Annotated in this window: 96 protein-coding genes and 1 tRNA gene (1 of these 97 cut by a window edge); 60 read left to right on the forward strand and 37 right to left on the reverse strand. The window is 45.3% G+C overall.

From position 1 onward, the window contains the following. Positions 1–1,226, forward strand: the 3' portion of a protein-coding gene (locus J7623_RS07825; RefSeq protein WP_291919250.1) for a DUF6531 domain-containing protein. 3,004 nt of this gene lie to the left of the window's left edge; the window shows 1,226 of its 4,230 coding nt (coding positions 3,005–4,230); its start codon lies beyond the left edge, outside the window; it ends in the stop codon at positions 1,224–1,226. A gap of 7 nt (positions 1,227–1,233) precedes the next feature. Beyond that, a complete protein-coding gene (locus J7623_RS07830) occupies positions 1,234–1,779 on the forward strand; it encodes a hypothetical protein (RefSeq protein WP_291919252.1) in 546 nt (181 codons plus the stop codon). A 93-nt stretch (positions 1,780–1,872) separates the two neighbouring features. On the opposite strand, the gene J7623_RS07835 is transcribed toward J7623_RS07830, so the two are convergent. Continuing rightward, positions 1,873–2,568 (reverse strand): type 1 glutamine amidotransferase domain-containing protein, encoded by a 696-nt coding sequence (locus J7623_RS07835; protein WP_291919253.1) that lies wholly within the window; start codon positions 2,566–2,568, stop codon positions 1,873–1,875. A gap of 147 nt (positions 2,569–2,715) precedes the next feature. Between J7623_RS07835 and J7623_RS07840 the strand changes: the two genes are divergently transcribed. Next, on the forward strand, positions 2,716–3,114 hold the full coding sequence (locus J7623_RS07840; RefSeq protein WP_291919255.1) for a deaminase: 399 nt from the start codon (positions 2,716–2,718) through the stop codon (positions 3,112–3,114). A gap of 61 nt (positions 3,115–3,175) precedes the next feature. On the opposite strand, the gene J7623_RS07845 is transcribed toward J7623_RS07840, so the two are convergent. Together J7623_RS07845 and J7623_RS07850 are read right to left on the reverse strand one after the other, a co-directional pair. Continuing rightward, positions 3,176–5,647, reverse strand: a complete 2,472-nt coding sequence (locus tag J7623_RS07845) for a hypothetical protein (RefSeq protein ID WP_291919257.1) — start codon at positions 5,645–5,647, stop codon at positions 3,176–3,178. Between the two features lie 91 nt (positions 5,648–5,738). Further along, a complete protein-coding gene (locus J7623_RS07850; RefSeq protein WP_291919259.1) occupies positions 5,739–7,538 on the reverse strand; it encodes an erythromycin esterase family protein in 1,800 nt (599 codons plus the stop codon). Positions 7,539–7,616: 78 nt separating this feature from the next. On the opposite strand from J7623_RS07850, the gene J7623_RS07855 reads away from it, so the two are divergent. Further along, positions 7,617–8,042 carry a hypothetical protein gene (locus tag J7623_RS07855; protein WP_291919261.1) on the forward strand — a complete coding sequence of 142 codons (426 nt, stop codon included), beginning with the start codon at positions 7,617–7,619 and terminating at the stop codon, positions 8,040–8,042. Between the two features lie 26 nt (positions 8,043–8,068). Next, positions 8,069–8,467, forward strand: coding sequence for a GNAT family N-acetyltransferase (locus J7623_RS07860; RefSeq protein WP_291919263.1), 399 nt, complete (start codon positions 8,069–8,071; stop codon positions 8,465–8,467). 75 nt (positions 8,468–8,542) lie between these two features. Here J7623_RS07860 and bglX read toward each other — a convergent pair whose 3' ends face one another. From bglX to J7623_RS07880, 4 genes are all read right to left on the reverse strand, one after another. Continuing rightward, positions 8,543–10,828 (reverse strand): beta-glucosidase BglX, encoded by a 2,286-nt coding sequence (bglX, locus tag J7623_RS07865; RefSeq protein WP_291919264.1) that lies wholly within the window; start codon positions 10,826–10,828, stop codon positions 8,543–8,545. A 14-nt stretch (positions 10,829–10,842) separates the two neighbouring features. Next, a complete protein-coding gene (locus tag J7623_RS07870) occupies positions 10,843–12,288 on the reverse strand; it encodes an endonuclease/exonuclease/phosphatase family protein (protein ID WP_291919265.1) in 1,446 nt (481 codons plus the stop codon). 79 nt (positions 12,289–12,367) lie between these two features. Further along, the gene (locus J7623_RS07875; RefSeq protein WP_291919266.1) at positions 12,368–13,441 is read right to left on the reverse strand and encodes a FecR domain-containing protein; all 1,074 of its coding nucleotides are present in this window, start codon (positions 13,439–13,441) and stop codon (positions 12,368–12,370) included. Between the two features lie 83 nt (positions 13,442–13,524). Continuing rightward, positions 13,525–14,067, reverse strand: coding sequence for a sigma-70 family RNA polymerase sigma factor (locus J7623_RS07880; protein WP_291919267.1), 543 nt, complete (start codon positions 14,065–14,067; stop codon positions 13,525–13,527). A gap of 339 nt (positions 14,068–14,406) precedes the next feature. On the opposite strand from J7623_RS07880, the gene J7623_RS07885 reads away from it, so the two are divergent. The 3 genes from J7623_RS07885 (at position 14,407) to J7623_RS07895 (ending at position 20,648) form a co-directional block, all read left to right on the forward strand. After that, positions 14,407–17,778 carry a SusC/RagA family TonB-linked outer membrane protein gene (locus J7623_RS07885; protein WP_291919268.1) on the forward strand — a complete coding sequence of 1,124 codons (3,372 nt, stop codon included), beginning with the start codon at positions 14,407–14,409 and terminating at the stop codon, positions 17,776–17,778. A gap of 12 nt (positions 17,779–17,790) precedes the next feature. After that, complete coding sequence (locus tag J7623_RS07890; protein WP_291919269.1) at positions 17,791–19,332, forward strand: SusD/RagB family nutrient-binding outer membrane lipoprotein; 1,542 nt, start codon at positions 17,791–17,793, stop codon at positions 19,330–19,332. A 101-nt stretch (positions 19,333–19,433) separates the two neighbouring features. After that, positions 19,434–20,648: a low temperature requirement protein A gene (locus J7623_RS07895; protein ID WP_291919270.1), complete on the forward strand. Its 1,215-nt coding sequence runs from the start codon at positions 19,434–19,436 to the stop codon at positions 20,646–20,648. Positions 20,649–20,691: 43 nt separating this feature from the next. Here the strand turns inward: J7623_RS07895 and J7623_RS07900 are convergent, their stop codons facing one another. Beyond that, complete coding sequence (locus J7623_RS07900) at positions 20,692–21,204, reverse strand: dihydrofolate reductase (protein ID WP_291919271.1); 513 nt, start codon at positions 21,202–21,204, stop codon at positions 20,692–20,694. Positions 21,205–21,295: 91 nt separating this feature from the next. Here J7623_RS07900 and J7623_RS07905 point away from each other — a divergent pair, with 91 nt between their 5' ends. Beyond that, positions 21,296–21,676, forward strand: coding sequence for a helix-turn-helix domain-containing protein (locus tag J7623_RS07905; protein WP_291919272.1), 381 nt, complete (start codon positions 21,296–21,298; stop codon positions 21,674–21,676). On the opposite strand, the gene J7623_RS07910 is transcribed toward J7623_RS07905, so the two are convergent. Next, positions 21,666–22,142 carry a GNAT family N-acetyltransferase gene (locus J7623_RS07910; RefSeq protein WP_291919273.1) on the reverse strand — a complete coding sequence of 159 codons (477 nt, stop codon included), beginning with the start codon at positions 22,140–22,142 and terminating at the stop codon, positions 21,666–21,668. The two genes, J7623_RS07905 and J7623_RS07910, sit on opposite strands and share 11 nt — an antisense overlap. Positions 22,143–22,598: 456 nt before the next feature. Here J7623_RS07910 and J7623_RS07915 point away from each other — a divergent pair, with 456 nt between their 5' ends. Together J7623_RS07915 and J7623_RS07920 are read left to right on the forward strand one after the other, a co-directional pair. Further along, positions 22,599–23,393, forward strand: a complete 795-nt coding sequence (locus J7623_RS07915) for a hypothetical protein (RefSeq protein WP_291919274.1) — start codon at positions 22,599–22,601, stop codon at positions 23,391–23,393. Next, a complete protein-coding gene (locus J7623_RS07920; RefSeq protein ID WP_291919275.1) occupies positions 23,393–23,638 on the forward strand; it encodes a hypothetical protein in 246 nt (81 codons plus the stop codon). The genes J7623_RS07915 and J7623_RS07920 overlap by 1 nt, the downstream gene beginning before the upstream one ends. Positions 23,639–23,645: 7 nt before the next feature. On the opposite strand, the gene J7623_RS07925 is transcribed toward J7623_RS07920, so the two are convergent. Beyond that, positions 23,646–24,566 (reverse strand): pentapeptide repeat-containing protein, encoded by a 921-nt coding sequence (locus J7623_RS07925; RefSeq protein WP_291919276.1) that lies wholly within the window; start codon positions 24,564–24,566, stop codon positions 23,646–23,648. Between the two features lie 164 nt (positions 24,567–24,730). Here J7623_RS07925 and J7623_RS07930 point away from each other — a divergent pair, with 164 nt between their 5' ends. The 8 genes from J7623_RS07930 to J7623_RS07965 all read left to right on the forward strand — a co-directional run bounded on the left by J7623_RS07930 (position 24,731) and on the right by J7623_RS07965 (position 33,216). Beyond that, positions 24,731–25,324, forward strand: a complete 594-nt coding sequence (locus J7623_RS07930) for an NAD(P)H-dependent oxidoreductase (protein ID WP_291919277.1) — start codon at positions 24,731–24,733, stop codon at positions 25,322–25,324. A gap of 11 nt (positions 25,325–25,335) precedes the next feature. Next, complete coding sequence (locus tag J7623_RS07935; protein ID WP_291919278.1) at positions 25,336–25,677, forward strand: YciI family protein; 342 nt, start codon at positions 25,336–25,338, stop codon at positions 25,675–25,677. A gap of 191 nt (positions 25,678–25,868) precedes the next feature. Continuing rightward, on the forward strand, positions 25,869–26,195 hold the full coding sequence (locus J7623_RS07940; RefSeq protein ID WP_291919279.1) for a hypothetical protein: 327 nt from the start codon (positions 25,869–25,871) through the stop codon (positions 26,193–26,195). Between the two features lie 144 nt (positions 26,196–26,339). Beyond that, positions 26,340–26,933, forward strand: a complete 594-nt coding sequence (locus J7623_RS07945) for an RNA polymerase sigma-70 factor (RefSeq protein ID WP_291919280.1) — start codon at positions 26,340–26,342, stop codon at positions 26,931–26,933. A gap of 63 nt (positions 26,934–26,996) precedes the next feature. After that, the gene (locus J7623_RS07950; protein WP_291919281.1) at positions 26,997–27,989 is read left to right on the forward strand and encodes a FecR family protein; all 993 of its coding nucleotides are present in this window, start codon (positions 26,997–26,999) and stop codon (positions 27,987–27,989) included. Between the two features lie 209 nt (positions 27,990–28,198). Further along, the gene (locus tag J7623_RS07955; protein ID WP_291919282.1) at positions 28,199–31,609 is read left to right on the forward strand and encodes a TonB-dependent receptor; all 3,411 of its coding nucleotides are present in this window, start codon (positions 28,199–28,201) and stop codon (positions 31,607–31,609) included. A gap of 11 nt (positions 31,610–31,620) precedes the next feature. Continuing rightward, positions 31,621–32,403 (forward strand): hypothetical protein, encoded by a 783-nt coding sequence (locus J7623_RS07960; protein ID WP_291919283.1) that lies wholly within the window; start codon positions 31,621–31,623, stop codon positions 32,401–32,403. Positions 32,404–32,415: 12 nt separating this feature from the next. Then, positions 32,416–33,216: a hypothetical protein gene (locus tag J7623_RS07965; RefSeq protein WP_291919284.1), complete on the forward strand. Its 801-nt coding sequence runs from the start codon at positions 32,416–32,418 to the stop codon at positions 33,214–33,216. A 173-nt stretch (positions 33,217–33,389) separates the two neighbouring features. Here the strand turns inward: J7623_RS07965 and J7623_RS07970 are convergent, their stop codons facing one another. The 6 genes from J7623_RS07970 to J7623_RS07995 form a co-directional block, all read right to left on the reverse strand. Then, positions 33,390–34,973 carry a discoidin domain-containing protein gene (locus J7623_RS07970; protein ID WP_291919285.1) on the reverse strand — a complete coding sequence of 528 codons (1,584 nt, stop codon included), beginning with the start codon at positions 34,971–34,973 and terminating at the stop codon, positions 33,390–33,392. A gap of 278 nt (positions 34,974–35,251) precedes the next feature. After that, positions 35,252–36,259: a bestrophin family ion channel gene (locus J7623_RS07975; RefSeq protein WP_291919286.1), complete on the reverse strand. Its 1,008-nt coding sequence runs from the start codon at positions 36,257–36,259 to the stop codon at positions 35,252–35,254. Between the two features lie 39 nt (positions 36,260–36,298). Beyond that, on the reverse strand, positions 36,299–36,583 hold the full coding sequence (locus J7623_RS07980) for a hypothetical protein (protein ID WP_291919287.1): 285 nt from the start codon (positions 36,581–36,583) through the stop codon (positions 36,299–36,301). A gap of 36 nt (positions 36,584–36,619) precedes the next feature. Then, positions 36,620–36,790: a hypothetical protein gene (locus J7623_RS07985; protein WP_291919288.1), complete on the reverse strand. Its 171-nt coding sequence runs from the start codon at positions 36,788–36,790 to the stop codon at positions 36,620–36,622. An 85-nt stretch (positions 36,791–36,875) separates the two neighbouring features. Then, positions 36,876–37,631, reverse strand: a complete 756-nt coding sequence (locus J7623_RS07990) for an SDR family oxidoreductase (RefSeq protein WP_291919289.1) — start codon at positions 37,629–37,631, stop codon at positions 36,876–36,878. Positions 37,632–37,811: 180 nt separating this feature from the next. Next, positions 37,812–40,481: a sigma 54-interacting transcriptional regulator gene (locus J7623_RS07995; RefSeq protein WP_291919290.1), complete on the reverse strand. Its 2,670-nt coding sequence runs from the start codon at positions 40,479–40,481 to the stop codon at positions 37,812–37,814. A 286-nt stretch (positions 40,482–40,767) separates the two neighbouring features. Between J7623_RS07995 and J7623_RS08000 the strand changes: the two genes are divergently transcribed. Beyond that, positions 40,768–41,340, forward strand: coding sequence for a hypothetical protein (locus J7623_RS08000; RefSeq protein WP_291919291.1), 573 nt, complete (start codon positions 40,768–40,770; stop codon positions 41,338–41,340). A 50-nt stretch (positions 41,341–41,390) separates the two neighbouring features. On the opposite strand, the gene J7623_RS08005 is transcribed toward J7623_RS08000, so the two are convergent. Next, positions 41,391–42,368, reverse strand: a complete 978-nt coding sequence (locus J7623_RS08005; protein ID WP_291919292.1) for a hypothetical protein — start codon at positions 42,366–42,368, stop codon at positions 41,391–41,393. Positions 42,369–42,512: 144 nt separating this feature from the next. Between J7623_RS08005 and J7623_RS08010 the strand changes: the two genes are divergently transcribed. From J7623_RS08010 to J7623_RS08035, 6 genes are all read left to right on the forward strand, one after another. Beyond that, positions 42,513–44,792 carry a hypothetical protein gene (locus J7623_RS08010; RefSeq protein ID WP_291919293.1) on the forward strand — a complete coding sequence of 760 codons (2,280 nt, stop codon included), beginning with the start codon at positions 42,513–42,515 and terminating at the stop codon, positions 44,790–44,792. A gap of 98 nt (positions 44,793–44,890) precedes the next feature. After that, on the forward strand, positions 44,891–46,774 hold the full coding sequence (locus tag J7623_RS08015; RefSeq protein ID WP_291919294.1) for a glycoside hydrolase family 97 protein: 1,884 nt from the start codon (positions 44,891–44,893) through the stop codon (positions 46,772–46,774). A 110-nt stretch (positions 46,775–46,884) separates the two neighbouring features. Further along, on the forward strand, positions 46,885–47,778 hold the full coding sequence (locus tag J7623_RS08020; RefSeq protein WP_291919295.1) for an aldo/keto reductase: 894 nt from the start codon (positions 46,885–46,887) through the stop codon (positions 47,776–47,778). Continuing rightward, positions 47,778–48,950: an enolase C-terminal domain-like protein gene (locus J7623_RS08025; RefSeq protein ID WP_291919296.1), complete on the forward strand. Its 1,173-nt coding sequence runs from the start codon at positions 47,778–47,780 to the stop codon at positions 48,948–48,950. Before J7623_RS08020 ends, J7623_RS08025 begins: the two co-directional genes overlap by 1 nt. Positions 48,951–48,966: 16 nt before the next feature. Then, positions 48,967–50,526, forward strand: a complete 1,560-nt coding sequence (locus tag J7623_RS08030; protein ID WP_291919297.1) for a sodium/solute symporter — start codon at positions 48,967–48,969, stop codon at positions 50,524–50,526. Between the two features lie 9 nt (positions 50,527–50,535). Then, entirely contained in the window at positions 50,536–50,970 is a 435-nt protein-coding gene (locus J7623_RS08035) for an L-rhamnose mutarotase (RefSeq protein WP_291919298.1), read from the forward strand. Between the two features lie 3 nt (positions 50,971–50,973). Here J7623_RS08035 and J7623_RS08040 read toward each other — a convergent pair whose 3' ends face one another. Next, entirely contained in the window at positions 50,974–51,852 is an 879-nt protein-coding gene (locus J7623_RS08040; protein WP_291919299.1) for an AraC family transcriptional regulator, read from the reverse strand. Positions 51,853–52,155: 303 nt separating this feature from the next. Here J7623_RS08040 and J7623_RS08045 point away from each other — a divergent pair, with 303 nt between their 5' ends. Further along, positions 52,156–54,729 (forward strand): hypothetical protein, encoded by a 2,574-nt coding sequence (locus J7623_RS08045; protein ID WP_291919300.1) that lies wholly within the window; start codon positions 52,156–52,158, stop codon positions 54,727–54,729. Between the two features lie 33 nt (positions 54,730–54,762). Further along, positions 54,763–57,075, forward strand: coding sequence for a hypothetical protein (locus J7623_RS08050; protein ID WP_291919301.1), 2,313 nt, complete (start codon positions 54,763–54,765; stop codon positions 57,073–57,075). 24 nt (positions 57,076–57,099) lie between these two features. Here the strand turns inward: J7623_RS08050 and J7623_RS08055 are convergent, their stop codons facing one another. Beyond that, positions 57,100–58,143 carry an RNA ligase family protein gene (locus J7623_RS08055; protein WP_291919302.1) on the reverse strand — a complete coding sequence of 348 codons (1,044 nt, stop codon included), beginning with the start codon at positions 58,141–58,143 and terminating at the stop codon, positions 57,100–57,102. A gap of 61 nt (positions 58,144–58,204) precedes the next feature. Beyond that, positions 58,205–58,528: a helix-turn-helix domain-containing protein gene (locus J7623_RS08060; protein ID WP_291919303.1), complete on the reverse strand. Its 324-nt coding sequence runs from the start codon at positions 58,526–58,528 to the stop codon at positions 58,205–58,207. 133 nt (positions 58,529–58,661) lie between these two features. On the opposite strand from J7623_RS08060, the gene J7623_RS08065 reads away from it, so the two are divergent. Further along, complete coding sequence (locus J7623_RS08065) at positions 58,662–59,270, forward strand: hypothetical protein (protein WP_291919304.1); 609 nt, start codon at positions 58,662–58,664, stop codon at positions 59,268–59,270. 71 nt (positions 59,271–59,341) lie between these two features. Here the strand turns inward: J7623_RS08065 and J7623_RS08070 are convergent, their stop codons facing one another. The 6 genes from J7623_RS08070 to J7623_RS08095 all read right to left on the reverse strand — a co-directional run bounded on the left by J7623_RS08070 (position 59,342) and on the right by J7623_RS08095 (position 68,504). Next, positions 59,342–60,502: a DUF1735 domain-containing protein gene (locus J7623_RS08070; RefSeq protein ID WP_291919305.1), complete on the reverse strand. Its 1,161-nt coding sequence runs from the start codon at positions 60,500–60,502 to the stop codon at positions 59,342–59,344. 20 nt (positions 60,503–60,522) lie between these two features. After that, on the reverse strand, positions 60,523–62,472 hold the full coding sequence (locus tag J7623_RS08075; protein ID WP_291919306.1) for a RagB/SusD family nutrient uptake outer membrane protein: 1,950 nt from the start codon (positions 62,470–62,472) through the stop codon (positions 60,523–60,525). 10 nt (positions 62,473–62,482) lie between these two features. Further along, a complete protein-coding gene (locus J7623_RS08080; RefSeq protein WP_291919307.1) occupies positions 62,483–65,884 on the reverse strand; it encodes a TonB-dependent receptor in 3,402 nt (1,133 codons plus the stop codon). A gap of 139 nt (positions 65,885–66,023) precedes the next feature. After that, positions 66,024–67,097, reverse strand: a complete 1,074-nt coding sequence (locus tag J7623_RS08085) for a FecR domain-containing protein (protein ID WP_291919308.1) — start codon at positions 67,095–67,097, stop codon at positions 66,024–66,026. 68 nt (positions 67,098–67,165) lie between these two features. Next, a complete protein-coding gene (locus J7623_RS08090; RefSeq protein ID WP_291919309.1) occupies positions 67,166–67,720 on the reverse strand; it encodes a sigma-70 family RNA polymerase sigma factor in 555 nt (184 codons plus the stop codon). 406 nt (positions 67,721–68,126) lie between these two features. Continuing rightward, positions 68,127–68,504 (reverse strand): hypothetical protein, encoded by a 378-nt coding sequence (locus tag J7623_RS08095; protein ID WP_291919310.1) that lies wholly within the window; start codon positions 68,502–68,504, stop codon positions 68,127–68,129. Between the two features lie 367 nt (positions 68,505–68,871). Here J7623_RS08095 and J7623_RS08100 point away from each other — a divergent pair, with 367 nt between their 5' ends. Beyond that, a complete protein-coding gene (locus tag J7623_RS08100; protein WP_291919311.1) occupies positions 68,872–70,032 on the forward strand; it encodes a DUF5009 domain-containing protein in 1,161 nt (386 codons plus the stop codon). A 59-nt stretch (positions 70,033–70,091) separates the two neighbouring features. Here the strand turns inward: J7623_RS08100 and J7623_RS08105 are convergent, their stop codons facing one another. Next, a complete protein-coding gene (locus tag J7623_RS08105; protein WP_291919312.1) occupies positions 70,092–70,625 on the reverse strand; it encodes an NAD(P)H-dependent oxidoreductase in 534 nt (177 codons plus the stop codon). A gap of 148 nt (positions 70,626–70,773) precedes the next feature. Here J7623_RS08105 and J7623_RS08110 point away from each other — a divergent pair, with 148 nt between their 5' ends. The 3 genes from J7623_RS08110 (at position 70,774) to J7623_RS08120 (ending at position 71,758) form a co-directional block, all read left to right on the forward strand. Further along, positions 70,774–71,139 (forward strand): helix-turn-helix domain-containing protein, encoded by a 366-nt coding sequence (locus J7623_RS08110; RefSeq protein ID WP_291919313.1) that lies wholly within the window; start codon positions 70,774–70,776, stop codon positions 71,137–71,139. 16 nt (positions 71,140–71,155) lie between these two features. Next, a complete protein-coding gene (locus J7623_RS08115; protein WP_291919314.1) occupies positions 71,156–71,626 on the forward strand; it encodes a DinB family protein in 471 nt (156 codons plus the stop codon). Between the two features lie 59 nt (positions 71,627–71,685). Beyond that, positions 71,686–71,758, forward strand: a tRNA-Lys gene (locus J7623_RS08120). Between the two features lie 723 nt (positions 71,759–72,481). Here the strand turns inward: J7623_RS08120 and J7623_RS08125 are convergent. The 7 genes from J7623_RS08125 to J7623_RS08155 form a co-directional block, all read right to left on the reverse strand. Continuing rightward, on the reverse strand, positions 72,482–73,765 hold the full coding sequence (locus tag J7623_RS08125; protein WP_291919315.1) for an HlyD family efflux transporter periplasmic adaptor subunit: 1,284 nt from the start codon (positions 73,763–73,765) through the stop codon (positions 72,482–72,484). Between the two features lie 12 nt (positions 73,766–73,777). Further along, a complete protein-coding gene (locus J7623_RS08130; protein WP_291919316.1) occupies positions 73,778–75,985 on the reverse strand; it encodes a peptidase domain-containing ABC transporter in 2,208 nt (735 codons plus the stop codon). 84 nt (positions 75,986–76,069) lie between these two features. Further along, on the reverse strand, positions 76,070–76,267 hold the full coding sequence (locus J7623_RS08135; RefSeq protein ID WP_291919317.1) for a hypothetical protein: 198 nt from the start codon (positions 76,265–76,267) through the stop codon (positions 76,070–76,072). A gap of 108 nt (positions 76,268–76,375) precedes the next feature. After that, on the reverse strand, positions 76,376–76,573 hold the full coding sequence (locus J7623_RS08140; protein ID WP_291919318.1) for a hypothetical protein: 198 nt from the start codon (positions 76,571–76,573) through the stop codon (positions 76,376–76,378). A 68-nt stretch (positions 76,574–76,641) separates the two neighbouring features. Beyond that, complete coding sequence (locus tag J7623_RS08145; RefSeq protein WP_291919319.1) at positions 76,642–78,252, reverse strand: vitamin K epoxide reductase family protein; 1,611 nt, start codon at positions 78,250–78,252, stop codon at positions 76,642–76,644. Positions 78,253–78,300: 48 nt separating this feature from the next. Then, a complete protein-coding gene (locus J7623_RS08150; RefSeq protein WP_291919320.1) occupies positions 78,301–78,882 on the reverse strand; it encodes a thioredoxin-like domain-containing protein in 582 nt (193 codons plus the stop codon). Positions 78,883–79,406: 524 nt separating this feature from the next. After that, positions 79,407–79,820, reverse strand: a complete 414-nt coding sequence (locus tag J7623_RS08155; RefSeq protein WP_291919321.1) for a hypothetical protein — start codon at positions 79,818–79,820, stop codon at positions 79,407–79,409. Between the two features lie 213 nt (positions 79,821–80,033). Between J7623_RS08155 and J7623_RS08160 the strand changes: the two genes are divergently transcribed. The 10 genes from J7623_RS08160 (at position 80,034) to J7623_RS08205 (ending at position 88,027) form a co-directional block, all read left to right on the forward strand. Further along, a complete protein-coding gene (locus J7623_RS08160) occupies positions 80,034–81,017 on the forward strand; it encodes a PDDEXK nuclease domain-containing protein (protein ID WP_291919322.1) in 984 nt (327 codons plus the stop codon). Between the two features lie 314 nt (positions 81,018–81,331). Next, positions 81,332–81,898 (forward strand): Crp/Fnr family transcriptional regulator, encoded by a 567-nt coding sequence (locus tag J7623_RS08165; protein ID WP_291919323.1) that lies wholly within the window; start codon positions 81,332–81,334, stop codon positions 81,896–81,898. 217 nt (positions 81,899–82,115) lie between these two features. Beyond that, positions 82,116–82,511, forward strand: a complete 396-nt coding sequence (locus J7623_RS08170; RefSeq protein ID WP_291919324.1) for a hypothetical protein — start codon at positions 82,116–82,118, stop codon at positions 82,509–82,511. Between the two features lie 69 nt (positions 82,512–82,580). After that, a complete protein-coding gene (locus tag J7623_RS08175) occupies positions 82,581–82,913 on the forward strand; it encodes a hypothetical protein (protein WP_291919325.1) in 333 nt (110 codons plus the stop codon). 56 nt (positions 82,914–82,969) lie between these two features. Next, positions 82,970–83,512: a hypothetical protein gene (locus tag J7623_RS08180; protein WP_291919326.1), complete on the forward strand. Its 543-nt coding sequence runs from the start codon at positions 82,970–82,972 to the stop codon at positions 83,510–83,512. A gap of 148 nt (positions 83,513–83,660) precedes the next feature. Then, on the forward strand, positions 83,661–85,004 hold the full coding sequence (locus tag J7623_RS08185) for a Dyp-type peroxidase (protein ID WP_291919327.1): 1,344 nt from the start codon (positions 83,661–83,663) through the stop codon (positions 85,002–85,004). 257 nt (positions 85,005–85,261) lie between these two features. After that, positions 85,262–85,951 (forward strand): AraC family transcriptional regulator, encoded by a 690-nt coding sequence (locus J7623_RS08190; RefSeq protein WP_291919328.1) that lies wholly within the window; start codon positions 85,262–85,264, stop codon positions 85,949–85,951. Positions 85,952–86,012: 61 nt separating this feature from the next. Continuing rightward, positions 86,013–86,438, forward strand: a complete 426-nt coding sequence (locus J7623_RS08195; RefSeq protein ID WP_291919329.1) for an ester cyclase — start codon at positions 86,013–86,015, stop codon at positions 86,436–86,438. A 77-nt stretch (positions 86,439–86,515) separates the two neighbouring features. Continuing rightward, positions 86,516–87,076, forward strand: a complete 561-nt coding sequence (locus J7623_RS08200; protein WP_291919330.1) for a hypothetical protein — start codon at positions 86,516–86,518, stop codon at positions 87,074–87,076. A 57-nt stretch (positions 87,077–87,133) separates the two neighbouring features. Beyond that, complete coding sequence (locus tag J7623_RS08205; protein ID WP_291919331.1) at positions 87,134–88,027, forward strand: alpha/beta hydrolase; 894 nt, start codon at positions 87,134–87,136, stop codon at positions 88,025–88,027. Positions 88,028–88,198: 171 nt separating this feature from the next. On the opposite strand, the gene J7623_RS08210 is transcribed toward J7623_RS08205, so the two are convergent. Further along, positions 88,199–88,552 (reverse strand): helix-turn-helix domain-containing protein, encoded by a 354-nt coding sequence (locus J7623_RS08210; protein WP_291919332.1) that lies wholly within the window; start codon positions 88,550–88,552, stop codon positions 88,199–88,201. A gap of 91 nt (positions 88,553–88,643) precedes the next feature. Between J7623_RS08210 and J7623_RS08215 the strand changes: the two genes are divergently transcribed. Beyond that, entirely contained in the window at positions 88,644–89,378 is a 735-nt protein-coding gene (locus J7623_RS08215) for an SDR family oxidoreductase (protein ID WP_291919333.1), read from the forward strand. Between the two features lie 93 nt (positions 89,379–89,471). Here J7623_RS08215 and J7623_RS08220 read toward each other — a convergent pair whose 3' ends face one another. Continuing rightward, positions 89,472–91,085 carry a right-handed parallel beta-helix repeat-containing protein gene (locus J7623_RS08220; RefSeq protein ID WP_291919334.1) on the reverse strand — a complete coding sequence of 538 codons (1,614 nt, stop codon included), beginning with the start codon at positions 91,083–91,085 and terminating at the stop codon, positions 89,472–89,474. A gap of 621 nt (positions 91,086–91,706) precedes the next feature. Between J7623_RS08220 and J7623_RS08225 the strand changes: the two genes are divergently transcribed. The 15 genes from J7623_RS08225 to hisD all read left to right on the forward strand — a co-directional run bounded on the left by J7623_RS08225 (position 91,707) and on the right by hisD (position 111,957). Then, the gene (locus tag J7623_RS08225; RefSeq protein ID WP_291919335.1) at positions 91,707–92,306 is read left to right on the forward strand and encodes an RNA polymerase sigma factor; all 600 of its coding nucleotides are present in this window, start codon (positions 91,707–91,709) and stop codon (positions 92,304–92,306) included. A 104-nt stretch (positions 92,307–92,410) separates the two neighbouring features. Further along, positions 92,411–92,857 carry a MauE/DoxX family redox-associated membrane protein gene (locus tag J7623_RS08230; protein WP_291919336.1) on the forward strand — a complete coding sequence of 149 codons (447 nt, stop codon included), beginning with the start codon at positions 92,411–92,413 and terminating at the stop codon, positions 92,855–92,857. Continuing rightward, entirely contained in the window at positions 92,854–93,153 is a 300-nt protein-coding gene (locus J7623_RS08235; RefSeq protein WP_291919337.1) for a hypothetical protein, read from the forward strand. The genes J7623_RS08230 and J7623_RS08235 overlap by 4 nt, the downstream gene beginning before the upstream one ends. A gap of 74 nt (positions 93,154–93,227) precedes the next feature. Further along, positions 93,228–94,409: a FecR domain-containing protein gene (locus J7623_RS08240; protein ID WP_291919338.1), complete on the forward strand. Its 1,182-nt coding sequence runs from the start codon at positions 93,228–93,230 to the stop codon at positions 94,407–94,409. A gap of 205 nt (positions 94,410–94,614) precedes the next feature. Beyond that, a complete protein-coding gene (locus J7623_RS08245) occupies positions 94,615–97,926 on the forward strand; it encodes a TonB-dependent receptor (RefSeq protein WP_291919339.1) in 3,312 nt (1,103 codons plus the stop codon). A 19-nt stretch (positions 97,927–97,945) separates the two neighbouring features. After that, complete coding sequence (locus tag J7623_RS08250) at positions 97,946–99,751, forward strand: RagB/SusD family nutrient uptake outer membrane protein (RefSeq protein WP_291919340.1); 1,806 nt, start codon at positions 97,946–97,948, stop codon at positions 99,749–99,751. A gap of 13 nt (positions 99,752–99,764) precedes the next feature. Then, positions 99,765–100,949, forward strand: coding sequence for a glycoside hydrolase family 172 protein (locus J7623_RS08255; RefSeq protein ID WP_291919341.1), 1,185 nt, complete (start codon positions 99,765–99,767; stop codon positions 100,947–100,949). Positions 100,950–100,976: 27 nt separating this feature from the next. Continuing rightward, complete coding sequence (locus J7623_RS08260; RefSeq protein WP_291919342.1) at positions 100,977–102,839, forward strand: hypothetical protein; 1,863 nt, start codon at positions 100,977–100,979, stop codon at positions 102,837–102,839. Between the two features lie 2 nt (positions 102,840–102,841). Next, positions 102,842–103,657 carry a glutamine amidotransferase gene (locus tag J7623_RS08265; protein WP_291919343.1) on the forward strand — a complete coding sequence of 272 codons (816 nt, stop codon included), beginning with the start codon at positions 102,842–102,844 and terminating at the stop codon, positions 103,655–103,657. Beyond that, entirely contained in the window at positions 103,650–104,870 is a 1,221-nt protein-coding gene (locus J7623_RS08270) for a hypothetical protein (RefSeq protein WP_291919344.1), read from the forward strand. Before J7623_RS08265 ends, J7623_RS08270 begins: the two co-directional genes overlap by 8 nt. After that, entirely contained in the window at positions 104,867–107,005 is a 2,139-nt protein-coding gene (locus J7623_RS08275) for a hypothetical protein (protein WP_291919345.1), read from the forward strand. The genes J7623_RS08270 and J7623_RS08275 overlap by 4 nt, the downstream gene beginning before the upstream one ends. Before the next feature lie 10 nt (positions 107,006–107,015). Then, complete coding sequence (locus J7623_RS08280; protein ID WP_291919346.1) at positions 107,016–108,449, forward strand: sialate O-acetylesterase; 1,434 nt, start codon at positions 107,016–107,018, stop codon at positions 108,447–108,449. A 5-nt stretch (positions 108,450–108,454) separates the two neighbouring features. Next, positions 108,455–109,612, forward strand: coding sequence for a glycoside hydrolase family 172 protein (locus J7623_RS08285; RefSeq protein WP_291919347.1), 1,158 nt, complete (start codon positions 108,455–108,457; stop codon positions 109,610–109,612). Positions 109,613–109,634: 22 nt separating this feature from the next. Further along, complete coding sequence (locus tag J7623_RS08290) at positions 109,635–110,681, forward strand: glycoside hydrolase family 43 protein (RefSeq protein ID WP_291919348.1); 1,047 nt, start codon at positions 109,635–109,637, stop codon at positions 110,679–110,681. Between the two features lie 4 nt (positions 110,682–110,685). Beyond that, the gene (gene hisD, locus J7623_RS08295) at positions 110,686–111,957 is read left to right on the forward strand and encodes a histidinol dehydrogenase (RefSeq protein ID WP_291919349.1); all 1,272 of its coding nucleotides are present in this window, start codon (positions 110,686–110,688) and stop codon (positions 111,955–111,957) included. Between the two features lie 70 nt (positions 111,958–112,027). Here the strand turns inward: hisD and J7623_RS08300 are convergent, their stop codons facing one another. Further along, a complete protein-coding gene (locus tag J7623_RS08300; protein WP_291919350.1) occupies positions 112,028–112,894 on the reverse strand; it encodes an AraC family transcriptional regulator in 867 nt (288 codons plus the stop codon). A 187-nt stretch (positions 112,895–113,081) separates the two neighbouring features. Between J7623_RS08300 and J7623_RS08305 the strand changes: the two genes are divergently transcribed. Then, complete coding sequence (locus J7623_RS08305) at positions 113,082–115,307, forward strand: DUF2961 domain-containing protein (protein WP_291919351.1); 2,226 nt, start codon at positions 113,082–113,084, stop codon at positions 115,305–115,307. Positions 115,308–115,343: the final 36 nt, after the last annotated feature.

The raw sequence follows: 115,343 nt of genomic DNA on the forward strand, positions 1-115,343 counted from the left end.
GTGCCACCGGAGACAAACAGTTCAGACACGATATTTATGGTAACCTGGCGGAAGTGATTTATGGCGATGGCAGCCTGGAATATCGTATACCCGATACCGTAGGTAATTTGTTCGAAACGCCAACACAAAAAGATCGGACTTATGATAAAGGAGGAAGACTGCTAAGGAGTAAAAATACTACTTATAAATACGATCAGCTGGGCAACCTGGTACGCAAAGAAGAACCTGGCAGCCAGGCCTGGCAATATCAATGGAATCCTGCTGGCAGGCTGGAAAGCGTGGTGCGGCCCAATGGTGAACAGGTGAGCTTTAAATATGATGCTTTAGGCAGGCGGATCGAGAAACGATATAAACATACTATCACCCGTTGGGTATGGGATGGTAATAAGCCGCTACATGAATGGAAAGAATTTGATGCAAAAGAAAGTAGCGCCGATGATCTGATTACCTGGGTGTTTAACGAAAATAGTTTTGCGCCGGCTGCCAAGATAAAAGGCAACAGGCGATACACCATTATTACAGACCATTTGGGGACACCCATACAAGGATATGATGAAACAGGCGATTTAATCTGGCAACGGGAAATTGATAGCTATGGAAATGTGAAGATGTTACGTGGAGATGCAGGGTTTTGTAATTATCTTTATCCGGGACAGGTAGTAGATGTAGAAACAGGATTGGCGTACAACAGGTTCAGGTATTATTTGCCGGAGGTGGGGCTATACATCAGCCAGGATCCTATAAGATTAGCCAGTGGAGAACCTGATCTTTACAGCTACGTAAAGGATACCACCAATACGGTGGATGTATTGGGGCTTGCGCCGTGCAGGATTGTTAATGGAACAAAAATTTTTGGTAAAGGACAAACAACCGGTCCGGGTCACGCGCTCTTATCGGAATTGCTGGCAAACAAACTGGCCATGACCGGCAAATTTACAGAGATCCATATGAACAGATCTTATGAGGCAATAACAGGGCATCCAACTACACCAAGACGAAGTCCGGATGTTACGGCGATTGATCACAATGGAAAGGTGCATGCAATTGAAATTGCTTCCGACCTGGATATGAGAAGTACAGCGAATTACCAGGCGCTTACTAACCGGAACAATGTTGCCCAAAGTCAGTTACCAGCGAGCAAGCAGGGAGATGTATTGGTGATTGACAAACCTTACAATCCCACAAATGTTAAAACAGTTATTGATAATTGGTTAAGTACTATATAAAATGAAGATGGAAAATGTAACACCAGATCATCTGGCAACAATCACCAGGCCAGTAGAAAGTTTGCCCGGTTTTGAAAATGAAACATGGTTTAAAGCACTTCCATGGAAAGCGCAGTTGACCGATGCAAATGGGAATACCGAATTTCAGCTCAGTTACTGTGGCGAAAACGCGGACGGGCTTATTATCAACATACCAGACCATCCCATTATTGTTTATGCAACAAATTCCGTCACCCATGAAAAAGTAACCCTTTTCGATGGGCGTGTTCACGGATATGAGGCCCTTTTAATAGAAAACTTTGAAAGCCAGGTACCCTCGGAAGAGTTAGTGTACCAGGATGAAGAGGGAGAAACCAGTTTTCAAATTTATCTCTGGGCGGCATTTAATATAGACTTCGAAGATGAATATCCTGGAAAACAACAGCTTGAACTCACCAATGGCTCATCAGCAGATATTGGGTGGTTGCAGAAGAATGCTTTTGATGCATTTGGAATAATAGTGAAAAATAAGCAGCAGCATTACTTCACCGCACTGGAATTGGAATTGGCGTAGGAAACAACTGGCAGGAAGTCGCGCTCATATAGCTGATCAATCTGATGATAGAAGGTCGCCTGAGGATCAGGCGGATTTAATAGTATGTAGGCATTAGCCGGGCTGCTTTTCGAGCTCACTCACCACTACTTTCGCCATTTCCCTGGAACTGAAGGGATTTTGCCCGGTGATCAGGTTTTTATCTACCACTACTTTTGATGTCATTGGAATCAGCGCTTTTTTTAAATTTGCACCTCTGTCAATGATAGCAGCTTCCAGGTTGAATGGCACTTCTTTTTTCCTTCTTGCAATTGTTTCTTCAAACCAGTTAAAACCGGTCATTGATTTTCCTTTGATTAACCAGGTACCATCGGAAAGCTTTACATTTAGCAATCCACCTACACCATGACAAATAGCAGCTACCATCTTATGACTTTCGTATTGTTTACGAATGAGGTATTGTAAAACAGTATTATCGGGAAAATCATACATCGTTGCATGGCCGCCTGCCAGATAAATGGCATCAAAAGTTTCTTCTTTCACTGCTTCCAGGCTTTTGGAATGGTTCAGTTCTTCCATAAAGGAGGGGGTTTCATAGTAGCCTTTGGAAATTTTATCTAATACCAATGGTTTAAGGCTTTCGGGATCAATTGGAACTGCTCCGCCTGTGGGGCTGGCAATCGTAATATGCCAGCCTTTTTCTTCGGCACTATGATAAATATGTGTAAGCTCGCTAAGCCATAAACCGGTTTTTAGCCGGCCACTTGCATATGTATCCACATTGGTGACTACCAGTAAAATATTTTTCATCCGATGATTTTTTGAGATCTCACTATAGATTAAACAAGCGGTCAGCTGTTTAGTTTAAACCAGGTGCTGTTACATTTGCTTATTGACAGATAATTTTCCTCCTGCAATTCTCGAATGCCTCTTATATTTAAGCATTATTCATTGTACATGGAAGAGCATACTTTTTATCTGAATCGTTGCCAGGAATTAGCACAACAGGCTGCTGTAGCTGGCGAAAGTGCCGTTGGTTGTGTTATTGTAAAGGACGGATCCATTATCGGAGAAGGGGAGGAACAAAGCCGGCGTTTAAAAGATGTAACCCGTCATGCGGAAGTAGTGGCTGTTTTAGATGCCGTTCATCGTTTCGGTTCCTGTGAAGGAGCTACTTTATATACCAATATGGAACCCTGTTTGCTTTGTTCTTATGTGATCAGGCATTATAAGATTGCACATGTAGTATTTACCAATTATTGTGGAGAATTGGGTGGCACCAGTCAACCGTTCAATATACTTACAACGGATACTATTAAAAAATGGGGGATTCCTCCAATCGTTGTAGTGAAGTAACAGGAAAGGGCGACATCATGTCGCCCCTTCCTGTTATAAATAGTGGTGTTATTAACTGGTGTTAGTGACCTGCTTTGATGCTGGTAGCTTCGCCGGTGGCACGGATTTCCAGCTTCACATCTGCACCGTTTTCGCCGGAATATTTTCCGTCGAAGGTGATTTCATTGGCGCCGTTTGACAGCACCGGCAGGGATTTATTCAGCGTAACTGTTTCCAGCAGTTGCCATTGCTTATTGTATAAGCGTACCACCTTGCCATCACATTTCAGGAATTGATTTCGTTTAAGCGTAACAGGTAGTACCAGTGCATCCTGTTGATTAATAGTGATAGACACCTGGTCAAACGTAACGTCCGGATCGGCATCTTTGGTGGGTGCCAGCGAAAGTATAAAGGCAACAGGTTGACGGGCCGCCGGGTTATTAAACTGGAAGGTAGAGGAAACGGGTTCACCGGGTTGTTTTAATTTGCCTGTATGCGTGAAGTAAGCGTTGTATACCGGTGTAAGCAGGTATTCGTTATTGGTGGTTTGCTCCAGGTGAAATTCATGCTTCAGGCTTCGCATTTCCTCTTTCTGTGCTTCGCTGAAAATATTTTTCATACGCGCCTGCTCCCAGGTTTTAATCATGCCGAGCAATTGATCTTTCATGCCATGTTTCTTCAGCGTTTCCAGGCTGGTAGATAGTCCAAATCCGGCATTATATCCTGCTCCCATGGCCAGCATCCATTCAATGTCTTCCAATGCAGTTTCCGGCCGGAGGCTGAACCAACCCAGCATAGAAGGCATCAGGTTCCTGCGGAAGAATTGCTGATTTTTCAGGCGCAGTTGCAACTGGCTTTCCCGGAAGCCCGCGTACCAGGGTTCTCCCCAGTTCATCCTGGTGTAAATATGCCAGAAGTAGTGTCCGGGTGTGCTGGCGTCGTTGATCACTTTACCTTTTAATTCCGGCTTCAGGTGGTCGTACCATGTTTTGGCGAATAGCTGTTTGGCATATTGGCCCATGCCGGAAGATAAGCAGCCTTCGAGTCCATCGAAAGAAATCTGCATCAAACCAGTTTCATTAAACAGGCGGGCAATGGTGGCCGACATTTCTTCCTGCAGCGCATAGTTCGTCAAAAATACTTTATAGGCATGATCCATTAATTTTCCGATGCTGTCATTTTGGGCATGTGCAGAGGCCTGGGTACCGAAGGCGCCACGCTGACAATCCAGCAGTTTCCACGGTGCTGATGCAGATACATTGCTATAACGGATAATTTCGTTTCCTATCACTACGGCTTTCAGGGTGTTGTTCTGAAATTGATTAAAGAAAAGCGGGTCTTCTATGCCAATTTCTTTCGTGGTGGCATCCAGGGATTCACTGATACGGGAATAACCCACTTTGGCCAGTCGTGGATCAGGAATGGGAGTAACATAGGGATCATTGGTAGTAATGAAATTGGATAAGGTATGTAGACCAAGCCGTACGCCCGCTGCTTTTGCGGTTTCCACGCATTGTTTCATGCTGGCCCAGTTCTGGGGGAATTCTTTGTTGTTGAGTTTGAAGTGTCCCCAGTTGTCAAAGGGACCGCCATGATACAGGTATCGCAGGCCAGCCTGTTTGGTAACGGCGATCGCCTCGGGCAGATTGTCAACGCCGAAGTCCATGATCAGGTAAGATTCAGAAGCCTGTATGGCTTGTTTGCCCCATATGCCATCCAGCATCGGGTGGGGGAGTCCTTCTTTTAATTCTATTTGGGAGATGGTGGGCAACACGTCGCTGTTGGCTACGCCAAACAGCGCGATCTTGCTGCCTATGACACCCCCATCGTTGAAGGCGGGCGCGAGATAAGCGGTATGCCCCCAGTTTTCAATGATGCGGTCTTTACTACGATTGCGGCAATACGCCTGCAATGAAGCGCCATATTCGGTAGGGCGGGCAACATCTCCTCTGAATAATTGTTTATGCAGGTCATCTTCTTTTACATCTACTTTGTTACCTCCTTCAAATACATCGTAGGAAGGTTCGATATCACTTTCCGCACTGGGATATCCTCCCAGGGTTTTGATGTTCAGGGCCTGGATGCCGATGGCGAATGCCTTGTTGCGGACCACTCCCACTACTTCTCCTACAGTATCAGCGATGGCAACAGGGTAGGGCCCCCACAGTACCAGGTCTACGTTGGCAGCTGGTGTTAGTTGCGTAAGTTCAAAGCTGATATACTGGTCGTTGCGCTGCACTTTTATCTTTGCTTCCACTCCTGCCTGCGGATAGGATAGGGCCAGTTCAGAATTTTTTGTATTCCATGTACAGGTAGCAGGAGCGAGTATTTCCCCGTTTTTTTTAATGCTCATCAAAGCGGTGGCCTTATCTGCCACCAGAAACTCCTTTTGCAGGGCGAGGCTTTTCATGCTCGTTAGTTTCCCGGTGCGGTCCAGCTCAAGGCTCCATTGTTTCGTTTTCAGGTTGACCTGTGCATCTGCCGGTTGCAGGGCGGCTGTTGCCAGCAGCGCCAGTAGTAGCAGTGATTTTTTGAGTAGATGTTTTTGTACCATGTACTAAGGTCCGTATTCCAATTGGTTTGGATTACGCTTATATTGACGAAAATTGCTGCTTTTTTTGCCCGGTGGCCGCTGAGGGGAGCGGCTATATGACTTTTTTTGAAACATCTGCAGGCGTTCCATGCTTTATGAAAATAAGCCCGTCAAATAATTGAATTGGACGAATTTTCCAGGAGAAGTTCAGTACTTCTGCTTGCGCCATTCCGAGGAAATTGAATAATACCGGTGTTGTATTTTTGGGTGAAGTATTCAATGATATCCAGGATGAGGATGGATAGGCGTCATCCAATAGCTTTTCTATAGCACCTTCCGGGGCAGCAGGAATGGTGGCGTCAATACTTTGTTGGTTGCGGTAATCCCAATAGGAAAAGTAGCTGCCACTTCCAATGATGGAACCGGCTGCGAAGTATTTATCGTGGAGTCGTGCTTTAAGATATCCGCCGAGTAAACCGTTTTCTTTGCCGATATGCCCGTTATGCGCCAGTATCAACATCTTCAAGTCCTTGTGGCGGGATAGCGTTTCCAGAATATTCCGGGCCATGCAGGAATCGCGAAAGGAGCCAACTCCCAGCCATCGTTCATTATCAAAGGACGCTTGTGCTTTGTTACATTCATTGACGAGAAATTGATGAATGAGTTCAATGTTGACCCGATTATCCGGAGTAGTTTGTCTGTAGCCAGGAGTAATAAAGGTATTCCGGAATGCGGTGGCAAGTGAAGTAACGATGCTGTCAGAAGATGGTTGCCCACTTCTGATACCGATGCCATAATTTTCTACGCGACGAACCAGGTTTACTGCATTTGTATCGGCGGCCAGGGCATCTATCAATTCCTCCATGGCATAAAATGGCGCCTGCATATCCATGCCATATAGATGTATTTTCTTTTCGCTGGTTTTGTTGTAGGTCCGCAGCCAAACGATCAATTCTTTTAAAACGGCATTATTCAAATGCCACCCTACTGACTCAAACAAACTGTTTATATCTTCTTCTCCACCATTGATATAGTGGTCCATTTTCCTGCAAACATCCACATCTGTTTCAAGCGCCACTGCATTAAAACCAGCAGTAGTGAACAGTAGCTTACAGATATCCATGAACTGCGTAAGATTTTCTTTGGAGCCATGGCAGTATTCCCCTATTCCAATGACCTGGCTTTGAATAACTTCTTCTGGCAGTTCAATGTCCGCATTGACCTTCAATAAAGAGGAGTGCTGGCCGGGTGGTAAGGTTATATCTTTAATATTGACTTGTTTTTCCCGGTTGATAGCATCATCCATTTTTATTCCATCAATGTGGAGCGATAATCCCTGTACCCAGTATTCTTTGGCTGATTGCAGCAAGATACCTGGAACGATGTAGCTGCAGTTTGCAGGAAGGGAGACATTCAGATTTATTTCCCGCCATGGCTCACCTATTCCCTGCACTTTGCCAGTAATTTTTTTGATGGTGTTGCCATGAATATCTACCAGCCAGGCAACGAGTTCAATAGCGGGCGTCGACAGATTTTTTGATAATACTTTGGTGGTAAGGGTTAATTTATTTCCGGTGGGATAGGGAAGCGGTATTAACCTGGTAACGAGGAGCCCTGCCCGTATAGCATCACTATTGCCGATGGCAGAGCCATCGATATGTAAAGAAAATTCTTTGGCGGTATCTACATTTACCTGGTAGTTCAACTGGTCGGGGTTTGCAACAATCCAATTGCGGGGAAGCAGGGTGGCGTCGTCATAATTCCGGAAGCTAAGGTCCGGTATCTTTTTGTTCATGCGGTTACCAAACTGTTTGTTTTCCTGTGAGAAAGAACAATAAGAAAGGAGTAGTGCCAGGAAAGTAAGCGGTATTCTCATATGTATGCGTAACGCTAAAAAACATTCGTATAACATGTTACTAATTTAAGAGAGTTGATGCGTTTGTGTCTAATTAACGTATTTTCCCTTTAAATTAAAAGCTGTTTTAGCATCATGACAAACTTATGGGAGGTACAATTTAGCAATGGGTTTATAAAACATGCAGAAAGTAAAACGCTTTTAATGGGCGGGCTGTATGAAAGTGGTTATTTGTTTCATTTAGATACCCGCGAGGGAGCCTGGATCAATAATTTTTATGGAGACCCTACCTGTGCGGTTATTAGCCAGGACGAAGAATGGGCTGCTATGGGCGGCTATGATACATTAACTATTTGGAAGCCGGGAACGACCTTCGATGTAGCCATTAACTACGTATTTGCTCTCCGGCAAACCGGTCCGGTTAGCATGCAAATTTTAACGGATCCCTGGCGGGAAGATGCGGCGATTTGGGAACTAAACGTTGCTACCCTGGATATAAGAAAAGTAAGACCATTTCCTGATTACATAGACCAGGCATATACAGATGACGTGAACTGGTAAAACCAGGTAACCTTAATTTTGACTAAATGGAAATCAGATATACCACAGCGTTACCAACGGCAGAAAGCATCTATGAATTATACGGCCATCTCGACTGGAATGGCTTTTTGCAACTGGATCAACATCAGTTAATGCAGGCGATGGAGCAAAGCTGGTGCGTTGTAGCTGCCTATCATGGAGACCGCCTGGTGGGCACCGGAAGAATAATTTCAGATGGGGTGATTAATGGCTACTTATGTGGGCTCGGGGTACATAAGGATTATAGAAAGCAGGGCATTGGAACCGCTATCACCCATTCATTGATAGCCCAGGGAAAAAAGCATCACCTGCATCTGCAGTTTTTTTGTGAATCACACCTGGTACCGTATTATGAGAAAATGAATTTTGAAGTTTTTGCAGTGGGGATGAAAGATAAACAGGATTAGGTATTCATCTCTCTAAAAAAATAAAAAAAGCTGCCACTTTAAAGGGTGACAGCTTTTCATTTTTTTACCGCACTGCTATAAAAGTGTGAATGTTGTTTCTTTCACATCCCTGCTATTCCCACCAATAAACAGTTTAAACAGGCCGGGTTCGGCTGCATATTTCAGCTCATTGTTGAAAAATTTCAGGTCATTTTCCGTAATCGTAAAAGTGATTTCCTGAGAAGCGCCCGCTTTGAGTGCAATACGCTGAAATCCTTTCAACTCTTTTACCGGGCGTGCAATGCTTCCTACCATATCGCGGGTATAGAGCTGTACTATTTCCACGCCATCGTATTTCCCGGTGTTGGTCACTGTTACCGTAGCTTTGATATTTCCGCCGGGTTTGAACTGGTTGGCAGATAACCGGATATCGCTATAGGAAAATGTCGTATAGCTGAGACCGTAGCCAAAAGGATATAGTGGTTCATTGGATACATCCAGGTAGTTGGAACGGAATTTTGTAAACCAGGTATCGTTGCCCGCCAGTGGACGGCCGGTGTTCTTGTGGCTGTAGTATAGCGGAAGCTGACCTATGTTTTGCGGAAAACTGGTAGTGAGCTTACCGGAAGGATTTACAGCGCCGAATAATACATCGGCAATAGCTGCTCCTGCTTCACAACCTCCAAACCATACATTCAGGATGGCAGGGATATGTTCATTTTCCCAGGGCAGTGTCAGGGGTCTGCCTGCGAAAAGCACCAGTACTACTGGTTTGCCGGTGGCTGTCAATGCCTGCAGCAGTTCTTTTTGTGTATCCGGGATACCGATATCTGTTCTGCTGGCACATTCACCACTCATTTCAGAAGATTCACCGAGAGCAGCTACAATGATATCTGATTTGGCAGCGGCTTCCAGGGCTTCCTTTCTTAGTTCAGCCGCGCTGCGTGCATCCCTGTTCAGCGAGCGGCCAAACATGGTGCTGTTCACTTCCAGCATGGAGTCCGCCGTTAAGTTGGCGCCTTTGGCATAATTGATTTTCACGGCGTTGCCAACTTCCTTTTGCAGGGCTTCCAGCAGGGAAGGATGTTGGGTAATGTCTGCGGATACGGACCAGGTGCCGGTCATATTTACACGTGAATGAGCAAGTGGACCTATCAGCGCAATAGATCCCTGCTTTTTCAGTGGCAGTAGTTGCTGTTGGTTACGAAGCAATACAAAAGATTCCGTAGCTGCTTTGCGTGCTTCCATACGTTTTTCCGGCGTATAAAGTTCAGCACTGCGATCTCCCTTGCAATTGCGGTAAGGATCTGTAAAGAGACCGAGTTTATATTTTGCCTCCAGGATGCGGCGGCAGGCAGCATCAATGGTGTTGATATTTACCTTACCTGCTTTGAGTGACTGAGCAATGGTGCCGGTAAAACCTTCTCCTACCATGTCCATATCGGTGCCGGCGTTGAGGGCCAGCGCGGATACCTGGGCCAGGTCGCCCATGCCATGCGCCATCATTTCATTGATAGCGGTGTAATCTGTTACTACAAAGCCTTTAAAGTCCCATTGCCTGCGGAGTACATCGGTCATCAGCCATTTGTTGCCGGTAGCCGGAATACCGTCCACTTCATTAAAGGAAGTCATCACGGTGGCGGCGCCTGCGTCTATGGCGGCTTTATAAGGAGGGAAGTATTCGTTGTACATACGAACCCTGCTCATATCCGTGGTGTTGTAATCCCTGCCGGCTTCTGCGGCGCCATAGAGGGCAAAGTGTTTTACACAGGCAAGAATATTACTGTTGTCGGCGAAATTATTACCCTGGTACCCGCGTACCATGGCCGCAGCAATCTGTGAACCGAGGTAAGGATCTTCTCCGGAACCTTCTGCAATTCTTCCCCAGCGGGCATCACGGGCAATATCCACCATGGGGGAAAAGGTCCAGTTGATGCCAACGGCACTGGCTTCCATGGCCGCTACACGCGCACTTCTTTCTATCATATTCATATCCCAGGAGCAGGAGAGCGCCAGTGGGATGGGGAAAGTGGTTTTATAACCATGGACTACATCGAGGCCGAAAAGCAGCGGTATTTTAAGACGGGATTGTTCTACTGCCATTTGTTGGGCTTTGCGTATATCGTCTACTTTGGTCATGTTAAGCATGGCGCCTACCTGGCCGGCTTTGATTTTAGCTTCTACCCCTGTGCTCACAGCCGATCCCGTGACTACCTCTCCAGAAGTAAGCAGGTTGAGCTGTCCCAGCTTTTCTTCCAGTGTCATTTTTTTCATCAGCGCATCCACGAAAGTTTTCATCTGTGGAGGAGAGGGCTGTTGCGCTACGGCTACCTGGCCGGTGATGCCCAATGCCAATAGCCATAAAGATTTTAAATATCTCATTGTCGTATTATTATTTAAAAACGAATGGTACAAACAACCGGGAAGTGATCAGAAGGGAAACGGAGGTCCCCGGAATCTGTGAGCACTGCATAGTTGAGCACTTCTACATTATTATTTACAAAAATAAAGTCGATACGGCCTTCGGTAACTACTTTTGTCCAGTTATGATATTTGAAAGCCTGGAAGGTGCTGTCGGGGCCGTAGGGCCTGGTTTTAGTCACCAGTTTCGCATCACTGAATTGTGTTACAATGGTACGATAGGCGCTGGTAGCCGGACTGGAATTGAAGTCGCCGGTAATCACCACCGGTGTATTTTTATCAGATAGCTGATGTATTTTTTCGAGAATCATTTTCGCGGCATTTTCTCTTGCCTGTACGCCTTCATTGTCGAAGTGCGTATTAAAGAAATAGACATCTTTACCGGTGGTTTTCTCTGACAGGTGCGCCCAGGTGCAAATGCGGATGTAGGCGGCATCCCAGCCTTTAGAAGGAACTTCCGGCGTGGGTGATAACCAAAAGTTACCGGAGTTCAGCAACTCATACTTTTCTTTGTTATAAAAGATAGCGGAGAATTCTCCTCCTTCTTTTCCGTCATTTCTGCCAACACCTACATAAGCATGTGTTCCCATGGCCTGGAGATCCTGCACCTGGTCAATGAGGGCTTCCTGTACGCCAAATACATCGAACTGGTGATACTGAATGAGATCCTTCACCATTTCTTTCCGGTGCGGCCATGCGTTGGCGCTATCGTAGGCGATATTGAGCCGGAGATTGAAGGTAGCCACTTTCATGCTAACAAGCAACTGATCCACCAGGTGTGGCGCAATGGCTTTTTGCCAGATGCGGTAGCCGGAAGGTGTCATGTGCAGTTGATCGGCTTTGAAGATATCGGCTTTAATAGCGCCATGGGCGTCAAACATAAGAGGAAACACATCTACAAAAGATGTGTGCGGTTGTTTGGCAAGGAATTGTTGAATGGCTTTGTTGCTTTTGCGCATTTCCGGAATCAGCCGGGCCCTGCTGGGGCTGGGCTTAATAGAGATATAGGTAACCGGCACTTCCGGCATTTTGTTCCGGATCATGGAAAACAGTGCCTGGAAGCGTTTTAGCAGTTGTGGTGCTTTCACGGTGTCGGAGGCCAGATCGTTTTCGCCGCAATAGATAACAATTTGCTTAGGCTGATAAGCAAAGATCACGTCGTTTGCGTAGTGGATCAGATCCAGGAGGTTGGAGCCGCCGAAGCCGCGGTTAATAATATGATGGCCCGGGAAATAATTATTTACGTCCTGCCAATAGGTAAAAGAGGAACTGCCGATAAAAAGAATATCGTTACCGGTAGGTTTGTTTACCGAGTCCTGGCGTTTGAATGCCTGAATATCGCTATAGTAGGGATATTGTTGCTGAGCATAGGTGATGCTGAAACAGCAGATGCAAAATATTGCAGCTAAAATTTTTTTCATGGAACGCAGATTAATAGCTTCGCTTTGATGTATAGTGTTAAACGGCTATCATCTTACCCCATGTCAACAGGAAAAAATTTTATTGCGCTACGCGGGAACGCAGGATAATGGTGCTGCTATCCTGTTTTACGATGGTGGTATTAAGCACGGTGGACAGTACAAACAAGGCATCATCCAGTGAGGTGATCAGGATAGGACCGTTTACTGTTCTGTTGTTCAGGGTGGCATCTTCCATAATAATCTTCTTACCAAAATTATCCTCCAGGTAAAGAACGATATCGTGTACTTTAGGATCCTGTAATATCAGCCGTTGATTTTTCCAGGCGGTATATTTTTCAGGTGCCGTGACAGCCGTTACCGGTTTTTTGTCTACATCACTGTAAGACACCAGTTGGCCGGGGTTCATCAGGATATCCTGGTTGTTGCCATTGGTAAATGACAACCGTATTTTCCCGCTTTCCAGCACCACTTCTGTGGTGTGGCGTCTTTGGCGGACGTCGAACACTGTGCCCAATACTGTTACTGTAAGGTCTTTGGTATGGACGAGGAATTTTTCTCCTGCCTTTACCTGGTTGGTATCCTTATTCAGGTGATTCACGGTAAACAGTGCTTCACCCTCCAGCCATACTTCCCTGTCGGTTCCTTTCTCCCAATGCGGACGATAAGTAATTTTTGAGTTGGCATTCAGGTTTACCCGGGAGCCATCAGGTAGGGTGAGGGTACGCATTTCACCAAACCTGGTGCTGATCATTTGTGGCCGGTGATCGTTCTTCAGCAGGTACCAGGCGCCGGTAAGCAGCACCACGCCTGCAATGGCGGCGGCTACACGTAGCAGGCGGCGGCGGGAAAGGAAATGTACTTTCGTTGCCGGCGTAATGGAAGTTGATAAATTTTGTATCCGGAGAAGATGTTTTTCCCAGGATGCTGCTGCTGCTTCATCGGAGGGCGTATGGTCTGCAAACGTTACGCTGGTAAGGTATAAGCGTGCGTTATGAATAGTGGCTTTTTGCTGTGGAAGGGTGCTGATGACCTCCTGCCAAAATGCTTCGTTAGCGGCAGTGGGTTCATACACCCATTCCAGGAAAGCGGTATCCGTAAGAAAATCACTTTCCTTATAATGAATATATTTATGTGAGATGGCTTCTTTTTTCATGCTATTATATATAGTATCCGATGCTGTCGATTTTACCCCAAACTATTTTATAAAATTTCTACAAATTGTATAAATAGCAAATATCAGAGTAATATCAAAAAGATCATCACCTTTTCTTTCAGCGCTAACAGGCTTCTTGCCATGATTTTATAAGTGGCTTTTACCGATATATTAAGAATGGAAGCCACTTCTTTATATGAAAGATTTTCATAAAACTTCAGGAAGATAGCCTCCAGTTGACGGCCTGTCAGTGTTTTTATTGCTTTTTGTAGTTTAACTTGCAGCTCCTCGTTTAGCTCATTGCTGACGATAACATGCTCGATAGAGAATTCATGTTCCGCTTCTGCAGACGCATTAAATACCATTTTATCGTGCTGCCTGATTTTTTTAATGAGAACGTAACGAAATGATGAATAGAGATAAAAATTGGGTGAATCTACATGCGATAGCTTTTCACGCCTGTTCCACAAATCAAGAAATACCTCCTGGATACTGTCTTCAATCAGATGAGTGTTGCTGGTAAATTTTCTGCCGTAGTTATAAAACCGCTTGTAATACTCTTTATACAATCCGGAATAGGCGTCAACATCGCCATTCATAATATGTTGAAATATCGGATTGTCCATCTTTTAGGTCAGAGATTATTAAAAATGTGGACTGCAAAATTATCGAAAAAAAAGAAAGCGCTCACCGGAAGTATCCACTTTAGCGGGAGCTGCGTATGTTAACCAATTGTTATTGACCACGTTGATGATCCTGTTTTAGCTAAAAAGATTTTTGTTTAATTAATTGATTGTCAATTTATTGAGAGATGTACTGGTCAGGCGGTCCGGCACAGAAAGAGCATACTCCCACTGTAGCCTCAAAAAAATATTTATCAAGCCGTGGGGTAATTTTTTCAGGTTCCAACACTCTATCAGCAAAAGGAACAAATTCCACTTTACAAAACGAAAAATTCGCCAACTATGACGCTGCGCTATTTTAAGCGGTTACTTGTGGTATTATTATTAATTGCCACCAGCCAGGTGTATGCACAGAAAGCTGTCCCTGTAATTGATGCCTTGAAAGCTATTACACGCGAGTACAAAGCTGATTTTGTCTACGATCCGCAGGTAGTTAAAAAGAAAACGACCACCTACAACATCACCAATTTTTCCGGGAAGAAGCTGGAAGATGTACTGAAGGGAGTACTGTATCCCAACGACCTGGTATTTCTGTACGTAAAGCCCAACTACTACACCATTGTAGAGAAAGACAGGGTAGGAGAATACCAGGCGCCTGCCAAAAAGCTGGCTGAGGAAGCACCACCGGCTACTATGCAAACTATCGGGAAAATCAAAGTTTCCGGAGTAGTAACCGATGCTACGCAAGGCATTCCCAACGTAGTGGTAAGGGAAAAAGGAACCGGCAGCGGTACTGTGACACAACCTGATGGCAGCTATATCATCACGGTGTCTGGCCCCGCCGCTGTCCTGACTTTTACTTCCATGGGATATGCTTCCCATGAAGAAGTAGTAGGCGACCGCACTTCCATAGATGTGAAGATGAGCGAGTCTTCCAAAGAACTGGGAGAAGTAGTAGTCACTGCGTTGGGTGTTAAACGCGCAGAAAAAGCATTGGGTTATGCCGTGCAATCTGTAAAGGGTAACAATATGCAAACCGTAAAGGGAGTTGACCTCGGAACTTCTTTAACCGGCCAGGTATCCGGTCTCACGGTTAAAAACTCCACTGAATTTAACGGCGCTCCAAAATTAGAGATGCGCGGTGAAACCCCGTTACTGGTAATTGACGGTGTTCCCTACGGCAATATGACCTTACGCGATATCCCTACGGATGATATCGAAAGCATCAACATGCTGAAAGGACCTACTGCTGCGGCATTATACGGTGCCCGTGGCGCTGCCGGTGCGGTAATGATCTCTACCAAACGTGGTAAGGAAGATCGCCTCACCGTAGATGTGAACAGTAACACCATGTTCAACCTCGGCTACCTCGCCATCCCTAAAGTACAAACATCTTATGGCCATGGTCTGGATGGTAAAATCAACACCGACTATGTATGGGGTCCCAAACTGGATATCGGTCAAACTGCTGTACAATGGAACCCGGTCACCAAAAAGAATGAAGAGATGCCACTGGTGTCCAGCGGTAAAAATAACCTCCGCAACTTCATGGAAGCTGGCCTGATCACCAACAACAGCATCAGCGTTACCAAAGGCGGACAGAATGGTTTCTTCAGAGCTGGACTCAACCACATCTATAATAAAGGCCAGTTCCCTAATCAGAAACTGAACATCATCAACTACACCATGAGCGGCGAATTGAAAGCCGGCGATAAATTCAGCCTGGAAAGCCACATGGGATATACCCGTACTTCTGCACCACAACTTTGGGGAAGTGCGTATAACCAACAGGGTTATATCTACCAGATTTTAATGTGGACCGGCCCGGATTATGATATCCGCCAGTACAAAGATTACTGGTTGAAGCCAAACACACAGCAGAACTGGCTGTACAACGCCTGGTATGATAACCCATACCTGATTGCCCACGAAAAGCTGAGAGGTACAGATCAGAATAAACTGAATGCCAGTCTGACGATGAACTACAACTTCACCAAAGACCTGAAGCTGATGTTCAGAAATGGTTACGACTACTATAAAAATGAAGATGTGATCCAAAACCCTGCAGGTATCTATTCTACCAGGGGGATGACCATCGGCAATACCTTCGCCTTCGACTTCAGCGGTAAAGGCTTGTATGGCCAGAACCAAAGCTGGGGTAACAGTATCAACAGCGACCTGTTGCTGACCTACAACAAGCAAATCGGTAAATGGAATATCGATGCGTTGGGAGGTACCAGTATCTTCTATTATAAACAAAGAGAACAAGGTGCAAGAACCCGCAACGGGCTGGCCGTTCCCGGATGGTATTCCCTGGCCAACGCCGTACCTTCCACCACTGCCGGTGTAGACGGCTTAGTGACCAACTACGATACCAAAGCAAAACAAACCAACTCTGTATACGGTAAAGCAACGCTTTCCTGGAACAGCGCTGTATTTGTGGATGTAACCGGGAGAAACGACTGGAGCTCTACACAATCTGAAGGCGCCTGGTCTTATTTCTACCCTTCTGTAGCTACCAGCGTACTGATGTCTGAATTTATCCGCATGCCTCATTGGATAGAGATGTGGAAACTGAGAGGGTCCTGGACCATGACCAAAACACCGTTGGATGTATATGCTAACAACCTCGCCTATACGATCAACAACAGCTGGGGTAATATCAGTGCTACCACACCGGATAACCTGGCAGGAAATAACCTGTTGCCCAGCACTACCCGTACCTGGGAATTTGGTACCGCTGCCTACCTGTTCAATAAACGTATGCACGTAGACGTTACCTGGTTCTCCAAGCTGTACTACAATAACCAGATCAAACAAACCCTGGCGCCTTCTTCCGGCTATGCCACCACCCTGATCAATACCGGTGAAACCTATGCCCGCCGTGGTGTGGAAATAACCCTGGATGGTACGGTGATGAAGCAAGGCAAGTTCCAGTGGAATTCTATGGTGAACTTCTCTACCCAACACAGACGCTATGTAGACATCGATCCAGTTTATTCTGCCAAAAACCTCTGGACAAAAGAAGGCGGTCGTATGGACGTAGCCTCCTATACCGAAAAAGCATTGAGAGATCCTAACGGGAATGTGATTCACCAGAACGGGTTACCACTGTTGAGCACTTACACCCAGCAATACGGTTACAGTGATCCTAAATTCGTATTTGGTTTCATCAACAACTTCAACTATGGCAACTGGAGCCTCGGTATCAGCATCGACGGCCGTATCGGTGGAGTGATGTACGATTATATCTATAGCAAAATGTTTGATACCGGATCTAACCCGGAAACAGATAATCAATGGCGTTATGATGAAGTAGTAAAAGGGCTGAAGAACTATGTAGGTAATGGCGTGAAAGTAGTGAGCGGAACTGTTACCTATGATAACTATGGCCGTATTGTAAAGGATACCCGTCAATATGCGCCTAATGATGTTCCGGTGAGCTACCAGGCATATGCGCGCAAATGGGGTAACTCCTATGAAAATGGTGTTATGAGCAAAGGTTTTGTGAAAGTACGCGAGATCTCTGTTGGATACAGGTTCCCACAAACCTGGTTCGGTAATTCCGGTATTAAGAATGCCTCTGTTGCCTTAACCGGCCAGAACTTGTTCCTGTTCACCAAATTCAAATACTCCGATCCTGATGTAGATGCTGAAGATATGAATGCGCCTGCTCAGCGTATGGTAGGTTTTAACGTTAAGGTTGGATTCTAAAAATTAACTAACATGACTAAGCATATTTCTAAAATATCATTGATTGCAGCGCTGGCCGCCGGTGTTGGCTTCAGTAGCTGTACTAAAAAGTTTGAGGAGATCAATACCAATCCCAATAAACCGTCTACGGCTTCTTCCGAGTGGCTGGCCACTAACATCCTGACATCCGTTACATCAAAAGATATCTCCCAGGCAACCGGTTTCCGTCAGCCGTTTACGTTAGGTAAATATATTGGCTGGACAGAGCAGGTGAGCGATTATCAATATAATAAGCTGACCAGAGTTGACTTCAGCAGGTTGCTGGTATTGCGTGATGTGAATCCCATGATTAAAAATGCCAGCAGCAATGAATTGAAAACTACCTTCGAAGCCTTTGGTCACTTTATCCGCGCATGGCAGTTTTTTCAAACCACCATGCAGGTAGGTGATATTCCTTACAGCCAGGCTGTACAGGGCGCTACCGGCGGTATTAAAGCAAAATATGATACCCAGAAAGATGTTTTCAAAGGCATTCTGAGTGAACTGGATCAGGCAGATGAATTATTTTCCAAAGGAGTGAATTTTTCCGGAGATTTTGTTTACCAGGGGAATGTAGATAAATGGAGAAGATTGGCCAACAGTTTCCAGTTGTATGTGCTCATCAACCTGTATAAGAAAACCGCGGATGCGGACCTGGATGTGATCAATAAGTTCAAAACAGTGGCTGCCCGTCCGCTGATGAGAGATTATACCGATAACTTTGCGGTAACCTACACTGCTTCAGCAGGCTATTGCTATCCGTGGAGCAGCACGCCGGCACAGTTGAACTCTTTCCTGGATTACCCGGCATTGTCGTCTTACCTGCTGGATCCCATGAAAGCCACTGCCGACAAGCGCTTATTTTACATGGCAGAACCTTCTGCTGCACAGATTACCGCCGGTAAAACCGCTTCCGACTACGATGCCTACCTGGGTGTAGACCCGGCAGATGAGCTGGGGGTGATTGTGTCCAACAAGAAAGCAGGTAAGTCCTGCGCCGTGAATAAGCGCTACGAAGAGATGTACAATGCGGAGCCGGTTGGATTATTCAACTATTGGGATTTGCAGTTCATCCTTGCTGAAGCCACTGTGCGTGGTTGGATTACCGGAACAGATGCACAGACTTACTATGCCAACGGGATCAAAGGACATATGAACTTCTTACTAAAATATGCACCTGCTTCTTATGCCCATGGCATGCCACTGGATGATGCGTATATCAATGCTTTCCCGGCTACGGTAGCATTAACCGGCACCATGGAAAATAAAATCAAACAGATTATTACACAGAAATTCATTGCCGGATTCTTCCAGAATTCAGATTTCAATGCCTGGTATGAAAACAGGCGTACCGGGTATCCTGTATTCACGCTGAATACCAGCACTAACCTGAACACACCGTCATCTGTAATGCCGTTGAGATGGATGTACCCTCAGAAAGAGCTGGATTATAACGCGGAGAATGTGAGCGCTGCGCTGAAAACCCAGTTTGATGGTAACGATGATCCTGGTCAGGTGATGTGGTTATTGAAATAGGTAACACCGTTTGTATAGCAGAAGCCCCGCGAATAATCGCGGGGCTTCTTTATTGTCATAAACTGGCCGAAATAATTATCTTGGGGCCGCAAATCTTATCTATGGAAGACAATTACAATCTATGGTGGGGGCCCCCCAGAAATTTTGCAGACCGGCAGAACGAGCGAAAAATCAGCTGGCTGGAGTTATTTTATGACCTGGTATATGTGGCAGCGGTAGGCCAACTGACGCACCATATTGCCGCACATCCCACCTGGCAAAGCGTAGGTTATGCTTTCCTTTTATTCTCATTGGTTTTCTGGTCATGGGTAAATGGAAGCCAGTATTATGACCTGCATGGCAACGACAGTATCCGGACCCGGTTATTTACTTTTCTGCAGATGCTGGCCGTTGCAGGAGTGGCCATCACGATACAGGATGCCTTTGAAGGGCATCAGCAGGGATTTGTGATTGCTTTCTCCGTGGTACAGTTAATGATTACTTATCTCTGGTGGAGTGTGGGTTTATTTGATCGTTCACACAGGATCTTTAACCGGTTTTTCACCACCAATTACCTGCTGGCATTACTGGCTATAATTATTTCCTATTTTACCACCTATGAAGTGGCTACCCTGTTATGGGGAGTGGCTTTACTACTAAACCTTACGCCCGGGTTGATTGGCGCCCGTACCATTGTGCGGGTGGTAGCGGAAAGCGGGCAGGTATTCAGCGCGTCTGCTGCCATCGTGGAGCGCTTTGGATTGTTTGCCATTATCGTGTTGGCAGAAAGTATTTTGGCTACAGTGAGTGGAGTGGCGGAAGTAAAAGATAAGCATCCTACGGTGTGGATTGCTTTTATATTGGGTATACTGATCGCATTCTTACTCTGGTGCCTGTATTTTGATATGACGAGTGAACAGGAAACCAAGAAAGGATATAGTTATATGCAATGGCTGGTTTTCCTGCATTATCCGTTGTTGGGCGCTTTTTGTGTAGTGGGAGGTTGTATTAAAACGGTATTGGCAGATATTGATACCCCATTGCCGTCAGGTGTGCAATGGATGTTCTGTGTGGCACTGGCGGTAACGGTTTTTATGATCGTAGGTATTGCAAGGATTATGGAAGAGGAGGAGGAAGACAGGGTATATATCCGCCCGGTGTCCCGGTTATTGATAGGGATAGGAATAGTGCTGCTGGTGATTCCGTTATTTGGCCAATATTTGAGTAACCTCGCATTTTTAGGCATCCTGGCCGGGGTGTTGTTCATCCCTGTTTTTATAGGCATCCGGAGTTGGGTGCGGTATAAATTTTTTAGTCAGCAGCATATCAAAGAATAGTTTGAACAGCAGCGGAGTAAACTTACTCCGCTGCTGTATGATATTATTGCGCTTTAGTTAAATGCAATTGTACAATGTCGTCGGTGAGCAGTTGCTGCTCTTTCAGTTTAAACGTTGCTTCCAGATTAACATTGGTCCCTAGTTCTCCGCCATTACCGGTAATAACAGGAATAATATTGAAGTAGATATCCGTTACCAGGTCTTCATTTAAAAAGGCATTATAAGTTTTGGTGCCACCGCCTACAGCAATGTTGTTGAAGCCTTTTTCCTGCAGGTATTTAATGGCCGCTTCGGGGCTGTTGACTACCTTATAGGTAGCAGTATCCTGCAGTGTGTTGGACAGTAATACCACTTCCAGTCCGTTGAGGAAGCCTTTCGCAGCCTCGGGCAACTGGTCAATGAATGCAAAGGTGCTCCTTCCGAGTACCATATTTCCGGCCTGCATGGCTACCTGGATGAAACTGCTAACGGCGGCTGGTGGTGCTTCATGGTGCTTGTTCTCAGAGAGCAAAACTTTTCCGTTGGCCGAAATATTGGCTACTAATGTTATTGTCATACAGTATGTTTTTATCAATTTGCTGTAAAGCTACCGGACACGGATTTTATCTTCACTATTCGTTACCTTTAGGTAAGTAACCTTTTTTAAAATGCTATCAATTGAATTCGGCAACGCATCGCTTTGTAAAGAAGCGCGGCTGGCATTGAGAGATGCCATTGAACTATTAGGGGGTAAATGGAAGATTTGTATCCTGCAACACCTGGAGCTGGGTACAAAGCGGTTCAAGGATTTGCAGGAGGTAATGGTGGGTATCTCTCCCAAAGTGCTGACACAGGAGCTGCTGGAATTAGAACAGAATTTGCTAATCACCAGAACGGTTAACAATACCAAACCTATTACTGTTTCGTATTCCCTGACGCCATTCGCTTATGAAGCGCAGGCGGTATATGACGCCTTACTGGCATTTGGGATAGAACACAGAAAGAGAATAAAAGGAACACTTTCCGGGAAAACCATTCCTACTGTTTAGGCGCGATGATTTTACTCATTAATGTTTCTTCATAGCCAACATTATAGTGATAGATGGTAAAGTCTCTCACTTTCTGCCAGCCATTCTTGTAGTAAAATGCCAGTCCTTCCGGAGAAGCGCCCAGTTGCAATTCTGTCAATCCCAGGCTTGCCGCGTAACTTTCGAGGTGGTCCATTAATAATTTGCCTATTCCCTGGCGCATATTTTCCAGCCGGGTGTAGAAGCCTACTACGAAGTCGCCGTCTAACGCAATAGTACCTACGATTTTGTTGTTGATCTCCGCGCAAAATACCGCCTGGGCGGAGATTTTCTCGCGCAGTACGGGTACGGAATAATATCTGACAAATGTTTCCCACTGCAGTTGGTTGTAGTGAGGTTTCAGCATGGCGTGTGTATTCTCATAAATCATCTCGCTTAATTGTTCTGCATCTGATATCTGCGCGTTCCTGATATGGAGTGTTGACATATAAAGGGTTGTTGTAACATTGAATAGTATCTCAGCAGCAAGATAAGAAATCGGGCAAACATACAATTATAAATTATGTGTCAGATGGACATAATGGGACGCCTGGCCCCCAGATCATTTGTTTTTCCTATTTTACGTCCATAATACGTATAAAATGGATCCCCTGTATGATGAGTTGAAAGACTATATCTATCGTTATTGTGAGCGCTTTATGACAGCAGACGAAGTAGATGCGAAGAGGATAGCATTGTACCATTTCCCGTCAATGGAATCTGAGCCGGTGCTTAAGGAACGAATTGTTAAACGGTTATGGGAACAGCACCAGCATGAATTGCCTTTAAACCTTTGTCCGGTGTGTAATAGAATTGCAAGGACGCCGAAAGCCCGTCAATGCCAGTTTTGCTTTTATAATTGGCATTGAGCATTGGTGTTTCATTAGATTAAAACAAAATAGTTATGGGACCTATACCTAAAGATTATATTGATTTTTTACATTGGCTAAAGAATCACACGGAGGATTATTGGAGCCGGGATCCGGAAACATCAACGAGTGAAAATAAATGTCCGAAATGGATACATGGCGCCAAATGGATTGGAATGACTGATGAGCAGATTGATGAAGTAGAAGAACGATATGGTTTCACTTTTACGCCGGACCATAGATTATTTCTCAAAATCCTGCATACCATTGACCGGAAAGAAAGAGTATATGAATACTACGGCAGTGAGGAGGGAGAATACTACGAATGCTCGTTTATGCGTAACTGGTTGACAGATGATGAAGATATAAAGCCCAGATTGAATTCCGTGTATGATAGAATATTGAAAGATGTTATAGCAAATAAATTTTGGATAAACTCCTGGGGAACGAGATCCGGCAATGTGGAAGAAAGAGTAAATATCTTTAATGAAAAATATGCAAAAGCGCCCAGGTTGGTACCAGTTATAGCGCACAGGTACCAGGTAGCAGATTTGTCGCTGGAGACAAATCCGGTACTGTCCATCCTGGGCACGGACATTGTTTATTACGGAACTGATTTTCGGCATTACCTGCTGAAGGAACTTTCAGAACATCTTAATATATACCATAGCGTATTTGATGAGGAAGATCAGGTCTGGTACTGGGAGGTAAATGACGAGTATAAAGATTACTTTGAAAGCTACGATAAAAACAACCTGCCGGAGTTCCCCTTCTGGAAAAGTTTTGTTTTATTTGATTGGACTAACCACGCCAATAATATCCATTTATAATGAATATTCCTGACAGCATTAATACAAAAGCTGACTTTATACGTTTTATTGGCCTTCTTATAGAAGACCTGAAAAACAATCCCACTGAATGGGAAAACAAGACCTTACCAGACTTTTTAGATGCCATGGCCAATTGGACGGAAGATATGGATGGGTACTATATTAACCATCATCTTCCTGTACCCACAACTGTAAACTGGCAGGTATTTGCCAATATACTGGCCGCTGCAAGAATATATGAATAGTAAGGATTTACGCAATAATCACATTCTTCAAATTAACATATAATCCCTTCAATGCCGTATAAGTTAGCTTATCCATGGTAGCGCCATCAAAGCATACAGATTGCAAAGCGCGGTAAGATTTGTTGGTAAAAGAGAACGGTAGTTTGAAGGTTACGTTTTTCAATGTAGCGCCTTTGAAGGATGCATTTTTCAATGAAGATTTATTAAACTGTACGCCAATAAAGGACTGTTCATCAAAGCAGGCTCCTTCCAGGTTGCATTGATGGAAATCAACCCCATCAAAAATACAGCGCTCAAAAACAGTTTTGTTAAGTTCCGTGGTAGCGAAGTTTACATCGGTTAATGTAACATCTGTGAACCTGGCACCTTGCCCGGACATGTGCAGGGTAGTGCGTATCAATATCGTTTTGTTGAAAACAGCATCTGTGAGGTCAACAATAGAGAAGTGGCAGTCGGTCAGGTTTGCTCCTTCGAAATTAGCTTCTCTAGCATCCAGGGTATTAAAGGAGGAACCAGTTAAATCGGCGCCGGTAAAGTTCGTCCCTTGCAGTGAGCTCACTTTGAACTTCCCATTATGTAGTGTAACCCCGGCAAAATTCTCCTGCTGCAAATCAATGGCATTGAGATTAATCAGCACTTGCCGGTCTTGCGAACGGGAACTGGTTGCTGCTACTGGTGGTGTAACAGGCGTAGTTGAGGGGGAGGTGTCCTGGGGGGCTGATGATAAGTTGGCGGAGAAATAGTTAAAGTCCACACCCAGGATTTCCGCCAGGCGATGGAAAGTTGTGATGTCGGGCATTGATTCTCCCCTTTCCCATTTTCCAACAGCCTGGGGACTAATAAAAAGTTGTTGGGCAAGCCGTGCCTGGGACATCCCCTGCGCTTTCCGCGCCTGGGCAATTTTACCGCCTATAGTCTGGGTATCCATATGATAGTTTTTATGCAGCAAAGATATCGTGCTTCACACGGGGAATCAACAAAAAGCAGCAACTGTTAGTTGTTATTACGCTACTTACAGTGTTTTTGTAAGATAATTAACAAGAATGTCCCCCTTTTTGAGGTTCGGTCGTCATAAGGAAAAACAGACCATTTATGACTAAGAAGACAGCATTGCACATTATTTCCAGTGCCCGGGGTAACGGATCATATAGCAGGGCCTTGAGTTCAGCTATTATTAACAAGTTAATCAGCAGCCAGGAAATTGACACTGTAGTGGAAAGGGACCTGACTAAGGAAACACCACCATTTATTAAAGAAGACCTGGTGGGCGCATTTTATACCAACCCGGGATCAGTAGAACAGCAGCAGTTGTTAAAATATGCCGATACGGTAGTGAGTGATGTCAGTAATGCCGATATTATCGTGATCGGTACACCTATGTACAACCTGGGCATGTCTGCCGTATTAAAGGCCTGGATCGACCAACTGGTCCGTTATGGAGTAACCTATGGTTATGACGGCGATGGTGTGAGGAGCGGCCTTCTGAATGGCAAAAAAATATACCTGGCGATTGCCTCCGGGGGGCGACTGGCAGATTGGCCCAACGGACATGAGTTTATAGCTTCTCACATTGAAGCAGTTATTCGTGCATATGTTGGATTGGCAGAAATTCATACTTTCAGGGTTGAAGGCACTGTAATGCCTGGTTTTGAACCAGACTATCAAAAGATTTTAGCGCACTTGTAAAATATATGACCATGAAGGAATTCGCATTAATTTTCAGAATAGGGGATATCGCTGATTTTACGCCATCACCGGAACAGATGAAGGAACGCATGGAGTGGTTAGCTACCATGGATGTACAGCATAAATTAGTGGATAAAGGAAACTCACTGTTGCCTGGGAGAGGAAGCGCTAAAACGGTGAAAGCAGATAATGTGGTGACTGATGGACCTTATACGGAAATTAAGGAGTTCATTGTAGGGTATGTAATTATATGGGCAGATGATATAGAAGAGGCGGTGGCTATTGCCAAAACAAGCCCGGTATTCAAAATAGGAGGAAATGTGGAAGTAAGAGAAATATTGGGAAGGGAATAGTTAGCATCCAACTCTCAAAAGCGTGATTCCGGCAACATCCCTTTGAATTTTCCGTTCTCAACACGATAATAAAGTTATTGTCATGTTCAAAATAGAGAACTCCCGGCTGGCTGCACTCCACGGATCCGGCGGCTTCATTACCTGACCACCGCGCTTATTTTCTTAAATTATAAGACACAAAATCTTAAGTTATGCTTAACAGAAAATTTGCGTCCAAAGTTTGTCTGGTAGCCGCCTTCAGCATGATAGGCGCTTTAACCGTAACTGCACAACCGCTTGTGTCAAAAGCAACTGTTCCTGCCCGGGCTTCCGCTGCCCTGACGGTGTACCAGCAGGAATTTAACTACGGTTACCTGGAAGGCCAAAAGTATCGCCAACGTAACGATTATGCAGGGTATCAATACATGCTGAATCACTATCGTTCCGCCTGGCAAATGTACCCGGAGAACGGTGAGTTTTACCGTGGCAGAATAGATGGATTGAATGCCGGCTGGAATAATAATGTGATTGATCTGTAAGATCCATTGTTGTAAAATTAAAAGCGTGATGCCTTCGGAAGAAGGTATCACGCTTTTAATTTTACGCCCATCCTTGTTAATGATTATTTAATATGCACATCATTTTCATCGTTTAATTTTGCTCCTGTTGAATTCGGTACTGTAATGATCCAGGAAATTAAAGATTTGTCAGACAAAGACCTGCTACAGCAATGCAATGAAGGAGATAATACTGCCTTTAACGAATTGTTTCGCCGCTATTTTAATAAACTGTATCAATACACACTTAGCTTTACTAAAGATGCCCTGGTAGCAGAGGAGCTGGTGATGGATGTAATGCTCAACCTGTGGCTGAGAAAAGGGGATATTACCCTCACAGACAGCCTGGGGCCCTACCTTTTCCGCGCCATGAAGAATACGCTGATCAACTATTGGCGCAAAAAGATCATTCCTACTACTTCCCTGAAAGTTACTGAGGAAATTGATTTTGCTGATTCCCGTTCGGCCGATCACTCCATCTTAACAACGGAACTGGATAACTTATATAGTCAACACCTGCAGGCACTAAGCCCTCAACGTAAAAAAGTATTTGAGCTGAGTCGCCATGAAGACCTTACCTATCCGGAAATAGCCAGCCAGCTAAACCTGTCTGTCAAAACGGTAGAACATCATATGAGCGCGTCATTGGTTTTCCTTAGAAAGAAACTGAAACCGCTTTCTGATACTACTGTTATTATCCTTTTCCTGCTTTCTCAATAAATTTTTCAGGATACATTAAGGGTACCGCTATTTTTTTGTGTTTTAAAGAGTATAAGCACAAAAATGGAAAAGCAGGTTGATAAAGCACTCATCAAAAAATTCATCAGTAATAACTGCACACCAGCGGAAATAGCGGAGATACGCAAATTCCTGGCACAACCGGGTGCGGATCATATTTTTGAAGATATCCTCAATGAACAATGGGAGCGCCCTGAACTGGATATCCCGGTGGATGAAGTGCAGCTACAACAGTGGGAGCATAAGTTCCAGCAGAAAATAGCACAACTCACTGCGCAGCCTCCAACAAAAATTAAACGATTCACTTACCTGAAATACGCGGCTGTATTGGTGCCGCTGATGGTACTGCTTGGCTATCTGCTGCGGAATCATACGAAGCCCACAACGGTGGCTATGCTCACCAGCACCACCACTACCGGTAAGCTATTGAAAATTCAGCTGCCGGATAGCACCATTGTATATTTAAATGCTTCCAGCAGTTTGCAATACCCGGAAACATTTACCGGGGATACCCGCACCGTGGCGCTGCAGGGAGAAGCCTTCTTCGACGTAAAACAGGATGAGAAGCATCCCTTCTTCGTTACCACCAATAAATTACAGGTGCAGGTATTAGGTACCTCCTTTAACGTGAGATCATATCCGGATGATGCTGATATAGCCGTTACCGTTACCACCGGTAAAGTAGGCGTAAAGGTGCCGGAGTTAAGGAGCGCCGCTGCCACCATCGTATTGCCAGACCAGGAATTTAATTACACAAAGCATACGCAGCTGGCTAAAATAGCTGCGGTAAATGCTGTTGATAGTAAGGCCTGGGGAGAAGGCGCCTTTATATTTAATTATGAAACACTGGAAAATATCACCAAACGACTTTCCCGGTGGTATGGTGTCACCTTTGTTTGTACCAATCAAACCTTGTTACAGAAGCGTTTTAAGTTGAAACTGAAGAATGAAAACCTTCACAATATTATGTCGGCTTTAAGTACTGCCGGCGATGGATTTAAATATGAATTCAAACACACACAAATCATCATCAAATAAATCTGCCACCTAAAAGAAGTCGGTATGTGATCAGCTAAGTAGCGCTATCAGCAAAGAAAAGAGAAGATCCGAAAGAAAAAGAAGCGGAGGGTTCGAGGCCTCCACTTCCGGGTAGCTTTTGAGATCTATTGACAATCCATGTAACAAATCTTTTAAAAGCCATGTACAATTCTACGAAAAAAAAGAATGTAATTAAACACCTATGTGCAATGACCAGGTTTGCCTTTAATGTACTAGTCATTATTTTAACGCTGGCTGGTACAAGTGTTGCCGAACCAGTAAAGTCCCAGGGTATAAATGATGTCAGGGTATCTGTTACCTTGAAAGACGTACCATTGGACCAGGTACTGGATGCGCTGGAACGCCAGTCCGGCTTTACTTTCGCTTACCCGATGGAGATAGGGAAGCTAGGCCCCGTTAGCATACATGTGCAGAAAGAAACACTTGCTGCTACACTTGCTTCGCTGGCCGCTGATCATCGCCTCCTGTTTAAACAGGTGGGCAACCTGGTATCTGTGAGCCGTCAGCAGAAGCCGGGGCGAATTATCGGGAAGATAACGGATGAAAAGAATGAACCGTTGCCTGGCGCTACTATCCGGGTACTGCAAACGGGTATGGTAATGCCTGGCGGTGCAGATGGTACTTATCAATTATCTCTTCCTCCCGGTACCTACACCATTGAGGTAAGCTATGTTTCTTTCCGGTCAAAACGTATTGCGGAAGTTGTAGTAGGAGAGAATCGTGCTACCAGGCTGGATGTAGTAATGACTCCTTCCACCAGCAACCTGAACCAGGTGGTGATTACTTCTAAGTATAAAACAGAAAGTACCGCAGCGCTGTATGTACGCCAGAAGAATGAAGCAGGTATAACCAATGGTATCAGCCGCGAGCAAATAGCTGCATTGCCGGATAAGAATATCGGGGAAACACTGAAGCGCATTTCCGGGCTTTCTACCAACGACAACCGCCGCGTGGTGGTGCGTGGCATCGCGGAACGGTATAACCTGGCGATGATGGATGGTGCTATATTACCCAGTACAGATGTACAGGTGCGCGACTTTGAATTCGATATTGTACCCAGTAACCTGATCGATAATGTAGTGGTATCCAAAACAGCTACGCCGGATATGAGCTTTGGTTTCGGCGGTGGACTGGTACAGATCAATACCCTGGCCATCCCGGAAAATAAATTTACGACGCTGAGTATTGGTAGTAAATATATTGCCGGCAGTACCGGTAAAGATTTCCTCGGATATGGCCGCGGTAAAAACGATTACTGGGGCTTTGATGATGGCAGCAGGGATCATTTTCCGAAAGACCTGCTGATTTTTACGAATCAAAATTATAACCCTACTAATCCCAATGCAGCGCCACCGGCTGGTGTTACCCCCATCACACCGGCGATGATTGCGGAGCAGAATAAAAAAATCGGCGGACTGGAACGCATGGGGTTGCGTACCTATAAAGCAATGCCTGGTCAGAACTACCAGTTCAGCCTGGGCCGCAGCTACCAACTAAAAGGCAGCCGGATTGGCTTTGTGGGCTCACTAAGCTATCGTAACGAACAATCTATTGATGATATCCCGCATTTCGAACGTGGCAGTTGGGAGAAGCTGGGTGGTACCGCTTATGACGCGGAAACCGGCGAAGAGCTGGAACCTACGTATGCGCATCAATATAATTTTAATACCAGCTGGGGCGCTTTATTCAACGCCGGATGGGCATCGAAAAATCATAAAATCACGGCGCGTAATTTTTACTCCCGCATGTTTAGTAACCAGTTTTCGCGCATTGTAGGTTTTGGGAACGATATAGGCTTTGGTAAAGACCTGCCGGCGATACGGGAATATGATCGTCCTAAGTTTATCGACTTATTGCAAACCCGCATCAATGGAGAACATACTTTTGGCGCATTTCGTTTCGACTGGAATATCTCCCGCAATCAACTCAATAACCTGGAGAAAGATGCGGTAGAAGCGTGGCTGGCGCCTGCCAATACACTGAACGGACAGGTGTACAATGTAACGCCAAATGGAATTACGAACCCCGGTACGGGCACCTTTAACCGCGGACAATACAAATACGAAGAAACGAATCGTATTGCGGAAGCCGCGTTGAGCTATCATTTCCAGGTAGCCGGACAAAAGCAACTGATCAAAACCGGTTACCAGTACATGGAGCGCCATGGTTACTACAACTGGACCATATTACCCATTGGTACCCTGCAACCCATCGGTAGTGTATACCCTTATGTGCCGGTGCAGCAGTGGGGACAATTTTTGGAGTTCAAAGATCCAATGAAAGACCTGCTGTACTTTCCTGCCTCCTTCTCCCAGAATGGCTACGAAGGAAAGAATGTGAACCAGGCAGTATTTGGGATGATGGATAATCGCTTCACCAGCTGGCTACGATTGGTATGGGGAATTCGCGCTGAATATTATAAATATGAGCGACTGAAGAATGGCGCCAACGACCTGGTGATCAGTACACTGATTGACCAGGCACAGAAAAACAGGTTTGTGGATCCGGAAACAGGAAAGATAGTAACCCCGTTTGCCAACGCGGAAACAGAAGAGAAAACGTGGCGCTATCTGCCTTCCGCCAGTTTAACGGCAACGCCTATTCGAAATGTCAATATCCGCGCTGCCTATTCCCAATCCGTAGTAAGGCCTGCGCTGATTGAGAATTCACGCATGATCCGTTTTGATCCGGCAATCGGGGCTTACCGTCGCAATGAAGGCGTGCTGTCTACTACCATTGATCACTACGATTTCCGGATGGAATGGTATCCCAAACCGGGAGAAGTTATCTCCGCAGGCGTATTCTACAAGTATTTCGATAAGCCAGTGGAACTGTACCGCATTCAGCCTGATGCCAGTATGCGGGTATATGTAACTACCCAAAACTCCGAATGGGCAAAGGTGCACGGTTTTGAATTTGACATCCGCAAGAGCCTCAGTTTTATCCGGCCGGAATGGAAATTCCTGGATAATATGTTTTTCAATGGTAACCTCACGCTGCAAAGCTCCGAGGTGCAGGGTAGCTCTTTCGTTGGAGTGGGCATGAACCCGGATAAATATGGCAACAGCTATGAATATCGTACAAAGCTGCTGCAACGCGAAAAAAGACCTTTATACGGGCAGGTGCCGGTAGTATATAACGCTGGCTTGCAATACATCGGCAATCGCCTGGGCGCCAATGTTGCGTATAACCATATGGGTTATAAAACCTTCTCCACCGGTATGACACCCGACATCGTGGAATACGAACGTCCACGCAGCCAGATGGATGTGCAGTTGAGCTATCGCTTTTTGAAGCATAAAAACCTGGACGTGAAATTGAATATCGCCAACCTGATGAATAATCCGTACCGGTTTTATATCAATAGCAACAGTACCTACAAATTACTGGATAAGTGGAAAGGGCAATCCCTGTCGGCCATCCCGGAAACGGAGTGGAGCGAAATATACGAGTGGAAGGATGGCTTCTCCCAAAAATATGAAAACGGGTATTATGAAACTTCAGCGGATGGAAAGACCAAAACCAGGATTGGTGATAAAGACACCTTTATCCGTAAAATAGGGACCTCTTTTAGTCTGACTGCCGCTTATTCTTTTTAAAAATTATTACTATGAAAATATTAAGTATGATCTGTAGCCTGGCCGCCGGCTTGCTGGTGCTGTCTTCCTGCAGCAAAGGGAAAAATGATTTCTATTATAAAGCCGACGTGCTGCCTGTCAGCATAAAAGGATATAACGGCGGCAATTCGCCACTGGAGCTAAAAATGGATACCTTCCGTTTTGAATATTCCGCCAATGCGCCTTTTGATCAAACATTGGGCTACTCCTTTACCGGACAGCAGGATAAAGTAAACCTGCTGATCACGGAAAAGGAGACAGGAAAACTGGTGATGGAAAAAGTCTTTAAAAGAGACAGCGGCCCGGTTAAAATCAACTTTTTATACCTCGACGGACAAGCAGGTGATATGCCGGAACGGCCGGTGGCGGAAGAAGGAAAGATTAAAGTAAAGTATATGTTCCGTCCTACACTCACGCAATATAAAGAGCCGGTAGATATTGCGCTGGTGAAATATTATCTGACACCAAAGGTATTTGAAGAAATAACCCGGTTGAAAAATGTAAAGCCGAATGAGATGAGTGAAACCGTTTCGCTGTCTACTTTCTCTACTACCGGTCAACAGTACAACGGGCAGCCTACCGCCGTTTTATTCCGGGCCTACATTTATAAAGCCGGTACTAATGAATTTTATACCACCGGTACCGATTATTCCTGGAATGCTACTTTGTCGACCGCCCCGCTGCCACCGGCCTCCAGCGCATCGGCGAAGGTGTACATCTTCAGCGAATCCGCTGCAGGAAATAGTATCCGATTCATCAAAAACCTGGAATTGTAAACACAACTGCTCATGATGTCGAACAAAAAATATCAACAATTAGCGATACTACTGCTATGTTTGCTCTTTGGATGTATGGCCTGTAATAAAGAAGAGATAGCACCTGAGAAAGCCATTCACGTGATCATCAATGGATATAATGGCGGCGGTGATCCGCTGGAAGTACAAATAGATACCACTAAGTATGATAAAACCGTGATGAGTGCAAAGTATGTTTTTCAGCCTGCTTCATTAGTTGGCTTTAACGCCGTGTATACTTACCGCTCCGGATCCGTGGCACCGGTATTAACAATCCGTAACCCGGCCAACGACAGTATTCTATATCGCCATGCATTACCTGTTGCCGAAACAAAGGCCCTGGTTAATTTTCTTTATGTAGATGGGAAGATCCAGGAGCTGCAGCCGCCTCAGGTCAATCCCGGAACCAATCAGCTGGGATTTTACCTGCAATACACGGATAGTGAGGCGCTGGTAGACATCTTTCTCTATAGGGTGGATGAGAACACCGGTACCACGTATCGCGCCTACCTGGCGAAAAATGTTCGTCCCCGTACCTGGACTTATGTGGACTATCTGCCAGCGAAAGACTTTGAGAACGCCAACGATTTAAATAACGCCACTATTTATTTTACAAAGGCGGGTACTACTGATGAATGGGCATTTGGCGGTGACGAAACACCGAGCAAATTAACGGCGCAGGGTTTGAGTTTGCCAAAAGCCGGTGAAAAAGGATTGGTGCAACCCTATTTTATTATTCCGCAGGGTTGGGAACTGGGATTTTCCCGTTTGTTTTTTTACGCCGACCGGAGGTAATTTAATGTGAATACGTTCAATCAACAGGCTGGCATTCACACGGATGCTGGCCTGTTTTTTTTCAGGAAGGGGCAAAAAAAAATCCGGGTAAGAATACCCGGATATTTTTTATCAACAGTGAATCAAAAAAAACAGCGTTGAGGGGTTAGATAACCTGCATATTGATATCGTTCTTAATCTTTATAAGTGCCTACCTCGCACATAGCCGCGAATTGCTGACCATCATAGGCACTTTTCATATTCAGTTTGAAGTAACGGAAGTTTTTGGTAGACGGTAGCACCACGTTTTGTGGGTTGGTAGTTTGCGCCAGTGTAAAATCACCCAGGGAGGTCCAGGTAGAGTTATTATTGCTGGTTAGTATTTCTACCACTTTTACCATCCGGCTATCCCTTTGTTTGAAGGTGAAGCGGTTTACATCCAATGCCTGGCCCATGTCTACCGTAATGTAGTGTGGATAGCTGGTAGCGTTGGTAGACCAGCGGGAATGCCAGAAAGTACTGCCGGAGCCATCAATAATATTCACCGCGGCGCCGTTTTCGGAAGCAGTTTCCTGCGAACTAAAGGCTACCACAGACCACCCGGTTTTATCATATACTACTTTATCTCCGAAGGTAATCACCGGTACATCGTTTACGAAACTGTAGGCTGCCACGTAACTGGTGATGCTGCCGTTTTCATGGCAGAGGCGAATTGTAAATTCGTAATTGGTATTTCCTTTATCCCTGAAATCACTAACGGGCATCACAATACGAAAACTGTCGCTGCCAATGGGTTTGCTGGCAAAAGTGACGGAATTGTACCCTCCGTTGTCATTACCGGTGTTGCGGTTATAATAGGCAATATCCTTAACCGCTTTGGTGGCCGAAAATTTACCGGATACAATAATGCTTTGGGAACTGCTGTTATAGCTGGCGTACACTTGTTTCACCTGGCATCCTGGATCGGTGTACCAATCGCTCCGGGTAGCAGCGCTGAATACCTGGCCATTAGCCAATATGGCGGCATCTGCGGGCGAGAAGTAAGTAGGTGCTTTACCAAAGGTGCCATTACCATAACCCATTAATGTAGTGCCATACAGTATATTTTCTGATTGGGCGCCACCATTGTGTGGGAGGTTGATGCCATGTCCCATCTCATGTGCCATGCCCCCAATCCATTTAGTAGAAAATTTGTCATCGGGTTTGCCGAGGTTAATGGTATCGAGCCCGGTGTAATCCAGTGCAAAGCACCAGCGACCAATGCCGTAGAAGGGGCCGCCGCTGGGGTCTCCATTGGTACCATAGGTGTACGTAGGCATGATCACCATGATATGATCGCTTTTTTTCTCGGTGGGGTGGGCGGCAAACCAGGCATTCACTTCTGTCATTACGGCGCTGGAGCCTCCATCATAAGGGTAACTGTTTTTACCCAGTTGACCACGTATTACCGGTACTTTTAGCAGCCCATTGGAGTCTGTTTGTAATCCCATTGTTTTGCCGGCATAACCCCATTGGTTCATCCATTTGGACGTGAAATTCTGCATATACAGGAATACGCCGTTTAGCCTTGCCCGGTATCCCGGCACCGTGTCGAGGTCGGATGGAACAAAGTATACCACGTTCAGCATATAGGTGCCGTTGGCCACGCCATTCACCACACCTGCGGGTTTTTTAGCATCAATTTTTTGAAGAGTGTCGGATTCCGATGCTTTCTGGCAGCTGGTCGTTGCCATCATAAATGCGGCGATAGCCACCACGAAATGGATGATTTTGGTCATTGTTTACTGTTTAAGGTTTAAAAATGAAGAATTACGGTTTAGACAGATAATGTATTTTCATTTAAGTGCTATCAGGTTTTCAAACTATTACTAATAAGACGGGAAGAGTTGCTAAAATACGTATTTTGTTTATTACATACAGGATAGGATATCGATTAGAGGGCGTTGGGGAGTTAATTATTTTTTTTATTAAGTTGTAATGATAGCCGGAAGTTCGTATGGTATGCTATCTATTGGTATAAGGATGTCTGTGTAAAACAGACATCCCTTGCGCTACATTATAGTATGATATTATTTCGGGCACTAAAGGCCGCCGGCAGGGTAGTTTCTCCCAATATTTCCCGTATATCTGTTTCCACTGTATTACTCATTTGAGAAAGCGGCACATCATTAGCATTGCCTTCAAATGGATTCTCGGTGCTCTCGCCCACTTGTTCCAGCGAAGTATATACCCATGATATTAAGAGACTGAATGGAATTACCAGCCATACCATATAGCCTTTCAGGGCACCGGTTACAAAGCTGTTGAGTTCATTGAATTCTTTCAGCATAGCAAACGGCAGTAATATGCAAAACAACCATACAAAAATCCTATTAACAGTGGCATATTGCCGGGGATAAGGAAAATTTTTAATTCTTTCACTTCTTTCCTGGTGACTGAAAAATTCGCGAAGCGTTTTGTGTAATTCAAGAAACCGGGAATTGTCGAGCTGCCCTTCTTTAGCCAGTCTTGTTAAAGTGAGGCTTTGTATACTGAGTATTTGTGTTGCCGGGTTATTGTGAGACAGTATGGTGGCTGTTTCGTCGGGGGAAATGTATTTTTCCAATTCCTCCCTGATGGGTATTTCCTTTTCCGGAATGGAATAAAGCTGTGCATATTCTTTATTGTAAGATTTGTTGGTGTTTTCCCATTTTCGTTCTTCTCTCAGTTGATATCGTAAAGCGGTGAGCCAGGCCAGTTGACGGTATATGATTTCCTGTGCCAGGTGCTGGTTTTCGATAAAGTCCCGGCATAGTACCGTCCATGCCTGGCTGGCGCTGATGATAGCCCCCCAGATCTGCCTGGCTTCCCAGGTACGATTATAGGTCTGCTGATTTTTGAAGCCAACTACGAAAGCTGCGGCTGTTCCCAGGAAGGCCACAATCGGCCAGGGAACAGATAGCCATTTTAAACCGAATAGCTGGTAGAGAATAGTAGGTATTGTACCTATTAATAAAAGCAACCCGATGTTTCGTCGGGTCCAGAAAAGGAATTCAGATATCTTATATGTTTTACCGATGTACATGATGGGTAGTTTGATTTTACAGGCGGCTATGGTAAAAAATTATACATCCGGTTTCAACCTGCAGGACCAGGTACCGGTGGTGTCTATTAATATTCCCTTTATGCCGGCGATGGGTGCAGATATAGCATAAAGCACTGCATTACTCTCGTCATTACGGCAATTGAACTGATAGCATTCATCCACATGAAACTCCTGCGGGTCCAATCGCATGTCGAGTTCCAGGTGATATAAACAATCTGTTGCTGTTTCCGCGGTGAAATCTGCTTCGTAACCTCTTTGTTTCAGGTCTGACAAAGCGACGGCGAGTGAAGGATAATTTTCCATATACAATTTTTTTAAGCAGTTAAAAAAATGAGTGCTTTATTCTCCGGAGCTGGCGTTATCATTGGTGGATGGCTCATCGTCCATCCGGATCGCATCGTCAAGAAACTCACCGCCTTCGCTGGTGTTGTGCTCGCGTTCATGAAGGGGTACGAGGGCATCTTTATCGGCGGTTTTCTTTGGGTCGGCGTGATGATAGAGGAAAAACATGATGTTGGTTTTGGAAGATGGAAAAAATGATAAAGGGCAACCTGCCAGGACATATTACAGGTGCTGTCCTGGCAGGCGGTGTGTATTATGCACTTTGTAATTGTGTGCTTAACCATTTCTCAAAGGAGATAGCTCCCAGTTCGGCGTGACCGGCGGGAACAAGCGCAGTATGGGTAACTGCACCGCCAAAGTATTCAGGTTTGCCATTCGCGATTACTTTACGTGGGTCGTTGATATATTTGAGATACCGGTCGGCTACTTCGAACATGTCGAAACGATCGGGGCCGGCAATTTCCACGTGGCCGTTAAGTGGAGCAGCCAGGGCGTATTGGGCAACAAACCGGGCTACATCGTCTGAAGCGATTGGTTGAAATTTTACATCAGAAAGGTGAACCTCGTTGCCTTGCGTGGCCTGGTTGGCGATGCCCGCGATAAATTCAAAGAATTGTGTGCTTCTGATAATAGTATAAGGTACGCCGGATTGTTTAATCAGTTCTTCCTGCGCCATTTTTGCACGCATGTATCCTATGTTCTGCATAATGTCAACGCCTACTATAGACAAGGCTACATGATGTTTTACACCGGCGCTGATTTCCGCACCCAACAGATTGCGACCGGCCGTCTGGAAAAATTCCATTACGGCGTTGTCTTCAAAAGAAGGAGAGTTGGCAAGATCAATAACAATGTCAGTGTCTTTTGTTGCTGCAGCGAGACCTTCTCCTGTAATGGTGTTGATGCCGGTGGATGGAGAGGCTGCAATCACCTGGTGTCCTTTCTGACGGAGTGCTGTTACAACCTTTGTTCCGATAAGGCCGGAACCACCTATTACCAAGATTTTCATAAACTTATTTTTAATTGTGATTTGTTTGATTCGGGAATGCCAAACTAAATACCAATTAATACAAGTGTTTGAAAATAATGTGTTTATGAAAAATGAGTCTTGTGATTTTCACTATATTTAGTGAAATCACGATCTCATTTACGGAATACAGTGAATGTTCCTTTTTATATTGGCAATACCTCAGGAAAAATAATCGCTCTTTTGAATGCCTAGCTTTTTCATTTTGGAATGCAGGGTATTGCCGGGTATTTTCAGTATTTCCGAGGCGCCGCCAACACCGGAGATTTTACCGGCACAACGTTTTAGCACCTCAATGATATAGCTGCGTTCCATCTCATCCAGTGAGCGGTTCAAAAGATAGGCAGGACCTTGTTTATCGGCAGTGGTGTGCTCAGGTATATATACTTCTTCAATATTGCCGTTTTCAGAAAGTAATATGCTGCGTTCTATTAAATGTTCTAATTCTCTCACATTGCCAGGCCAGGTATAACTGCGCAATTGATGCAGGACTTTGGGGGAGATGCTCCTGATTTTCCGCCCGGTGCTTCGGATATATTTCTGTATAAAAAAATTCACCAATGGTTCGATATCTTCTGATCGTTCCCGCAGCGGAGGAAGATGAATAGGAAATACATTGAGGCGAAAATACAGGTCTGCCCTGAACCGCCCGGCTTTTACTTCTTCCTCCAGGTTACGGTTGGTGGCTGCAATCAGGCGAACGTCCAGCTTTATAGTTTGTATACCTCCAATTCGTTCCAGTTCGCGTTCCTGGATAATGCGCAATAGCTTGGCTTGTGCATCCAGGGGAAGTTCTCCTATTTCGTCAAGAAACAGTGTACTGTTATTGGCCAGTTCAAATTTGCCGATGCGCCGGTCCGTAGCCCCTGTAAAGGCGCCCCGTTCATGGCCAAACAACTCACTCTCAATCAGGCTGGCGGGTAAAGCGGCACAATTCACTTTTACCATTAGTTTATCCCGTCGTGGTGACGCATTATGAATAGCTCTTGCAATCAGCTCTTTCCCTGTTCCTGTTTCACCGGTCACTAAAACACTGGTATCAGCGTTCGCTACCAGTGAAATCAGCCGATATACTTTTTGCATCTCTTCTCCATTGCCAATGATCTCCGAAAAATTGTAAATAGTACTGATTTGTTCTTTGAGGTAGTCGTTTTCTACTTCCAGCTTCTTTCTATAGCTAAGTAATTTTTCATTCGCCTGGATGTTATCGATAGCGATAGATATTTGAGCACAGATGCCTTTTACCAGCAAAGGACTTAAGCGATTCGCCAACATCCAGATGGTGCCGATGTTTTTGTTGCCCACGCGTAACGGCAACGCATACATGTTTTTTAACCCGGTTGTTTTCCATAAGGTAGCATAGGCATTGCCATTTTTCAACTCTTCATCTACATTAAAATGAATACCTTCCTCGCTGGCTAATACCTGCGCGGTATAAGTTTCGCTAACGGTAATACGATAAGATGCCATGTCGTCAAAATTCTTCGCATGGGTAAAGAGGGACCGGTCATACATGAACGCTGACAGGTGTACACCATCTTCCTCTATTACCCGGATCATGGCGAGTTGGGTATGCAGGGTTTTATCAAGTACCGTGAAAATAGCATGCTGTAAGTCCTGCCGGGTTCTTACCCTTGTAATATCCTTGCTGAAGTCAAGCAGAAATGCCTGCTCTTCCTGAGTTTTATGGATTCGATCATTTGCTATAATATTAGCCATCGCAATAGATATCTGTGCACTGATACCTTTTAATAGCCGGACATTTATTTCATCTGTATCCAGTAATAGTAAAATCCCCAGGTTGGTGGCCCCGTTACGTAAACGGATACCTACGAAATTTTCAATTCCCATTTGCCTCCACTGCTGCAGATAGGAAGACGTAACGCCCCGCTGGATTTCTCTTTCTACTTGTAATAACAGGGGAGTAGGGCTATTCAGTATCCGTTGTTGAACGCCGTCGTTGATGTTGGAACCCGTGCGTTCCAATGCCGTGGCAACTTTTGGATTGTATGCCTTTGCAAGGTCATATACGTATGGACTCAACGTGCTTTTTTCTTCATGGATACTGCGAATCACAAAACCACCGGAAGGATTTAGCTGATGTAACACTCGCCGGACGGCATGTGTCAAATCATCTTTCGTTCGCACAGCGGCTATTTCACTTGAAAAATCCAGTAGGAACGATTTCTCAGTTTCTTCTTTCAGCAACTCTTCATTCTTGATAATATTGGAAACAGCACCGGATATTTGGGGGACAAGGCCATTAATAATATTTCTGAATGCTGCAGAGAAACCCGCTGGCTTATCAGTATAGATATGAAGAAAACCCATCGGCTTGTCGTTCTTCATCAGTTTGGCCATCAATATTTCCCGTACCCCTTTTTCAAAATTCACCTGCAGAAAAGGAGGGCTGCCAGGATGATTCATTACCTCTTCCAGGAGGAACGAGATAGGCCCGGCAGCATGCAACACAGATTGTATAAAGGGCTCATTGAGCGAAAACCGGGATTGCACCATTTCCTGGTACCGGCTGTGCGAACGGATGGGCGATCCGTCGTTGTCCAGCAGAAAAGGAGTATAGGTTTCGTCTTTATAATCGATAAGGGTAACAATGGCGTGAGTGATATGGAACAAGCCTTTGATACCTTGTTTGAAAAGCAGGATCAGGTCATTTTTATCACGTACCCTGGTTAAATCATTACTCAGAGACAGCAGAATTTCCTTCTCATTTTTATATTGTTCAATAGTTTGCCGGAGTACTTCATCTGTTGATGACAGATCCTTGTCCGTTGCCTGGTTCCGGCTATTTCCCTTTGGTTTGTTTTGCTTCATTATTGGACAATTGTGTGATGTGGTTACAGTCCCTGTTTGTATGATACTGATGACGGATGCTAATAACCAGTCCCGTTGCTACTTCTGAATAAATTTAATGTTTGATTGCACAGGAAGTCCTGTATCACGGTATTTCAAAAAGATATACTGGTCATATGAACCAGTTTAAATGTAGCTATTTTTTTCCAGTATTGATGGGAGAGAGTAAGGGAGATAACCGGTTTCTTATTAAGTTTTGATGGTAGCTGGAAAGAGCTTATTTTACTGCAACTATTTATACCCGTTTATGTCATACATTGTTGAGCATTCAGGTTTCGTATTACTACTATTTACTTTTCCATTGCTGGGTTGGTTCCTGCACCTTAAGTATACCCCAAAAGTGATCGTTATTATACTCTTCACTGCCATAGGGCTTTTGCTGCCAGTATTCACAGGCTACAGCTATGTACTGAATAATGCTTATGGCTATCTGAGTTATATTTCGCTGGCTGCCGGATATGCGTATTTTCTTACCAAAGGAGAATACAAGTTTGCGCCAACAGGCATTTTTTCCCTGATACTTTTCCTGTTTTGTGGTGTCCTCGCTTTTATGGGAGGATTTCTGGGCAGTATTACAGTGGAAAAGGAATGGAGACTAAAAGGCTACCGGGTGACTTATGTGAAGGATCAGGGTTTTGCCGGCAGCCCTTTACTAACCTATCAATTGAGTAAGTATGGTATGATCCCCATATTTGTGAAGGAAATACAGGTGAAAAGAGATGACGATACAACCGGTAGCTGCTGGATTGAATTTGACCAGGCAGGGTTTAATTTTAATAAATGTTCGCCGGATTCATCGGTGGTGGTGAAGCGGCGGTAAGTGCAGCATCCAATTAGTTGCTGTGCATATTAAAATAAGCGGGATCGATTTTACTCTCCCGCTTTTGTATAATACTCTACATAGCGCAGCATTGTTGACTTATTTTGCTCTGGGTATTGGGTGGAAATAGCTTTGGTCCAGTTACCTTTGCTGTCATAAGTATATTGAACGTTGTATTTGATACGGTGACTGACACCGTGGCTTTGTTCGGATTGTTGGGTAATATTACCATATTGATCAAAAGTGTTGAGGGTTTCGCGTGCCGGTTCTTCTTTGGTTTGCGTAATCTCGTCAATGATAAAGCCCTTTTTATTGTATTTTTTCAGGTTGCTGTAAAACACGGTATTATCTTCCATTAGCCGTGTCAATGCAATAACGTTGCCTGCACTATCGAATTTGTAGATACTTTTACCTTTCTTGTTATCAGGAAGTATCATCACCTGTTCTGTCAGTATTCCTTCATCATCATAGCTATTTTCATAAGTAATATCAGAGTCACCCACCTTAGTGGTAGTGGATTTGGTTATAAATCCCCATTCGTCATATTCATAGTTATTATTAAATACAATTGCACCACTGGCATGGCGTTGTCCGTCTTCAATGAGGTTGCCTTTGGGATCAAATTTCTTATACATGATAAGCTGCAGGGTGCCATCTTCTGCATAACTATAGTCGGCTATCTTATGGCCTTTGGCATCGTATTTATACACGTCTCTGCTATCAAATTTCCCATCGGTATAGATCAGGCGTTCGATGCAGTTGCCAATGCTATCGTAGCAATAAACCTCTTTGGCCGCGCAAATAATGCTGTTGGTGTCTGAAACTTCGCTGGAATAGATATAGGTAGTGGTCTTTTTTACGTTTCCAGCCAGTAGGGTCAATGTGCTATTGTCTTTATAACCCTCTTCTCTTTTATTGCTGATAGCATCCAGTTTTTGGTTATTACGTTTTACCTCATGGGAGGTACAGGAAACAATTATAAAGCTACTGTACAGTAACAGGAATAGGGCAGGTATAATTCGGGACATCAGTATTATGATTTTCCGCGAAGGTATTGAATCTCGGGCAGATAAGCGTTGATGAAGATCAAAAAAGCATCTGAATCCGTCAAAATAAAGCTGGGCTTATTGCCCGCTCAGGGCTTATATTTGGCGTTGATTACAACAACGTACATGATGTCCACTAAAAATGCCTTTGCATTGCTAATAGCTTTATTGGCTTCTTCTTCTTCCCTCTTTGCGCAATATGATTTTAATACGGCGTATTTTAAAATTCATATCAACAACAAAGGATGGATCACCAGTATGAAGAATACCACGGTGCGCCCTGCGCGGGAGTTCAGTCCTGCTGATAAGCCGTCGCCTGTGGTGAGCCTGTATGACAGCCGTAAGAAGGTATACTACCAACCCGTGGCCGCTACCTACAACAAGGGAAATAAATCATTACAGTTGCGATACGCCAATGGATCGGTAGCTACGGTCATCATCTCTCAAAATAAAAAATATTTTAAGCTCACCCTGCAATCATTGACGCCACGAAATGGTGTGGATGCTATTCAATGGGGGGCTTATCATACCAATATCACCAACCTGTTAGGAGAAATCATTGGCGTAAGTCGCGATACCAGCGCGGCGGTAAACTACGCTATTGGTATGCTGGCGTTGAATGATAATACCCTGGGCGGAACCGCCGAAACGGAGGCAGATGCGGCACCGTTTCAGTATATCATTCATTCGCCGGATGCCCGCCGCTTTCCTTTGCCTAAAGAGCTGCACGAAGGACAAGTGTTTTCTCTGGGAGGCGACGGCATCAGCGATGTAGCGTTTTACGCGCATAAAGAGCCGTATTACCGGATCATGTATGGGAATGCCGCTGAGGTAGATAACAAAGGACGCATATCTATTACGTATCAGTCGAGGGACCGGACTTTCGAACGGGAAGTAAATTATTCCCTGATTCCGCATATGGCGGCTAATACCCCCAATCATATACAGGTAGAACCATTGCCGGGAGTGGATTACATTGGTTCTTCCATTGCTTTATGGGGCAGCCCGGATAGCACAGCTTTGTTGGATGTAGTACAAAATATTGTTTTATCAGAAAGGTTACCTTATCCGACTATTAACGGGAGATGGGTAAAAGATCCGGCTGCTTATGTGCCTGATGCTATTACCAGTGGCAACCTGAATGATAGTATCATCTCTTATACATCGAGATTGGGATTTAAAACCATCAGCTTATACGACCAGGGATTTTTACGACCTGATCGCGGCAATGGCGGATATATAGATGGGCCGCATTTTGAGAAAAAGCCCATTCACCTCACCGCGGGGAATATGTCGCATAAAGCTTTTTCGGAGATGGCGGCGAAATATGGCATCTCTATTGGCAGGACCACGATTACAAATGCTTTGGCTCCCGGCACCCTGGATGCAAGCCCGATGCCGAGCGATAGCCTGTGTTATCAGCAGAAACGTTTGCTGGCAGCAGGCATTCAATCCACAGATACCATTATCCTGGTGAATGATCCCACTCATCTTGAAGAAATTGCCAGTTGGGAAGGGCATTGCGCCAATTTAAATATGATTAAAATTGGCAAAGAGCTGATACATTACCTGGGCGTTTCTGATAAGGCGCCGTACCGGCTGTTGAACGTAAAACGCGGCTACTGGGGCACACAACCTGCGGCGCATGCGGCCGGAGAAGCGGTTTATAAATTGCAGGTAACCGTGAACTATGGCTATGATGGTATCATCCCCAACATGGCATTGCAGGATAAAATTGCGGCACATTATGCGGAGGTGTGCCAGGTAAATGGCCTGAGCTATTATGATTTCGACGGGCAGGAATTCCTCTTTAACAATGGCCATGGCTATTACTCTGCCAAACGCTTTTTCCGTAAGATGTTTGAACGGGCCACTCAGTTGGGGCTGCCATCGATTCGGTTTACAGGTGCTACTTTATCGGAGGGTTCCTGGCATTATCAGAGTATCTGGAATGTTGGCGGTGGAAAAAATTTGTATGATGTTGCTACACGGGAGTGGGGAAGTGCTACCAGCCAGGGGAAAGATCTCCGGGATGTTACTTACGCCAACTTTTTCCCCGTAGGCATGGGCGGTAATTTCCCTATTAAGGAACATTCCACTGCGGCGGAATATGAGCATATACAGGCCATTTCTGTTGGCGTAGGCACCACCTATAGTCTTTACCTGAACCAGAAAGATGTGGAAAGCTGCCAGCAAAAAGAGGCGATCTTTAAAGTGATCCGTACCTGGGAAGATGCAAGAGCTGCCAACGCTTTCCCACGTTGGATAAAAACAGCCCTGGCCGATCCGGCTAACTCGTTTCACCTGGAAGCGGTTAACAGCCGTGAATGGAACCTGTATAAGGTACAGCGTGATGGCTCGCAACCACAGTTGTTTGCAAAATTAGTACAGCATAGTACTAAGTAAATCATAGAAACGTTTTCGCTTTTAAAGTTCCACTGACAATCGGCGCCAGTAATGGCGCCGTTACTGTTTATCGATTTCCAATACCTGATAGTATAAATATGATACAAAGAATATATTGGCTGCTGTTGTTATTGGCCATGGTGCAAGGACTGAGCGCACAGGATTCACTGCGGTTTACATCTCCCAACGGGCAACTACTATTTAATTTGCAAACAAATAAAGAAGGTGGGATAGGATACACCGTGAACTATAAAGGACAAGAAATCGTGCTCCCGTCAACGTTAGGACTGGAGGGATGGGACAGTCACCTCGTGCTCCGGTATATTACTACCACCTCGAAAGATACTGTATGGCAACCGGTATACGGTGAACGCAGTCATATACGCGATGCCTATACAGAGAAAACGTTTACATTCTTTAAAAACAACAACGACCGGCTGGCGCTGCAACTGCAAGTCCGGGCTTATAATGAAGGGCTGGCATTTCGGTATATTTTCCCTGAGCATCCGGCAGGGGGGGCTGATATAACTATCAGCCGGGAGTTGACAACTTTTACTTTGCCGGAAGGCACCAAAGCCTGGTTTACCGGGCATGCACAGGGCGCCTATAGCTTGCTGTCATTGCATAACTGGCCCGGTGAGGCAGAAAGGCCGCTCACCCTGCAATTAAATAATGGCGTATACGCCGCATTAGGTGAAGCGGGCATGGTGGATTACTGTCGTACAAAGTTTACGCTGCATGCTACAAAGCCGAATACAATTAGCTGCGCTATGTATGATAAAGTAGAATTAACCACGCCTTTTGCCACGCCGTGGCGTATGGTGATGGTGGCCGATAAAGCTACGCAGTTGCTGCAAAACAACGACCTGGTGCTGAACCTGAATGCACCGGATCAGATGGAGAATACCAGTTGGATCAGGCCCGGTAAAATCATCCGGGAAATAACGTTGTCTACAAAAGGAGCCAAAGCATTAGTCGACTTTGCGGTGAAACGCCATCTTCAATATATTCATTTTGATGCCGGCTGGTATGGGTTTGAATACAGCTCCGCTTCCGATGCCACGGAGGTCAACGTAGACCCGCGTCGCAATCCCAATAAGGACCTGAACCTGCCCGAGGTGATCCGCTATGCGAAGCAACACGGCATCGGCGTTTTCCTTTATGTGAACCAGCGGGCATTGGCGAAGCAGCTGGACACATTGCTGCCGTTGTATCACCAATGGGGCGTGGCGGGCATCAAGTTTGGCTTTGTACATGTAGGCTCACATCGCTGGACTACCTGGCTGCACGAGGCCGTACAAAAATGTGCAAAGTACCAGCTTATGGTAGATATTCACGACGAATACCGGCCCACCGGGTTTAGCCGCACTTACCCTAATTTGCTGACGCAGGAAGGCGTACGGGGAAATGAAGAAATGCCGGAAGCCACCAACAGCACCATCATTCCTTTTACCCGTTTACTGGCTGGCGCTGCGGATCACACCATCTGTTATTATCACCGGCCGGAGCTGAAAAAGCAGTTGGCGGAAACAAAAGATACACACATCATGAAAACTACTTCGGGACATCAGCTGGCGCTGGCCGTGGTGATGTATAGCCCGCTGCAGTTTTTATATTGGTACGATCGGCCAACAGATACACAGGATGAGCCGGAGCTGGAATTTTTCGACCAGGTACCTACGGTATGGGACGATACAAAAGTACTAGCGGGAGAAATCGGGCAATTCATAACGGTAGCGCGTCGCCGTGGAAACGACTGGTTCGTGGGAACCGTCACTAATAACGACGCCAGAACGGTTAAAATCGATTGCTCTTTCCTCATGCCGGGAAAAAAGTATAAGGCTGTTTTATATAACGATGATCCCAAAGCTCCCACGCGCACACATGTTTCCCGGAAAGAGCAGCGCATTGATTATAATACTGTACTGGATGTTTCACTACCTGCTTCCGGTGGACAAGCGATCCTAATAAAGCCGATATAACGTAAACGAACAAACGAAAAATGCAGATCAAAATAACATCGTATCCCGTCAATATAAAGGTGCTGTATTTTCCGGGTTTCCTTTAACTTCGGAAATGCAAACGTTTACATATGAATTTGAAGCGTATAGTGCTGGGAACAGCGGGGCTTGGCGGCGTATGGGGACCGGTAACGGCGGAGCATTCTGTGCAAACAATAGTCGCTGCTTTAGCAGCCGGTATCGGCGCTATTGACACGGCCCCTGCCTATGGAGATGCGGAAACGTATGTTGGCATGGCATTGAAACAATGGCAGGGAAAAATGCCGGTCATCAGTTCCAAGGTAGGCCGGTTGAAGTCGTATGCGGCGGATGCAGCACACTACGACTACTCCCACGCTTCCATGACTGACAGCTTGCATCGTACCCTGGAAACACTGGGCATACCAGCACTGGATATTTTATTCCTGCATGATCCCGGGGCGATAGCACCAGAACAAATTGACGGGATTATCGATACCCTCCGGGGATTCCGTGAAAGCGGGTATGCCAGGCATATCGGCGTAGGCGGGAACTGGCCGGCATGGCTGGCACCCTATATCCGGTCGGGGATATTTGAGGTGGTGATGGAGTTTAATCATTTAAACGCCGCCAATGTATCCGCTTTGCAGGATAGCCTGCCTTTCTGCCTGGCGAATAATATCCGGTATTATGCTGCCAGCCCGTTGAATATGGGATTATTAGGGAGATGTATCACGGCTTATGCGCACATGAAGCCGGACTGGCTGCCGGCAGACACCTTACAGGTAGCTGTTTTGCTGCAGCAGTTGGCAGCAGCCCACCAGATGAGCTTATCCTCACTGGCACACCGTTTCCTGCTGTCGATACCTTATGATTTTAAAATCGTATTGGGAGCAGCCAATCAAACGGAATTAACAGCCACCTTGCAGGATATAGCAGCAGGGCCATTGCCGGCGGCATTGATGAAAGAAATACTGAATTGCAATAAAGGAAAATTGGCGGTTTGATGCACAATTTTGATACAGAAATTTTTAATATCAGCAGCGTACAGATCAGGGAGCTGGCGCCGGTAGCGGCTACCACGCCTATACAGGACGCTACCATGGGGCCTTTTACGTCCTTTGGGTTAGCGGTAATTACCATTACTGATGAAGATGGACACAGCGGAGAAGCGCCCGTGTTTCGTTCTTACAACCATATCCTCGAAAATTGTCTCCTGCCCATTTTGCTGCATAGCCAGGATATCCCATACGGCGTATTGTATCCACAGTTGTATTGGGCTATCCGCAACGAAGGCTTCAGAGGCCCGGCTGCGGCCTTACTGGGACAAATAGAGCTGGCATTATACGACCTGGCTGCCCGTCGCGCTGGTGTACCATTGCATCGCTATCTCAACACCACCACCAATAGTGTAAAAGTATACGGCAGCGGAGGAGGGACTAATTATTCCCTGGAAGAACTGGAACGTGAAGCCACTTATTTTGCCAATGCAGGAGTAGATTGCTATAAAATGAAAGTGGGAACGGATTTCGGTACCCGCCTGACCGAAGACGTAGCCAGGGTGAAGTTTGTACGCCGCATATTAGGCAACAACATCCGGCTGGCTGTTGATGCCAACCAGATCTGGAGCTGTGAAGAAGCGTTGCGGTTTATAGATCTGACGGCAGGGGAAAACCTGGCCTGGTTCGAAGAACCCGTTCATTCTGCGGATCTGCAACAGATTGGAGAGTTATGCAAACGTACGCCGCTGGCCATTTCTTACGGAGAGTCGGAGCGAAGCGCCAAAGTATTCCCTACCTTGGTGGAACTGGGTGTACGGCATTTACAACCAGTGCCTACCCACCTGGCAGGCATACGGGAATGGATGAACGTACGGGACCTGGCCGCCCGGCAACAGGTAGAATTTTCATCAGGAGGATACTCGTTATATACAGCAGCGCTGATGGCTTCGGCCGGCGCGCAATGCCAGGTGGAATACCTGTATTGCATTATGCGTGGACTGGAAGTATATTTCCAGGTTCGCCCCGACTGGAAGAATGGTCGGTTTTATTTGCCGGAAATCCCTGGTATACCGGTTCGTATCGACTGGGATTATTGGCAGAACAGCAACGCCATCACGAAAAAGAGCCTTTGGACCAAAAAGAACATCAGGAAATACCAGCCGATTGTATCTTTATGAGCCATAAGCTTATTGTGTGACGATATTTTTAACGAAGATAGATTACCTGGTATTATTGCTTTATATCGTCGCGCTGTTTATTTTCGGTTTTTACCTGAACAGGCGCAGTACAGCAAATACAGATATTTTTTTAGGAGGTAGGTCATTGAAATGGTGGCAGATCGGGTTTTCTATGTTCAGTGCCAACGCCGGCGCCACGATGCTGATAGGCTTATCCAGCCTTGGCTTTTCACATGGAGTGGTCGGCAGTAATTTTGAGTGGCTGGCCTGGATTTTCCTGTTATTGCTGGCCATGTTTTTTTTTCCGCGTTATATCTCTGCGGGTATTCATACAATTCCACAATTCCTTTTAATACGTTACGGAAAAAGATCTTATAACTTCCTGGTCATATATAGCCTGGTATCCATTTTAATTGTTTGGCTGGCAAGTGCGTTGTACGCCGGCGGATTGGTCATCGCAGAAGTATTTCACCGGCCGTTGCTGGAATCAGTATCTGTGATAGCATTGATTGCAGCCAGTTATACGGCTATCGGTGGACTGAAAGCAGTGGTGCGTACCGGCATTTTTCAATCGGTGATTATTATCATTTCTTCCGTGATACTGACGGTGCTGGCGTTGAAGAAAGTAACGGCAATCCCCGGATGGGCACAGGACACCCCGGTTGATTACTGGAAACTTTTTCATCCCCGCTCAGACCCTGAATATTCATGGCTGGCTATTGTGATGGGATACCCCGTGGTAGCCATTTACTACTGGTGTGCGGATCAGACCATTGTACAGAAGGTACTGGCTGCAAAAGATATCCGTCAAGGGCAGTATGGTATTATGCTGATTGCTGCCATGAAAATTATTACGCCTTTGATTTTTGTGTTGCCGGGCATCATTTGTTTTATCCTGTTCAGGGATACTACCACGCCGGATAATGCCTATATCACCATGGTGGAGAAGCTGATGCCTGCCGGTTTGCGCGGACTTTGTATTGCAGCGCTGATAGCGGCACTGATAGATACCGTCTCTTCCGGGCTTAATTCTTTCAGCACCGTTTTCACACTGGATGTAATCGGGCAATTCACCAGGCTGGAAGAGCAACCTAAACGTACGATCGGTAAATGGGTAACGGTATTGGCGGCTTTCCTGGGAGTAGGCGTGGCGGCGCTTTTCGCCCGATCCGGTAAGGGGTTGTTTGAATTAAGCCAGGGACTCGTTTCCATCCTGGCACCTCCCTTATCAGTGGTGTTCCTGGGCGGTATTTTCTGGAAACGCGCCAATAAACTGGCGGCGGAAGTGGTATTGTATGGCGGGGGACTGATCTGCGTGATAATAGGCTCCTGTTATGTGTTAAACTTCCCTTACAAAGGATACTGGCCGCATTTCCTGTTGCTGTCAGTGTATATTTTTATCGGCTTGTCTTTAGGGATGGTATTGATTACGCTGTTATCTGATTCCGGCAAAAATACTACTTCACCAACGGTTTGGACTTCCTCCCGGCGGTTGCTCCGGAACAGCCCCCGCGTATGGTTGGGATGGGGATTGCTGGCGCTGGTGATGATTATTATTTATATCGTATTTAATTAATTTAGTAAGATGAATAAGCACTTTTCTATTGCTGGCATAAGCGCATTGCTGGTTGCATGTTTACTGTTCACTGCCTGTGAAAAGGCTACTGCACCGGAAAAGCTTACGGAGCGGGTGTTTGTAGTGGAAGTGGTGCCTGGTGAACAACCCTTAAAAGAATACCTCGATTATCATCAGCATATCTGGCCGGAAGTAGAAGCGGGCTTTCGTAAAGCCGGCTACCGGAATATTTCGTTGTATCGTTATCAGCATTTGCTGGTGATGACTATCACCGTTCCGGAAAATGCCAACCTGGATAGCATGGGGAAAATAGCCGAATCTTCTCATCCCCGTTGCGCCGAATGGAATAAGGTGATGGCCGGATACCAGGCAGGTGTACCGGGAACGGCACCCGGACAAACCTGGGTAGAAGCCAGCCGCTTTTATCATTTTAACGGGCAATAACAGCTAGGGGTGCGTTTCCACATCCTGGCGATATTGGCGGAGAAACTCGCGCGGTGATAATCCCTTTACTTCTCTGAAGTGTTTATTGAAGTTGGAAATATTATTATACCCACTCTGATAGCAGGCCTCTGTTACATTGTAATCTCCTTCCAGTAAGAGCTTCGCCGCATGGCCTATCCGTATTTCCTTCACAAAGTCGATGAGTGTACGGTTTGTTTTACGTTTGAAAAAACGGCAGAAAGCCGCGGAAGACATCGGTATCAGGTCGGCCACATCCTGTAATGCAATTTCTTCTTTGAAGTGCTGGAAAATATAATCGAATACCTTATTGATTTTTTTAGCCTCACCGGAATTATCCACCACGTTGTAATAAGGAGAAGAAAGCACCTGTGCGGTGGTGGACTGCGCCAGGATATCAAGCAGGCGCAGCATCAGTGCTGCCCTGGTCAAGCCAGATTCAAACAGCATTTGCTGCATTATCATTTTGGCATTGACTACTGTAGGGCCGGTAAACAGTACTCCTTTCGCCGCTTTATTAAAAAGAACGTTGAGCTCCTGTGCTTCCGGTTTCTCCAGCAATTGTTGTCCCAGGAAGTCAGGAAAGAAGTGAATCACGATCGCCTGTGGCTGTACCAGTGGATCAATGGTCCGGTAATATTGCCAGCAATGCGGCAGGTAACTCCCCAGCAGCACCAGCTCCGGCCCTTCAAAATCTGCAATATGATCCCCAATGAATCGTTTACCGCTGCAATTTTCCAGTAGCGCTATTTCAAAATTGATATGTGCCTTCAGTGAAGTGTATTTTTTTATCTCCAATATGTCTGATCGCACCGTAAACGACTGGTCTGGCGGAAACGTAAAATTCTCATAAATATATTGCATACTGCCCTAAATAAGATGTTGACAAATGAATCACGGTGTCCCCAAAAGTACTATAAAAAGTGAATATCCGTCCTAACAAGGTATCCCGCCTTTTGGCGGCAAAGAAAGCATAGGTAATAGTCAAATTACGGGTGGTGCAGGGGGAACGATATACGGATCTTTATGGTGTTATCAGTTGGCACCAGGTCTATATTAATTCATTCCACGCATTATTTCAGATACTGATAATGATAAATTTTTTGATGGCACTCACAGCATATACCGGGAGTAGCCCGGTATATGTTTTACTTTTAAATGATACTTATGAGCAGGAGTAATAACCGGCAATGCCTTCTCCGGATAAATATCCTACTGATCCTACTGATGGTGCCGGCGGCACAACTATTTTCCCAGCGGGTATTTCAAACAAAGGATGCTACATTTACCATTAACAACAGCGGCTATATTATCAGCATTAAAGATCGCCGCAGCAAGAAAGAATATTGCCCGCAGGGAATGTCTTCTCCTTTATTGAGCTTGTATAAAAATAAGACCTATATACTGCCTGCATCCGCAACATTCAATGAGGTAGGTAGGGAAATAGCACTAGCGTTCACGGATGGTTCAGTGGCCACCATTAAAATAGCATCCGCGGGATCCTACCTGAAGCTACAGCTATTACGGCTTGATAATAAAAGCGATGCTGATAACATTGTATGGGGACCTTATAAAACAAATATCTCCAAAACCATCGGTGAAATAATTTCGGTGGTACGCGATGATCATTTTGCGATAGGCATGATGGCACTGAATGATAATACCACCAGTGGCCCGCCTTCGGATGGAGATATGGGATTCATGTATTATTATATTCATTCTCCGGATCCCAAAAAGTACCCGCTGCCACCGCATCTGAAAGAAGGACAAACATTTAAAATAGGAGGAGATGGTATCAGCGATGTTGCTTTCTATTCCCAACCGGAAGAATATTTCCGTATGTGTTATGGAAATGGCGCTATGCTGGAACCTGCGTATGGTTCCAGTATTGCATTGCACTCCCGCAACCGGCGCAAAGAGCAAATGATTCGTTTCCCGGTATTACCTGATAACCTGGATGGTGGGTTCAATTCTGCCCGCTATCAGCTGGTAACGCCCACAGATGCCGACTTTACCGGTTCCGCCATTGCCTTATATGCCTGCCCGGATAACGAGGGATTAACTACCATAGAAAAGATTGTATTGAAGGAAGGATTGCCACATCCTACCATAGATGGCATGTGGATAAAAGATCCCCGGGCATATAAACCCGATATTGCCTGGTGGGGGCCTCACGACAGTATGTCTGTTTATGCGGCACAGCTAGGGCTGAATGCCGTGCAGGATGAGGGATGGGGAGAATATTATCCCAATCCCGCCAATAAATGGGGCAACCGGAAAATAAGTTTTACACACCAGCCGGCAGCAACTATCCCGGAATTTGGCCGCCGCATGCGCCAAAGTGGTGTTCGCTGGGGATTGCACACTTTATGTGAATTCCTCCAGCCGGATAACAATAGCGATGTAGCACCAGTACCCAGCGATAGTTTGGCCATTATGCAGCGCAGCACGCTGGCAGCTGATATCACTATAAATGATACACTTATTGCTGTAACAGATACCTGTTATTTCAATGAATTTGGAGGATGGGAAGGCAATCATACCAATGTGCTCAAAATAGGAAAGGAACTGATCGAATATAACGGTATCACCACTACGAAGCCTTACACTTTCTTACAGGTTAAGCGGGGCTTTCATGGCACACAGAGAGGGGCGTTCAAAGCCGGAACCACTATCGTAAAATTACAGCCAAACTGCTACCATGGCTTTGCTCCTGATATGAACCTGCAACAGGTATATGCAGATTATTATGGTCGCTGGCTAACGGAGGGAGGTATGGACTACATTGATTTCGACGGACTGGAAAGCTGTATTTACCAGGGGCATGGACAATATTCCTTTAAACAGTTTTTCAGGAAATTATTCGATACCTATCAGCAAACCGGTGGTAATTACCTGCGGGTGATGGGCTCTTGTGTATATGAAGGCAACTGGCACTATATGAGTGTATGCAATGTTGGGGGCGGCGATCACATGTTTGATCCTGTACATAACAAATGGGGCATTGAAGGGAAAGATATGCGCTATGTATTTGAGAGTAATTATTTCCCGGCTACCTTTGGTATTATCAGCTATTCCAGCGCCTGGAGCTTATATGATGCAGAAAACCTGCAAGCCAAATCTATCGGATGGAATACTACCTATATGCTGGGGTTAAGCCAGCAATCAGTAGAAAGTAGTGGAGAGAAAGAAAACATCTTTAAGGCCTTTCGTGCCTGGCAGGATGCACGGACAGCTGATGTATTTACCGCCGCTCAAAAGAAGAAATTAAAAGATTTGCAGCAGAAATTTCACCTGGTTCAGCATAGTAAAAACTCCTTCACCTTATATGCCCTTCAGGAAAACCGGTTCCCGGACCTGCCCTGCAGCGGCACGCCTACGCCGGTAAAGCCAGGTATAAAGGCAGGAACGCAGCTATTGGAATTTACGATCAAGGTACATGTGCCGGCCAAAGACAGTTTGCCCGGTATCCGCATCGGGCTACCCGATGGGCAGGCATTGTTGGTGGAAAAGAACTTGTCCGATGGCCAGTTCATTATTTATCGTGATAACCAATGGCTCATTACGGATAAGAACCGGAAAAAACTGGAAGAGATTCCTTTCGTCACCAGTACCATCCCTAAAAACGGTTGGCCGGAAATTACGCTCACAGGGCTGAAAGGAGGGAATGCCCGGGCAAAGCTGGAAGTAGTGGCTACCATTATTAAATCACAGGAAAAAGTGGGTGTTGCTAAACAGTAGTACACCTTTATATAACATTTTTTAATTCGTCTGATGAGATACGCTCTGTTGAAGTGGTCCGTTTTATGTTTATTAGGTAGCGCTATCACCACTTCCGCGCAACAATTACCAGTAAACCAGCTGCTGCAACAGCTGAACGGTACCTGTTATTTTTCCACCAAACAATATGACGGCACTACGCTGATAAAAGAACAGCGTTTCCAGTCTGCTACACTGAAAGGTGAGGAGGGGAACTGGCAATTACATCTTACTGCAACACCGGTAAAAGGCCACCAGGATGTATTTGATGTTACCGCCGGTTTTCGCCTTACCAGTGGTGTAGCCAGTCATACAGCCGTTAACGTTAGCTTTGATTTTAACCGCTGGCACCCGGAGAACTATGTGATGGTACCGGCTGCTGTTTACAACGGTAACCGCTATCGCGTTATTGGTAATGGTTATAGTCCCGCATACCCGGATGATATGTATTATCAGCCACAGGTACCGTTAACGATTTCCAATAATCCACGACTGAAGATAGAAAAAGGTGAAGCCTCGCGTATTGAGTTAACCACCACCAATGCTGCCACACCAGCCATGTGTTTTTTTTCTCCGGCAGAGAAGAAAGGTTTTATTGTGTTAACTACACAGGCAACACCCCAGGGCAATAACGGCCTGACCATCGCAGAAAATGCGGCAAAGGACAGTTGTACTTTCAGCATCTCTGCGCCTGCTGTGCGAGTACTGGCGCCCGGTTTCGGCGACTGGCACGCCAGCGGCGACATGGCGCCCAACTGGAAAGCAGGCGATGAAGTGACCCTGCGCTTTCGCATCTATGTATTTGATGCCAGCAGCATTCCTGCATTGCTCACCCGCTTCCGGCAGGTGCGTAAAGACCTGAACGAAGAAAGTGCCCTCCGTAACCAGGTGCCTATGAGCAAGCTAATGGAATTGGGACAGGGCATCTGCAGCAACAACTTTATTACAGTGCCGGCAGGAAGCTATTACAAACCTGAAAATAATAACGACTTTCAACTTGGTTGGGTAAGTGGAATGATGAACTCCTATCCCATGCTGGCGCTGAATAATGAAACAGAACGTAAACGCGTGATGGCGGAACTGGATTTTGTAGTACGCCGGCTGCAAGGTAAAAGTGGTTATTTCTATGGCGGTATCACTGCCTCCGGCGAGATAAGACCCGAAAAGATGAACCCGCATTTCCCGGAAGTACAGGCCATGGTGCGTAAAAACGCAGATGCCCTCCTTTGGCTGATGAAACACCTGCTGCTGTTTAAAGCGCAAGGTTATGACGCCAGCATCAATAAGGACTGGGAAGTTGCGGCGCAAAAATTAGCTGCCGCGTTCACCAATTCCTGGAAAAAGCACCATGAATTTGGTCAGTATATAGCACCAGCTACCGGTGAAATAGCCGTTTTTAATTCCACTGCCGGCGCTATTGCGCCCGCAGGTCTCGCCATGGCGGCCCGTTATTTTAATCGCCCCGAATGGCTGCAAACGGCCAAAGAAGCTGCTGATTTCTATTATGAGAGAGATATTGTAAAGCAGGGATTAACCGGCGGCGATTGCGGCGATATTTCACAGGATGCTAACTCAGAATCGGCCTTCGGTTTCCTGGAGTCACTGATGGCATTGTATTATCACACAAGGGACAATAAATGGTTACAAAAGGCGGAAGTACAAGCGGCGCTTTGTGCTACATGGACCATTTCTTACCCGGTAACGTTTCCTGCCAATAGTACCATTGGTAAATTACAATGTAATATGACCGGGGCGGTATGGGCAAGTATACAGAATAAACACGCGGCGCCAGGCATTTGCACAGCTTCCGGCGACTATTTATTCAAATTATTCCGGGCTACCGGGAAAGAAGCCTATGCGGCATTGCTGCGCGATATTCAACACGCCCACACGGAAGCCGTGAATATGCCGGGGCATATTACCTCCAATTTCCTGGTCGGTTCCTGCATGGAACGCATACAACCCAGCGACGCTGAAGGACGCGGCAGTATCGGTAATTTTATTTATACCCGTAATTCATGGACAGAAACGAATGGGATGCTCATGGCCATGGAGCTCCCGGGCATTTATCTGCAAACCGATAATGGCCGCTTGTTTGTTTTTGATCACGTAACGGCGAAAGTAACGGCGCGTAAAAACGGTGCCACTACGCTGGAAATTACGAATCCTACCGCCTATGATGCGGCAGTATCTGTAATGGCGGAATCCAGCCGGCAGGCAGCCATACCACTGGCATATACAGCGTTTCTCAAATGGCCGAAAGTCAGTGTGAAAGCCGGAAAAACCATATATGTGCAGGTGTCGGCTAACGGGCAGCTATTACATTGATAGCCGGAAATTTTTTGATGGCATTCATTTATTCGTTTCCGGGAGGGAGTGATGAATGAATGCTGTCACCTGCGCCATGATTCGATCCCGTATCCACTGCGTTTGAGCATCATCCAGTTCTGCCAGCATATTCCCGTTGTCTATATTAAAATCTGCGTATACATCATTCGCAAATTCTTCTTTTATTTCTTTCAATCGTTTTTCGTTGTTGGTATCCAACCGCCCGGTTTTCGACAGTGCACTATTCAGCCTGTTGGCTGTAATATAGGTGGATATGGCGGTTACTAAAAAGGACAACTCCTCAGCGCGTGAGTGAACGTTAGGAATAAACGACCACTTTTCTGCTTCATGGAATTTTTCTTCTTCATCGAACGCCGGATTTTTATGTTTGATCACGGGCCGGCTGCTCAGTACTACTGTTGAATGATGGAATGGCTTAATCACCACGCCTTCCATAACGTTGGGCGTTATCTCCGGTAAATGCAGCAATGCCGGGATAGTAGAGGGAAGATGAATGTCGAAATTTAATGCATCATTCCACTTGCCAATGAATAACGGTTTTGCATAAAAAATATTAAAGCGTTCAAAATAAGTAATAGCGGTATCGTAGTCGAGATAGATTTTTGAATCTGCATCTTCCGGGTATAGTGCAATATCAAACGCGCAAAACCGGATAGTGGGACTATAATATACGCCCGTTTGAATAGCTTGTACCTGTTCATCCGGTGGCACATCCGGATGGGGATATTCCCCGCCAAATAGTTCTCCGTATAGTATATAGCGGTATGCGGGCATATCCTGCTGTAATTGTTCAAACAGGGAGAGGACGCGGCCTTCGAGGTCAGCAACCACCTGTTGGAATCCGAAAAAATCATCTCCCCATTGAAGATACTCTTTTCGCTTAGCGTATCGTAACTGTTGATGATCGTATACAAAGCTGAAATTAGCGCCGTGTATTTTTTCTGTTACTACCCACTTTAGTTTATAAAGACTGTTTAATTCTTTTTCTGATAAGGTAAGTCCTTTGGAATTTTTGGGCATTTTCTCATATGCCGAATGCTCGCTCATGGCCATAAAACAACGGGTTAATCACCAAACAATTTGATGGCAAATATAGGTATTCTGTGTATTAATACCTGTATTGCATTTTACTAAACTGGTGTGGCGGAATTTTCATTTCCCGTTTGAAGAACCGGTTAAAGTAGGCAGGGTCATCGAAGCCGGGTTGGTAAGATATTTCCTTTACTGTTAATGCGCCATGGTAAAGGTATCGTTGTGCTTCCAGTAATATCCGTTGTTTAACCAGGTCTCCTGCCGAAGCGCGTGCATATTTCCGGGTCAGTAAATTGAGTTGTTTAAGGGAGATATTCATCTGCGCGGCGTAGTCGTGTGGCAGGTGTTGTTCCCGGTAGTAATGATTCTCATGGTAATAAAGTTTGTTTGACAGGAGCAAAGCTACAGCCGGGGTGGGCCAGGAAAAATGGATGTTTGGCCCGAAAAATTGCACTTTCGGGAATGCGCCTATCTTTCAATAGCAAATACTGATTATATTTTGGGTTATTTTTATCATTAAATCCTATATACCTATGAGCAATGGAATAGATGCGAAATTTGTGCAGGAGCGATACGAGAAGATGTCTAACGACGAATTAATATACCTGGTTACGCATGATGGGGCAGGACTGACGCCGGCCGCACTGGTAATTGCAAAAAATGAAATTGCAAAGCGTGGGCTCAAAGGTGGCTATGCTGATGCACTGGAGATGCAGAATAAAACTTACACCATTGAAGAAATTGATGCTTATTGTAGCTTGATTAATGATTTGAAATGTCCTATTTGCGGGGAGCGCTCTACACCATTAAATGGCACCGTCACCACGGAGGTTATCAGCTTTATCCTGATGATGCAGACTAGGACAGCCGTCTATGTGGGATGCCCGGATTGTTTGGATGACTTGAGTAATGCTGCATTGAATAAAACGGTGATATTAGGTTGGTGGAGCTTTTGGGGCATCTTTAAAACTATTGGAGCTATCATTGACAACATTAAGTATAAACGTGCTAATCACTACGAATCGCCCAATATAGCTTTGAGATATTTTGTGTTATCACATATTGGCTTGATAGAATTACATAAAAATGATCGTACCATGTTAGACCAGCTAATAGCAAAGCATAACATGACCTGTGCATGAGCACAAAAAAATAAAAAAGCCGCAGGTAGTTATCTACCTACGGCTAAAACACCTGCTGATAATTGCCGGTGTTATTGTTGGGGTAGCCAGTATTTATATCCCCTGCTTTTTACCTCCAGCCAGCTTTTGGGCGCACTCCAGTAGTTAGGTACATCCAGTGTGAAGTCTTCATTTACGTAGGTCAGGACATCCGTGTAATCCTGACCGATGACGTTTTTGTAGTGGATGGTCAGTTGTTTGAGGCGGGGATCATAAAAGTTTTCGTCGGTAGATTGTTGTACGGTGCCGTAGGCGAAGGTCGCCATCGGGAAGTCGGTATTGCCTGCGAGGATAGGATCCTGCCGGTATAAGCCAAAGTTTTGATCTACCAGCGTCAGCATGTTGTACATCCAACCGGCGGAATGTAAACCATGTACTTCAAAGGACCAGGCGCTGGATCCCCAGATCATGTATTTGCCGTTGAGCTGAGGATCATCAGCCATGCTCAGCGGGGTAATGAACTTGTACTTTCTGAGTCTTCCGTCTGGTGCGTTTTCACCTCCGTTGCCCGCCAACTGTACAGAGTAATAGCGGCCAATAGGTATTTTGGGTATAGGAAAACCGGACCAGTTAACGATTTTATCTTTTGTTACCAGCAAACCTGCAATCATGAACTGGGTGTATTGCCGGCTTAGTGGCAAGCTATCTGCACGCACTACTTTCAATGGGAAGGCATAGTCCTGGTATTCCTTCATTCTATCTCTTTCTACCGGCACGGTGAAAATGAGAGACGAAGAGGAGGATCCTTTAGGGATGGTTACCACGAACCCATTTTCTTTGGCATCGAAAGGTGCATTCACCGTGTAAGCAGCGGGAGCAGGAATTTTCTTGTTGTCATTTTTCAGGATGTTGAAATCTTCCAGCGATTCCGGATCAAAAGCTACTATCACGCGGTAATCCCGGCTGGCCGGCAGCGAGCCGCCGATACCTACTTTGAACTTTATATCCGCATTAAAAGTTTTGGTATCAATGATGGTGTCAGAATCATATTGGGCATTGAGATATTTGAGGGTATCCACGAACGTATGTACGGCAACGTCGGAGATCTCCCTTTCTGTGGAGGAAGTAGAGGAGGCGGAAATAATATAAACTTCCTGTTTGTAAAACTCTTTGTTTTCGTAATCAGGTTTGCCGCAGCCATGCAATATGGCAGCAACAAAGGCGATGGAGAGAATATGATAAATGCGTTTCATGTTGTCTGATTTAAAGTGTGTTACCATCCTGGATTTTGTGTCAGTGTTCCCCAGTAGTTGGCTACTTCCTGGTAAGGAATTGGCAGGAAGTAATTTTTAGGCCGGAATACATAACCATCGATCACGGCTCTGTCGTAGAAGCCACCATCAGGAGAGAGGTAATTGCATCCATATACCAGGCCTCCCATGCCAAGGCTGTTTCCCCAGTTATCGCGGGTAGTTTTAATGGCATCTTTCCAACGGCGAGAATCAAAATATCGCCGTGCTTCAAATGCCAGTTCCACATAACGTTCGTGCTTAATACGCTCCCGCGTGATTTCTTTGCTGGCAGGTTCATAGCCGGGCAAGCCTGCGCGGAACCTCACCAGGTTGAGATATTTGAGGATATCTGCATCACCGGGCGAATATTCGTTTAATGCTTCTGCATAGGAAAGATAAATTTCTGCCAGGCGTATAGCATGATAAGGTTTATCATAGCTGCCTCCTGCTTTCTGCTCATCATCCGCCACCCATTTTACGATCTGGTAACCGGAACGTACAGAGGGACGGTCTGTCTGGATGTAGCCGTCCAACGCATTGGCTTTGTAGTCGGCATAGTACATGGTACCATTGTTCTGCAGGTAGCCGCGACCAATAAACCCGATAGTTGCATAGAAGCGGGCTTCCCGGAAAAGGCAGCGGTTGGGCACTTTGGGGTTGATATTAGACTGGTTAAACCCGGTAGTGATGGGACTGGCATCTTCCGGACCATTTCCCCTGATATAAAGACCATCGCCATTCTCCGCTACTCCAATATCGTTATACAGTTTCCTGTTTTCTTCATCTATGGTGTTGCCGTTATTCATGAAGTAGGCATCTACCAACTTTTGGGTGGCAGCTACTCTTCCGGCAAATTGGGCTCCTTCACTATTGTTGTAGTTCCGTGGAATTCCCATGATGGTGAGGGCCCAGGTTTGACTACCCTGGTTGATAATCCAGATGGCTTCTTTATTCCAGAATGATTTACCACCGGAAAACAAACCTTTATAAGAGCGGTATGGATCGATGCCTGCAGGTCCGTTAGGCCAGGCAACGTTGTTGCCCGGGAAGTTACCCAATGGAACCGTGAGTTTTTCGCTGTTGGCAGGCACTGTAAACAGCTCAAATTTCCCCTGGTCAATCACTGCTTTGGCGGCATCTGCTGCTTTTTTCCATTTTAACGGATCTACTGCTGCGGAGAAGTAAGATTTTCCTTTGGCATCTTTGAAGTTGTTGTAGTCGGGGTTACCATTCACTAACGGACTGGCATCCCAGAGCAGTACCCGTGCTTTAATGGCCATCGCAGCTTCACGGGAAGGGCGCCCCAGATCTACGTTCTGGATTTTTTCTTTGGGCGGCAGCAGGTTAATACAGGAATCCAGTTCTGTGGTGATGAAGTTCACGCATTCCTCTTCCGTATTTCTCGTAGTAGGTAACTCTTCTGTTTTAGAGTAGTCGATTGTTTTACTGACGATGGGAAAAGGACCATACAACTCCAGCATCTGTGAATAATAAAATGCGCGCAGGAACCTGGCATCCGCTGCATATCCTTCTATTTCGCCAGGTACCAGCAGTTTGTCGTTTGCCTTGTGATAGTTTTCCAGGAACAGGTTACAGGTGCGGATAGCTTTGTAATAATCCGACCAGAAATTATATATCGTGTTATCCGGGTTGAACTTACCCTGGGCGAAATTAAGATTGGCATAACCATCCAACCCTGCGTGTCCTTCGTCATAGTTGGTATTAAAAGGCCAGCTGTTGATCATATCAGAATAAACGGGCATGGCGCCGTAACAGGCGGCCCAGGCTTTCCGGATATCAATGCGTTGAGTCCAGATGTTATTGAGGTTGTTTACCTCATGCAGGTATTCATCCGCTTCCAGGTAGTGGCAACTGAAGGAAGGAACGAGGAAGAACAGGACTACAAGTAATTTTATGATATTATTTTTCATAAACGTCATTTTAAAGGTCTAATCCAATTTCCAATCCCACGGAGAGTGTTCGTTTTAAAGGATAGGCGTAGGAAGATGTTTGTTCCGGGTTCCAGTCTTTAAATGTGGAGAAGGTGTACACATTGTCGCATCTGCCGTAGTAGTAAATACTTTTGAACATTGACTTTTTTGTTCTCGGTGTCCAGGTGTATCCCAGTTCTGCATCTGCAATTCTGAGATAAGAAGCTTCTCTTAACCAGAAAGTAGAGTTTTGTGCATTGTTCAGGTTATCTGAACCGTATGCCAGTCGCGGATAGGTGGCATTGGGATTTTCAGTAGCCGGGTTGCCGGAGTAGGAGGCGGGTGTCCAATGATCTTTCACTGCAGCGGCATATACGGCGCCGTTTTGGTTACCACCGGCATTATATGGATTGAAAGGTATTCTTCCTCCGTAAATGCTCCTGAATTGGTTTAACTTGCCGATAGCGCGGGTAGCGAAAGTCCATCTTTTATATCGCAGGTCAATGGCCAGTGAGTAGCTCCATTTGGGATAGCGGTTACCGGTCCAGATTCTGTCGTTGGCCGTAATCACACCATCGCCGTCAATGTCTTTGTATTTGATATCACCGGGCATTACTTTATTCCAGGTTTGGACCGGGCTGTTGTCAATATCTTTCTGATCTTTAAACAATCCCAGTGCGAGATAGGTGAGGTCACGTCCCCAATCGAGGCCAATGCCGCTCTGGTAGGCTACTTTAGGATCCAGTTGCCCGTTTTCTATGATCTTGTTGGTATTGTAACTAACAATTGCTTTGATATAGTTGATTTTGAAATCGCCTAACGATTTAGTGTAGGTGAGGTCAAAGTCAATACCTCTTGACTGGGTTTTACCCAGGTTGGCTTGCGGGGTGGAAGGCAATCCCAGCGTGGCTGGCAGCCGGCTTAAGGAGATCAGCTGATCAGTGTTCGTGTATTGATAAGCGTCCACAATCAGTTTCATGTCTCTGAAAAATCCTATTTCCATGCCCAGGTTCAATTTTTGGTTGCGTTCCCAGGTAAGATTCAATTGTTCCAGCCGCGATTCCCCTACGCCGGGGATATAAATGCCACTACCTGCCGCTTGTCCAACGCCAAAAGAATAACCCGTACGGCTGCCGGTGGTAGCCATATAGCCGAAGCGGGAGGCGTTCCCTGCTGCACCTACTACGCCAAAGGATACCCTGAATTTGAGGAAGTCTACCACGTCTGCGATGCCACCGTTCCAGAAATGTTCTGCAGAGGGTACCCAGGCAAAACCTATGGAAGGGAAGGTAGACCAGCGTTTATCCGGTGTAAACATTTGTGATCCGGAAGCGCCGAAGTTGATATCCGTAAAATACCTGTCGGCCCAACCGAAAGTGACGCGTCCGGCCAATGATTGTTCGCGGGAAGGCAATGCATTGATCAGCAGGGTACCGCCGTCTCCTTCGGGGGCGTCGGTGAGGAATTCCCGTTGTTTATACAGCATCAATCCTGTTACCGCCAGTTTTTTGAAAAAGGTACGCGCATAATTCAGGCTACCTTGCAGCTCTACTACGCGGTTGCCCGTGGGAGCCACATATTCGAAGCCCATTTTATCGTTGATATCCGGCGTTTTGTTGATGGTGACCAGGTTGCCGTCTTTATCCCGGCCGGTACCCATATAGCTATTCATATAGTCGATAGCGTGACGCTGGTAGTCTTTCTTATAGCGATGTGTGTAGTAATTACTTTTCGTGAAAGAGGCGATGCCACTGAGAAACAGTCCCTCTGTGAGCCAGTTCAGTTTCTGGACCAGGTTCAGGTTAGTAGACATGTAGTTGGCATAGTTTTTCACGAACCCGGTTTTGGTGAGCAGCGAATAGGGATTCACAATGCCCGTGGGTTCTTCCGGCGCAGAGCCATCAGAAAATTGTGCGGGAAACAACGTAGGGTTTACGTTATTCATGATATCCAGCAGCCTGTCTGCTCCCTGTCCCGGTTCAGTAGTGGTATTGTAACGACCGTCGAATCCAATTCCCAGTGTAGTGGTGGGCGTTAGATCTGCTTTTAAGTTAGAGCGGAAGTTGAACTGGTTGTAGTTGGCGTTGGAAGCACTTTTGCTGTTGAACATGCCTTTTTCATTATACAACCCGCCGGACATATAATAGGTGACCGCATTACCACCGCCGCTGATATTGAAGTTGGCTTTGGTAGCAGGATTGTTCTGTTTGATCATCGTCTTGTACCAATCCACATTCGGGTAGAAGTCCATATCATTGTCGGCAAATTTTGCGATTTCCTCATCGCTGTACATCGGGCGTTTATCTCTTACCACCAGTGCTTCATTTTTCATTTTGGCAAAGGTGGGAGCATCTACCCAGGTAGGTTTGTAAGTAGCGTTGTTGACAGAGCGGGAGGCAGAAACCCGTACGGTAGGCTTGGAGGCAATTTTACCGGTTTTGGTGGTAATTACGATAATACCATTGGCACCTTCAAGGCCATATACCGCAGTAGCTGAGGCGTCTTTCAATACCGAAAAAGTAGCGATATCGTTGGGGTCTACGTCGTCGATATTTCTTCTTAATCCATCAATTAATATAAGGGGAGAAGTATTGCCCGATACGGAGTTAATCCCCCTGATGATGAAAGAGGCACCATCTTGTCCGGGCTGGCCAGAAGACTGTACAAACGTAACACCCGCTACGCGTCCGGCCAACTGTGAGGTGAGCGAACGGGTAGGGGCTTTTAACTCCGAAGGGTTGACAGTGGTAATAGCACCCACCACGCTTACTTTTTTTTGTGTACCCATGGCCGTTACCACTACTTCATCTTTGGTAAGGCTCTCCGATTCCAGGATGATGGGGAATTTCCGGAGACTGGCATAGGGAATTGTTTTGACTTCTACTTCCTGGGTTTTATAGCCCACGGAGGAAACTATCAGGGTCGCATAGCGGGAGATATTACCTAATACGAAATAGCCGTTTTTATCCGATACAGTTCCTACCAGTGGATTCGCTTTCAGGTAAATAGTAACAGCATTGAGTGGTTGATTCTGAAGATCCGTAATGTTACCTGATAGCGTAACAGCATTGTTGGCAGAGTCTTTGGTTGCCAGCAGCGCAGAACGTGGTGTATGTAAGGTAACCAGTTTATTAGCATTGATGCGGAAGGAGATGTCGGTATCTTTCAGGATGGCTGTTAATGCCACGGAGATATCAGTGGCTTTACCATCATATGCACCTGCAGGTTTGTTAAACATCGGATCTTCGGTATATAAAAACCGGTAGGCCGTTGTTTTTTCAATATACTCCAGCACTTCCCGGATAGGTTTCTTTCCTGCCGGAATAGCGATTTGCTGCGACCACACGTTCAGCGAGGGACATAGCATGATAATAAGATACAGCAGTAGCTTACAGCTTTTTTTCACATTCATGTGACTGATGGTTTAAATGATGACTATAGGCAAAGCAGATACCTGCGGGCTTCATGACGTCCGCAATACCTCTGGTACTTAAAGTAATCCTGGTTTTAAAATGGTGTTATAGTGCGGATGTTACCTGCACATTTGCTATTTATTGGTTGATATAAATTTTATTGCCTGAACTGGTGTAATGAAATGGAATAGTCTGTTGCAATGCAGGAATAATTTCTTGAATAGACTCATTAGAGAAAGTTCCTGTGATGCGTATGTCCTGGAATACAGTATCATTAAAGTAGATGTATACATTGAATTTTCGTTGCAGTTCATTTGCGACGTCCTGGAACCTGGTAGAACGGAATACTAATTTGTTTTTTAGCCAGGCCGTTTCGTCGAAGCTGCTGTCGATACGGTTAAGTGTTAGGTGTTGTAGTGACACAGTTTCATTGCGTGGTTCTTTTGGTGTACTGGTGTAGTTGTTTTGTTTTTGACTGATGGTGACTTTTTCCCTGGGCCTTAGCAGGATGACTCTTTCCGGATCTTTCTCCGTAGTGAGTTGAATGGTGCCGGTAAACAGGGAGGCTTCCACGATTGAATCTTCTGCGTAGGCCTTCACGTTAAAGGTGGTACCGAGTACTGTTACGGTTACAGACGAAGTGGCTACCAGCATTGGCATGGCCGGATCTTTCTTTACATCAAAGTAAGCTTCTCCTTCCAGGTTAATCCGGCGATTTTTTATCCCGAAGTCTTTATCATACGTCAGGCGGCTGCCGGAATTCAGGATCACCACGGAGCCATCCGGCAAATGCACGGTGGTTTTGGCGCCGCGTTCCGTGTTGATTTTATTCACGAAGTTACCGGCCGCGTTATGGCTGGCGAACAGGTATAGTCCTGTGAGCACTGCCAGGTTTAGTATAGCCGCTACGTATAGTTTGGAATAGCGTCTGAAATGTTTTTTAAGGCGGCTGTCTGCCGGTGCCAGGTCATCGTTGGCCGGGAGGTCGTTGGCGGGTACTTCCCCGATCTGCCTGAGCAGGCGTTTTTCGCTTCGTTCCAACATAGCGGGATCATCTCCCATTATAATTTCCAGGTTGAAAATGGCATCCAGAATTTCTCCCTGCTGTAATTCCTCCTGATGTTTTTTTAGGAGGAACTCCAGTTCTTTAATCTCGTGATCAGAGATCTCATGACTAAATTTTTTTGCGAGCAATTCCCAGATTCTGTCCATGTAAATGGCGGTCGTTTATTAGAAGGAGTAGTAAAACAACCGTTTACCCTTAAGTGCGGAAAAAAAAATTATGTAGTGGAGAAAGTGAAGGCTTTACTGAGCTTTTTCAGGGCAATACCCATTTGGGTTTCCACTGTTTTAGGGGAGATATTGAGGATTTCAGCTACATCGCGGTATTTAAATGATTCTTCTTTGACCAGCATAAAGATAAGTTTGCATTTTGGGGGGAGCTGGTTGATGGCGGCATTTACGCGGTATAGCATTTCCGAAGAGATGAGTAATTCTTCCGGGGAGCGGGCTACTTCCAGGCGGAAGTCTTCGATATTATCCAGTGGTTCTGTAAGGTGCAGTTGATGTTTCAGAAAGGAAAAGGCTTTATTGCGTGCCATTACATACAGGTATACCTCCGGGTTGCTGACTTCCAGCAATTTTTCCCGGCGCTGCCAGAGCTGCACAAATATGTCGCTGGCCAATTCTTCTGCGGACTCGCGTTGTTTCACCAGGGAGTGAATCAGTTTGAAAATTCTGCTGAAGTAAAGGTTGTGCAATTTTACGAGCACTGCAGGCCCTTCTGCGGACGGTAACTGCTGGAATAGAAGTCTTGCTTCGGTTCCTCCTTTCATAACGGTTTGGTCACTGCTTTAAAGACAAAAGGTTTAATAATAGCGCCTTGGCAATATGTTTCTTATGGTTACTAAATTCGTGGTGTACCAAGCAGGATGAAGGTTTGGAGCGATCTGTGGTTGTTAGCATTTCATTGTTGTTTCTATTTCTGGCGATCGGTGTATATGTTAGTTGCTGCGAATTACAGATGTTCCAAAATCGTTTTTCTATTGGAGTTAAATTAAATTCATCCCTTTTGATTTACAAAGGTTATGGCAAAATTGGAATAGCAAAAGTTAAAATAATATCATTAGATAGGTTTTAGCGATTAGGTTTTAGCTTTTAGCAAATGCAGCGAAGAATAATATAACATCATCTTCGCTGCATTTGCTAAAAACTAAAACCTAATCGCTAAAAGCTAAAATGTTATCTGTTGCAGTCTGCAGACCAGGTTTTGCTGTCCCTGGTAAACCCGATGATCAGTTTGTCTTTGTTGATGGTGATAAGGCCTGTACCCGAAGAGCCAATACTTACCATGGTGTTATCGTCTTTCTTTTCAAACTCAACACCGGTGAGATCGGGTATACCGTCGGAAAACCGGAAGTCGTACCGGGTACCTACTTTGGTAACGAAAACACTGCCGTTGTCTTTGCTGATATTTACACCAGAGGCTGTGTAGCCTACTTTTCCCCGGAAGGTACCGGCAAAGATATCGGTGTCTGCAGGGTCTGTACTTTTGCTACAGGCGGAAAACAGTACAGCCGAAATAAATAATACACTGATAATTCTAAGCATCCATTTCATATCACACGTTTTGGTTTTTCAATATGGTTCCTGTTGGGGAAATGCAATTAGCATACCAGTCGGATAGCTGGTATTATATATACGCAGGGGAGTGTTTTTATGGCAGCGCCCGGGATTTCCGGGTGAAGGAATACCCATAATGGGTAAGCAGATCCTTGTTTAGTGGCTATAGAGGCGTGCCTGTGCAAGGGGGATTCACTAACATAAGTTATAATTTAATATATTGATAATCAATAAACGCATGTAAATTTTTTTGGATCCTTTTAATTTTAAAAAAATTTAATTTCATTTTTCTTAGCTTGTAACTCGCATACAACCAAAATCGCTTATAAATTAATTACTTGACTTCTTCAATAACAAATCATTCATGAGTACATTAACAACATCTCCGGCGCCAACCGGGGAAGCAGCAACTGCCGCCGCCGGAGGGGAAAAGAAGGGCCGCCTTTACTCATTAGACGCCCTCCGGGGATTTGATATGTTCTGGATCATGGGTGGGGGTAGTATATTCCACGCCATCGCCAACGCTGCACCATCGCCTTTCTGGGAAGCAATAGACGTACAATTGGAACATCCTGCCTGGAATGGTTTTCATTTCTACGACCTGATATTTCCATTATTCCTTTTTATGGCGGGTGTATCCACTCCTTACTCAGTAGGGCGTGAACTGGAGAAAGGTAAAAGCCGCACGCAACTATTGGGACGCGTCATCAAAAGAGGTCTCATCCTGGTATTGCTGGGCATCATTTATAACAACGGCCTGCAGTTGCATCCTATATCGGAAATACGTTTTGGCAGTGTATTAGGCCGTATCGGTCTCGCGTATATGTTTGCCAACATCATTTATTTGTATACCAAAGAAAGGGCGCAAATGATCTGGTTTGTTGGCATATTGCTCACTTACTGGCTACTGCTGAAGTTCACCGCCGCGCCTGGATTTGCACCTGGTAACCTGACCATGGAAGGCAACTTTGCTTCTTATATCGACCGGTTACTGATGCCAGGGAAACTATACCTCGGCATTCATGACCCGGAAGGACTGGCATCTACGTTCCCTGCAATCAGCACCGCTTTGCTGGGTATTCTCACGGGTAATTTATTACGCAACAGCAACATGCAGCCTGTGAGGAAAGTAGGCGTGATGGCGCTTACCGGCGTTGTATTCGTGGTGCTGGCACAGCTATGGAACCTGGATTTTCCCATCAACAAAAATTTGTGGACCAGCTCTTTTGTGCTGCAGGTAGGAGGTATCAGCCTGCTGCTGCTGGCGCTTTTTTATTACGTGATCGACATTGCCGGGTATAAAAAATGGGCGTTCTTCTTCCAGGTGATTGGTATGAACTCCATACTCATCTATATTTCCGGACATTTTATTGACTTCAATTATACCAACAACGCATTTTTCAAATGGCTGGGACAATTAGTAGGTGATCCATTTGGTGCAGTAGCCATGAGTATCACCTTCCTGTTGGTGAAATGGGCGTTCCTGTATTTTATGTATAAGAAGAAGGTATTTCTCAAAGTATAACCATCACTACGTTAAAAGCGTGATACACTCTGCGGGTGTATCACGCTTTTTTATGGGAGTTACCAGGTTTCCGTGAAAGTGATGTAGTCCCGGGCGCTTTGATCGATCTGTTCCTGCGTTGGCCGGTGTTCCACGCCATAGAAAACAAAGCATGGCTGGTAGTCGGCTTTTACATAATTGAACGTGATTTCAAAAGGAGCGGTGAGCTGCGCCATGGTGTATTTATATCTCCCGGAGGGTTGATAATCGCTTTTGTTAATACCCGCGCTAATGGCCAGTGCCATCTTTTTCCCTGCCACCTGGTAGCCGCTGCCGGCGCCGTAAGCCCAGCCATCAGTTAATACTTCATCCAGCCATTGCTTGAAAAACGGTGGGCAATTAAACCAATAGAAAGGGAACTGAAAGATGATTTTGTCGTGTGCCGCCAGCAGCTGTTGCTCCCGTTGCACGTCGATGCGCCCGTCCGGGTACTGCGCATGTAAGTCATGTATCACATATCTCTCCGGATATTTTTTTAATTCTTCCACCCACCGCTTGTTAATAGCAGAAGACGTCATATCAGGATGGATAATAATTACCAGTGTTTTCTTCATATCTTGTTACATTATCTATACTGTCAGCAAAGGTGAAATTCTTATCTTCATTGGCCAATATGGGTCTAAGTTATCCGGTAGGGAAAAATTTATCACTATGGGTGCCTACAGGCAGATCATTACTTTTGTAACCTAAAAAAAGAGGCGTATGTACCAGCGGAAAATCCCCATTGATTATAGTTGTGGTCTTAACATTGCGATGGAAGTGGTAGGATCGAAATGGAAATTTTGTTTACTCGATGAAATTGCCAAAGGCGCCAAACGCCCGAGAGACCTGGTTCAGGCTATCAATGGCATCACCCGGAGAGTATTACAAAAAGATTTGAGAGAATTGGAAATGCACGGCCTGGTTGGAAAAACGGTGTATGCAGAAGTGCCCCTGCGGGTAGAATATCATCTGACCACCGCCGGCGAGTCATTATTGCCACTCATTGCCGCCATTGATCAATGGGGCCTGGAGTTTGGGCCACAACTGAGAAATATTCTGGAAAGGAAAGCAATGCCCGTTTTATAACCCGAATATTACTACGATGAATTCCACAAAACTACTATCCAAACATTTCAGAGATGTTCATTTCGGTGGTAACTGGACCAGTGTGAATTTAAAAGATACCCTTGCCGGCATCACCTGGGAACAGGCCACCACTAAGGTGCAGGACCTGAACACCATTGCTGTACTGGTTTTTCATATCAACTATTATGTCAGCGTTATCCTGAAAGTGTTGCAGGGCGGCCCCCTGGATGCCAGCGATAAATATAGCTTTGATCTGCCACCTGTTACCTCGGAAGCAGCCTGGCAGGCGCTGGTGAGCAAAGCACTGAATGAAGCTGAACAACTGGCAGAGGCCATAGAGCGGCTGGAAGAAGCACAATTATCGAAGGATTTTGCAGATCCTAAATACGGCAGCTATCACCGGAATTTACTGGGGGTAACAGAGCATACCCATTATCATCTCGGACAGATATCATTGCTGAAAAAGATGACGCGTGTGAAGAGTTGAGAGAAATTTTTTTTGTAGTTTAAAAATAATGTTTACTTTCGCGCTCCCTTCACGGGAATGATTCCCTAGCTCAGTTGGTAGAGCAATACACTTTTAATGTATGGGTCTTGGGTTCGAGTCCCAAGGGGATCACTGGAAAGTTTCAAAGCCTGCGCTGGTCGCGGGCTTTGTTGTTTTGGTCTATTTGTTAGTCTATCAAAGTGCGGATGTGAGTTTCGTGGTTACTTGGTTTTATTTGGGTTGATTTGTCAATGCCTTTTGTGACTTCGATTTCCATAAACAAGTATTTATCGTTAAAGTATCTTATCGAAACTGCGTCGGTTTTCTGATCCTTTTTTATTTTATTTAGAACCTGCTTTAAATTTTTTAAATTTTCAATTATGATTAGCGCAAGGCCAATAAGGGGGACCAAAATGATTTCAAATTTGGCGAATTTGATTTTAAATTTCCATAGTTTGGCTATTGTTTGAAGATTGCCTGGCAATTAAATTTTCCGTTCCCTCCTATTTTGAAGTGCATCATTTGCTTGTCATCACTTATATGCTGCAACGGACGGTTACAGCTCTGAATGCTTTCCCGAAGCAGTTAAATTACTCGAGAGTTTCCTTTATGAGGGAGTATCTCCGGAACAAGTTGTTAAAACAAATCAAAGCTTATCTGCGTATAAGCACAGTATTGAAAACAGGCAGCAAAAGAACCTGGATCGGTTTGATTGGGAGATGGATATATTAAGCGTAAATACATAGGATGCCGCCACTAACTGCCATGATGTTCGAAATTGGGCTGGGAATGTTTTACAAGTAATAAAAGAGACAACCTCAAAAAAAGAGACAGCATAAATTATAGCAAAGCTTTTTACTGAGTTCGATAAACAGGATAAAAAATCTTGTCAAATAGCTTTTCCTTTCTGGTGATAATGGTAACGGAACCTTTTAAACCAACTTTATAAGGAATATGATAATTGTGACTGGTAAGCAATCCGTTTTCCAATGCTACTTTTACACGATAGCCACTATCGCTTGGTACTTCCGAAATATAGGATACTTTGCCGTGTAGTTCCCCATATTCCTGTGTTGGATACGCATTCAGCTTTACGATGGCAGTTTGTCCTATGGCCAGTTTTCCAATATTTTCATGTGGTAAATTTCCTTCTATGAAGGAGGAATCTTCAATAGGGTAAACAAATGCTATTAACGCATCATTCTTGACCGGCTGATTATCTTTAAGTTGGAAAGGAAAAGATAACCTACCCCTGCTGGGTGCTTTAATGGTATAACTCCTGATCCACAGCAGCAAAGAAGATCTCATACTATATAGCGCATCAGTAAATGCATCCTGTTCCTGGCTTTCCTGATGCTCTATTTCCAATATTTCCGCCGCTAAACCAGCCTGCTGATTCCGATTATTGTTAAGTGCTGCTTCTAGCTGAGGAACAGTTTGTTCTTTCCTCAGGAAGGCACTTTCTATGTTTCTGAACTCCGATGCCGAGATAACCCTTTCTTTATACAAAGTACTATTAGCATCCAACTCATCTGCCGATAATGAAACATCCTTTGTTGCTAAGTGTATTTGCTTATCGATGGCATTTTTTGCATCGAGTAAGGCATCTAATCGGTCTGAAAGCAGTTTTTTCCGTTTATTGAAATAGTTATTTGAATAAAAATCCAGGAATTTTCTGAAGGAAGTTTTGAAGGTTTCAAATTGGGGTTGAAGACTGCCTAAATGTACATTTCTTACTTTAAATTCCTTGTCGAGTTGCGAATAGCTATTTTTCTTCAGTAACGAATCCAGTTTTTCCAGGTCAGATAAGAGTTGCAATACGGTCTCGTGATCAGTATCGCCTTCCAGCCAAATGATGTCTGATCCCGGATTTATGATGCTGTCATTATCTACAAAGACTTTTATAATTTTACTATTTACCCCGGACTTAATTTCAACCGGAAGTAACGTGTTACTTAATCCAGCCTCCATGGTGACAGTTTCAGGGTAACCGATAAACCAGGTCATTAAAATAATGGCGAGCGTGATGGCAAGGATAACCAACAGCGCCCATTTGGAAAGGAAACCTGAATTTCCACTTAGGATCTCTTGTGAAACCGGTGGTCTGTCATTGATGATTACTGATGCTTCCTGGTCCATATAAATAATTATTTACATTTCAACTTGTAGTTGATTTCTCACTAACTGAAAATATCCGCCATGATTATCACATAATTCATCATGGGTACCAACTTCTACTATGGCACCATCTTTCATTACTACGATCTGGTCGGCATTCTTGACGGTGCTTAGTCTGTGAGCAATTACTACCACTGTTTTTCCTTTAAAAACCTGCGCCAGATTTTCAAGGATGATTTTCTCATTATTTGCATCCAGGGAATTTGTGGCCTCATCCAGGAATAAGTATTCCGGGGATTTGTAGATTGCTCTGGCCATCAAAATCCGTTGTTTTTGTCCTTGGCTGATTCCCTGGCCATTATTTCCTATTTGAGAGAAATATCCGTTGGGTAAATCCTGAATAAACTGATCAATATTTGCCAGCCGGCAAGCTTCGATGGCTTTTTCCAACGATGGGGCAGGATCGCCCAAGGCTACATTATGAAGTATGGAATCATTGAAAATATAACCTTCCTGTAAAACAGCGCCGCAATGCCCTCTCCAATGGTCAGGGCTGAAATAGCGGAAATTGATTTTACCTACGCGGATATCTCCTTTATAGTCCGCATAAAACTTTAGTAATAGTTTCAAAATAGTTGTTTTACCGCTGCCGCTCATGCCTACAATTGCTGTCACCTTTCCTTCAGGGATGATTAAATTGATGTTGCTCAATGCCGGAGTGGCGTCGACGCCAGGATAAGCAAAGGAAACATTTGAAAAAATGATGTCTTTTTTCTGTGGAAGCGTCTTGATATTATTGAGGGAGGTGTCCGTTTCATCCGGCTGTTCATGTATTTCATTCAGGCGTTCCATACTAATCCTGGCATCCTGACCATTTTGCACGAATGAAATCAATTGCTCAATAGGAGCATTCAACTGACCAAGTATGTACTGAATAGCCAACATGGTACCAATCGTTAATTGTCCGGAGATGACCTGCCGGGCTACCAGGCAGGTTATCAGTATATCCTTCCCCTGTGAAAGCATCGCGGCACCCGCTGTCTGTATCTGGTTGTAGGAGAGGCTTTTGAAGTTCAGTTTAAAAAGCATTGTCTGAATATCTTCCCATTCCCATCTCTTTATTTGCGTTGCATTGTACAGCTTAATTTCCGGCATTCCCTGTATAAACTGTAGATTGACATTATTTTCTTTAGCAGACATTTCAAATGTCTGAAAATTAATTTTACGGCGCACTTTCAGGAAAATCATTATCCAACTGACATAGATGAAACTACTTAGCAAAAAAACAAAGCATACCTGCATGCTGTATCGACAAATTACATAGGTAAAAACGAGAAAGTTAAAAGATGATAACAGCGTGTTCAAAGCTGTTCCGGTAATGAAATTCTGTACTTTTTTGCTATCAGATAAGCGTTGTATAACGTCGCCCGTTTTATGCCGCAAATAATAGGAAACAGGCAATTTTGACAGCTTCAGCCAGAATTCAGAAAGGATTTCTATATTTATCAGAACGGATACCCGCATCAATACTCTTGCCCGGATGAACTCAACAGACGTACGCCCCAAAATCAGCATCATTTGTCCTAATAATATAAGTGTAATAAAACTGATATCCCTGGTGGCTATCCCAATATCAACAATGCTCTGTGTTAAAAAAGGTAAGATTAACTGAAACAAAGAGGAGATAAGCAATGCCGCGATTACCTGAAACATCATCCATTTGTATTGCACAACGTACTTGAGCAATCTGGTCCAGGTGACCTGGTCGGCACCTGTATCTGCAGTATTTTCAAAAAAGCTGTTTGTTGGACTAAGTAATAGAATAGTGCCAATGCTTTCCCCCTCTTCATTGACCGAACTAATCCATCCTTTTTTAAACGTCGCCGCGGAATAGCGTATAACACCTACCTCAGGATCTACAACCCTAATACCGCGCCTGAGGCTAAATTTTGAAGTTGGTAAACAAACAACAAAATGACTTTGCTTCCAGTGAATGATACATGGCTTCTCCAGTGAACTGATCAGGTTATCATAAGTCACTTTAAGCCCCCTGGTACGGAAACCCATTTCCTCTGCTACCTGGCTGATTCCCAGCAAGGAAACGCCCGTTTTCGAAAATCCCATCGATTTTCGCAGTTGTTCTATATTAACACTCTTTCCGTAATATTTGCTGATAATTCTAAGACAGGTTGGTCCACAATCCATGGAATTCAGCTGCTTAAAAAACTGTATACGTGGCATCCGGTAATATTAATCTTTTAACCCTGGTCTTATCAAAAGTATCAGATATTTGGCCTGGAAACAGTGTTTTCAGGCCAAATGAAATCAGCCACAGTCGGATGACGAACACTTCATCGCACATACTATCACATCATGGTCTTCGTCGCAGTAATCACAATAGCAAGTACCGTCTTCGGTTTTGGTAGTACCACAGATAGTAACCTCTGGGTTGATGCCACCACCCAGCAGATTTTTCATTTCTACTTTTGATAGTTCCTGTCCGAGCATTTTGATTGTCTTCATATATAATTTGTTTTTTTTTCATTAAGTCGGGGATTGAGCATACTGGCACCCCAACAATTGGAGTTGGCTTGTAGTTGGCCTGGAAACACGTTCCCAGGCCAAATGAAATCAGCCACAGTCAGATTCCCAACACCTTACCCCACAATCTATCTCCTGATGGTACTCATCACAGTAATCACAATAACATGCACCATCTTCGGTTTTGGTAGTACCGCAGATAGTAACCCCAGGATCGATGCCACCACCCAGCAGATTTTTCATTTCTACTTTTGACAGTTCTTGTCCGAGCATTTTCATTTTTTTCATATATAATTTGTTTTTTTATCAGGTCAGGGATTGAGAATACTGGCACCCCAACAATAGCCAGGTTCGAACTATTTTAAGAAATACTTTATCTTGTTATATGAATACTCAGCTGGCATTTTATGTCCGTTTACATAAAAACTGGGTGTTCCAAAAATGCCTTCTTTTTTGCACCAATGGGACATGGCGGATACCTGTTGCAAAATGGTAGCTGCCTCAATGTTTACATCAAATTTTTGTTTGAAAGCAGTAAAATCTTTCTTCTCGGCCAGGTACCAATCATCCAACATCGTAAGCAGCAATTTGTGATCTCCTGCATTATAGGCTGCCAGGAACATCTCCACGGGCTTATATTTTTTGTCTTCCGGATTATCGTTTACTGCGAAGATTATTCGTACGCGCAGGTCCTTATCAGCATCTAATAATTCATGAATGCTTTTATGAGCCTTACTACATGGCTTACAATATGGGTTACATACTTTTATGATTTCATTTTCTGCGGTAGGATTACCTAGTATGATTCCAATTGCCGTTGGGTCTGTAGTGACCGGCAATTGACTGGAAAGAATAGTATTCATCACCTTAGAATTTGTATATAATCTGCGAAGTGATAAAGAATAATCCTTACGGCTAACGGTCAGCGAAAAAATCCAGCGCAACCCCATTAAGGATAATATTGAAAAGATAAATGCAGGAGAAAAATCTATTAGTGACTTTACATTCACTACGGCTAATCGTTCCCTGTACAGGAATACATTTACACATTCCAGCAACAACAGGATATCAGTAATGACACATAGTATGCACCAATGTTTGATGATAACCCATTGTGCCACTATTGAGTAGATGACGAAAGGAAGTGATATGACGGAGAGTAGGGAAATGATCGACCAGGCTTGTGGTGCTGCAGGATAAAACACCACCAGTAACATGGTCGCGGACATATATAAATAGGTAATACTGCTGAGACTTATTATGCCGGCAATTTTCCCATATTTTGAATCCAGCACTGTGGAACATTTACTCTTATTTCCATTATCACCACACATGGCTTTTCCAATCTGGTTTCCCTGGTCTATTTCCAACAATATCAGTAAAATGCCTACAATAACCCCCAACGTTTTAATAATAAAAGCGGGCGCCAGGAAGCTTAAAATTACGGCGTCTAACGTAGAAAAATAATTCAGTATGCTATACCCCAGCAAGCAGGTCAGCAGTAATAAGCAGGCAGATGACAGCAGCCGTTTATTACGTTTTTTATGATACCCGATTTCCCCGGATGCATCATTTTTTTCGGCTACTAATACCACGCCATCCCAACTGTCAAAGAAATCTTTTCTGCTTACTTTATATTTTTTTGAATGGAGATCTAAACAGGTAATATATTCGGCATTATGGTTTACCACTACTCTGAATCCCCTGACAGGATAACGGACGTGTGCAATAAATGCCTGTGGCAATTCATCAATATACGCTCTGTCTATCTTCATGGTAATATTCTCCACTTTCCATTTGTTCAATAATTCACTAATGGAAAGAATACTTGGATAGCCAGGATGGGACTGTATCTCATCTGAAACCGAACTATAAAATGAATTGATATTTAAAGCGTTTAACAGCTGGGACGTTACGACAATACAATCCTCAGCCTTGTTTGTCAGAAGGCGGTTAATGAAATTCATAAGTAAAAAATCGTTAAAGTAGAATTACGGAACAGCTTTTGGTCGTTACTATAAATGTCTCAGAACACTATCAATTGCAGGGACTAATATTTTCTCGAAATGCAGCGAACTTACCTCGGGATTTGAGCTGCCTTCCATGCTCATAAAAGCAATGATACCAGAAGGATTCAAAATAATATTAGTCGGAAATCCATTCCCTAAGTTGAGCTTGTAACATGCCTCCCTGGATATATGCCTGGGCATAAATGGAAGATGGTATTTTTTCCTGATTACATCGATGATTGAATCATTCTCAAATGTCAGTGATACGATATTGAAATTTTGGTTTGCATATCTTTCGCTTAGTTTAACAAGATCAGGAAATTCAGTAATACAAGGACGACATTCCGCGAACCAGAGACTAATCAGACAAACACCTTCTGGCAGCTTAATGCCGGCATTCCTAAATATAGAATCGGCATTGGTTAATTTGAAATAATCCTTTCCTATAAACGGTTTAACACGATTTTCCAATAGTTGCACCATCGTCAGTTTTCCGTTTCCGCCGGGAGGTTTTTTGTTGATATTACTTTGTGAATAAGCGGTTGACGTAAACAGAAAAAAAATGGCAATAGGGTCAATGAGTTTCATAAATGGGCTTATAGTTATTTACAAAATCATAATGGGTTGTCATGTCCTGAAGACTTCATCGAATATACGGTGTAATTAAATTTCAGTATCAAAAAATATTAACCTTGATAATTATTAAATCAACTTAATTGTTAATCTCCTGGTAAATTATTAAGGATAATTACTTTATGTGAAATAGTAATTATCCTTTTAATCATTTATCAAATTAGAAGTTGACTTTATAGTATTTTTTTCATTTGATCACAATGGTATAATGCTAGAACAGTTTTCTTATCCTGACTTGTAAAAGGAGAAGTAGTATTGGTATATAGCGGTTAATTTTCCTGTATTCAAGCATTGAAGATATAGCCGCTACAGGCGATATTTATTCAGTCTTTATCTGCCAATGTTCCTCTCCCAGTTTTTATACAGTTGATTATAGCTGTGAACATGAACCGGCGGATTATTTGGATCATACATCATGGTAAGTTCAAGCGCCAACTCAAAAATGTTACCACATATATCGTCATAGTCCTGTGCCAGTCCTACCGCACACGAAAAATCCGGTCTTTATTCTCCTCCCGTGTGCCAACAAACAGCCCTCCGCCCATGCCAATCCCACCGATTCTAAAAACGCCATATTTCACCCATTCCACTTCCTTTGTCATGTTATATTTATGCGATCTTAGTGCACGATCCAGATCATCTAAAGTAAAATCTAACCTATTTTTCACGTCGTCGTATAATGGCTTGTAATCAATATCTGCAACATATCGATACTGATACCATTGCGGTATATAATACTTTTCGGCATTAGAAGGGGAATTATCGTGACGAAAAGTAAATACAAAAAGCTTGTACAATGGCGGCAGTTCAATGTTGTATTGTGCTTCCATTACAGCAATATCAATTCGTTCATCTTGTCTGCGTGTTTTAAAAAGTTCGAATCCTGATTTCATAAATAGTATTGGGAAAAGATAATAACTGTGTAACATACTTTATTCGATGAGTATATAGCCCCAAGGAGATCAAGAAAGCGTGATACATTCTTTCAAATTGTATCACGCTTTTTGTATAAGATATATCGGACCATTCTTATTAAGATTTCTTAATCTTGTATTGTTAACCTCAGCGTATAAAATCCTTTTCGCACAAAGACGAATATTGCGTCTATGTTAAGTAAACAATTTTTGGAGGTAATTCAGTTGATCAAAAATTCTCGCCTTGCCGCGATGAGATCAGTTAATACAGAATTAATCAGCCTCTATTGGAGTATTGGTGAATACATTAGTAAGAAAGTGAAATGTGCAGAGTGGGGGCAATCTGTGGTTAATGAGTTAGCAAAGTATATACGATGTAATGAGCCAGAACTTAAGGGGTTTTCCGACAAGAATTTATGGCGTATGAAACAATTTTATGAGGCATATGAATCTTCTCCGCAACTAATACCCCTATTAAAGGAGGTTACATGGACTAATAATCTAACTGTTTTTAGTCGTGCTAAATCACAGCATGAACGTGAGTTCTATCTCAAGCTATGTATTCGGGAGAAATATAGTACAAGAGAGTTGGAGCGACAGATTAATAGCAGCATTTTTGAACGGACAGTAATTGGCAATTCAAAACTCTCAGCAGTGCTGAGAGAAATTCATCCGAATGTAACTGATACATTTAAAGGTAGTTATATATTTGATTTTCTAAACCTTCAGGAGTCTTTTAACGAGATCGATCTGCAAAAAGGATTGATAAGACAAATGAAGAATTTCATACTGGAATTAGGAAAGGATTTTTTATTTGTTGCCGAAGAATACAAGGTCCAGGTCGGAAACTACGATTTTTATATTGATCTATTATTTTATCATAGAGCATTGCAATGTTTGATCGCAATTGAGTTAAAGGCAGATAGATTTAAACCAGAGCATATGGGGCAAATCAATTTGTATCTTGAAGCATTGGATAGAGATGTAAAAAACGATAATGAAAATCCAAGTATTGGCATATTACTCTGTAAAGATAAAGACAAAGAAGTGGTCGAGTATGCACTAAGCCGGTGTATGTCCCCAACGCTTATTGCGGAATATCAGACCAGGCTTCCCGATAAAAATATACTCCAGAAGAAACTTCATGAGATTTTTGGTGACAATAAAGAATTTTAAGAATCATTAAATTGTGCTAACCGTCAATAGCCTTAAATGCTATACTGTATTTCGTTTGATCAATGTTAAGTGATGTCAGGATAAGTGCAATAATTCTGGTTTAAGGTATCCTTTTTCCGCTAACTGTGTATTAGCAAACAATATTACCTGGTCTCAAGTGAGTAAAAACACTTTATTCGTCCATTAGTTCTCTTTCCATTTCTTCAATTGTGGGAAGTTGATACTTGCCCTCTCACTGTTTTGGCCTTTAATCTTATTGTTAAACTAGCTGCAAAAGATTGTTATTTGTATATTTGGAAATAACAAAAAGGAAAATGAAATTAGCAGACTACCTGAAACAGGAAATACAATTGTCTGACGATACCATTCAGGCATTAGACGGTTTGTGGGATAGGCAGCGCTTCCCCAAAGGCCATCAGCTGGTAGGCGCAGGTAGTCATTCAAAAAAAGTATTTTATATTGAAAAGGGACTGGCGCGAATATATTACCTCAATGACGGAAAAGATATTACACAATTTTTCTTCGATGAAACATCGTTCTACACGCCCATCGAAAATGTATTTTTGAATGAATACCATCCTTATTATCTTGAATTATTGGAAGACAGTATCGTCAGAACCGCAGATTTTTCAAGGATCGAAGAACTGTTAGACACAAATGTGAAGTTGCAACGGTTCCTTCGCTATATAATAGTAGGGACAATAAAAAAGCTTGCCGATCGCTTGCGTTCGGTACAGCTTCAAACCGCACAGGACAGATACAGAATACTGCTTGAAACCCATCCTGATATTCTTTTGCGTGTTCCGCTTGGACATATCGCTTCTTATCTCGGCATTACACAACAAACGCTTAGCGTTATTAGAGCTAAGAAGCCCAAATAAAATCTTCAGCTCAAAAATCACTTTTAAGAATTCCCCCAAAAATTTGTCAAAAGGAGTTAGCGCTTTATATATACTTGTAAAGATATATTTGCATCAGAAGGCAAATGATGTCTTTTAAATTTTTGACAAATATTTCCCCACTCAAGACCATTTTTTAAGAATTCTTAAAAGCTATCTCGTAAACGATTAGCAGTTTTGTAGCATAAAATTTTATGTGATGCAAAACAGCGAATTGAATCAATATAAACATAGTGTATTCGTTGCCGATCATGAAGGTATCGATATTGGGTTCCCTGAAATTGTGGAATTGCTGAAATATGTGCCACCGTCCAGCATGCATATTTCTCTTTTATACATTTCTAAAAGTGCTGATTTTATTTTTAGAAGAGAATTAAAAGTGCTTGCAAAGCGCTTTCCTGCCACATTTATTGCCTATTACAATAGAATGTTGCAGCAAGAAACAATAGAAATGATTATCAATACCAACACAAAGCCTGAAATAGAATTTTTTTTGTCTGTAAACGAAGAATTGCAAGTAACGATCTTAGACAAGTTACAGTTTTTGAACATAGATATTGAAAATATTCATTTTCTAAATGCCCGCAATTTTTAAGATATCTTAAAAGTACTGCCGATTTTTTGAATTTTCTTTGTAGTGTAAAAACATTAAAATAATCAAATCATGAAAAAAGTATTATCCTGCCTGGTAATGATGTTTATAACAGTCATTGGTTTTGCTCAATCCGGCAATGATAATTTTGCGGGTAAATGGAAAACCGAAGAAGGTGTTATTATTACCATTTCCAATAACAGTGGAAAAATTGCAGGTATGGATCCCAAAGGTCGTCCAACGCTTTACAATGTACGTTTTGAAAAAAATGAGTGGAAGGGAACAGTAGAAAACCACGAAACCGGCCAAAAGGGAAATTGTGAAATTTACAGGGAGGGAAAAAAGCTGAAAATTGTAGCGCATAAAGGCATTTTTTCAAAAACCATGTACTGGATAGAACAGTAAGCACCGAAAATTGTTTACTTATAAATTCAATTTATTTATTTCTAAATTCAATGTATATGAACATCAAACAACTCACACAGGATGCAGGGTTAAAATTGAAGCTGTACCTGGCCACGCTAGGTGAGCCACTGGACAAAGCTCACGAAGTAACCAGCGCCGGGGATGCCGGCTTGCGTAGTGGCGAACTCTCTGAATTGACTATTATTACAGATTTGAAACCCGATGGAGCTCGAAATCTACGGACGATCTTTGAAACATTAAAAGGTAACCTTACGGGCGCCAGAAAAGTTGGTACCCTCCATGATATGCGTTTTGTATTTTTAGAAAACGACACCAAACTGCTTTTTTGTACTTGCTACGACGGTGATTGGGATACCTATATTAATGACTTTGCAACAAAAATACCGGAGATGATGGATCTGATTTTTGGAAATATTGAAGGCTGGCCAGGCATTAAATCGCCTACAGTAAAAGAATTTATTTTGAGTAAGCAAATAACGGCATCGGCCTGGTTTGTAAGCCATCCAAACCTTACAGTTGCCGATACAACACGTTTGGAAAAAATAGGGGCAGGTCTGAACAAACTTTTGGAATTGTAGAGACTTCAAACACGTCTTTAAATGGCCAGATGGAAGGTATACCAGATTTCGTCGGAAACAAGGCATCGGCTTAACGGAAAGAACCCAAAACGCGGAAAGAACTTTTTGGTTAACAGGTGAAATCTACAAGTTTAATAGTCTTATGTTCTTGAAAAATTTATTCAAACGCACTGCCGAGAAAATAGCGCTGCACGACATTCAAGCCATCATATTGCGTGACAGACCCTTGCCATATCATGGCGTAAATGTTTTTTTGGAAATTCTGAATCCTGCTTCCGCCAAAGCGTTTTTGAAAGAAATAGTACCGTATGTTACCAGTGCCAAAAATTGGTGGGATAATAATGACGCCTGGCTTGCAATTGCCTTTACTTACGAGGGACTAAAGAAACTTGAACTTCCACCGTCCACACTGGAGAGTTTTCCTGATGCCTTTAAAAAAGGTATGGCTGCCCGCAGCGAAAAGCTAATGGATATTAATGAAAATGCCCCCGAAAAATGGGATCCCGTTTTTAAAACAACCAGTAATCATATTGCCGTTTCTATCACTGCAAAAAACCTGGATGACCTGAATGCCAAAAAAACACTTGCCCTGCAGGTATTGGAAAAATACAAAGGAGTTAAATTGTGTTTTCAAGCCGATTTTGACACCCCAATAGAAGGCAATTTCAACCATTTCGGCTTTCGTGATGGTATCAGTAACCCGGAAATTGAAGGCAGCGGGGCAGAGCAATTAAATTCAAAAGAACGACCTATCAAGGCCGGTGAATTTATTATGGGATATGCGAACGAAGCAGGTAACCATTATCCTATGCCGCAACCATTAGAGTTTGCCAGGAATGGTACTTTTGTCATCTTCAGAAAATACCATAGTCATGTAGCTGCTTTTAACAGGTACCTTCAGGAACAGGCAAAAACAAAAGACGAGCAGGAATTGCTTGCTGCAAAGATGGTAGGCAGATGGCGCAGCGGTGCCCCATTAAATATGTGTCCTTTTAAAGATAATGCTGCATTAGGCGCAGATACCACGAAAAATAATGACTTTGATTTCAGCAATGACCAAAATGGTAAGTTAGTACCTTACTCAAGCCACATGCGCCGGATGAACCCTCGTAACAGTAAAATGGCTGTAATGTCGGATGTGAACCTGCACCGCATTATACGTAAAGGTGTAGGTTATGGACCTGCATTGCCAAATGGCAGCACTAAAGATGACGGTAAAGAACGAGGGCTTTATTTTATAGCATTTAGTGCAAAAGCGATGGAAACCCTCGAATTTTTACAAAGGGAATGGGTCAACAGCGGCAACTTTATGAGCCTCAAAAACGAGAAAGACCCTGTTATTGGCTTGAACGAAGGCAAAGGCACATTCACCTTGCCCGGCGAACCCCTGCCTAAACGCTTTACTGGTATGCCTACATTTAATACCCTAAAAGGTGGCATGTATTTATTTATGCCGGGTATAAATGCTATAAAGTGGTTGAGTGAGTTGTAGCTAAGGTCAAAATTAATTTCAATAAATTCGAAAAACTGTCATTTAAATTATCTATCCAGGGAAAGATGGCTTAGTGTTTGGCCTACCCACAGGCAATGCATATATAGAAGCAGGAATGCCTGAGCCAGTGATTGAAGAAGAGCTGTGTGGCTTTTGCAAAGATATTTATGGAGAGGATTTTGGCCCAAAACAGTATCTTAGCAACCTGAATCGATTTAAGAAAAATCATTTGTCTCAACAATAGCAGCAGTTATTCTATGCCGGTATTTTTTAAGGAAGAGGGTATTGTTTGTTTTTCAGGCAAAGGTTATCGCACAAATACACATGCCCATTTCGCGTTAGAGCTGGCGTTTGCTACAACCGGCTATATAAACATTTCAGGTTCCAGCCAGGATTATAACAAAATAAAGGCGGCCATTATTTCTCCAAATACTTTACACTCATTTGATTGTTCGGATGGTGCTTGTTTTATTTTTTTTATTGACCCAACAAGTAAAATGGGTGAGTACCTTTCCGAATATTATAACTTGCCAGGAAAAGACATTGTTGCATTAGATGAAAGTGAAGTGCTGCGGTTTAAAAATGGCGGGGATTTTTCATTGCCCGATTGCGTTAACTGCAAGAATAGAGAAATAACCGATCGAATCTACCATTGTACCAATCTGATAGAGAAACACATCTCTGAGGAAACCCTGACAATTCGTACACTTTCTAAAGAACTATTTATATCGGAAAGCAGGTTGGCTCATTTGTTCAAAGAAGAAATGGGTATATCTATCCAGCAATATATATTGTGGAAGAAAATGGAAACCGCGTTCAAACGATATGTGAATGGTTACTCCCTTACCGATTGCGCCCATTTTTCCGGGTTTTCAGACTCCTCTCATTTGAATAAAACATTCAGGAAAATGTTTGGTATTCATCCTTCGTTCGCAAACAAAAAATAGCAGGATTGTACAATTTTGCTAGTCCGACGCTTCCTAATTTTATTTCTATAAAATAATAGCAATGGAAGACAAAATCACAACCATTAACAAGGAAGTCATTCGCCGCTTATACCAGGAGGTGTTTGTGGACTGGAATATGGCCACAGTAGACGAATTGATCGCACCCCAGTTTATTTCTCACGATTGGCAGAAAGGCAGCCCAACAGGCCCGCAGCCTTTCCGGGATTTCTATTCAGGTGCCATACTGCCAGTATTGCCAGATGCCCGATACGAAGTAGATGATTTGATTGCTGCAGGAGATAGGGTAGTGGTGCGTTGGCGGTTATTGGGAACCCATAAGGGGAGCTACCATGGAATTGCTCCCACAGGGAAGGCGGTAACACTCAAAGGTATTGCCATTTATCGCCTGGAAAATGGCAAGGTAGCAGAGCGTTGGGTAGTCACAGATATCCAGGAATTGTTCAATACAATGAAAAATACGGCCTGAAACTGACAGATAGAAGGCCTCTGAACTTGTATACACCGGGTGGCGGTATTATGTACATAAGCAACAACAAAATCATTATGACATACAATATTTATTTATTACTGAAGCTGGTTCATATTACAGCTGCGATAGCGCTTTTTTGCACCTGGGCCATAGAATGGCTGCTGTTAATACTACAAACCAAAAATTATGAGGCTGTCAGCAACCGCCTGGCGACAAGCATTAAAATAACCCACAGGTATCAAATTGCTGCTGTAATAGGCATCATTGCAACTGGGATAACGATGGGGGTAATGAGCTGGCGGGATGCTCATTGGGTCGACAGTGCGATAATTGGAATTGTTCTAATGGAGATAATTACAAAAATAATAGGCAGGTACGCGAAAAATTATAACAAAAGGGAGGATCATTATGGTGAACCTCCTGCTGCGAAACAGCCGTTGTTCTCTGTGCTGATGCTCAAAGTCAGAATTGCCATGGCATCTGGCATTTTGATAATAATGATCGTTAAGCCGGCAGTTTTTCTCTCAGCCATTGCCGTGATTGTTTTTTCGGCGCTGATAGCATTTTTATGGTCATTGAAGGACGTAAGATCTATAAGTGTGATAATGAAAAAAGATAAACTCTCAAGACAATAGAAGAAGTCATGATGAGGAATCGTCTTACAACCTGGATTTTTGAAAAAGCAATGAACTATGCATTACAGACAAATAATTATGATTGTTTTTTTATCGTATTTGAGTTTAAAAGTGTCCGCTGAAGTTAAAAAGCCAACTGCGGGTTTACAGCCGCAACAAAGTGAGTGGCTGTCACCAGATACTTCAGGTTATGCCCCTGTGAACGGTCTTAACCTCTATTATGAAATTTATGGAGAGGGCAAGCCGATAGTTTTAATTCATGGAGCTTATCAAACCATTCAGCTTTGCTGGGGCAATATGATAACAGAATTAAAGAAAACCCGGAAAGTGATTGCCGTTGAGTTGCAAGGTCATGGCCACACAAAGGATATTACCCGCCCTTTTTCATACAGGGGATTTGCCAACGACATAGTTGCCCTGCTACAATACCTGGGAATTGATAAAACAGACATCATGGGTTTTAGCGTGGGTGGTACAACGGCCATGCAGCTTGCGATTCAGCAACCAGGGGTTGTTGATAAATTGATCGTACTTTCAGCACCGTATCAATACACCGGTTGGTTGCCCGTTATGCGAAACATGCTAAAATCTCTGCCGCCCGATTTTCTTGACCAAACACCCTATAAAACAGCTCACGCCGGAATTTATAATGATAGCTCCGCATTTCACAGATTTACCGGCAAGTTTATAAAGTTTGATACGGAGAACTTTGACCTGGGCGATTCAAATATGAAAAACATAAAAGCTCCGGTACTCTTTATTATGGGAGATAATGATGGGGTGGACATGATGCATAAAGCTAAAATGTACCAGTTATGCGGTGGCAATGTTTTTAGCGATATTAGTGGCGCTCCCCGGTCACAGCTGTCTATTTTACCGAATACTGGTCATATGTCTTTACTGATGCAAACAGCAACCATTATTGGATTATTAGATCATTTTTTAAAATAAGAGAGGAGGGGTAAGCGCCGTTGCAAAAATAAACCGCTCCTGGTGATTTTTTCCTGCCAATCTACTACCGGTCGGGTTTACACCAGGATAGTAAACTTAAGCAAAGATATAAGTAATAAGCTTGAAGAGGAAAGAAAGACAATGATTATAAGAGCAAAGAACAAACAGGATTCAGGCAGACATGATCTTCTTCCTGTGTTTCAACCCAAATTCAATCAATGCATTAATGACAGGTAGCATTTCAGTGGCATGATTGGTGAGCGCATAAGATACCGTAACAGGTTTAGTATTGTTCACTGTTCTGGTAATCAGCAAATTTTCCTCTAATTGCTTTAGTTCATTCGACAACACTTTGGGCGTTATACCTTTCGAAGTTTCCAGTAAGTCTTTAAACCGGATTGTTCCGTTGAGGTACAAACTTCTCAAAATAAGTATTTTCCATTTACCTCTCAATAAGTCGAGAGCGTCCTGCAGCGCTAATTGCCTCTCAATGCCAGGTGCTGGATTAGATTTTAATTTTCCCATAATTATAGTCACTATACTAAAGGTAACGGATAGCAACACTATAACAAATGTCCGATAATTTTGGATCTGTAAAAATCAAACAGGAACGGACATGGAAAATAAAAGAGATAGTGGCCTGGCTGGCAAAAGAGTGATCCTATTAGGCGGTACATCCGGTTTTGGCCTGGCTACTGCCATAGCAGCATCAGAAGAAGGGGCGTCTGTAGTGGTGGTTTCCAGCAGCCAGCAAAAGGTGAATGAAGCTTTATCCTTACTACCGAAAGGCGAAGGTTTTATGGCAGATCTTGGTGATGAAAGGCAGGTAGAGCAGCTTTTTAAGGAAACAGGCGAATTTGATCATCTTGTTTTTACGGCAGGCGATGCACTAAATTTCAGTAGCCTGTCGGGGTTGAATATTGATAAGGCAAAACAATCCATTAACCTGCGCTTCTGGGGCTCCGTTATGGCAGCAAAATATGGAGCGCCGTTGATTCGAAAAGGAGGGTCAATTACATTAACCACCGGTGCCATCGGGAGAAGACCGAGAAATGGCACTGCCGTAATTGCTGGAATGGCCAGCGCTATTGAAGGGCTTACCCGCTCACTGGCTTTTGAACTTGCACCAATAAGAGTGAATGCTGTATGTGCCGGAACTTTCCGGACAAATCTTTTATCCAATATGACGGAAGGTGACAGGGAACAATTGTTTAGCCAGATTGGAAGCAGGTTATTGACTGGCAGGGTTGGACATTCAAATGAAATTGCCGAAGCCTATTTATACCTTATGCGCGGAAGCTTTACCACTGGTCAGATTGTAGTGGTTGATGGAGGGAGCTTACTTGTTTAACCATATTCGGCATAACTCAGCAATTGAAAACCATTAGCGATATGGCTCCCACTTTCCTGGGTGCAATATCGCTGATGTTTTTTAAGGACCTGGTTATTTCACATAAGTGCTGCCCTTGTCCTGCCCAAATGTTTTAGGACGGTTATCTGTGCTGGGGTGCTCAGGTACCGGTGGGGCAGGGGCTGTCCAGTTTTTCCAGGATACACGGGAGCCATCAGGAGTAGTCACTTCAAATCCCGCAAATTGCCAGTCGCCGTAGTAATGATTATTGCGGAAAATATTATCCTGTTGGAACGTGATCCGCCATGGAATCAGGTAGCCACTGAATTCAGGGTAGGTGCCGTACTCAGAGAATATTCCATTGATGCCGCAGAAATTTCCGCCGGCGCATCCCAGCATCGCTTTATCTATTCTGAACTCGTTATTCTCCACCACTATATTTTCTGTGGACCAGCGACAAACAAATTTATCAGGAACACTGCCTGGAATAGCATCTGGCACACCGGATTTACAAGGCGAGTCGTCGTATAGGCTTTTTATCTTTATGGTACCTGCTACATGAGTGTTACCGCTGGAGCCACTATAGCGGTTGGGATTTTCCCACAATACCACACCGCCCCAGTTGTTCTCGAAGTTATTGTTACTGATTAACATGGGTGACGTTTTCAGGTTAAATCCACGGGGGCTGCCGGCTTCGGAAATATAGATGGCAGGAACCGGGAAATTATCTCCTTTTTGCGCATTCAGCATACCGGCAACGATCGCATTCTTCTTAAAATTATTGAAACGTACCCGCGCATCATAGCCGGCTTCTATCATTAATCCGTTCCCGTCATTATCGTTGATATAATTGTTTTCAATCACGAAGCCACGATTGTTATTGTCCAGCCATAGACCTACCCCTTTATTATGATGTATCCAGTTATTAGTCACCGTAACATTCTTATTGATCCAGAACTTTACGCCACCGGTACAACCGCAGCCATCAATTTTTTTCTCCCAGTCATCGGTATTGTTGCCCGTAATTTCGTTATGATCCAGTACGAAATTTTCTACCTCATTTAGTGCTGTCCCGCAACAGGAGTTAATACCATACTGACCATTATCTTTTATACAATTATAACGGTAAATATTATTAGGGCCGGCCATCAGGCCTGCACCTTTGTTATTGGAAATGGTATTGTACTCGATGGTCCATTTATCGCCGGCATCGTGGTTGACTACGCCTTCGTCGCGGGGCGCCACGAAGTTACGGATGGTAAGATAACGGATCGTTACATGGGATGCCCGCTGTGTAAATGCGTACCGGTTAACGTTTTGGCCATCAAGGATGGCACCGGGGCCACCAATAAACGTGCTGCTGTCTTCCGGGATAATCTGGCTGTATTCGTCACCGCCTAATGTATGTACGCCAGGCTCAAACCAATAGGTAGCTCCCCTGAGTTTAAAATTTACATTGCTATTATTGCCTGCCCGTACAGTAATAGCACCCGGCGGCGCAACACCGGGGCCCGTCAGTAATTTTGTATTGCCGCAAATTTCGGCAGCAGGAGACGAAGGCCATACATTGACCTCACCATTATCCTTACCTCCGGAATCATCCCTGGATCCCGCTTTATCAGGTTTATGACATCCCGCTATATAGAGAGTACACAGCAGCATTAAAGATCTGCAAAGCTTCCGCAATGGTAAATCAGATTTTCTCATTAGGTATGAATTGTTGTGAATAAAAGGTTTCCATAGTCATTTACTGGTATCATCAGTAAGAGGCGTATATAAAATATGTAGCCAGCGTTTTTTATGAAGTAGCTACAACAGTTGGCACATTTCTTCGCCGCTACAACGCAGTTAAAATGCCTGATGCATCGGTGAAGACATAAAAATTGTTTGCTGGTAATTCAGATAAGGCATTCATAATTGAAATGGTTTGGGCCAGGTTAAATAAGCCAGTGCTCAACAGATGATTGACAAATGCATCATGGGTCTGATCCTTCTCTTCTTTTCAGGCGGAATATTTCTCAGGTTGCCCAGGTCTTTTCTTAGTGTACAGTAGCAGGGATGATGGAGGGTGGTTACTATAAACCGGGTTTTTCAGACTGGTTTGTGCTAACCGGAAAGCAAGTTACAAATAAAAAAGATTTATCGCAGGGAGATTTTTTCTAATTAGATATTTGGTCAACTATACTTCCTTTTTTCTGATAGCAGAAGCCAATATCGTATTAGAATTTGCTCATTGATCTGTAGTTGCCCTCTGTAGAATTACCTAATTTGATCTTTCAACACCAAAGTCGTTCCGCAAAAAATATGCTTGCCCAAGCACTGTAATTCATGAATGTAACAGGTACTATTAATGAAGATATCTACGCCATGCGCCTGCAACAGGGCGATGAGCAGGCCTTTCGTTATGTGATGGAACGGTATTTTCCTGTCATCACGCTTTTTGCCAGAAGATTTATCAGCAATCATGCCGTGGCAGAAGATGTAGCAGAAGAAACTTTTATAAAGCTCTGGCATCATCATAAACGGGTAACCAGTTTCCAATCGCTCAAAGCATTCCTGTATATCACGGCGAAAAATGCCTGCCTGAATGAGCTGAGAAAAGAAAAGAACCAGCAATACCGGCACCAGGTATACGAAGCCAATATCGACCGAGCGGAAGATTTTATTGCCAACGAAATCATCCGGGCAGAAGTAAAAGCAGAAATCCTCAGAACAGTGAACAGCCTGCCCGGTAAAATGAAACGGGTATTCGAGTTGGGTTACCTGGAAGGGTTGCCTAACCGCGAAATCGCTAAAGCGCTGCAGATCTCTGTTAACACCGTGAAAGGCCAGAAAGCGCGTGCCCTGGAGCTGGTGAAAGAAAAGCTACAAGGCCGCGATATTCTCCCTTTAGCCTTACTCTTGCTGGCTGCTATGCACAAAGATTAACTGCTCATCCTTCTCTTTTTATTAAATATTTTTTCAAAAAAAATAACCCGGCTAACCCAAAATGATTTCGGTGGTGTATCTATTACATCAATCGGTTATTCCACATGAAAACAAAGGCGATTGTAGAGGAAGCGCTGGTATGCTTACTCATCTTATTATTTGTTTATGCCAGCCTCAGCAAGCTGTTGGACTTCCACGAATACCGGAAGCAGCTCTACAACCAGGCTTTCCCGGCAATGTTCAGGCCGGTGCTGCTATGGGCCATACCGGTGAGTGAGCTGGGGCTCACGTTGTTGCTGATCTTTCATGTTACAAGAACATGGGCATTGTATGGTTCGCTGGTATTGCTGTTGTTGTTTACGGGGTATATCGCGTTAGTGAAACTGAATTTCTACCACCGCATTCCCTGCTCTTGCGGGGGCGTGCTACGGTCGCTGACCTGGACACAGCACCTCGTTTTTAATTTGTGTTTTATGGTCGTTACGGTAGGGGCCATCCTGTTGCGGAGAAAGGGAAAGACTTTTAATCACCTGAAAATAGTAAGATCATGAAACAGTTAAAAAGGATGATGATAGCTGCCGTGCTGGTATTGGGCACTGTAGGAGCTATCTTTTCCGCACATGCTTCCCGGGCAGCCAGGGTAGGGCCTTCGCTGTTGAAAACATTTGGTCCTAAAGAAATATATACGGGTTTTCTTGTCACCGCTGCCGACCAGGATCTCTCACACTATACTTACATACCACCGCCAGGCGAAGGTGAATGCACCGCCAGCGAATACGTGTGTACGTATGAGTTATTTGGTACGGAGATCCGCACCTATAACCAGGGAAATCGTTTTGGCCAATAACCATTTAACCAGCTGTGTGGTGTGCTGCCCGGAAAACGGGCTTAAAGGGCAGCCACTGCCGGCTATTATTTTCTATGGAAGAAAAAGACGTACAACAGTTATTATATATAGCCGGGCTGATTCACCGGCAGCGTTCCGGTGAGTTGACGGCGGCAGAGCAGGACGTATTGGAAGCATGGCTTGCCGCCAGCGAAAGTAACCGGCTGCTGTTCGATGAACTCAGCAGCGATACTGCGGAAGCAACCACGCTGCAGGAAGTGGCGCAGGAAAACTGGCAGCCGTCGTTCAATCGCGTATATAACGCTATCGCACAAACGAAATCGTCGTCGCGCACCAGGTCTATTGCCTGGAGCAGGGCAGCGGCTGTACTTTTACTGGTAGCAACTGGTGCACTGGCATTTTTTATTTTTAGAAAAGATAAAACCCCACCGGTAGTAGTGGCGCAGCATAAAAGCGATGTGGCGCCTGGCGGCCGTAAAGCTGTACTCACGCTGGCCAACGGCTCCACCATTGTACTCGACGATGCGCAAACCGGCGTAGTAGCCAGCCAGGGCAAAACCCTGATAAAAAAATCGGGTAACGGACAGTTGGTATACGACGCTTCCCTGGCCGGCAGCGATGCTACCGCCTTTAATACGATCAGCACACCCAAAGGCGGTGAATACCAGGTTGTGCTGCCTGATGGCTCACATGTATGGCTCAACGCCGCTTCTTCTATTCGTTTCCCTGCCGCTTTTTCCGGCGGCTCCCGTAAAGTGGAAATTACCGGGGAAGCGTATTTTGAAGTAGCCCGCAACGCCTCCGCGCCTTTCCTGGTCACCAGCGGCAACCACCACGTGGAAGTGCTGGGAACAGGATTTAATATACAATCTTATCATAACGATGCCAGTATTACCACCACATTGCTGCAAGGCAGCATACGCGTATCCACCGGCACACAAACCAGGATCTTAAAACCCGGGCAACAGACAAAAGTCAACAACAGTACCATTCAATTGATCAACGACGCCGATACGGAAGAAGTACTCGCCTGGAGAAACGGCAAATTTATTTTCAACGATGCCGACCTGCCCGCAGTAGTACGGCAACTCGAACGCTGGTACGATGTAACCATCGACTATAAAGGCCTGAGCGGCTACCGGTTCAACGGAGAAATTCCACGAACAGCAAATCTCTCCAAAGTATTAAAAATGATGGAACTCACCAGTAATATCCACTATAAAATAAACGACAGGAATATCTATATGACCAAATAAGGGAAACAGAAAAAGCCCAAAAAAACCGGAAGCGCTGGCACGCTGCCGGTAATTGTCAGGCTAAACGGGACTTCGTATCATTAAAATCCTTCCACCTTAACATCGCAAATGTATGAATTTTACCATTCATCGCAAGGATCCTCTGCGCCTGTACAAATTGATAGCAGGGAACTGCGTTATCAACCATTCCAAAGTTTCGCGGGTTATGAAATTAACTGCTTTATTATTAACAGCTATTTGCCTGCAATGCAGCGCCGTCGGCTACTCCCAGCAGGTAACTTTATCGGAGAAAAATGTGCCGCTTAAAAAAGTGTTGCAGCAAATCAGCAAACAAATCGGCTACACTTTTTTTTATGATGCACGCTACGTCAATGATACCAGGCGGATCAGCCTGGAAGCGATGAACACCCCGCTGGAAAAAGTGCTGACAGAATGTTTTAGCGGGCAGCCTTTTACCTGGGAGGTGCTTGATCGTACCATCATTGTTAAAAGCAAACCGGAGAAAGAAGACAATCCCACGGCTGTTTTAAGCTGGGTATTATCCGGTAAGGTCACCAATGAAAAAGATGAAGTGCTGCCCGGTGCTACCATTAAGGTATTGGGCACCAGCAAGGGCGTAGTCACCGATGTATTCGGTAAATTCCTGCTGGAAATAGGCAATGAAAATGATTCGCTGTCGGTGACCTTCATCGGCTACAAAACACAGGTAATACATCCCGGCACCGCTAAAACCATCACCATCAAATTACTCCCCGACCTGGAAAACCAGAAGCTGAATGATGTGGTGATCGTGGGGTTTGGTAAACAGAAAAAAGTATCCGTTACCGGCGCGGTAGCTACCGTTAAAATAAGCGAGGTACAGCAATCTGCCACCGCCTCCCTGTCAAACGCCATCGGTGGCAGGTTACCTGGTATCATTACCCGGCAGTCTTCCGGGGAACCCGGCTATGATGCCGCCAGTGTATTTATCCGCGGCTTCAGTACCATCAACGGAAGCAGAACACCACTCATCCTGGTAGATGGTATAGAACGTGATATGAACAATCTGAATGTGCAGGAAATAGAAAGTTTTTCTGTATTGAAAGATGCTTCCGCCACCGCCGTATATGGTATCCGTGGCGCCAACGGCGTAATCCTGATCAATACCAAACGCGGAGTGGAAGGCCGGCCCAGAGTATCTTTCCGCACTGAAACTGCGCGGTTAACCGCCCAACGTTTACCTAAATACATCGACAGTTACGAATACGGGCTGCTTTGTAATGAAGCCATGGCCAATGTTGGAAAGCCTGCCTTTTTTACACAGGAAGAACTGCAGAAATTTAAAGATCACTCGGATCCCTATCTCTATCCCGACATGGACTGGATCAGCACTACTTTAAAAAAGAATACCTATCAAACTATTAATAACCTGAGCCTGGTAGGCGGTAACCAAACCTTCCGTTATTTTACCAACGTAGGATTTACGCTGGTAGATGGTATTTATAAGGAAGATCCTACGGTGCCCTATAAAACCAATAGCAGCATGAAGCGCTATAATTTCAGATCTAATGTGGATGTAAACATCACCAAAAATCTGAAGATGGATCTGAGCTTAGGTGGCATCATTCAAAACTCCAACTACCCCGGTGCCTCTGCAGGAACTATCTTCGAGTACCTGCGCTGGACACCCAATAATGCTTTCCCGATAAAAAATCCCAACGGATCTGTGCCGGCGAAAAATGGTTTTCTAAATAGGAGTCCTTACGTGGTGAGCACACAAACGGGTTATGAAAAACAATTCCGGAACAATATCCAGAGTTCTCTCGGCACCACCTGGGATCTTTCTTCCCTGGTAACGCAAGGGTTGTCGCTGAGAGGATTGTTTGCTTACGACTTTTACAACTTCATGCGTAATACCCGTTCGAAAGTACCCGCCACATTCCAGTACCTGGGTAAAGACGCGAACGGCGTTGATAAATACCAACCGATAGGCGGAGAACAAGCCCTGAGCTATGGTACCGGTTATGATGCCAACAGGGCATTCTACCTGGAACTGTCGGCCAACTACGACCGGGCATTTGGGAAGCATCGGCTGGGAGGCCTGATCCTCGGAAACCGCCGTGAATATGTCAATCTCTCCGCAGGTACTTCTATCGGTAATATTCCTTTCAGAAGACAGGGACTTGCCTCCCGCGTCACCTATGATTACGACAGCAGGTATTTGCTCGAGTTCAACGGTGGTTATAACGGATCAGAAAATTTTCCTAAAGGAAAAAGATATGGATTCTTTCCATCAGGTGCAGTAGGCTGGGTAGTATCCAATGAAAACTTCTGGAATAAAGACGTTGTCAGCTCACTGAAATTAAGAGGCTCTTATGGAAAAGTAGGAAATGACCAGATTGGGGGAGACCGGTTCCTGTTCCAGAGTACCATCAATAAAAATGCGCCGGCCAGTTACCTGTTTGGCGAAAACCAAACCTATCAAACCGGTACCTTCCAGGAAAGCCTGATAGGCAATCCGAACGTAACCTGGGAAGTGGCTACCAAAGCAAATGTAGGGGTGGACCTTGAATTGCTGAACGGAAAAATTACATTGACAGTAGATGCGTTTAAGGAGCGCAGAAGCGGTATCCTGATCCGCCGCGGACAAATACCGATGTCCGCCGGGTACCCAGGCGATATCATTCCTTATGCTAACCTCGGTGTAGTGAATAACAAAGGAATGGATGGCAGCCTGGAAATAAAGAACCGCACAAAATCAGGCCTGTATTATTCCTTCCAGGCCAATTTTACCTATGCACATAATATTATCATAGAAGATGATTCTCCGGTAAGACCGCTTGCCTACCAGAACAGTAGGGGACAAAGCATTGACCGGCCTTATGGTTATGAAGCCATCGGTCTTTTTAAAGACCAGGAAGACATTGATAAAAGCCCCTCGCAAACCACGTTGCAGGCGATTATCCGTCCCGGCGATATCAAATATAAAGACCTCAACGGCGATGGTGTGATCAATGCCAATGACCAAACCTTTTTTGGTTTCCCCCGCAATCCTGAACTGATGTTTGGATTTGGAGGCACAGTAGCCTGGAAGGGCATTGACATGAGTATATTTTTTACCGGTGCCGCCAGAACAAACCTGTTCCTGCAGGGTCGCTCCACCTTTGCCTTCCTGGATGGGGTAGACAGCTACAACGTTATGCGTGAATATTACGACAACCGCTGGAAACCTGGCGCTGACAACACCAACGCGAAGTATCCTTCTGTTATTGATCTGAAAAGTACCAATAACTATATCACCAATACCCTGTACATGAAAAACGGGAATTACCTGCGGTTGAAATCAGCCGAAATAGGATACTCTTTTAACCAGGCTTTGATGAAGCGGATAGGTATTGCCAGCATCCGGGCTTTTGTAAACGGTACCAACCTGGCTATCTGGGATCACATTAAAGTGGTGAACCCGGAAAATGATAACGGGGAAGGTACTTATCCCCTGCAAAGCAGTATCAATATTGGTGCACAGGTAAATTTTTAACAGCAGTAAAACGAATCGCATGAAAGCAACTATCAATTCCCTGGTACTTCTGTTACTGATCATGACAGCAGTATCCTGCAGAAAAGATTTTCTCGATAAAGCGCCGGATGATGACCTCACCATTGAGCAGGTATTTGCCAATAGAGATTATGCCAGTAATTTTCTCACCAATGTATATGCGCAAATGCCCCAGGAAGCCATATGGCCGGATAACGCGCAAAACCCTTATCACGGCGCAGCAGATGAACTAAAGCAATATTACCCGATATCTTTTTGTAACAGTATGACTTCCGGCGCCTGGGATGCCAACTCAACGGTGATCAATCCATGGGCCAGGAACTTTGGCGGTTTGCGTAAGGCAAATATATTCATAGAGAATATTGACAAAGTGCCGCTGGATCAGCTGTATACACAGGCAGACAGGAACCGTCAAAAAGGAGAGGCCATTTTTCTCCGCGCTTTTTTTCATTTCCTGATGGTAAGAGTATATGGCCCCATTCCTATTGCCGACAGCACGCTTACGCTGGATGCTAATTTCAAGGCGCTCCGGCGCCAGCCACTGGAAAAATGTGTGAATTATATTGTATCACAGTGCGACCAGGCCGCTGCATTATTACCTGCCCGTATTACTGAGGGCACAGAGTATGGCCGCGTGCCCAGATCTGCGGCACTGGCGCTGAAGGCAAGAGTATTGTTGTATATGGCCAGCCCTTTGTTTAATGGCAACCCGGATTACACCGGCTTTAAAGACAATGAAGGCAACCGCCTGTTTCCCGATTTCCAGGCTTCGCGTTGGCAGGCTGCAGCAGATGCCGCTAAAAGTTGTATAGATCAAACCGAAGCTGCGGGCTATGGGTTGTACACTGCTGCCAATAATGACCCGGTAAGAAATTACCAGGAACTGTTTTATGTCAACAATAACAAAGAAGTATTTTTTGCCTACAACGAAGGTAACTACGATGGGTTGGATGTATACAGTGAGCCGTTGAGCCTTTCAGGATTTTCATTGAATGCGCCCACGCAGGACATCGTAGACCAGTATGAAATGGCAAATGGATTGCGCCCCATCACTGGTTATACCGCCGATCATTCCCCGATCATTAACCCACTTTCGGGTTATACCGAATCCGGTTTTACAGATGTGGCCGGGCCCAATAACCTCTATGTGGCCGGTACCAGCAATATGTATGTAAACCGGGAGCCCCGCTTTTACGCCAGCATCAATTATTCCGGCGCCGTATGGAAAACGAGGACCGGCGGACTGGAATTCTGGTTTAAAGGCGCAGACGGAAAGGGAGTGGCAGGTGGTGGTAACTACAGCGCTACCGGGTATATGCTGAAAAAATTATCAGATCCCAATTTTGTATGGAGGCCGGTGGAGAAAACCACGTTACGTACCTGGATCTTTTTCCGCCTGGGTGAGCAATACCTGAATTATGCCGAGGCATTGAATGAAGCACAGGGGCCGGTAGCAGATGTATACAAATACATCAACCTGATCAGGGCCCGTTCAGGTTTGCCGGGCCTTCCCGCCGGGTTGAGCAAAGAGGAGATGAGGGAAAGAGTGCATCATGAAAGACAAATAGAGCTGGCATTTGAATCGCATCGGTACTTTGATAATCATCGCTGGAAAATGTCGGAAACCATTGACAATGGGAACATTTATGGCCTGAGTATTTTTCTGGGCCAGTCGAAAACAGATCCTGCATTCTTTAAAAGAGTACCCGTGGAGCGCAGGGTTTTTCAGAAGAAACATTACCTGTGGCCCATGTTGAAAACGGAAACAGATAAGAATCCTAACCTGGTACAGAACCCGGGCTGGTAATAAAAATAATCAGATGAAAGCAAGATGGCTATTATTGATCCTGTTCCCTTTCAGCGTAAAGGGACAGGAGCTGTATCACTTCCCAACGGATACGGATACACGCTGGATTAGTTTTGAAAACCGCAATGGCGAAAAAGGCAACGGCGGAATAGAAAACAAAGGCGCCAAGGGACATGCCTGTGATACCTTGAAAGCCGGCGGCACTGTTACGCTGATGGATTATGAAGGCGCCGGTGTTATCAACCGGATCTGGCTCACTACTTCCCAGCGGGCAGTTATCCTGCGGTCGGTTCATATTGATATGTATTGGGATGGCGCCACCAAACCCGCGGTGTCGGTGCCACTGGGCGATTTCTTCGGGGTGGGGCTGGGGCGTAAAACACCTTTCCAGTGTGCCTTGTTTTCCGACCCGGAAGGAAGATCTTTTAACTGTTATATCCCTATGCCTTTTAAAAAACATGCGCGGATTGTACTGGTGAATGAGTCGGCCGAAACGCACCTGTTGTTTTATGACATCAATTTCTCTGCGTTAAAAAAAGCGCCGAAGGACCGGCTGTATTTTCATGCCTACTGGAGCAGTAACAAGCGTACTGTCCTCGGAGAAGATTTTGAGTTGTTACCACCTGTAACCGGCAAGGGCCGGTACCTGGGCAGCAACATGAGTGTGATCGCAGATAAGGTATATGGCAACAGTTGGTTTGGGGAGGGGGAAGTGAAGGTTTATCTCGACGGCGATAAAAACTATCCGACGCTGGTGGGTACCGGCACGGAAGATTATATCGGAACAGGCTGGGGACAGGGCGCGTTTGCACATTTATACCAGGGCTGCCCGATAGCGGATGATAAGAAAAAGCAATGGGCTTTTTACCGGTACCATATCCCGGACCCTGTTTATTTCCACACCGGTTGCCGGGTGAGTATACAGCAGATCGGCGGTACCGGCAGGGAGGAGTTGCGGGCTATTTCGAAGGCCGGCGCCCGGGTGAAACCGGTTACTGTTACTACCCCGCAAACGATGGCGAAGATCCTGGAAGATCCTGCTTATCCGGGTCTTTTCGACGAACGTTTTCCAAATGGCTGGGTAAATTTTTACCGGTTGGATAACTATACCGCTACGGCCTATTTCTACCTGGACAAACCGGAGAATAATCTACCTGTACTGGCGCCGTTGGCGGAGCGGCTGGAAGGTATACTTTAATCACGTTTACGGCTATACGTTAATCTTATGAACTGGAATCAACCGGATATCTGGATTGTAATTGGCTATTTGTTACTCATGCTGGGAATGTCGTTCTGGCACCGGCGTTTTTCGGGCAGCAACCTGGAAAATTTCTTCCTGGGCGGCCGTAAAGTACCGGGATGGCTGAACGGCATCTCCTATACTGCTGCACTGGTAAGTCCGGATGCAGCTACCGGCTATGGCGGTTTGGGGGTGGTCACCGGTGCATTTATTTCCTGGTGGTACCTGAGCCGTTTCGGGCTGGCGCTGTTTTTCGGTGGTGTGCTCTTTGCCGTATTCTGGCGGCGGTTGAATCTTTTTACCTCGCTGGAGTTTTACGATCTGCGTTTTCAGCCCCGTGCGGCGGCTGCCATGCGTTTATGGATTGCCCTCCGCACTTCCATGATTGCGATGCCTGCATGGACGGGAATTACGTTACTGGCGGCATTTAAGATCATGGGTCCTGCGTTCGGGTTAACAAAAACAGAAACGCTGTACCTGATTGTACCGGTTTCCTTTCTTTTTGTTTTCTTTTCGGGCTACAAGGGCGTGGTGATTTCCAACCTGGTGCAGATGATCATTTTCTTTGCCGGCACGTTGACGCTGGCGGTGCTGACGCTGATGCATTTTGGCGGTGCTGCTGCTATGACGGCCACGTTGAGTCATGCTTTCAGTGGCACCCACCCGGAGGTGTTGCAGGTAATGCCGCCGGCGCATCATGATGTATTTCCGCTGGCCGCTGCCATGGCGTGGATGCTGGGACAAAGTATCGGTTACGGTGGCGATGCGGCGCCGATGGGTGGTGCTATGGAAGGGCAACGTATCTTATCGACCCGCACTCCCGCGGAAGCGCTGACCATGTACGTGGTAACGGCGCTCAGCATGTTCCTGTTGCTGCTGCTGGTTACGCTGCCCAGTATATCCGCTGCCGTTATATGGCCGGAGTTGCGGGAGGAAGGGGCGGACCGGGAACTGGTATACGGTAAGCTCATGAAAGTAATGCTCCCCGCCGGCGCTATGGGATTGCTGGTAGCAGCGATGATGGCGGCTACCATGTCGACCGTGGGCGACAACCTGAACTTCGGCAGCCAGGTACTGGTAAGTGATATTTACCGGAGATGGTTTGTGAAGAAGGCCAGCGAGAAACACTACCTGTTGATCGGTAAGCTAGGGATGGCTCTCATCCTTTCCCTGGCAGTGGCGGTGGTTTTCAATGTGAATATTATCACAGACGTCGCCATTTTTATGCTGCAGCTCAGCGCAGCAGAATTACCCGCCAACTGGGCGCAATGGTGGTGGTGGCGGTTTAACGGGCCAGCCCGTATGGCGGCTTCTTTTGGTGGCGCACTCATTTTCTGTGTCGTAGTTCCCGGGCCCAAACTGTTGCAATACCTGGGCGTATCGTGGGCATCTTCCCTTATCATTCCCTGGTGGTGGCAAACACTGCTGGTGATGGGCATCACTACCGTGTTGTGGATCTTGGTGGCGCTGTTAACACCACCTGACCCGCCGGAATTATTGCAGGCATTTTATTTACGCGCCCGTCCATTGGGCTGGTGGAAAACCTATAAACCGGCAAACAGCCCGTTGCCCGGGGAATACCCGCTGTCGCCCATCTTACGCGGTATAGGCATTGCCGTTACAGGCTTTGCTGCCACCTCGTTACTCATCACGGGGCTTACGCAATTATGGTTTGCCCGTTATGGGCAAGGCAGCTTTATGCTGCTGGCATCGGCTATTTTATTTTTCTTTTTCCGGAAGATGGCTAACGCCTACCTGGATTATCTCTCTTCCAGGATCAGCAACCAGCCCATGCTGATGGAAAAACAGACCTCTCAACATTTGCATCAACATCCTTTAAAAAAATAATTATGGGAACAAAAAAAGAGATCAGGACAAAAAGTGAACATGTACTATACCTGGGCGACTGGGTATTTCACCTGGGCCCCACTTTTATTGAAACACCCTTTGGTACGGAAACAAAAGACGCAGACCTGCACTTCTACGGAGAGCGGCTTACAGAGGCGCTGGAACAGGTGGCAGATGTAACCACGCTCGCGAACTGGGAACTGTACCGGCTGGCGCCTGGCAAGCTGGAAGCTTTTCTCGACGAATCAGTAAGCCTGATTATCAGCGATGTGGAAGCCAAATGTTTTCACCTGTATCCCAGTTTTTTTGATCGTTCCCGTCGTGAAAACCGTGTGGTGACGTTCCCCGACCGGCTTACGCTGATCAAGGACTGGATCCGCGATGGCGGTGGCTTAATGATGCTGGGGGGCTGGTTGTCGTTCAGCGGCGTACAGGGAAAATCAGGCTGGGGCAGGTGTACACTTACCGATGCTTTGCCGGTAGATTGTCTTGTAACGGAAGACCTGGTAGAATCCTCTGCAGGCTTTACACCCGAAGTACTGCAGCCGGAACATCCTGCGGTGAAAGGGCTACCCTGGGATCAGTTTCCGCCCATCTTCGGCTATAATGAAGTAAGCGCCAATGCAGCCGGTGAAGTGCTGGTGCGGGTAAAAGAAACCGGGCATCCGCTGGTGGTAGCAGGTACCTATGGCAAAGGCAGGATATTGACCTATATGTCGGATCCGGCGCCGCACTGGGGAATCAACTTTGAATTGTGGGAAGGCTATGATGCTTTCTGGCAGCAATCACTGAATTGGGTAAAGAAGCAACATGCATAATAAGGTATTACAGGCAGGTGCTGCCATCGCAGATATAACGCCACCACTCGAAGTAGGCCTGCTTACTTCGTCTGTAGAAGGTACCTATGCGCCATTCACGGCGGTGCGGCTCCCGCTGAAAGCAAGGATACTGGTGCTGGTATCGGGTAATGAAAAAGTGGCGCTGGTATCGCTGGACCTGCTGGCGTTAAACGATACTTCGGTGGATGGCTGGGATGCCTTTAAAACAGGAATGTCGGCCGAAATTGCCCCGGAAAATATCATACTAACGTGTACGCATACACATACTGCTCCTGAATCGGTAGCATTATCGGAATTATACCTGTCTGATGAATATCGGAAATGGCTATACGAAATACAGCAGCGTATTAAGATCGCCATCTCCGCCGCCATACATAGCGTGAAGGAATGTTATGTAAGTATCGGCAGCACCAAACTGGATGGCTATAGTTTGCAACGCCGTATTCCAACGGCAACGGGAATTACCATGTCTGACGCCCTGCAACCGGTAACGGTGGAGATGATGAACCGGGAACCGGTGGACCGCCGCGTGCAGGCGGTTCGTTTTACAGCTGTTGACGGCCGCGCTGTTGCCACTATCGTACATGCGGTTTGTCACCCGGTGCATGAAATGTGCCTGCCGCATATTTCTCCCGATTTCCCCGGCGAAATGTGCCTGGCGCTGGAAGAAACGCCATGGGCCGGTATGCCGCTGTTTCTCAACGGCGCCGCCGGCGATGTAAATCCGCCAACAGTATCAGGAGGAGCGGAGGATGCGCGGCGGCATGGCAGGGCATTGGCCGGGGCAGTGCAAAAAGCAGTGTGGACTACTGCCATCGCAACCGATTTGGCCGTGAGGCATATGGAAATGGATTTCCCCATTCGTAGCGGCGTAGACGTTAGTAACCCGCTCGATGCGCTGGCCCGCATCAACGCCATCGCGATAGGCCCGCTGGCCATTCTTTTCCTGCCAGGGGAGCCTTTTACGGCAACAGCCATGGAAATTGAATACAGATCGCCATTTGCGTATACGCTGGTAGCAGCCTATGCAGAAAACTCTATCGGGTATATTCCCACCGTGGAAGCCTTTGATGCAGGCGGCTACGAAACCGGACCGGGTAGGTGGTCTTTCCTGGCGCCGGTTACAGCACAACTGCTGGAAGAAGCCGCCCTGCATTTATTGGATCAGTTATATCATAAAAAGCGCGTATGAAAAAGAATATTTTGACAGGCCTTGTGAGCTGTTTGATTTGTTGTATCACACAAGCCTACGCCATCACCAAACCCCTGTTTTTTTGCGGCAGCACGCAAAATGACCTGTACCGGTTATTGGTAGCGGAAGGATGGTCCATAAAACGGTTCGATACACCGGAAGCCACTATTCACGCCGCCACCGCCGGCGCCGGCGTATGCATTGTTGCCGGCAAATATCCGCAGGTAGATCCGAAAACCAGGATCACCGATGCCTTACTGCAGGAAGCAAAACAGAAGCAGTTGCAATTGTACATAGAGTATCCCGCCGCTTTCCCGGGGCTGGACCTGGCAAAGCCCGTGGAAACGCGGTTGGAAAGGGCGGTGGTTACCAATGAAGTATTTGGCGCCAGCCTGCCACCTATGAGCGTGATGAGCATCCATAACTGTTTCGTACAGCCGGTAACGGTAGATAATCCCCTGCTGGTGCTGGCGAAAGTAGTAGGTTTTGATAAAGCAGAATATGGATTGAAAGATACCAAAGCGTATCCCCTGCTTTTTGAAAAAGACCAGGTACTGATATCCACCACGGCACTGAGCAATTTCGAAAGGGGCCGTTATGGCCCCGCTGCTGCCGTGAAACAGGTATTAACGTATATTCTTTCCCGTATAACCGGTAATACAGCCTTTGCCATAAAGCACTGGCCCATGGATGTGCAACCGATGTTTGACAGGAATACGCCGTTGCCTGCTGATGCGCGCTTAAACAGTATTCGCAGGGGAACCGACTGGTTTTATAAAGGCCGTTTTTTTGTGAACCGTGACCTGAAAAGCGACTGGATAAAATTTGGTACCATAGATCCACCGGTAGGGCCACCTGTTCCTGCCGGCGTAAAAGACGGCAATGGCTCAGAAGGCATTATTGAAGGTCATACCTCTACCATCAACTACGATGGTACGCAGCAGTACCGTTACTGGCTCCGCGCCGATGTGCAGGGAGAGGTAAGCATGGCCCTGTCGGCTGCAGGAAGTTTGCTGCATAACAAAGATTACCGGCAACGCGCCAGGAATATTATCCATTTTCTGCTGGAAACATCCAACATGCGTTCCGGCGCCAAAAGGGATAGTACCAGTGCCGCCTACGGTTTGATCGCCTGGGCCACTACTAACCCTTCCGTATATACGTTTTATGGGGATGATAATTCCAGGGCTATTCTCGGTGTGCTGGGCGCCGCCGCCTATCAGCATACCAGCGAATGGGATAAGGAAATGGCCGCGGCCATACTGGCTAACTTCAGAACAACCGGGAAAGAAGGATTCCGGGGTGAACGCCTCGAAGAACCTGATATTATAAAAAATGGCTGGAAGTTTTATCAGAACAGGTCACTCATCCATCCGTCGCCGCATTTCGAATCCTGGATGTGGGCACTCTACTTATGGCTCTACGATAAAACAAAATATGAGCCGCTGCTGACCAAAACAAAAAATGCTATCCGGCTTACCATGGAAGCCTACCCGGATAACTGGCGCTGGGGCAGCAGTATGCAAACCCAACGGGCCCGCATGATTCTCCCGCTGGCCTGGTTGGTACGCGTGGAAGATACGCCGGAACACCGCGCCTGGCTGGATAAAATGGTGAATGAAATTGTCCGCTACCAGGACGAAAGCGGTGCTATCCGCGAGGAGCTGGGCGCAAAAGGAAAAGGAATGTTTAACCCGCTGAATTCAAACAAAGACTATGGTTCCGATGAAGGTTCCCTGATCTATAAAAACGGGGAGAAGGTTTCCTGCATGCTCTACACCTGCAACTTCGCACTGTTTAGCCTGAACGAAGCAGCACAGGCAACCGGGAATAAAAAATACAAAGCAGCGGTTGATAAATTATCCGGTTTCCTGACACGCATACAGGTACAAAGTAAAAAGCACCCGGACCTCGACGGTGCCTGGTTCAGAGCATTCGACTACGGACGCTGGGATTACTGGGCTTCCAACTCCGATGCCGGATGGGGCGCCTGGTGTACGCTCAGCGGCTGGATACAGAGCTGGATTGTTACCTCGCAGATCCAGATAGAACAACAAAAGAGTTATTGGGATGTCACAAAAAAATCGATGATTAATGTTCCGGCACAATCACTTATCCGCAGCATGCTTAAATAAACAAACGGTGATGGCTATACGACATCGTTGTTCATGGAGCCATGCTGTTATCGTGGCGATATGCATCAGTATATGGTTGTTACCCGCTGTTCCCGCCGCCGCCAATATCAGGCTGCCGGCCATCATCGGCAACAACATGGTATTGCAGCAGCAGCAGCGCGTAAAGCTGTGGGGCTGGGCCGATCCGCTGGAAAAAGTAGTGGTTACCACCTCCTGGGATCAACAAAGCTACCCGGTTGTCACTACCGGCGATGCGCGCTGGGAGGTGAACTTCCAAACTCCCGTAGCCGGCGGCCCTTACAGCATTACTTTCTCCGGAAAAAATAAAATTACGCTTACCAATATTATGCTGGGAGAAGTATGGATATGCGGGGGGCAAAGCAACATGGAAATGTGCGGGCAATGGGGACTGGCAGATATCAAAGCGGAGCTGCCCGCAGCCACCAACAAAGATATCCGGTTCTTTCATATCCCGAAAACCACCGCCACGGATCCGCAGGACGATGTAAAAGCCAGTTGGACCAACTGCGACAGCAATACGCTGAATACCTTCAGTGCCGTTGCTTACTTCTTTGGAAAAAAATTGCAAACGACGTTACACGTGGCGATAGGACTGGTGGAAGCCAGCTGGGGCGGCACTTCCGCAGAAGTATGGACACCGGGCAGTATTATTCAGCAGGATACGATCCTGGAAAGGGCCGCTACAGCCATTGCCCCCAGCGGAATGTGTCCGCATACACCCGGCATTGCCTGGAATGCTATGCTGGCGCCCATTACAAATTATGCCATAGCGGGAGCGATCTGGTACCAGGGTGAAAACAATACCAGCACCGCCGGAACTTATGCACGCCTGTTTACCAAAATGATAGATGCATGGCGTTATGCCTGGAAGGATGCGCTGCCATTTTATTTTGTGCAGATCGCCCCATTTAACTACCGCGAAAAAAATGCAGGCGCCCTGCTAAGGGAAGCCCAATGGCAGAGCAGCCGGCATTTACGTACAGGCATGGTAGTGATTATGGACCTGGTGAATAATGTGTATGATGTGCATCCGGCTAACAAACACGATGTAGGCGCGCGGTTGGCATACCTGGCACTCGGAGACAACTACCATCTTCCCGGGGCACCGTATGAAAACCCGTCTTATCAATCGGCCGTGGTACGCCGGCATAAGATGCTTCTTTTCTTTGATCATGCTGCAACAGGCCTCACCATACATGGAAAAACGATCAAGGAACTCTTCATTGCCGGGAGCGACCAGGTATTCTACCCTGCGGAAAGCAGTATAAAAAATAATACGCTGCTGGTGTGGAGCAGGGAAGTGAAATCACCGGTGGCAGTACGTTATGCTTTTAGCAACACCGCTATCGGCAATCTTTTTAGCAATAACGGTTTACCGGTTGGCCCTTTTCGTACAGACGACTGGCCGGTAGCAACAAAATAACAAGTATGAAGTACCTGATCATTTCAATTGCATTATTATTGTTGGCCGTCAACCTGCTACCCGCGCAGGACCTGGGCAGCCTTACACAAATACGCACGCATGTAAAATCGCGCCGTATCAGTAGTTACGACAAAGCCGGCGGGCCTAATGATAACCTGCAGCATATTGAAAACGGCGGTAAACGCACGCTGGCAGATATCAGGGGCGCAGGCGTGATCCGTCATATCTGGATAACGATGTGGCCGGCGCCGGATAAATTAAGCCGCAACGATGTCATCATCCGCATGTACTGGGATGGCAAACCGGAAGCCTCCGTGGTGTCGCCCATCGGTCCTTTTTTCGGGCAGGGCTGGAACGAATCGTATTCGTTTACCTCGCTGCCACTGGCCGCCGCACCAATGGATGGTACCAGCCTGGTGAGCTATTTTGCTATGCCCTTTGCCACTGGCGCCCGCATAGAAATAGAGAATCAGTCCGGCACCGAAATACAACCCTTTTATTTTTGTGTGGACTATGAAGAAATGGACAAGCTGCCTGCCAATACCGGTCGCTTTCATGCCTGGTATAACAAGCAGCTCATGGGATCCCAGGATAGCATTGAAAACGAACACTGGGTGTTTGGACCGGAGGGCAATAACACCAACGGGAAAAATAATTATGTGATAGCCGATGTTAAAGGTGAAGGTCACTTTATAGGCGTGAACTATTATGTACAATCACCCACACCGCTCTGGTACGGAGAAGGCGACGATATGATTTTTATTGATGGAGAAGAGAAACCACTGAATGGCACCGGTACGGAAGATTATTTTAATACTGCCTGGGGACCAAAGGTATTATACACGCATCCTTACTTTGGTTATGCACGCGTGAACAATGATATCGGCACATTGGGCCGTACGCATCTTTATCGTTTTCACATCACCGATCCGCTATATTTTAATAAGTCGCTGAAGTTTACCATTGAACATGGGCACAACAATGAGATGACGCTGGACCTGGCTAGTGTGGCCTACTGGTACGAGCGCGAGGCGACGGCAGTGCCGCCTATACCGGACGCCGCGGGCAGGAAACCGATGCCGCTGATCGACTCCTATGATATTCATCGCTGGCGCAATGAATGGCGTAAAAGCCGGGGGAAAGATCCGAAGTTATGGAGGTAATCATACTTTAAAATCATCAGCGATGCAAAAATTATTACTGTTATTATTTTTTATGGCGACCCTGTCTTGCAGAACAAGTAAGGATACCGCAGTAACGCCGCCGGTAGTACGAAAAGACAGCACCTTTACCAATCCCTTGCTGGATGGCGGCGCGGACCCATGGGTGATACAAAAGAATGGTTTCTATTATTACATGAGCACCGGGGTAAACCGCATTTTTATCCGCAAAACAGCGGCTATGTCGGACTTGAAAAATGCCGCTGCGGTCACGGTATGGACAGCACCCGCTACCGGCCACAATTCGAAAAATGTATGGGCGCCGGAACTACATTACCTGCAGGGGAAATGGTATTTGTATTATACTGCCGGTGCCACCGGGAACCTGGCTACGCAACGTTGTTTTGTTTTGGAGAATAACGGCGCAGATCCTATGCAAGGCGTGTGGACGGAGAAAGGAAAAATAGGAGATCCCAACGGTGATTTCTTTTCGATAGATGGTACGGTGCTGGAATATAACGGGAAGCATTACTTTATCTGGAGCGGCCAGGTTTCTGATGCAGACATCACCCAACGATTGTATATCGCGGAAATGGAAAATCCCTGGACGCTGAAAACCGCCAGGATACAGATTTCTGTACCACAGTACGATTGGGAAAAACATGGGCAGCCGGTGAATGAAGGCCCGGAAATTTTAAAGAATACCAGGGGCCGCGTATTCCTCGTTTTTTCAGCAAGCAGTTGCGGCACGGATAATTATTCGCTGGGTATGCTGAGTTTAAAAAAAGATGGGGACCCGCTTAATCCCACCGACTGGACCAAATCGCCGGAGCCGGTGTTTACCACACAGGTCACCAATAATGTGTACGCGCCAGGGCACAATGGCTTTTTTATGTCGAAAGACGGAAAAGAGAACTGGATCATTTACCACGCCAATCCACAGAAAGGACAGGGTTGTGGCGGGGCACGGAGCCCGCGTATGCAGCGGTTTACCTGGAAAGCAGATGGTACGCCGGATTTTGGTGTGCCGCTTAATCCATATTATCCAATAACGAAACCTTCAGGAGAATAGTATTATGGCAACTTATATAAAACGTGGGCAGAGCAATGCAACGATCAGGGAAGCTGATGCCGGTGTTAAAACAACGGTAGAAAAAATAATCAGGGATATTGAGCTAAGGGGAGATGAGGCGGTGCGGGAATATTCCGCCTCGCTGGATGGTTGGTCTCCTGCCAGTTTCCGGCTAAGCGCCGCAGAAATTGATGAGATCATTGCACAAACGCCGGACAGGGTGATCGGGGATATTAAGTTTGCACAGCAGCAGATCCGTTTCTTTGCGGAGCAGCAGCGGGCATCTATACAGGACATAGAAATAGAAACGTTGCCAGGTGTTTTCCTGGGGCATAAGAATATCCCGGTAAATAGTGCGGGGTGTTACATTCCCGGCGGCAGATACCCCATGGTGGCTTCGTCGCATATGAGTATCCTCACTGCAAAAGTGGCGGGTGTAAAACGGGTGATTGCCTGTACGCCGCCTATTAACGGGAAAATTCCTGCTGCTACGGTATGCGCCATGCATTTTGCCGGCGCCGATGAAATTTATATCCTGGGTGGTGTGCAGGCTTTGTGTGCCATGGCAATTGGCACGGATACCATTGTGAGTGTAGATATGATTGCTGGTCCGGGTAACGCATTTGTTGCCGAGGCCAAGCGACAGTTGTATGGCAGGGTGGGGATAGACCTGTTTGCCGGGCCCACAGAAATACTGGTGATTGCTGATGAAACAGCAGATGCAGAAATGGTTGCCTGTGATTTATTGGGACAGGCAGAACATGGTCCCGGTTCTCCGGGTGTGCTGATCACTACTTCACCTGCATTGGCACAGGAAACATTAAGGGAGATAGAAAAACAACTCGCGGTGTTATCTACTGCGGATATTGCCCGGGTAGCCTGGGAAAACAATGGCTCCGTGATAGTGGTGGAAGATGAAGCCGAAGCGATCCTCGAAGCCGATGCGCTGGCTTATGAGCATGTAGAAGTGCTCACCCGGAATCCGCAGTTGTTTCTGGACAAAATGACGAATTACGGGGCATTGTTCCTGGGCCCTGAAACTAATGTAGCTTATGGCGATAAAGTGATTGGTACCAATCATACGTTGCCTACCCGTCAGGCGGCCAGGTATACCGGTGGTTTGTGGGTAGGTAAATTTCTGAAGAATTGTACCTATCAGCGTTGTACGCCGGAGGCAAGTGTATTGATCGGGGAATATGCCATGCGTTTATGCGACCTGGAAGGGTTTGCGGGGCATCGGGAACAGGCAGCACTGCGGGTGAGGAGGTATAAATAGGTTTTAGCTGTTAGGTTTTAGCTATTAGCTTGTAATTTGTTGATGATATTTTTTTCCTAACAGCTAATAGCTAACAGCTATACGCTTTCATAAACTGCAGTGGTGTTTTTTTTGTAATGATTTTAAACTGCCGGTTGAAATTGGATAGGTTGTTAAACCCGCAGGTGTAGCCGATCTGCGATACGCTCAGGTTATTTTCGATCAGCAGTTTGCACGCATATCCAATGCGTATTTCGAGCAGAAATTGCCAATATGTTTTTAGTGTACGGGATTTGAAATACCGGCAAAAGGAATTGGGACTTACGTTAGCTGCTGCGGCTACATCTTTCAGGGTAATTTTATTCTGGAAGTTATTAAAGGTGTAAGTGTAGATCTGGTTGATATTATCGGTGTTGCTGATGTTATAGGTGTTGGCAAATCCGATACTGGACAGTAAAGTATATTCTTCTGATTGCGCGATGAGGTTTAGCATGGCAAGCAGGTATTCGATGCGTTGTACCGGGCTGGCATGCAGGATGGTCTCCATTTTCTGGCTTACAATTTCACGGGTGCGGCCGTGTACCCGGATACCGTTCTTTGCCTTTTTCAGCAGGTCTTTGATGCCTTTCATTTCCGGCAGTTCGAGGAAGGCGCCGCCCCAGAATTCGGCTTTGAAATGGATGGCTACGGCTTCGATCTGCAGGTCAGGTAGGCCCTGGAAATAGATTTCATCGCTCCGCCACATATGTGGCAGATCGGCTCCCAGTAAAATGAGATCGCCGTCGTGGAAACGTTCCATGCTATCGCCTACCAGGCGCATACCACTTCCTTTCCGGATCAGGGTAAGCTCTGTTTCCGGGTGGTAATGCCAGTGGTTATAGAGGTAAGGATAGATGTCTTCGCGTACACTAAAAGAATAATTATGGCCCGTATCAACCTTGCGCAGAATTGGTTTCATAAAGCAGCATTCATAAATGAATCTAACAACATTTTATCACGCAAAAAAATGCATTTGCCAATATAGTACAGATATGTGCCAATGTAAAGATATTTTTCTCCAGATAAAAAGCTTTTATTTATGGGAATCATCGTTCCGGGTGCTCTTTGTATATAAACAGGCGATCATTCTTTTTTTCTTTCGAAAAATGAAAAAAGTACTTTCCTGTGTATGCCTGTATGCCTTGCTGCCACTGTTTTTACAGGCACAGCATGCCAACAGTATACCTATAGTTCCTGCCGGGGAAGATGCCTTCCTGATGTGGGAAAAGTGGCCGATGCAGCGGTTAGGTGTGAGAACGTATATGAGGAGTACTTACGATAGGGCAGGTGGTAATGAACATGCAGACGCCGGACATTTTTTATTTATGAACGGCGAAAATGAAAATATAACACTGGACGTAAACGGTAAGGGCATTCTTTATTTTTTTCGTTCCAATCACTGGCATGGCAGTCCCTGGCACTTTATTACTGATGGACAGGATCACGTAATAGCTGAAGCAGGTACTGCCGATCCGGTGAATGCCCGCCGGGATATCAAAGGAGGCGGATTTATTCCTGCAACGCCATTTCCCAGGCCGCTGGCCTGGACCTGGGGCGATACCAAAGGCGCTGACCTGATATGGACGCCCATACTGTTTGAACAATCGCTCCGGCTGGCATACTCCCGTACCCATTATGGTACCGGTTATTATATTTACCAGTTGTTTGCCGATCCGCGAAATCTTTCCCGGCCCATTAGCTCCTGGAATCCGCAACAGGCGCCCGATCCGGCTGTAGTTGCACTGTTGGATAAATCGGGTACGGACATAGCCCCGCAGCATATCCCACAACAAAAAGGCAATGTTACATTAAACCGCGAAAAAATATTGCTGACTACTATTCAACGACGCAACAGCACAGTGCGTGCCTTTAAGCTGAGTCTGCCACTGGAAAAGGCGACGCAACTGGAACGGATACGGATACGCATTACCTGGGACGATGCCACGGAGCCATCGGTAGATGCGCCGCTTTGCCTCTTCTTCGGCGCCGGTACCCTGCACAACCGCGATAACAGGGAATACCTCGTTAAAGGCTTTCCCATCAATATCCGGTTCGACACCCTGCAACATAAAGTGGTACTGGCCTGTTACTACCCGATGCCGTTTTTTAAATCCGCAAAATTTGAACTCGCAGGCATTACGCCCGATCCACATACACAACTCGGTTATGAAATCAGGTACGCGCCCGATAAAACCCAACCGGAATGGAACGCCTACTTCCACGCCAACTACCAGGATTTTCCTATGCCTCAACCCGGGAAAGACCTGACACTATTGGATACCCGTGGCGCAGAAGGGCATGCGGACTGGTCCGGCAGTTTTGTAGGTACCTCTTTTGTATTTACCCACAAAGGAGAATTGGGTACGTTGGAAGGTGATCCCCGTTTCTTCTTTGACGACAGCCAGTCGCCACAGGCACAAGGTACCGGCACGGAAGAATGGGGTGGTGGCGGCGACTACTGGGGCGGAGAAAATATGACGCTGCCTTTTGCTGGACATCCCTGCGGCGTAGCAAAAAAAGAACAGGCAAAAGATCCGAAAGATCTGCTGCATTCGGCCTATCGCTTTTTGCTGGCAGACATGATGCCGTTTGGACGAAACGCAAAAATACAACTGGAACATGGCGGTGAAAACCTGTCGCGCGAGCATTATGAAAGCGTCACATACTGGTATGGCCTGCCGGCACCATCGCTGTTGAAAACCGATGAACTGGATGTGGGCAACGTCGCCAGCGAAAGCAGCCATGAATGGTATTCTCCGCAGTCTTCCCCGGTAGAAAATATTGTGTCCAGATATGAATTGGGAATAGATTCTTTTGTGCTGGGCTCCACATCGCCCGAAAAAATAAAACAGGAAGTATATCCTGCTCACAAGGAAGATGGCCGTTATACCCAGGGAACATCAACATTTATGGTGCAACTTGACCCGGCCAACAAAGGAGCCCTGTTGCGACGCACACTGGATTACAGTCACCCGAACCAGAAAGCAGCAGTATATATTGCCGATGGCAACGCCGATACCACCCACCTGCAATGGACCTACGCGGGTACCTGGTACCTGGCCGGCGCCAATACCACCGTATTCAGCAATGTACCTAAAGAACTGGATAACCGCGTGCATATTGTACAAACCAGCAACCGCCGTTTCCGGGATGATGAATGGCTGGTACCGCCGGCACTAACGAAAGGACGTAGTCGGATACGTGTACGCCTGGTGTTTGTACCGGTAAACCAGGAACTATACCCCGGCTATGCTTTCCCCGGTTTGAATGCCTGGAGTGAGTTACGGTATACAGTATATAGCTATGTAACGCCGGCGTTTAAGGTGAAGTGAGGAATGCGGTTGAAGAGAACTATCTGTAGGAAGATA

Origin of the sequence: Chitinophaga sp. (genome assembly GCF_017745275.1) — a bacterium.
Classification (GTDB): domain Bacteria; phylum Bacteroidota; class Bacteroidia; order Chitinophagales; family Chitinophagaceae; genus Chitinophaga.

Excerpts from the sequence above, each read along its gene's own strand:
- J7623_RS07830 (WP_291919252.1), top strand. The coding sequence starts at position 1,234 with ATGGAAAATGTAACACCAGATCATCTGGCAACAATCACCAGGCCAGTA.
- J7623_RS07835 (WP_291919253.1), bottom strand. The coding sequence starts at position 2,568 with ATGAAAAATATTTTACTGGTAGTCACCAATGTGGATACATATGCAAGT.
- J7623_RS07840 (WP_291919255.1), top strand. The coding sequence starts at position 2,716 with ATGGAAGAGCATACTTTTTATCTGAATCGTTGCCAGGAATTAGCACAA.
- J7623_RS07845 (WP_291919257.1), bottom strand. The coding sequence starts at position 5,647 with ATGGTACAAAAACATCTACTCAAAAAATCACTGCTACTACTGGCGCTG.
- J7623_RS07850 (WP_291919259.1), bottom strand. The coding sequence starts at position 7,538 with ATGTTATACGAATGTTTTTTAGCGTTACGCATACATATGAGAATACCG.
- J7623_RS07855 (WP_291919261.1), top strand. The coding sequence starts at position 7,617 with ATGACAAACTTATGGGAGGTACAATTTAGCAATGGGTTTATAAAACAT.
- J7623_RS07860 (WP_291919263.1), top strand. The coding sequence starts at position 8,069 with ATGGAAATCAGATATACCACAGCGTTACCAACGGCAGAAAGCATCTAT.
- bglX (WP_291919264.1), bottom strand. The coding sequence starts at position 10,828 with ATGAGATATTTAAAATCTTTATGGCTATTGGCATTGGGCATCACCGGC.
- J7623_RS07870 (WP_291919265.1), bottom strand. The coding sequence starts at position 12,288 with ATGAAAAAAATTTTAGCTGCAATATTTTGCATCTGCTGTTTCAGCATC.
- J7623_RS07875 (WP_291919266.1), bottom strand. The coding sequence starts at position 13,441 with ATGAAAAAAGAAGCCATCTCACATAAATATATTCATTATAAGGAAAGT.
- J7623_RS07880 (WP_291919267.1), bottom strand. The coding sequence starts at position 14,067 with ATGGACAATCCGATATTTCAACATATTATGAATGGCGATGTTGACGCC.
- J7623_RS07885 (WP_291919268.1), top strand. The coding sequence starts at position 14,407 with ATGACGCTGCGCTATTTTAAGCGGTTACTTGTGGTATTATTATTAATT.
- J7623_RS07890 (WP_291919269.1), top strand. The coding sequence starts at position 17,791 with ATGACTAAGCATATTTCTAAAATATCATTGATTGCAGCGCTGGCCGCC.
- J7623_RS07895 (WP_291919270.1), top strand. The coding sequence starts at position 19,434 with ATGGAAGACAATTACAATCTATGGTGGGGGCCCCCCAGAAATTTTGCA.
- J7623_RS07900 (WP_291919271.1), bottom strand. The coding sequence starts at position 21,204 with ATGACAATAACATTAGTAGCCAATATTTCGGCCAACGGAAAAGTTTTG.
- J7623_RS07905 (WP_291919272.1), top strand. The coding sequence starts at position 21,296 with ATGCTATCAATTGAATTCGGCAACGCATCGCTTTGTAAAGAAGCGCGG.
- J7623_RS07910 (WP_291919273.1), bottom strand. The coding sequence starts at position 22,142 with ATGTCAACACTCCATATCAGGAACGCGCAGATATCAGATGCAGAACAA.
- J7623_RS07915 (WP_291919274.1), top strand. The coding sequence starts at position 22,599 with ATGGGACCTATACCTAAAGATTATATTGATTTTTTACATTGGCTAAAG.
- J7623_RS07920 (WP_291919275.1), top strand. The coding sequence starts at position 23,393 with ATGAATATTCCTGACAGCATTAATACAAAAGCTGACTTTATACGTTTT.
- J7623_RS07925 (WP_291919276.1), bottom strand. The coding sequence starts at position 24,566 with ATGGATACCCAGACTATAGGCGGTAAAATTGCCCAGGCGCGGAAAGCG.
- J7623_RS07930 (WP_291919277.1), top strand. The coding sequence starts at position 24,731 with ATGACTAAGAAGACAGCATTGCACATTATTTCCAGTGCCCGGGGTAAC.
- J7623_RS07935 (WP_291919278.1), top strand. The coding sequence starts at position 25,336 with ATGAAGGAATTCGCATTAATTTTCAGAATAGGGGATATCGCTGATTTT.
- J7623_RS07940 (WP_291919279.1), top strand. The coding sequence starts at position 25,869 with ATGCTTAACAGAAAATTTGCGTCCAAAGTTTGTCTGGTAGCCGCCTTC.
- J7623_RS07945 (WP_291919280.1), top strand. The coding sequence starts at position 26,340 with ATGATCCAGGAAATTAAAGATTTGTCAGACAAAGACCTGCTACAGCAA.
- J7623_RS07950 (WP_291919281.1), top strand. The coding sequence starts at position 26,997 with ATGGAAAAGCAGGTTGATAAAGCACTCATCAAAAAATTCATCAGTAAT.
- J7623_RS07955 (WP_291919282.1), top strand. The coding sequence starts at position 28,199 with ATGACCAGGTTTGCCTTTAATGTACTAGTCATTATTTTAACGCTGGCT.
- J7623_RS07960 (WP_291919283.1), top strand. The coding sequence starts at position 31,621 with ATGAAAATATTAAGTATGATCTGTAGCCTGGCCGCCGGCTTGCTGGTG.
- J7623_RS07965 (WP_291919284.1), top strand. The coding sequence starts at position 32,416 with ATGATGTCGAACAAAAAATATCAACAATTAGCGATACTACTGCTATGT.
- J7623_RS07970 (WP_291919285.1), bottom strand. The coding sequence starts at position 34,973 with ATGACCAAAATCATCCATTTCGTGGTGGCTATCGCCGCATTTATGATG.
- J7623_RS07975 (WP_291919286.1), bottom strand. The coding sequence starts at position 36,259 with ATGTACATCGGTAAAACATATAAGATATCTGAATTCCTTTTCTGGACC.
- J7623_RS07980 (WP_291919287.1), bottom strand. The coding sequence starts at position 36,583 with ATGGAAAATTATCCTTCACTCGCCGTCGCTTTGTCAGACCTGAAACAA.
- J7623_RS07985 (WP_291919288.1), bottom strand. The coding sequence starts at position 36,790 with ATGTTTTTCCTCTATCATCACGCCGACCCAAAGAAAACCGCCGATAAA.
- J7623_RS07990 (WP_291919289.1), bottom strand. The coding sequence starts at position 37,631 with ATGAAAATCTTGGTAATAGGTGGTTCCGGCCTTATCGGAACAAAGGTT.
- J7623_RS07995 (WP_291919290.1), bottom strand. The coding sequence starts at position 40,481 with ATGAAGCAAAACAAACCAAAGGGAAATAGCCGGAACCAGGCAACGGAC.
- J7623_RS08000 (WP_291919291.1), top strand. The coding sequence starts at position 40,768 with ATGTCATACATTGTTGAGCATTCAGGTTTCGTATTACTACTATTTACT.
- J7623_RS08005 (WP_291919292.1), bottom strand. The coding sequence starts at position 42,368 with ATGTCCCGAATTATACCTGCCCTATTCCTGTTACTGTACAGTAGCTTT.
- J7623_RS08010 (WP_291919293.1), top strand. The coding sequence starts at position 42,513 with ATGATGTCCACTAAAAATGCCTTTGCATTGCTAATAGCTTTATTGGCT.
- J7623_RS08015 (WP_291919294.1), top strand. The coding sequence starts at position 44,891 with ATGATACAAAGAATATATTGGCTGCTGTTGTTATTGGCCATGGTGCAA.
- J7623_RS08020 (WP_291919295.1), top strand. The coding sequence starts at position 46,885 with ATGAATTTGAAGCGTATAGTGCTGGGAACAGCGGGGCTTGGCGGCGTA.
- J7623_RS08025 (WP_291919296.1), top strand. The coding sequence starts at position 47,778 with ATGCACAATTTTGATACAGAAATTTTTAATATCAGCAGCGTACAGATC.
- J7623_RS08035 (WP_291919298.1), top strand. The coding sequence starts at position 50,536 with ATGAATAAGCACTTTTCTATTGCTGGCATAAGCGCATTGCTGGTTGCA.
- J7623_RS08040 (WP_291919299.1), bottom strand. The coding sequence starts at position 51,852 with ATGCAATATATTTATGAGAATTTTACGTTTCCGCCAGACCAGTCGTTT.
- J7623_RS08045 (WP_291919300.1), top strand. The coding sequence starts at position 52,156 with ATGAGCAGGAGTAATAACCGGCAATGCCTTCTCCGGATAAATATCCTA.
- J7623_RS08050 (WP_291919301.1), top strand. The coding sequence starts at position 54,763 with ATGAGATACGCTCTGTTGAAGTGGTCCGTTTTATGTTTATTAGGTAGC.
- J7623_RS08055 (WP_291919302.1), bottom strand. The coding sequence starts at position 58,143 with ATGAGCGAGCATTCGGCATATGAGAAAATGCCCAAAAATTCCAAAGGA.
- J7623_RS08065 (WP_291919304.1), top strand. The coding sequence starts at position 58,662 with ATGAGCAATGGAATAGATGCGAAATTTGTGCAGGAGCGATACGAGAAG.
- J7623_RS08070 (WP_291919305.1), bottom strand. The coding sequence starts at position 60,502 with ATGAAACGCATTTATCATATTCTCTCCATCGCCTTTGTTGCTGCCATA.
- J7623_RS08075 (WP_291919306.1), bottom strand. The coding sequence starts at position 62,472 with ATGAAAAATAATATCATAAAATTACTTGTAGTCCTGTTCTTCCTCGTT.
- J7623_RS08080 (WP_291919307.1), bottom strand. The coding sequence starts at position 65,884 with ATGAATGTGAAAAAAAGCTGTAAGCTACTGCTGTATCTTATTATCATG.
- J7623_RS08085 (WP_291919308.1), bottom strand. The coding sequence starts at position 67,097 with ATGGACAGAATCTGGGAATTGCTCGCAAAAAAATTTAGTCATGAGATC.
- J7623_RS08090 (WP_291919309.1), bottom strand. The coding sequence starts at position 67,720 with ATGAAAGGAGGAACCGAAGCAAGACTTCTATTCCAGCAGTTACCGTCC.
- J7623_RS08095 (WP_291919310.1), bottom strand. The coding sequence starts at position 68,504 with ATGAAATGGATGCTTAGAATTATCAGTGTATTATTTATTTCGGCTGTA.
- J7623_RS08100 (WP_291919311.1), top strand. The coding sequence starts at position 68,872 with ATGAGTACATTAACAACATCTCCGGCGCCAACCGGGGAAGCAGCAACT.
- J7623_RS08105 (WP_291919312.1), bottom strand. The coding sequence starts at position 70,625 with ATGAAGAAAACACTGGTAATTATTATCCATCCTGATATGACGTCTTCT.
- J7623_RS08110 (WP_291919313.1), top strand. The coding sequence starts at position 70,774 with ATGTACCAGCGGAAAATCCCCATTGATTATAGTTGTGGTCTTAACATT.
- J7623_RS08115 (WP_291919314.1), top strand. The coding sequence starts at position 71,156 with ATGAATTCCACAAAACTACTATCCAAACATTTCAGAGATGTTCATTTC.
- J7623_RS08125 (WP_291919315.1), bottom strand. The coding sequence starts at position 73,765 with ATGGACCAGGAAGCATCAGTAATCATCAATGACAGACCACCGGTTTCA.
- J7623_RS08130 (WP_291919316.1), bottom strand. The coding sequence starts at position 75,985 with ATGCCACGTATACAGTTTTTTAAGCAGCTGAATTCCATGGATTGTGGA.
- J7623_RS08135 (WP_291919317.1), bottom strand. The coding sequence starts at position 76,267 with ATGAAGACAATCAAAATGCTCGGACAGGAACTATCAAAAGTAGAAATG.
- J7623_RS08140 (WP_291919318.1), bottom strand. The coding sequence starts at position 76,573 with ATGAAAAAAATGAAAATGCTCGGACAAGAACTGTCAAAAGTAGAAATG.
- J7623_RS08145 (WP_291919319.1), bottom strand. The coding sequence starts at position 78,252 with ATGAATTTCATTAACCGCCTTCTGACAAACAAGGCTGAGGATTGTATT.
- J7623_RS08150 (WP_291919320.1), bottom strand. The coding sequence starts at position 78,882 with ATGAAACTCATTGACCCTATTGCCATTTTTTTTCTGTTTACGTCAACC.
- J7623_RS08155 (WP_291919321.1), bottom strand. The coding sequence starts at position 79,820 with ATGAAATCAGGATTCGAACTTTTTAAAACACGCAGACAAGATGAACGA.
- J7623_RS08160 (WP_291919322.1), top strand. The coding sequence starts at position 80,034 with ATGTTAAGTAAACAATTTTTGGAGGTAATTCAGTTGATCAAAAATTCT.
- J7623_RS08165 (WP_291919323.1), top strand. The coding sequence starts at position 81,332 with ATGAAATTAGCAGACTACCTGAAACAGGAAATACAATTGTCTGACGAT.
- J7623_RS08170 (WP_291919324.1), top strand. The coding sequence starts at position 82,116 with ATGCAAAACAGCGAATTGAATCAATATAAACATAGTGTATTCGTTGCC.
- J7623_RS08175 (WP_291919325.1), top strand. The coding sequence starts at position 82,581 with ATGAAAAAAGTATTATCCTGCCTGGTAATGATGTTTATAACAGTCATT.
- J7623_RS08180 (WP_291919326.1), top strand. The coding sequence starts at position 82,970 with ATGAACATCAAACAACTCACACAGGATGCAGGGTTAAAATTGAAGCTG.
- J7623_RS08190 (WP_291919328.1), top strand. The coding sequence starts at position 85,262 with ATGCCGGTATTTTTTAAGGAAGAGGGTATTGTTTGTTTTTCAGGCAAA.
- J7623_RS08195 (WP_291919329.1), top strand. The coding sequence starts at position 86,013 with ATGGAAGACAAAATCACAACCATTAACAAGGAAGTCATTCGCCGCTTA.
- J7623_RS08200 (WP_291919330.1), top strand. The coding sequence starts at position 86,516 with ATGACATACAATATTTATTTATTACTGAAGCTGGTTCATATTACAGCT.
- J7623_RS08205 (WP_291919331.1), top strand. The coding sequence starts at position 87,134 with ATGCATTACAGACAAATAATTATGATTGTTTTTTTATCGTATTTGAGT.
- J7623_RS08210 (WP_291919332.1), bottom strand. The coding sequence starts at position 88,552 with ATGGGAAAATTAAAATCTAATCCAGCACCTGGCATTGAGAGGCAATTA.
- J7623_RS08215 (WP_291919333.1), top strand. The coding sequence starts at position 88,644 with ATGGAAAATAAAAGAGATAGTGGCCTGGCTGGCAAAAGAGTGATCCTA.
- J7623_RS08220 (WP_291919334.1), bottom strand. The coding sequence starts at position 91,085 with ATGAGAAAATCTGATTTACCATTGCGGAAGCTTTGCAGATCTTTAATG.
- J7623_RS08225 (WP_291919335.1), top strand. The coding sequence starts at position 91,707 with ATGAATGTAACAGGTACTATTAATGAAGATATCTACGCCATGCGCCTG.
- J7623_RS08230 (WP_291919336.1), top strand. The coding sequence starts at position 92,411 with ATGAAAACAAAGGCGATTGTAGAGGAAGCGCTGGTATGCTTACTCATC.
- J7623_RS08235 (WP_291919337.1), top strand. The coding sequence starts at position 92,854 with ATGAAACAGTTAAAAAGGATGATGATAGCTGCCGTGCTGGTATTGGGC.
- J7623_RS08240 (WP_291919338.1), top strand. The coding sequence starts at position 93,228 with ATGGAAGAAAAAGACGTACAACAGTTATTATATATAGCCGGGCTGATT.
- J7623_RS08245 (WP_291919339.1), top strand. The coding sequence starts at position 94,615 with ATGAAATTAACTGCTTTATTATTAACAGCTATTTGCCTGCAATGCAGC.
- J7623_RS08250 (WP_291919340.1), top strand. The coding sequence starts at position 97,946 with ATGAAAGCAACTATCAATTCCCTGGTACTTCTGTTACTGATCATGACA.
- J7623_RS08255 (WP_291919341.1), top strand. The coding sequence starts at position 99,765 with ATGAAAGCAAGATGGCTATTATTGATCCTGTTCCCTTTCAGCGTAAAG.
- J7623_RS08260 (WP_291919342.1), top strand. The coding sequence starts at position 100,977 with ATGAACTGGAATCAACCGGATATCTGGATTGTAATTGGCTATTTGTTA.
- J7623_RS08265 (WP_291919343.1), top strand. The coding sequence starts at position 102,842 with ATGGGAACAAAAAAAGAGATCAGGACAAAAAGTGAACATGTACTATAC.
- J7623_RS08270 (WP_291919344.1), top strand. The coding sequence starts at position 103,650 with ATGCATAATAAGGTATTACAGGCAGGTGCTGCCATCGCAGATATAACG.
- J7623_RS08275 (WP_291919345.1), top strand. The coding sequence starts at position 104,867 with ATGAAAAAGAATATTTTGACAGGCCTTGTGAGCTGTTTGATTTGTTGT.
- J7623_RS08280 (WP_291919346.1), top strand. The coding sequence starts at position 107,016 with ATGGCTATACGACATCGTTGTTCATGGAGCCATGCTGTTATCGTGGCG.
- J7623_RS08285 (WP_291919347.1), top strand. The coding sequence starts at position 108,455 with ATGAAGTACCTGATCATTTCAATTGCATTATTATTGTTGGCCGTCAAC.
- J7623_RS08290 (WP_291919348.1), top strand. The coding sequence starts at position 109,635 with ATGCAAAAATTATTACTGTTATTATTTTTTATGGCGACCCTGTCTTGC.
- hisD (WP_291919349.1), top strand. The coding sequence starts at position 110,686 with ATGGCAACTTATATAAAACGTGGGCAGAGCAATGCAACGATCAGGGAA.
- J7623_RS08300 (WP_291919350.1), bottom strand. The coding sequence starts at position 112,894 with ATGAAACCAATTCTGCGCAAGGTTGATACGGGCCATAATTATTCTTTT.
- J7623_RS08305 (WP_291919351.1), top strand. The coding sequence starts at position 113,082 with ATGAAAAAAGTACTTTCCTGTGTATGCCTGTATGCCTTGCTGCCACTG.